The 108,697-nt window shown below is 64.6% G+C and carries 109 protein-coding genes, 1 pseudogene and 1 riboswitch (2 of these 111 cut by a window edge); of the genes and pseudogenes, 43 read left to right on the top strand and 67 right to left on the bottom strand.

What is annotated here, in order from left to right:
* The 3 genes from ACF8NF_RS24770 to ACF8NF_RS24760 form a co-directional block, all read left to right on the top strand.
* A protein-coding gene (locus ACF8NF_RS24770) for an undecaprenyl-diphosphate phosphatase (protein WP_016449688.1) crosses the window boundary here: on the top strand, positions 1-646 show its 3' portion. 182 nt of this gene lie to the left of the window's left edge; only the last 646 of its 828 coding nucleotides appear in the window; the start codon falls outside the window, past its left edge; it ends in the stop codon at positions 644-646.
* A 184-nt stretch (positions 647-830) separates the two neighbouring features.
* Complete coding sequence (locus ACF8NF_RS24765) at positions 831-2,819, top strand: acetoacetate--CoA ligase (protein ID WP_392451474.1); 1,989 nt, start codon at positions 831-833, stop codon at positions 2,817-2,819.
* A 128-nt stretch (positions 2,820-2,947) separates the two neighbouring features.
* Complete coding sequence (locus tag ACF8NF_RS24760) at positions 2,948-3,388, top strand: MarR family winged helix-turn-helix transcriptional regulator (RefSeq protein WP_016449686.1); 441 nt, start codon at positions 2,948-2,950, stop codon at positions 3,386-3,388.
* Between the two features lie 140 nt (positions 3,389-3,528).
* Here ACF8NF_RS24760 and ACF8NF_RS24755 read toward each other — a convergent pair whose 3' ends face one another.
* From ACF8NF_RS24755 to mutS, 3 genes are read right to left on the bottom strand one after another with little or no spacing between them, the layout of a single operon-like run.
* On the bottom strand, positions 3,529-4,416 hold the full coding sequence (locus tag ACF8NF_RS24755) for an alpha/beta fold hydrolase (RefSeq protein ID WP_016454697.1): 888 nt from the start codon (positions 4,414-4,416) through the stop codon (positions 3,529-3,531).
* Positions 4,413-5,489, bottom strand: coding sequence for a proteasome-type protease (locus ACF8NF_RS24750; RefSeq protein WP_016449684.1), 1,077 nt, complete (start codon positions 5,487-5,489; stop codon positions 4,413-4,415). Before ACF8NF_RS24750 ends, ACF8NF_RS24755 begins: the two co-directional genes overlap by 4 nt.
* Before the next feature lie 55 nt (positions 5,490-5,544).
* Complete coding sequence (mutS, locus tag ACF8NF_RS24745) at positions 5,545-8,133, bottom strand: DNA mismatch repair protein MutS (protein ID WP_046239765.1); 2,589 nt, start codon at positions 8,131-8,133, stop codon at positions 5,545-5,547.
* Positions 8,134-8,373: 240 nt separating this feature from the next.
* On the opposite strand from mutS, the gene ACF8NF_RS24740 reads away from it, so the two are divergent.
* Complete coding sequence (locus tag ACF8NF_RS24740; RefSeq protein WP_392451473.1) at positions 8,374-9,663, top strand: tyrosine-type recombinase/integrase; 1,290 nt, start codon at positions 8,374-8,376, stop codon at positions 9,661-9,663.
* Here the strand turns inward: ACF8NF_RS24740 and ACF8NF_RS24735 are convergent.
* From ACF8NF_RS24735 to ACF8NF_RS24690, 10 genes are all read right to left on the bottom strand, one after another.
* Complete coding sequence (locus tag ACF8NF_RS24735; RefSeq protein WP_013803587.1) at positions 9,620-9,937, bottom strand: AlpA family transcriptional regulator; 318 nt, start codon at positions 9,935-9,937, stop codon at positions 9,620-9,622. The genes ACF8NF_RS24740 and ACF8NF_RS24735 overlap by 44 nt on opposite strands.
* On the bottom strand, positions 9,934-10,170 hold the full coding sequence (locus ACF8NF_RS24730) for a hypothetical protein (protein WP_392451472.1): 237 nt from the start codon (positions 10,168-10,170) through the stop codon (positions 9,934-9,936). Before ACF8NF_RS24730 ends, ACF8NF_RS24735 begins: the two co-directional genes overlap by 4 nt.
* Positions 10,171-10,173: 3 nt before the next feature.
* Positions 10,174-10,380 (bottom strand): hypothetical protein, encoded by a 207-nt coding sequence (locus ACF8NF_RS24725; protein ID WP_013803585.1) that lies wholly within the window; start codon positions 10,378-10,380, stop codon positions 10,174-10,176.
* Positions 10,381-10,410: 30 nt separating this feature from the next.
* On the bottom strand, positions 10,411-10,641 hold the full coding sequence (locus ACF8NF_RS24720) for a hypothetical protein (protein ID WP_013803584.1): 231 nt from the start codon (positions 10,639-10,641) through the stop codon (positions 10,411-10,413).
* Positions 10,642-10,656: 15 nt separating this feature from the next.
* Complete coding sequence (locus tag ACF8NF_RS24715; RefSeq protein ID WP_392451471.1) at positions 10,657-12,699, bottom strand: replication endonuclease; 2,043 nt, start codon at positions 12,697-12,699, stop codon at positions 10,657-10,659.
* Between the two features lie 6 nt (positions 12,700-12,705).
* Positions 12,706-13,215 (bottom strand): hypothetical protein, encoded by a 510-nt coding sequence (locus tag ACF8NF_RS24710; RefSeq protein ID WP_392451470.1) that lies wholly within the window; start codon positions 13,213-13,215, stop codon positions 12,706-12,708.
* Between the two features lie 7 nt (positions 13,216-13,222).
* Entirely contained in the window at positions 13,223-13,366 is a 144-nt protein-coding gene (locus tag ACF8NF_RS24705) for a hypothetical protein (RefSeq protein WP_392451469.1), read from the bottom strand.
* Positions 13,367-13,468: 102 nt separating this feature from the next.
* A complete protein-coding gene (locus ACF8NF_RS24700) occupies positions 13,469-13,879 on the bottom strand; it encodes an ogr/Delta-like zinc finger family protein (protein WP_013803580.1) in 411 nt (136 codons plus the stop codon).
* A 14-nt stretch (positions 13,880-13,893) separates the two neighbouring features.
* Complete coding sequence (locus tag ACF8NF_RS24695; RefSeq protein ID WP_013803579.1) at positions 13,894-14,196, bottom strand: hypothetical protein; 303 nt, start codon at positions 14,194-14,196, stop codon at positions 13,894-13,896.
* 110 nt (positions 14,197-14,306) lie between these two features.
* Positions 14,307-14,513: a hypothetical protein gene (locus tag ACF8NF_RS24690; protein WP_013803578.1), complete on the bottom strand. Its 207-nt coding sequence runs from the start codon at positions 14,511-14,513 to the stop codon at positions 14,307-14,309.
* A 36-nt stretch (positions 14,514-14,549) separates the two neighbouring features.
* On the opposite strand from ACF8NF_RS24690, the gene ACF8NF_RS24685 reads away from it, so the two are divergent.
* The 5 genes from ACF8NF_RS24685 (at position 14,550) to ACF8NF_RS24665 (ending at position 18,436) form a co-directional block, all read left to right on the top strand.
* Entirely contained in the window at positions 14,550-14,762 is a 213-nt protein-coding gene (locus ACF8NF_RS24685; protein WP_392419115.1) for a hypothetical protein, read from the top strand.
* Positions 14,763-14,835: 73 nt separating this feature from the next.
* Positions 14,836-15,042 carry a hypothetical protein gene (locus tag ACF8NF_RS24680; RefSeq protein ID WP_392451468.1) on the top strand — a complete coding sequence of 69 codons (207 nt, stop codon included), beginning with the start codon at positions 14,836-14,838 and terminating at the stop codon, positions 15,040-15,042.
* An 84-nt stretch (positions 15,043-15,126) separates the two neighbouring features.
* A complete protein-coding gene (locus ACF8NF_RS24675) occupies positions 15,127-15,852 on the top strand; it encodes an XRE family transcriptional regulator (protein ID WP_392451465.1) in 726 nt (241 codons plus the stop codon).
* Positions 15,853-15,930: 78 nt separating this feature from the next.
* The gene (locus ACF8NF_RS24670) at positions 15,931-16,410 is read left to right on the top strand and encodes a hypothetical protein (RefSeq protein WP_392451464.1); all 480 of its coding nucleotides are present in this window, start codon (positions 15,931-15,933) and stop codon (positions 16,408-16,410) included.
* 82 nt (positions 16,411-16,492) lie between these two features.
* Complete coding sequence (locus ACF8NF_RS24665; RefSeq protein ID WP_392451463.1) at positions 16,493-18,436, top strand: ATP-binding protein; 1,944 nt, start codon at positions 16,493-16,495, stop codon at positions 18,434-18,436.
* On the opposite strand, the gene ACF8NF_RS24660 is transcribed toward ACF8NF_RS24665, so the two are convergent.
* Positions 18,416-19,489 (bottom strand): DNA cytosine methyltransferase, encoded by a 1,074-nt coding sequence (locus ACF8NF_RS24660; RefSeq protein WP_392451462.1) that lies wholly within the window; start codon positions 19,487-19,489, stop codon positions 18,416-18,418. The two genes, ACF8NF_RS24665 and ACF8NF_RS24660, sit on opposite strands and share 21 nt — an antisense overlap.
* Positions 19,490-19,826: 337 nt before the next feature.
* Here ACF8NF_RS24660 and ACF8NF_RS24655 point away from each other — a divergent pair, with 337 nt between their 5' ends.
* Complete coding sequence (locus tag ACF8NF_RS24655; RefSeq protein ID WP_392451461.1) at positions 19,827-20,042, top strand: hypothetical protein; 216 nt, start codon at positions 19,827-19,829, stop codon at positions 20,040-20,042.
* Here the strand turns inward: ACF8NF_RS24655 and ACF8NF_RS24650 are convergent.
* From ACF8NF_RS24650 to ACF8NF_RS24520, 27 genes are all read right to left on the bottom strand, one after another.
* Complete coding sequence (locus ACF8NF_RS24650; RefSeq protein WP_392451460.1) at positions 20,015-21,067, bottom strand: contractile injection system protein, VgrG/Pvc8 family; 1,053 nt, start codon at positions 21,065-21,067, stop codon at positions 20,015-20,017. The two genes, ACF8NF_RS24655 and ACF8NF_RS24650, sit on opposite strands and share 28 nt — an antisense overlap.
* A gap of 9 nt (positions 21,068-21,076) precedes the next feature.
* Positions 21,077-21,535, bottom strand: a complete 459-nt coding sequence (locus tag ACF8NF_RS24645) for a phage tail protein (protein ID WP_392451459.1) — start codon at positions 21,533-21,535, stop codon at positions 21,077-21,079.
* An 11-nt stretch (positions 21,536-21,546) separates the two neighbouring features.
* Positions 21,547-24,195 carry a hypothetical protein gene (locus ACF8NF_RS24640; RefSeq protein WP_392451458.1) on the bottom strand — a complete coding sequence of 883 codons (2,649 nt, stop codon included), beginning with the start codon at positions 24,193-24,195 and terminating at the stop codon, positions 21,547-21,549.
* A gap of 15 nt (positions 24,196-24,210) precedes the next feature.
* The gene (locus tag ACF8NF_RS24635) at positions 24,211-24,342 is read right to left on the bottom strand and encodes a GpE family phage tail protein (protein WP_392451457.1); all 132 of its coding nucleotides are present in this window, start codon (positions 24,340-24,342) and stop codon (positions 24,211-24,213) included.
* Between the two features lie 8 nt (positions 24,343-24,350).
* Positions 24,351-24,701 carry a phage tail assembly protein gene (locus ACF8NF_RS24630; RefSeq protein ID WP_392451456.1) on the bottom strand — a complete coding sequence of 117 codons (351 nt, stop codon included), beginning with the start codon at positions 24,699-24,701 and terminating at the stop codon, positions 24,351-24,353.
* Between the two features lie 85 nt (positions 24,702-24,786).
* Positions 24,787-25,296, bottom strand: coding sequence for a phage major tail tube protein (locus tag ACF8NF_RS24625; protein ID WP_392451455.1), 510 nt, complete (start codon positions 25,294-25,296; stop codon positions 24,787-24,789).
* 15 nt (positions 25,297-25,311) lie between these two features.
* Positions 25,312-26,508 carry a phage tail sheath protein gene (locus tag ACF8NF_RS24620; protein ID WP_392451454.1) on the bottom strand — a complete coding sequence of 399 codons (1,197 nt, stop codon included), beginning with the start codon at positions 26,506-26,508 and terminating at the stop codon, positions 25,312-25,314.
* Positions 26,509-26,677: 169 nt separating this feature from the next.
* Positions 26,678-27,106 (bottom strand): hypothetical protein, encoded by a 429-nt coding sequence (locus tag ACF8NF_RS24615; RefSeq protein WP_392451453.1) that lies wholly within the window; start codon positions 27,104-27,106, stop codon positions 26,678-26,680.
* 9 nt (positions 27,107-27,115) lie between these two features.
* Positions 27,116-27,886, bottom strand: a complete 771-nt coding sequence (locus ACF8NF_RS24610) for a hypothetical protein (RefSeq protein ID WP_392451452.1) — start codon at positions 27,884-27,886, stop codon at positions 27,116-27,118.
* Between the two features lie 4 nt (positions 27,887-27,890).
* Positions 27,891-28,607, bottom strand: a complete 717-nt coding sequence (locus ACF8NF_RS24605) for a hypothetical protein (RefSeq protein WP_392451451.1) — start codon at positions 28,605-28,607, stop codon at positions 27,891-27,893.
* Positions 28,608-28,618: 11 nt separating this feature from the next.
* On the bottom strand, positions 28,619-29,653 hold the full coding sequence (locus ACF8NF_RS24600) for a virulence-associated protein (RefSeq protein WP_392451450.1): 1,035 nt from the start codon (positions 29,651-29,653) through the stop codon (positions 28,619-28,621).
* Complete coding sequence (locus tag ACF8NF_RS24595) at positions 29,643-31,796, bottom strand: DUF4815 domain-containing protein (RefSeq protein ID WP_392451449.1); 2,154 nt, start codon at positions 31,794-31,796, stop codon at positions 29,643-29,645. The genes ACF8NF_RS24600 and ACF8NF_RS24595 overlap by 11 nt, the downstream gene beginning before the upstream one ends.
* A gap of 7 nt (positions 31,797-31,803) precedes the next feature.
* Positions 31,804-32,292 (bottom strand): hypothetical protein, encoded by a 489-nt coding sequence (locus tag ACF8NF_RS24590; protein ID WP_392451448.1) that lies wholly within the window; start codon positions 32,290-32,292, stop codon positions 31,804-31,806.
* A gap of 3 nt (positions 32,293-32,295) precedes the next feature.
* Complete coding sequence (locus tag ACF8NF_RS24585; protein ID WP_392451447.1) at positions 32,296-33,243, bottom strand: phage tail protein; 948 nt, start codon at positions 33,241-33,243, stop codon at positions 32,296-32,298.
* A complete protein-coding gene (locus ACF8NF_RS24580; protein ID WP_392451446.1) occupies positions 33,243-34,082 on the bottom strand; it encodes a baseplate J/gp47 family protein in 840 nt (279 codons plus the stop codon). Before ACF8NF_RS24580 ends, ACF8NF_RS24585 begins: the two co-directional genes overlap by 1 nt.
* Entirely contained in the window at positions 34,079-34,438 is a 360-nt protein-coding gene (locus ACF8NF_RS24575; RefSeq protein WP_392451445.1) for a GPW/gp25 family protein, read from the bottom strand. Before ACF8NF_RS24575 ends, ACF8NF_RS24580 begins: the two co-directional genes overlap by 4 nt.
* Complete coding sequence (locus ACF8NF_RS24570) at positions 34,438-34,992, bottom strand: phage baseplate assembly protein V (protein ID WP_392451444.1); 555 nt, start codon at positions 34,990-34,992, stop codon at positions 34,438-34,440. The genes ACF8NF_RS24575 and ACF8NF_RS24570 overlap by 1 nt, the downstream gene beginning before the upstream one ends.
* 69 nt (positions 34,993-35,061) lie before the next feature.
* Positions 35,062-35,535, bottom strand: a complete 474-nt coding sequence (locus ACF8NF_RS24565; protein WP_392451443.1) for a phage virion morphogenesis protein — start codon at positions 35,533-35,535, stop codon at positions 35,062-35,064.
* 2 nt (positions 35,536-35,537) lie between these two features.
* Positions 35,538-36,053, bottom strand: coding sequence for a phage tail protein (locus ACF8NF_RS24560; RefSeq protein ID WP_392451442.1), 516 nt, complete (start codon positions 36,051-36,053; stop codon positions 35,538-35,540).
* A complete protein-coding gene (locus ACF8NF_RS24555) occupies positions 36,037-36,618 on the bottom strand; it encodes a DUF2514 family protein (protein ID WP_392451441.1) in 582 nt (193 codons plus the stop codon). The genes ACF8NF_RS24560 and ACF8NF_RS24555 overlap by 17 nt, the downstream gene beginning before the upstream one ends.
* Complete coding sequence (locus ACF8NF_RS24550) at positions 36,615-37,145, bottom strand: lysozyme (RefSeq protein ID WP_392451439.1); 531 nt, start codon at positions 37,143-37,145, stop codon at positions 36,615-36,617. Before ACF8NF_RS24550 ends, ACF8NF_RS24555 begins: the two co-directional genes overlap by 4 nt.
* Positions 37,142-37,381 (bottom strand): holin, encoded by a 240-nt coding sequence (locus ACF8NF_RS24545; RefSeq protein ID WP_043792502.1) that lies wholly within the window; start codon positions 37,379-37,381, stop codon positions 37,142-37,144. Before ACF8NF_RS24545 ends, ACF8NF_RS24550 begins: the two co-directional genes overlap by 4 nt.
* 15 nt (positions 37,382-37,396) lie before the next feature.
* On the bottom strand, positions 37,397-37,627 hold the full coding sequence (locus tag ACF8NF_RS24540) for a tail protein X (protein ID WP_392451438.1): 231 nt from the start codon (positions 37,625-37,627) through the stop codon (positions 37,397-37,399).
* Between the two features lies 1 nt (position 37,628).
* The gene (locus tag ACF8NF_RS24535) at positions 37,629-38,108 is read right to left on the bottom strand and encodes a head completion/stabilization protein (RefSeq protein WP_392451437.1); all 480 of its coding nucleotides are present in this window, start codon (positions 38,106-38,108) and stop codon (positions 37,629-37,631) included.
* 116 nt (positions 38,109-38,224) lie between these two features.
* Positions 38,225-38,929, bottom strand: a complete 705-nt coding sequence (gene gpM / locus ACF8NF_RS24530) for a phage terminase small subunit (protein WP_013803547.1) — start codon at positions 38,927-38,929, stop codon at positions 38,225-38,227.
* Positions 38,930-38,983: 54 nt separating this feature from the next.
* On the bottom strand, positions 38,984-40,006 hold the full coding sequence (locus tag ACF8NF_RS24525) for a phage major capsid protein, P2 family (RefSeq protein WP_047473307.1): 1,023 nt from the start codon (positions 40,004-40,006) through the stop codon (positions 38,984-38,986).
* A gap of 39 nt (positions 40,007-40,045) precedes the next feature.
* Entirely contained in the window at positions 40,046-40,831 is a 786-nt protein-coding gene (locus ACF8NF_RS24520; protein WP_392451436.1) for a GPO family capsid scaffolding protein, read from the bottom strand.
* Between the two features lie 142 nt (positions 40,832-40,973).
* Between ACF8NF_RS24520 and ACF8NF_RS24515 the strand changes: the two genes are divergently transcribed.
* A complete protein-coding gene (locus ACF8NF_RS24515) occupies positions 40,974-42,902 on the top strand; it encodes a terminase large subunit domain-containing protein (protein ID WP_392451435.1) in 1,929 nt (642 codons plus the stop codon).
* Entirely contained in the window at positions 42,899-43,963 is a 1,065-nt protein-coding gene (locus tag ACF8NF_RS24510; RefSeq protein WP_392451434.1) for a phage portal protein, read from the top strand. Before ACF8NF_RS24515 ends, ACF8NF_RS24510 begins: the two co-directional genes overlap by 4 nt.
* 152 nt (positions 43,964-44,115) lie before the next feature.
* Here the strand turns inward: ACF8NF_RS24510 and ACF8NF_RS24505 are convergent, their stop codons facing one another.
* Together ACF8NF_RS24505 and ACF8NF_RS24500 are read right to left on the bottom strand one after the other, a co-directional pair.
* Positions 44,116-44,469 carry a type II toxin-antitoxin system YafQ family toxin gene (locus ACF8NF_RS24505; protein WP_392451433.1) on the bottom strand — a complete coding sequence of 118 codons (354 nt, stop codon included), beginning with the start codon at positions 44,467-44,469 and terminating at the stop codon, positions 44,116-44,118.
* Positions 44,438-44,779 (bottom strand): type II toxin-antitoxin system RelB/DinJ family antitoxin, encoded by a 342-nt coding sequence (locus tag ACF8NF_RS24500; RefSeq protein WP_392451432.1) that lies wholly within the window; start codon positions 44,777-44,779, stop codon positions 44,438-44,440. Before ACF8NF_RS24500 ends, ACF8NF_RS24505 begins: the two co-directional genes overlap by 32 nt.
* An 842-nt stretch (positions 44,780-45,621) precedes the next feature.
* On the opposite strand from ACF8NF_RS24500, the gene ACF8NF_RS24495 reads away from it, so the two are divergent.
* Positions 45,622-46,248: a hypothetical protein gene (locus ACF8NF_RS24495; protein WP_227469602.1), complete on the top strand. Its 627-nt coding sequence runs from the start codon at positions 45,622-45,624 to the stop codon at positions 46,246-46,248.
* On the top strand, positions 46,241-47,185 hold the full coding sequence (locus tag ACF8NF_RS24490) for a nucleotidyl transferase AbiEii/AbiGii toxin family protein (RefSeq protein ID WP_046239761.1): 945 nt from the start codon (positions 46,241-46,243) through the stop codon (positions 47,183-47,185). The genes ACF8NF_RS24495 and ACF8NF_RS24490 overlap by 8 nt, the downstream gene beginning before the upstream one ends.
* Positions 47,186-47,280: 95 nt before the next feature.
* Here ACF8NF_RS24490 and ACF8NF_RS24485 read toward each other — a convergent pair whose 3' ends face one another.
* Positions 47,281-47,994: a GntR family transcriptional regulator gene (locus tag ACF8NF_RS24485; RefSeq protein ID WP_392451431.1), complete on the bottom strand. Its 714-nt coding sequence runs from the start codon at positions 47,992-47,994 to the stop codon at positions 47,281-47,283.
* 147 nt (positions 47,995-48,141) lie between these two features.
* On the opposite strand from ACF8NF_RS24485, the gene ACF8NF_RS24480 reads away from it, so the two are divergent.
* The 4 genes from ACF8NF_RS24480 (at position 48,142) to ACF8NF_RS24465 (ending at position 52,875) form a co-directional block, all read left to right on the top strand.
* The gene (locus ACF8NF_RS24480) at positions 48,142-49,098 is read left to right on the top strand and encodes an SMP-30/gluconolactonase/LRE family protein (protein ID WP_392451430.1); all 957 of its coding nucleotides are present in this window, start codon (positions 48,142-48,144) and stop codon (positions 49,096-49,098) included.
* A gap of 90 nt (positions 49,099-49,188) precedes the next feature.
* Complete coding sequence (locus tag ACF8NF_RS24475) at positions 49,189-50,916, top strand: acetolactate synthase catalytic subunit (RefSeq protein ID WP_312840174.1); 1,728 nt, start codon at positions 49,189-49,191, stop codon at positions 50,914-50,916.
* Positions 50,916-51,683, top strand: coding sequence for an SDR family oxidoreductase (locus tag ACF8NF_RS24470; protein WP_312840175.1), 768 nt, complete (start codon positions 50,916-50,918; stop codon positions 51,681-51,683). The genes ACF8NF_RS24475 and ACF8NF_RS24470 overlap by 1 nt, the downstream gene beginning before the upstream one ends.
* A gap of 199 nt (positions 51,684-51,882) precedes the next feature.
* On the top strand, positions 51,883-52,875 hold the full coding sequence (locus ACF8NF_RS24465; RefSeq protein WP_046239758.1) for a tripartite tricarboxylate transporter substrate binding protein: 993 nt from the start codon (positions 51,883-51,885) through the stop codon (positions 52,873-52,875).
* A gap of 246 nt (positions 52,876-53,121) precedes the next feature.
* Here the strand turns inward: ACF8NF_RS24465 and ACF8NF_RS24460 are convergent, their stop codons facing one another.
* From ACF8NF_RS24460 to ACF8NF_RS24450, 3 genes are read right to left on the bottom strand one after another with little or no spacing between them, the layout of a single operon-like run.
* Complete coding sequence (locus ACF8NF_RS24460; RefSeq protein WP_392451429.1) at positions 53,122-54,219, bottom strand: DNA glycosylase AlkZ-like family protein; 1,098 nt, start codon at positions 54,217-54,219, stop codon at positions 53,122-53,124.
* Between the two features lie 53 nt (positions 54,220-54,272).
* The gene (locus tag ACF8NF_RS24455; protein WP_392451428.1) at positions 54,273-55,205 is read right to left on the bottom strand and encodes a DUF4349 domain-containing protein; all 933 of its coding nucleotides are present in this window, start codon (positions 55,203-55,205) and stop codon (positions 54,273-54,275) included.
* Between the two features lie 44 nt (positions 55,206-55,249).
* On the bottom strand, positions 55,250-56,077 hold the full coding sequence (locus tag ACF8NF_RS24450; RefSeq protein WP_313283608.1) for a hypothetical protein: 828 nt from the start codon (positions 56,075-56,077) through the stop codon (positions 55,250-55,252).
* A 345-nt stretch (positions 56,078-56,422) separates the two neighbouring features.
* On the opposite strand from ACF8NF_RS24450, the gene ACF8NF_RS24445 reads away from it, so the two are divergent.
* The 3 genes from ACF8NF_RS24445 to ACF8NF_RS24435 all read left to right on the top strand — a co-directional run bounded on the left by ACF8NF_RS24445 (position 56,423) and on the right by ACF8NF_RS24435 (position 59,890).
* The gene (locus ACF8NF_RS24445) at positions 56,423-57,667 is read left to right on the top strand and encodes a class I SAM-dependent methyltransferase (protein ID WP_392451427.1); all 1,245 of its coding nucleotides are present in this window, start codon (positions 56,423-56,425) and stop codon (positions 57,665-57,667) included.
* 476 nt (positions 57,668-58,143) lie between these two features.
* Positions 58,144-58,917 (top strand): SDR family oxidoreductase, encoded by a 774-nt coding sequence (locus ACF8NF_RS24440; RefSeq protein WP_016453872.1) that lies wholly within the window; start codon positions 58,144-58,146, stop codon positions 58,915-58,917.
* 40 nt (positions 58,918-58,957) lie between these two features.
* The gene (locus tag ACF8NF_RS24435; protein ID WP_392451426.1) at positions 58,958-59,890 is read left to right on the top strand and encodes a LysR substrate-binding domain-containing protein; all 933 of its coding nucleotides are present in this window, start codon (positions 58,958-58,960) and stop codon (positions 59,888-59,890) included.
* Positions 59,891-59,911: 21 nt separating this feature from the next.
* On the opposite strand, the gene ACF8NF_RS24430 is transcribed toward ACF8NF_RS24435, so the two are convergent.
* Together ACF8NF_RS24430 and ACF8NF_RS24425 are read right to left on the bottom strand one after the other, a co-directional pair.
* Complete coding sequence (locus tag ACF8NF_RS24430; RefSeq protein WP_392451425.1) at positions 59,912-60,967, bottom strand: sterol desaturase family protein; 1,056 nt, start codon at positions 60,965-60,967, stop codon at positions 59,912-59,914.
* An 832-nt stretch (positions 60,968-61,799) separates the two neighbouring features.
* Positions 61,800-62,090 (bottom strand): annotated as a pseudogene (locus ACF8NF_RS24425) (transposase); the annotation flags it as partial.
* Positions 62,091-62,377: 287 nt separating this feature from the next.
* Between ACF8NF_RS24425 and ACF8NF_RS24420 the strand changes: the two are divergent.
* The 3 genes from ACF8NF_RS24420 to ACF8NF_RS24410 are packed head-to-tail and all read left to right on the top strand — an operon-like array spanning position 62,378 to position 64,626.
* Entirely contained in the window at positions 62,378-62,671 is a 294-nt protein-coding gene (locus tag ACF8NF_RS24420; RefSeq protein WP_392451424.1) for a DUF4031 domain-containing protein, read from the top strand.
* Between the two features lie 15 nt (positions 62,672-62,686).
* On the top strand, positions 62,687-63,685 hold the full coding sequence (locus ACF8NF_RS24415; protein ID WP_392451423.1) for a thymidylate synthase: 999 nt from the start codon (positions 62,687-62,689) through the stop codon (positions 63,683-63,685).
* Between the two features lie 17 nt (positions 63,686-63,702).
* Complete coding sequence (locus ACF8NF_RS24410; RefSeq protein WP_392451422.1) at positions 63,703-64,626, top strand: hypothetical protein; 924 nt, start codon at positions 63,703-63,705, stop codon at positions 64,624-64,626.
* A 7-nt stretch (positions 64,627-64,633) separates the two neighbouring features.
* On the opposite strand, the gene ACF8NF_RS24405 is transcribed toward ACF8NF_RS24410, so the two are convergent.
* From ACF8NF_RS24405 to ACF8NF_RS24395, 3 genes are all read right to left on the bottom strand, one after another.
* Positions 64,634-65,707 (bottom strand): ImmA/IrrE family metallo-endopeptidase, encoded by a 1,074-nt coding sequence (locus ACF8NF_RS24405; RefSeq protein WP_392451421.1) that lies wholly within the window; start codon positions 65,705-65,707, stop codon positions 64,634-64,636.
* Positions 65,704-65,916: a hypothetical protein gene (locus ACF8NF_RS24400; RefSeq protein ID WP_392451419.1), complete on the bottom strand. Its 213-nt coding sequence runs from the start codon at positions 65,914-65,916 to the stop codon at positions 65,704-65,706. Before ACF8NF_RS24400 ends, ACF8NF_RS24405 begins: the two co-directional genes overlap by 4 nt.
* Positions 65,917-66,476: 560 nt before the next feature.
* On the bottom strand, positions 66,477-66,764 hold the full coding sequence (locus ACF8NF_RS24395) for a helix-turn-helix domain-containing protein (RefSeq protein WP_392451418.1): 288 nt from the start codon (positions 66,762-66,764) through the stop codon (positions 66,477-66,479).
* Positions 66,765-66,905: 141 nt separating this feature from the next.
* Here ACF8NF_RS24395 and ACF8NF_RS24390 point away from each other — a divergent pair, with 141 nt between their 5' ends.
* The gene (locus tag ACF8NF_RS24390) at positions 66,906-67,289 is read left to right on the top strand and encodes a hypothetical protein (protein ID WP_392451417.1); all 384 of its coding nucleotides are present in this window, start codon (positions 66,906-66,908) and stop codon (positions 67,287-67,289) included.
* 37 nt (positions 67,290-67,326) lie between these two features.
* On the opposite strand, the gene ACF8NF_RS24385 is transcribed toward ACF8NF_RS24390, so the two are convergent.
* Positions 67,327-67,677, bottom strand: a complete 351-nt coding sequence (locus tag ACF8NF_RS24385) for a helix-turn-helix transcriptional regulator (RefSeq protein ID WP_034369288.1) — start codon at positions 67,675-67,677, stop codon at positions 67,327-67,329.
* 258 nt (positions 67,678-67,935) lie between these two features.
* On the opposite strand from ACF8NF_RS24385, the gene fusA reads away from it, so the two are divergent.
* A complete protein-coding gene (fusA, locus tag ACF8NF_RS24380; protein ID WP_047219361.1) occupies positions 67,936-70,038 on the top strand; it encodes an elongation factor G in 2,103 nt (700 codons plus the stop codon).
* A gap of 418 nt (positions 70,039-70,456) precedes the next feature.
* Here fusA and ACF8NF_RS24375 read toward each other — a convergent pair whose 3' ends face one another.
* Positions 70,457-71,371: an inositol monophosphatase family protein gene (locus tag ACF8NF_RS24375; RefSeq protein ID WP_016449664.1), complete on the bottom strand. Its 915-nt coding sequence runs from the start codon at positions 71,369-71,371 to the stop codon at positions 70,457-70,459.
* A 216-nt stretch (positions 71,372-71,587) separates the two neighbouring features.
* Here ACF8NF_RS24375 and ACF8NF_RS24370 point away from each other — a divergent pair, with 216 nt between their 5' ends.
* The 5 genes from ACF8NF_RS24370 to ACF8NF_RS24350 all read left to right on the top strand — a co-directional run bounded on the left by ACF8NF_RS24370 (position 71,588) and on the right by ACF8NF_RS24350 (position 77,783).
* Complete coding sequence (locus tag ACF8NF_RS24370) at positions 71,588-72,415, top strand: RNA methyltransferase (protein ID WP_088166809.1); 828 nt, start codon at positions 71,588-71,590, stop codon at positions 72,413-72,415.
* A gap of 35 nt (positions 72,416-72,450) precedes the next feature.
* Positions 72,451-73,275: a serine O-acetyltransferase gene (cysE, locus tag ACF8NF_RS24365; RefSeq protein ID WP_046984061.1), complete on the top strand. Its 825-nt coding sequence runs from the start codon at positions 72,451-72,453 to the stop codon at positions 73,273-73,275.
* 62 nt (positions 73,276-73,337) lie between these two features.
* Positions 73,338-74,000 carry a nitroreductase gene (locus ACF8NF_RS24360; protein ID WP_392451416.1) on the top strand — a complete coding sequence of 221 codons (663 nt, stop codon included), beginning with the start codon at positions 73,338-73,340 and terminating at the stop codon, positions 73,998-74,000.
* A 62-nt stretch (positions 74,001-74,062) separates the two neighbouring features.
* Positions 74,063-74,188, top strand: a riboswitch (TPP riboswitch).
* Between the two features lie 265 nt (positions 74,189-74,453).
* The gene (gene thiC, locus ACF8NF_RS24355) at positions 74,454-76,397 is read left to right on the top strand and encodes a phosphomethylpyrimidine synthase ThiC (protein ID WP_392451415.1); all 1,944 of its coding nucleotides are present in this window, start codon (positions 74,454-74,456) and stop codon (positions 76,395-76,397) included.
* 333 nt (positions 76,398-76,730) lie between these two features.
* Positions 76,731-77,783: a porin gene (locus ACF8NF_RS24350; protein ID WP_392451414.1), complete on the top strand. Its 1,053-nt coding sequence runs from the start codon at positions 76,731-76,733 to the stop codon at positions 77,781-77,783.
* A 39-nt stretch (positions 77,784-77,822) separates the two neighbouring features.
* On the opposite strand, the gene ACF8NF_RS24345 is transcribed toward ACF8NF_RS24350, so the two are convergent.
* The 4 genes from ACF8NF_RS24345 to ACF8NF_RS24330 form a co-directional block, all read right to left on the bottom strand.
* Entirely contained in the window at positions 77,823-79,196 is a 1,374-nt protein-coding gene (locus ACF8NF_RS24345; RefSeq protein WP_392451413.1) for an efflux transporter outer membrane subunit, read from the bottom strand.
* Between the two features lies 1 nt (position 79,197).
* Entirely contained in the window at positions 79,198-81,144 is a 1,947-nt protein-coding gene (locus ACF8NF_RS24340; RefSeq protein WP_047469851.1) for a MacB family efflux pump subunit, read from the bottom strand.
* A 2-nt stretch (positions 81,145-81,146) separates the two neighbouring features.
* The gene (locus ACF8NF_RS24335) at positions 81,147-82,331 is read right to left on the bottom strand and encodes an efflux RND transporter periplasmic adaptor subunit (protein WP_047218729.1); all 1,185 of its coding nucleotides are present in this window, start codon (positions 82,329-82,331) and stop codon (positions 81,147-81,149) included.
* A gap of 290 nt (positions 82,332-82,621) precedes the next feature.
* The gene (locus ACF8NF_RS24330) at positions 82,622-83,833 is read right to left on the bottom strand and encodes an ABC transporter substrate-binding protein (protein WP_016449656.1); all 1,212 of its coding nucleotides are present in this window, start codon (positions 83,831-83,833) and stop codon (positions 82,622-82,624) included.
* A gap of 322 nt (positions 83,834-84,155) precedes the next feature.
* Between ACF8NF_RS24330 and ACF8NF_RS24325 the strand changes: the two genes are divergently transcribed.
* The 3 genes from ACF8NF_RS24325 to ACF8NF_RS24315 are packed head-to-tail and all read left to right on the top strand — an operon-like array spanning position 84,156 to position 85,359.
* Positions 84,156-84,842: a helix-turn-helix transcriptional regulator gene (locus ACF8NF_RS24325; protein WP_392451412.1), complete on the top strand. Its 687-nt coding sequence runs from the start codon at positions 84,156-84,158 to the stop codon at positions 84,840-84,842.
* A complete protein-coding gene (locus ACF8NF_RS24320; protein ID WP_249343581.1) occupies positions 84,823-85,023 on the top strand; it encodes a hypothetical protein in 201 nt (66 codons plus the stop codon). The genes ACF8NF_RS24325 and ACF8NF_RS24320 overlap by 20 nt, the downstream gene beginning before the upstream one ends.
* A 42-nt stretch (positions 85,024-85,065) precedes the next feature.
* Positions 85,066-85,359, top strand: a complete 294-nt coding sequence (locus ACF8NF_RS24315; RefSeq protein ID WP_310037785.1) for a hypothetical protein — start codon at positions 85,066-85,068, stop codon at positions 85,357-85,359.
* Between the two features lie 43 nt (positions 85,360-85,402).
* Here the strand turns inward: ACF8NF_RS24315 and mog are convergent, their stop codons facing one another.
* Together mog and yjgA are read right to left on the bottom strand one after the other, a co-directional pair.
* Entirely contained in the window at positions 85,403-86,008 is a 606-nt protein-coding gene (gene mog, locus ACF8NF_RS24310; RefSeq protein ID WP_016449653.1) for a molybdopterin adenylyltransferase, read from the bottom strand.
* Positions 86,001-86,678 (bottom strand): ribosome biogenesis factor YjgA, encoded by a 678-nt coding sequence (gene yjgA / locus ACF8NF_RS24305; RefSeq protein ID WP_016449652.1) that lies wholly within the window; start codon positions 86,676-86,678, stop codon positions 86,001-86,003. Before yjgA ends, mog begins: the two co-directional genes overlap by 8 nt.
* Positions 86,679-86,744: 66 nt before the next feature.
* Here yjgA and pmbA point away from each other — a divergent pair, with 66 nt between their 5' ends.
* Positions 86,745-88,154, top strand: coding sequence for a metalloprotease PmbA (gene pmbA / locus ACF8NF_RS24300; RefSeq protein WP_016453829.1), 1,410 nt, complete (start codon positions 86,745-86,747; stop codon positions 88,152-88,154).
* Positions 88,155-88,208: 54 nt separating this feature from the next.
* Here pmbA and ACF8NF_RS24295 read toward each other — a convergent pair whose 3' ends face one another.
* Positions 88,209-89,048, bottom strand: coding sequence for a fumarylacetoacetate hydrolase family protein (locus ACF8NF_RS24295; RefSeq protein ID WP_392451411.1), 840 nt, complete (start codon positions 89,046-89,048; stop codon positions 88,209-88,211).
* 358 nt (positions 89,049-89,406) lie between these two features.
* Between ACF8NF_RS24295 and ACF8NF_RS24290 the strand changes: the two genes are divergently transcribed.
* On the top strand, positions 89,407-91,134 hold the full coding sequence (locus ACF8NF_RS24290) for a methyl-accepting chemotaxis protein (protein ID WP_392451410.1): 1,728 nt from the start codon (positions 89,407-89,409) through the stop codon (positions 91,132-91,134).
* Between the two features lie 54 nt (positions 91,135-91,188).
* Here the strand turns inward: ACF8NF_RS24290 and ACF8NF_RS24285 are convergent, their stop codons facing one another.
* Positions 91,189-94,554, bottom strand: coding sequence for a mechanosensitive ion channel domain-containing protein (locus ACF8NF_RS24285; RefSeq protein WP_392451409.1), 3,366 nt, complete (start codon positions 94,552-94,554; stop codon positions 91,189-91,191).
* Positions 94,555-94,926: 372 nt separating this feature from the next.
* Between ACF8NF_RS24285 and ACF8NF_RS24280 the strand changes: the two genes are divergently transcribed.
* Genes ACF8NF_RS24280 through ACF8NF_RS24270 form a run of 3 tightly spaced genes read left to right on the top strand, consistent with a single transcriptional unit; the run spans position 94,927 to position 99,789 of the window.
* Positions 94,927-96,849, top strand: a complete 1,923-nt coding sequence (locus tag ACF8NF_RS24280; RefSeq protein WP_016449756.1) for a PrkA family serine protein kinase — start codon at positions 94,927-94,929, stop codon at positions 96,847-96,849.
* A 46-nt stretch (positions 96,850-96,895) separates the two neighbouring features.
* Complete coding sequence (locus ACF8NF_RS24275) at positions 96,896-98,164, top strand: YeaH/YhbH family protein (protein ID WP_016449755.1); 1,269 nt, start codon at positions 96,896-96,898, stop codon at positions 98,162-98,164.
* On the top strand, positions 98,161-99,789 hold the full coding sequence (locus ACF8NF_RS24270) for a SpoVR family protein (protein WP_016449754.1): 1,629 nt from the start codon (positions 98,161-98,163) through the stop codon (positions 99,787-99,789). The genes ACF8NF_RS24275 and ACF8NF_RS24270 overlap by 4 nt, the downstream gene beginning before the upstream one ends.
* Positions 99,790-99,814: 25 nt before the next feature.
* On the opposite strand, the gene ACF8NF_RS24265 is transcribed toward ACF8NF_RS24270, so the two are convergent.
* On the bottom strand, positions 99,815-100,123 hold the full coding sequence (locus ACF8NF_RS24265) for a hypothetical protein (RefSeq protein ID WP_016449753.1): 309 nt from the start codon (positions 100,121-100,123) through the stop codon (positions 99,815-99,817).
* 69 nt (positions 100,124-100,192) lie between these two features.
* On the bottom strand, positions 100,193-101,533 hold the full coding sequence (locus ACF8NF_RS24260) for an ammonium transporter (RefSeq protein WP_392451408.1): 1,341 nt from the start codon (positions 101,531-101,533) through the stop codon (positions 100,193-100,195).
* 229 nt (positions 101,534-101,762) lie between these two features.
* On the opposite strand from ACF8NF_RS24260, the gene blaOXA reads away from it, so the two are divergent.
* Complete coding sequence (gene blaOXA / locus ACF8NF_RS24255) at positions 101,763-102,563, top strand: class D beta-lactamase (protein ID WP_392451407.1); 801 nt, start codon at positions 101,763-101,765, stop codon at positions 102,561-102,563.
* A 38-nt stretch (positions 102,564-102,601) separates the two neighbouring features.
* On the opposite strand, the gene ACF8NF_RS24250 is transcribed toward blaOXA, so the two are convergent.
* The 3 genes from ACF8NF_RS24250 to ACF8NF_RS24240 all read right to left on the bottom strand — a co-directional run bounded on the left by ACF8NF_RS24250 (position 102,602) and on the right by ACF8NF_RS24240 (position 106,050).
* Complete coding sequence (locus ACF8NF_RS24250) at positions 102,602-103,342, bottom strand: SOS response-associated peptidase (RefSeq protein WP_392451406.1); 741 nt, start codon at positions 103,340-103,342, stop codon at positions 102,602-102,604.
* 38 nt (positions 103,343-103,380) lie between these two features.
* Entirely contained in the window at positions 103,381-104,184 is an 804-nt protein-coding gene (locus ACF8NF_RS24245) for a PhzF family phenazine biosynthesis protein (protein WP_126311736.1), read from the bottom strand.
* 201 nt (positions 104,185-104,385) lie between these two features.
* Positions 104,386-106,050, bottom strand: a complete 1,665-nt coding sequence (locus ACF8NF_RS24240) for a hypothetical protein (RefSeq protein WP_392451405.1) — start codon at positions 106,048-106,050, stop codon at positions 104,386-104,388.
* Positions 106,051-106,224: 174 nt separating this feature from the next.
* On the opposite strand from ACF8NF_RS24240, the gene ACF8NF_RS24235 reads away from it, so the two are divergent.
* From ACF8NF_RS24235 to ACF8NF_RS24225, 3 genes are all read left to right on the top strand, one after another.
* A complete protein-coding gene (locus ACF8NF_RS24235) occupies positions 106,225-107,193 on the top strand; it encodes a LuxR C-terminal-related transcriptional regulator (RefSeq protein ID WP_016449747.1) in 969 nt (322 codons plus the stop codon).
* 82 nt (positions 107,194-107,275) lie between these two features.
* Entirely contained in the window at positions 107,276-107,875 is a 600-nt protein-coding gene (locus ACF8NF_RS24230; protein WP_392451404.1) for a TetR/AcrR family transcriptional regulator, read from the top strand.
* Between the two features lie 78 nt (positions 107,876-107,953).
* Positions 107,954-108,697: the 5' portion of an FAD/NAD(P)-binding oxidoreductase gene (locus ACF8NF_RS24225; protein WP_392451403.1), read on the top strand. 447 nt of this gene lie beyond the right edge of the window; 744 of the gene's 1,191 nt are visible here — the first part of the coding sequence; its start codon is at positions 107,954-107,956; the stop codon falls past the right edge of the window.

The following is a 108,697-nucleotide window of genomic DNA, read 5'->3' as shown; positions in this document are numbered from 1 at the left end:
GGTGTACTGGCAGAAGATCCGCTCCACCGTGGTCGACCTGCCCACCAGCGGCCAGGCGCAGCGGCTCACGCTGAACGTCATCATCGGCTTCCTGCCGGCCGTGGTGCTGGCGCTGATCTTCGGCAAGTTCATCAAGGCGCACCTGTTCACGCCCACCGTGGTGGCCACCACCTTCATCCTGGGCGGCTTCGTCATCCTGTGGGCCGAGCGCCGGCCCGCCTCGGCCATGCGCGTGCAGACCGTGGACGAGATGACGCCGCTCGATGCCCTCAAGGTCGGCCTGGTGCAGTGCCTGGCCATGATCCCCGGCACCAGCCGCAGCGGCGCCACCATCATCGGCGGCATGCTCATGGGCCTGTCGCGCAAGGCGGCGACCGACTTTTCGTTCTTCCTGGCCATTCCCACGCTGATCGGCGCCGGCGTCTACAGCCTCTACAAGGAGCGCGCCCTGCTGTCGGTGGACGACATCCCCATGTTCGCCGTGGGCCTGGTGTTCTCCTTCATCAGCGCCTGGCTGTGCGTGCGCTGGCTGCTGCGCTACATCTCCACCAACAGCTTCGTGCCGTTTGCCTGGTACCGCATCGCCTTCGGCATCATCGTGCTGGTCACGGCCTTCACGGGCCTGGTCAACTGGAGCGGCGGCTGAACAGGGCCGGGCCATCGATGGGGACAAGTCACCTTCGGGTGGCTTTTTTTGCGTCATGTGCCCGGGGGAGCAACCGCATGAAGAGCGCGTGGTTGCCCCATGAAAACCCCTGTACTCCTGAGAATGATGATGTTCTATGGTTATAAAAAATATGTTTTTTTTATAACTTTTTCCAAGGGTTGCCATGGCCATCGAACAAGGGCAGTTGATGTGGCGTCCCAGCCCGCAGCAGGTCGCGCAAAGCGGCCTGGCGCGCTACATGGATTGGCTGGCTGCGGCAAGGGATAGGCGCTTCGATGGCTACCAGGCGCTGTGGCAGTGGTCGGTCACGGATCTCGATGGCTTCTGGCGCTCGATCTGGGACTACTTCCAGGTCATGGCCGACGGTGACCCGACGCGCGTGCTCGGTGAGCGCGGCATGCCGGGCGCGCAGTGGTTTCCCGACACGCACCTGAACTATGCCGAGCATGTGTTCCGCAGCGCCAGCGCCGATCACCCGGCCATCATCGCGCGCTGCGAAGGCGCCGAGCCGGTGGAGCTGTCATGGCGGCAGCTGGAGCGTGACGTGGCTGCGCTCGCGGCCCGGATGCGCGAGCTCGGCCTGGGCCGCGGCGATCGCGTCGTGGCCTACCTGCCCAATGTGCCCCAGGCGGTCGTGGCCTTCCTGGCCTGTGCCAGCATAGGCGCCATCTGGTCCAGCTGCGCGCCCGAGATGGGTGTTTCCGTGGTGCTGGACCGCTTCCAGCAGATCGGCCCCAAGCTGATTTTCGCCACCGATAGCTATGTCTACGGGGGACGGTGTTTCGATCGCCGCGCCGTACTCGGCGAGGTGCTGCGGGGATTGCCCGAGATAGGCCATGTGATCCACGTGCCCGGCCCCCTGTTCAGGCCCGGGGACCCCGCATGCGAGCTGCCCTGGCGCGATGTCATGGCCTGGGCCGACGCGCTGGCCAGGCCCGCAGAGCCGGTCTTCGAGCGCTTGCCGTTCTCGCACCCGCTGTGGGTGGTCTATTCCTCGGGCACCACGGGACTGCCCAAGGCCATGGTGCACAGCCATGGCGGCATCGTGCTCACCCACCTCAAGACCCATGGGCTGCAGCACGACGTGCGGCCCGGCGACCGCTTCATGTTCCTGGGCAGCACGGGCTGGATCGTCTGGAATCTCATGGTGGGCAGCCTGCTGGCTGGCGCCACCGTGGTGCTGTCCGATGGCAACCCGACCTCGCCCGACGATGGCGCATTGTGGGACTTCATCGATCGCCAGCAGGTCACGCTGTTCGGTTGCGGCGCGGCCTTTCTGGCCAAGACCATGAAGGATGGCGTGGTGCCCGCCCGGGGCCGCCGCTTCGAGAAACTGCGCGCCATCAATTCCACGGGGTCGGCGCTGCCGCTGGAGGCCTACGGCTGGGTCTACGAGAACATCAAGCGCGATCTGTGGCTGGCCTCGGTCAGCGGTGGAACGGATATCGCCTCGGGCTTCGTGGCCTGCGCGCCCCTGCTGCCCGTGCGTGCGGGCGAGATCCAGTGCCGTGAACTGGGCGTCGCCGCGCACGCCTTTGATGAGCAAGGGCGCAGCGTGACCGGCGAGGTGGGCGAACTGGTGATCACCGAACCCATGCCTTCCATGCCCTTGTATTTCTGGAACGACGCCGATGGCCTGCGCTACCGTGAAAGCTACTTCGACGTCTTTCCCGGCTACTGGCGCCATGGCGACTGGATCTCGTTCAGCGAGCATGGGTCGGCCGTGATCTACGGCCGCTCGGACACCACGATCAACCGTTTCGGCATCCGCATGGGAACGGCCGAGATCTACCGTGTCGTCGAGGAAGTTGACGAGGTCTTGGACAGCCTCGTCGTGGACCTGGAGTTCCTGGGGCGCCCCTCTTTCATGCCCTTGTTCGTGGTGCTGGCTCCGGGCCTGGTGCTGACGGATGCGCTGGTGGCCCGGATCAAGGATGCCATCAGGGCCCAGGCCTCTGCGCGCCACGTGCCCGATGCGGTCATCCAGGTCGCCGAGATTCCGCGCACCCTCACGGGCAAGAAGATGGAACTGCCCGTGCGCAAGCTGCTGCTGGGCGCCGAGGCCGCCAAGGTGGCCAGTCCCGACGCCATGGCCAATCCGCGCAGCATCGATTTCTTCGTGCAATACCGGGCACGGGTCCCGCTGGCCTGAGGTGCGGCGACCCTGGCCGATTTCATCCATGACGCAGGAGACAAACCCATGACCGTCTCTATCGAAAGGTCCGCCAGGCCCCGTTCGATGCGCCTGGCTCCACCTTGGACCGAGCCACCCCATCGCCCATGAAGTCAGCACTCCAGCAGAATTTTCTGATGCAGCAGTTGGGCCACTGCACGCGCCTGGCCCATGCCACCGTAAGGCCTCACTATGCGAAGCACATGCTGGCGCTGGATCTCAAGCCGTCGGAGTTTGCCGTGCTGTCGCTGATCTCGGCCAATCCCGGCGCATCCCAGCGCCAGATCGCCGAGACCGTGATGATTTCCCAGCCCAACATGGCGGCGCTGATGGAAAGACTGCAGGTGCGCGGCCTGCTCAGGCGCGAGGCCGATCCTGCGGACAGGCGCCTGTCGCTGCTGTATCTGACGGCCGAGGGCGAGCGCCTGCACGAAAAGGCGGCGGCGCAGGTGGAAATTCTGGAGCAAGAGGCCAGCCGCATGCTGAGCGCTGAGGACAAGCAGCAGCTGCTGCGCCTGCTTCACAAGATGATCGATTGCGCCGGGTAGCCGGCCCACCATCGCCAAGACCCTCGCCCGCTTCCGTGAACGCCGATGGGGCCCGATCCTTGAGGAAGGCGCCAAGGGGTTCAAGCTCCATCCCATGGTCCAGGGTTGCCATCCGGATCTAGGCCTGAGCCGGACGCCGCTCAGGTTTGCATGTTCAGCAGCGCGGCCTCGATGGCGGCGGCCGTGGCGTGGGGCCGCTCCATGGGGAACAGGTGGCTGCCGTCCAGCATCATCACGCGCCCGCGCGTGATGCGGCGCGTCAGGTCCATGCCCACCTGGCGCATCTCCACCGAGGCACGCCCGCCGATGAAGGCCGCCGGGCAGCGCAGCGGATGGTGGTGCAGCAGCGAGGCCAGGTTGTGCGGCAAGGTGTTGTAGATGGCGGTCTCCACCTCGCGCGTGAAGTGCAGCGTGCGCCGGCCGTCCAGGTCGGCCAGGCCGCCCTGCACATAGTCCTGGAGCACCTGCGGATGCCATTGCGCAAACACCTTCTTGGCGCGGAAATAGGCCAGCGCCTCGTCATCGCTGTCCCAGGCATTGCGGCGGCGCGCGCTGATCTTGCCTGGCGAGACCGAGCCCACCAGCTGCGTGCGCTTGGCCACCCCCACCGCATTGGCACGCCAGCCGCTGAGCAATGGCGAGTCGATCAGCAGCACGCCGCGCGCCAGCTCGGGATGGCGCGCGGCCGTCATCACGCTCAGGAAACCGCCCAGCGAATGCCCGACCAAAAAGACCGGACCGCCCACGCGCTCGACCTCTGCGCGCGTGAACTCGGCCAGTTGCTCGACCAGGTGCGGCCAGTTGTTCGTGACGGGAAAGCGCGGGTCATGGCCGAAGCGCTCCACGCCCTGCGCCGCGATGCCGCGCTCGGCCAGCAGCGAGAGCAGCAGCCGGTAGGTGGGCAGCGGAAAACTGTTGGCATGCGAGAACACCACGGGCAGCGGCGCCGATGCAGTGCCCGCGCCCGTACCCGTGCCGGCAACCGCCGCATCGCTCTCGGCCCGCTGTGCGGACCGGGCCGCGTTCACGGCCGAGGCTCCTGGCCGGCCTGTGCGGCGCCATCGGGTACGCCCTGCTGGTGGCCCGAGGGCTGGCCTGCATCGGGCCGCACGGGCGATGCCGGGCCCGGCTGCTGGGGCGTCATGGGTGTCATGGGCGTCATGGGGGAGGTCGCAAGACCGTCTGCCGTGGAGGTGCCCAGGCCCGCGCCCGTGCCGCTGTGATAGGGCTGGCGCAGCGCCGCAGGCGGCAGCCGGCCCATGCTGCGCGCCGACGAGCGCAGGGCGCCTGCCGGCGCGTTGACCTTGGTCAGCGGCTGGGCCTGGCGGCTGTGCACGCGGATGGGCACCTCGGAGGCGCCGCCATCCCAGGCCGGGTCCTCGATGCTGTCGAAGACATGGCGCAGGCGCTCGCCCCAGCTGTCGTGCAGCATGCGGAAATACGGATTGCTCTCGTCGATGCTGACGATCTTGTCGGAGGCAAAGCGGTCCTTCTCGTACACGATCAGGTCCAGCGGCAGGCCCACCGACAGGTTGGACTTGAGCGTGCTGTCCATGGACACCAGGGCGCACTTGGCGGCCTCGTCCAGCGGCGTGCGCGGCGTGATCACGCGGTCCAGCACGGGCTTGCCGTACTTGGATTCGCCGATCTGGAAGTAGGGCGTCTCGCTCGTGGCCTCGATGAAGTTGCCGGCCGAATACACCTGGAACAGCCGCATGGTCTCGCCCTGGATCTGGCCGCCCAGCACCAGCGAGATATTGAAATCCACGCCCGACCGGGATAGCGCCACGCCGTCGCGCTCGTACACATGGCGCACGGCCGCGCCCAGCACGCGGGCCGCATCGAACATGCTGCGCACGTTCCAGATGGTCAGCATGTCGCCCGTGGCCTCGTCGCGCAGCTGCTGGCTCTCCAGCAGCTCGCGAACGGACTGGGTGATGGACAGGTTGCCGGCCGACAGCAGCACCATGAAGCGGTCGCCGGGGTTCTCGTAGACCATGAGCTTGCGGAAAGAGCTGATCTGGTCCAGGCCGGCATTGGTGCGCGAGTCGGCCAGGAAAACCAGGCCGGCGTTGAGCTTGATGGCAACGCAATAAGTCATGGAAGCGTCCGAATCTGCGGAAATGGCAAGTTTAGTGCGCGGAGAGTGACCGCGTTCAGGCAGCGATCTTCTTGAGCTGGTAGAGGGCCTCCAGCGCCTCGCGCGGGCTCAGCGCGTCGGGATTGATGGCGGCCAGCGCCTGGGCCAGCGGGTCGTGGCGGCTTTCGGGCTCGGGCATGTCGGGCGCATCGAACAGGTCCACCTGCAGGCGGCCCTCGTCGGCATGGGCCTCCAGTGCCTCCAGCGCATGGCGCGCGTGGTGCAGCACGCCGGCCGGCATGCCCGCCAGCTTGGCCACCTGGATACCGTAGCTGCGGCTGGCCGGGCCGGGCTGGATCTCGTGCAGGAAGACGATGTCCTGGCCCGATTCGGCGGCGCTCACATGCATGTTCACGGCCGCGCGTGCCTTGGCCGGCAGCTCGGTCAACTCGAAGTAGTGCGTGGCAAACAGCGTGAAGGCGCGCGTCCTGTCGTGCAGCTGGGTGGCGATGCCGCTGGCCAGCGCCAGGCCGTCGAAGGTGCTGGTGCCCCGGCCGATCTCGTCCATCAGCACCAGGCTGTGCGGCGTGGCCGAGTGCAAAATCTGCGCGGCCTCGGTCATCTCCATCATGAAGGTGGACTGGGCATTGGCCAGGTCGTCGGCCGCGCCGATACGCGTGTGGATGGCGTCGATGGGCCCCAGCCGGCAGCTGGACGCCGGCACATGCGAGCCCATGCTGGCCAGCAGCACGATCAGCGCCACCTGGCGCATATAGGTCGATTTGCCGCCCATGTTGGGGCCGGTGATGATCTGCATGCGCGTGTTGGCGTTCATGCGCGTGTGGTTGGCGATGAAGCTGCCGCTGGAGGTCTCGGCCATGCGGGCCTCCACCACCGGGTGGCGGCCGGCCTCGATCTCGATGCAGGGATGGTTCACGAACTCGGGCGCGCACCAGTTCAGCGTCAGCGAGCGCTCGGCCAGCGTGCACAGCACGTCGATGGCGGCAATGGCACCGGCCACGCGCGTGAGCGCCGGCACATGGGGCTGCAGCTGGTCCAGCAACTGCTCGTAGAGGAACTTTTCGCGCTGCAGCGCGCGCTCCTGCGCGGACAGGGCCTTGTCCTCGAAGGCCTTGAGCTCGGGCGTGATGTAGCGCTCGGCGTTCTTCAGCGTCTGGCGGCGGCGGTAGCGCTCGGGCACCGCGTCCTTGTAGCTGTTGGTGATCTCTATATAGAAGCCGTGCACCTTGTTGAACTGCACGCGCAGGTTGGGAATGCCGGTCAGCAGCTTTTCCTTGGCTTCCAGCTCCAGCAGGAAGTCGTCGCAGTTGTTCTGGATGGCGCGCAGTTCGTCCAGCTCGGCGTCGTAGCCTGTGGCAAACACGCCGCCGTCGCGCACCAGGGCGGCCGGCTCTTCCATGATGGCGCGCACCAGCAGCTCGGCGCAGCCCTCGGGCGGCTGCAGGTCGGCAAACAGCTGGGTCAGGTGGGCCGAGGGCGTCTGCCCGGCCTGGGCCAGCAAGGCCGCCTTTTGCAGCGTACGGCCCAGTCCCACCAGCTCGCGCGGGCGCACCTGGCGCAGCGCGGTGCGCGCGGTGATGCGCTCCACATCGCTCACGCCCTTGAGCTGCTCGCGCAACTGCTGCCAGGGCGCGGCCATGCCGCCTGCGCTGGCGCCCTGCAGCGCCCGCGTGGCCTCCAGCCGCGCCATGGCCTGCGTGCGGTCGCGGCGCGGCTCCAGCAGCCAGGCCTTGAGCAGGCGGCTGCCCATGCCCGTCATGCAGGTGTCCAGCAGGGAGAACAATGTGGGCGAATCCTCGCCGCGCAGCGTCTTGACCAGCTCCAGGTTGCGGCGCGTGGCCAGCGGCAGCGCAATCAGCTCATCGTCGCGCTGCACCTGCAGAGCGTGGATGTGCGACAGGCTGCGGCCCTGCGTGTGCTCCGCATACGACAGCAGCGCGGCGCTGGCGCCATGGGCCAGCGGCAGGTCCTCGGCCTCCCAGGCCTTGAGGCTGGCGGCGCCCAGCAGCTCCAGCAGCTTGCGCTCGCCCAGACCGCCGTCGAACTGCCAGTCAGGGCGCGGCGACAGCGGGCAGGCGATGGAGCCGCCATGGCGCAGCGCGAACAGGCTTTGCTCAAAACGCTCGGTCACGCCCGCGCTGTAGATCAGCTCGCTGGGCGCAATGCGCGAAATCCAGGCGCCCAGCTCATCGTGGGAGCATTCGGCCAGATGGATGCGCCCCTGCGTCACCGCCATCCAGGCCAGGCCGCAGCGCTGGCGCCCGGCCGTGTGCAGGGACAGCAAGATCGCTTCGCTCTTGTCCGACAGCAGCTCACTGTCGGTCAGCGTGCCCGGCGTCACCACGCGCACCACCTTGCGCTCCACCGGGCCCTTGGCGGCGCCCACCTCGCCCACCTGCTCGCAGATCGCCACCGACTCGCCCAGCTTGATCAGCCGGCCCAGGTAGTTCTCCAGCGCATGGAAGGGCACGCCCGCCATCGGAATCGGCTGCCCCGCCGTCTGCCCGCGCGTGGTCAGCGTGATATCCAGCAGCCGCGCCACCTTCTCCGCATCCCCGAAGAACAGCTCGTAGAAATCCCCCATGCGGTAGAAAACCAGCGTGTCGGGGTAGTTGATCTTGATGCCCAGGTACTGCTGCATCATGGGCGTATGTTGCGCCAAAGGTATTTCGCTAAGTGCCTGATTCACTTCAATATCTTCGCTCATTACTTTTGAAATCAATCACTTAGGTTTGTTGACTGTTTTTATATACAGTCCAACTATGTCCCGCTCAAACCCATCTACACTGCGCACCTTGGCGTAGGTTTTTCGGTGTCCTTTTGAAGAAGTTACGCCGAACAGGTTGGGGCCGATTTGGAAACCTGCGCCGCATACGGAGGCGCCATGAGTTTCAACGCACGCCGGGCCAAGTCGCTGGAGCCGGGGGAGCACATTATTGTCGATCACGCCCCGGGCCTTCGCCTGGTGGCCACTGCCACGCGGCGCACATGGACATATCGGTACAAGAGCCCCGTGGACGGCGCCATGCGCCAGATTGCCATGGGCCAATGGCCCGAGATGAGCTACCCCAGCGCGCTTGCTGTGTGGGAGCAGCTCAAGCGAAGGCGCGATGCGGGTGAGGACCTGGCCAGGGAAAAGCGGCGTGCAGCCGCTGTCGCCCAAGCCCGGTCCGACGTGCGGGGCCGCGACGGCATCTATACCGTGCGGCAGCTGATTGAGGACTACCTGCAGGGGCATGTTGAGCGGCACCGAAAGCCCAAGGGCAGCGCCGAAGCGCGGCGCCTGTTGGTCAACTACACCACCAAGATTCACGCTCTGGAGCCGGCAGACGTTGGGCGCAGCATGGCGTTCTCGCTGCTGGAAGGCGTGGCCGTCAAGACGCCCGTGCTGGCCAACAGCCTGCGCTCAGAGCTTGGGGCGGCCTGGGACTATGCGCTTGACGCGGGCAGGGTGCCCGAAGAGACACCGAACTGGTGGCGCCAGGTGCTGCGCGGCAAACTGCGCAGCCGGGGGAAGATCGTGGACGGCAAGCACCAGGGCGTGAAGCTCAGAACGCTGCAGGGCCGTGAGGTCGCGCAGCTGATCGCCCATCTGCCCAGGTTCTCGGCCATGGTGGCGGACCTGCTGACGCTGTATCTGTGGACGGGCGCCCGTGGTGCCGAAATCATCGCCATGACCGGCGATGAGGTGGGGCAGGAGGCCGATGGGTGGTGGTGGACCGTGCCGCGCGAAAAGCAAAAGATGGCGCGCAATGAGAATTTGACCGACCTGCGCGTGCCGCTGGTGGGCCGAGCTCTGGACGTTGTCAGGCGTCGGCGCAGTGCCTATGGGGCCGGGTATCTATTTCCGTCCCGGCCTGGCTCCAAGTTGATGCATGTGGAGCAGAAGCTGATCGGCGTGGCGGTCTGGACCAGCCGGCCCGATGTGGTCAAGCGCTACAACTACGCGCCCGAGCGGGTTCTGGATATGGACCCCTGGGCGCCCCACGATTTGCGGCGCACGGTACGCACGCAACTGGCGGCTCTGGGCTGCCAGGATGGCGTGGCCGAGGCAGTGCTCGGCCACTTGCCCGCCGGCATCGTGGGCACCTACAACCGGCACTCCTACGATGCGGAGCGGCGCACATGGCTCACAAAGCTTTCGGAACACTGGGAGCAACTTGCTGCGCGATGACCTGGGCCTTGGTCAGGCGGCTGCGCTTGATTCCGCAGTTCTCTGGCGGCAGCTGCGTGGAGATGGGCAGCCCCTGCAGCCAGGCGTCCAGATCTGAGCGCAGCCAAACGACTCGGCGCCGGCCTGGGATCTGGCGTGGCTTCGGCGCGATGCCTTTTTGCACGCAGTCTTCAAAGGTGGTGAGGCCAAGCGACACGTACTCGGCGGCCAGTTCGCGGCTCAGGCCCGCGGGTGGGTAGTTGAGGATCATCTGGTTGGATTCGTTTCGGGTCACTTCGGGTCTCCTGTCTCTGGCATGGCTGTAAATGCGCCTTGGTCGCTGGCCAGGTCTCGCAGCACCATGAGCGCAGTGAGCAATTCCTGTTCGTGGTTGCGCAGTTCGCGGACGGGTTGCGCTCCCCACTCGCGCACTGGCGTGTTCTCCAGTTCGCGGGTCAGGCGCTGGCGCACGGCCTTGATGCGCTCCATCACCTGGCTCAGAGTCAGTTCGGGCATTGGCTGGGCCATGGCTCAGGTCTCCACGCGCTCGACGCGCAGCACGGGGCGGCCGCTGGCGGCGCAGGCGCTGGTGGTGGCGTGGGATGCGCTGGCAGCTTTCAGCTGCAGCACCGGCAGCAGCTTGGCGTCGGCCAGCTGCTCCAGTTCTTCGGGGCAGGCGTCCTCGGGGATCAGGATTGCGCGGTAGCTGTGCGCGGTTGTGATGTTGTGCAAATGCATGGCGGTCCTCGGTAGTGGTGGCGGTGGTGATCAGGCGACCAGCGACAGCTGGGCGGGGTGGGGGATTGGTGGTGCTGGGCGCGCAGCGCGCCGGCGGCGCGGTTTGGCCAGGGCGGCAATGCGCTCGCGCTCGGCGGCGAACACGCGTGCCAGGTGCTCGGGCGTCGTGCCTACGGCGTTGACGTAGCCGCCGTGCAGCGGCCGGGCCCAGCAATGCACGGTGGGGTCCGTTCGGCGGGCGTGGGGGATGGATGCGGACACGGGTAGACCTCCTTTTCAGGAACAACGAGAAGAAGCGGGGGATGCGGTGGCGGTAGCTGGCCTGTAGAGCACTGAATCGGGGCTCGAAGGGCTGTTCCAGTCCTCGGCCTCATGGCGTCCACGGCCAAAAAGGTCACGGACGCTCTGGCTTTGAAGCCGGGCCGTGAAGTTATTGAAACCAGTCCAAGCGGCGCCCAAAGGGCGCCGTGTCTGCGCCTCTTGGCCCACGCTGTGGATGACTCCATCAGCGTCAGCAGCCCCGCCTGCGGCGTGGACTGCCGGCGTTGCGTCGGTGCAGTGCGCCCAGGCAATGCGGCGGCTTACGAGCCAGTGGCCGCGCGCGCGTCCGCGCTGCACTTGCACGCCGCGCACGGGGCCTGCCGTGATGGGGTCGCCATACATGTTGGTGGCGCCATCCTTGGGCGCACGTCGGGCGGGGCACAGCAGCCAGTCCTGGCGCTTGCAGCCGTGGCCGCCCATGGATTCCATGAAGGTGCGCCAGTCCGCGCGGAGGTCGCCGTGGCGATGGCAGGCCTGATAGGCGCGCTGGATGTTGCGCTTGGCCTCACGGTCGAACAGTTCGATCTGCTCGGGCTGGTCTTTGCTGACGCGGCGCAGCTCGCGCCAGACCGTCACGCTGGGCATGCCGAAGGCCTGGAACTGGCGGATGCTCCACGTCGCGGCCCAGGCGTCCACGCGGCGCTGGGCGGCCAGGCCATTGGACTCCAGGGCTTCGGGGCTGGCAGGCTGGTTGGGACTGTCCAGCCCCAGAGCCATCTGGATTTCCTGGCCCTGCACCACATCCAGGTGCTCGGCCAGTGCGTGGTGGCCCACGTTCTTGGCGATGTACTTCGCCACGTAGCCGGCGGCGCCACTGGCGTTCATGCGCTTGACATCTACGCGGTTTTCCTTCGCACCGCGTTCGTTGCCGTCTTCGCTGAGCCAGTATTTGCGGATGGTGTCCACCAGGGTGCGCGCCTGGGCTTCGCCTTCGACCCAGACCAGCATGTGCCAGTGCGGTGTGCCGTCATGGTGCGGCTCAACCACGCGCAGGCCATAGCGTTTGACTTGCTGGCGGTCCAGCTTGGCCAGCACGCGCTTCCACTGCGCGAGCATCCATTGCTGGCCTTCGCGCGGTGTCGCGCCGTTGTGCTTGGGGTTGCGCGCGGCCCAGCGGTTTGCGCCGCTGCCCATCAGGCGCATGGCGTGGTATTTGCTGGGCAATGTCAGCGTGAGGAACAGGCCCAGATGCCCGTGCGCATCGGCATATTCCTCCGCGCCGCGAATGCGTGTCATCAGCTCGCCGCCGCGCACGCTGGGGTTGGAGGTGCTCAGCGCGGCCAGCTCGGCCAGGCTGTAGACCTGCCCGGCCTCGTTCTTGTAGAGCGTGCGGCCCAGGGCCTCTGCATTGCGCGCCAGCTGGCCCTTGCGGCGCTTGAGGCCGCTGTGGCTGACGTAGCCGCCGCTGTTCAGGTGGACCAGGCCCATGCTGATGGCCCCGGCTTCGACCACGCGGGCGATATGGCGGCGCAGGCGGCGGCGCCACCAGCGCGCGCACTTGGCGCGGGCGATGGCCGGTTCGCCATCCAGCGGCTTGCCTTCATCCACGCCAATCAGGTGGACGATGCCGCGCACCAGCGCCAGGCGCTCGGGCAGGCCACCGCCCAGGGCAATGCAGCGGTTCTCCAACTCTTCCACATCGTCGGCCAGCTTGGCCGCCCAGGTGCAGATTTCGCCGTCGCCCATGTTCAGGCGTAGAGCGTCGCCGTAGCGGTCCTCATAGTCGGCCAGCTCCTGCAGATCCATCCATGCCTGTTCGCTTTCGCTGGGCAGGCCCAGATACCAGCGTGCATAGGCGTCAGAGTCCAAGGCTACGCCGGCCGGCGGCAGGGGGGCTGATTTCAGGAAGCGGGAGCGGATGGCTCCCTGCCACTCGCGCGGCGCGGATTCGACGATGCGCTGCAGGTGGTACTGCACATGCCCCGGCTTCGGGCGGCTGTTGAGCCACGCCGAAAAGCTGGACGTGACACGCTTGCGGGGGATGGGAGAGACAGCCACGGCGAATCACCACAGGCTGGCGAGCGCCACCAGGCGCCCGGCGTGCCGCTTCACAGAGCGGGCTACGGCCTTGATGGCCGCGCGTTCAGGCGGCGGTGTCTCGCGCCAATCCCGGTCGGCCAGCGCTCGCAGGTCGCCGCCCACGTTGGCCAGCAGCAGGATGGCCATGCGCAGGTCTTGCGGCATGCCGAACCATTCCTGGTTTTCGGCGTTGATGTAGCCCGCGCCCGATTGCCTGCGGTACTGCTCGCGCAACGCGGCCAGCTGCTTGCGCACGTCTGCCGGCATGGGCACGGCGTCGTGCTGGTGCAGCGGCGTCCAGGCGTCCGTGGTGATGCGCAGCAGCTGCAGCGCTGCGCCGGGCAGCACATCGGCTTGCACGGGCGCCAGCTTTGCAGCCTGCTCGGGCATGTGCACCAGGCCACACAGCGGGCACAGGTCCGGCTCATCGGCAGGGGGCATGGGCGTGCGGTGCTGGGGCAGCATCACCAGGCCATTGCGCAAAGGGGCGTTCATCGGGGGATCAGGCCTTCTTGCAGGACATGAACCAGGCCGAGCCATACAGGCGTTCGGCGCACTCCCAGGCCATGGCGCGAGTGGCGGCCCCGATCACCAGGTGGCGGCGCACGCGCTGGGAGTCAACATGGGTGATTGCGTAGCTGCTCATGAGGTCCTTGGGTTTTTCAGGCGTGAGAAGGGCCGCAGCGCCCGGAAATCGGGCTCTGTCAGCAGGTGGAGGAAGAGGGGGCGGCGCTATGCGCCTATGGCGTCAATCGGGCTCTGGCGGCGGCCCGGCGAACAGATCGCCCGTGGTGGGCAGGGTGTAGCGCGGCTGGTGCTCGGACTCTGCGGCGTTGTCCAGCACCACGCGCATGCCGTCTCGGCGCACATGGCTGGACAGGGGCAGTTGCACGCTGGGGTCCGGCGTGGCGCTGGGGCTGAGCGTGCGCACTATCTCGGTCATGGCCACAAAGGTGTGACCACATTCCGGGTTGGTGCATGCGTAGGTGAGCTCGCGCATCAGGCGGGACATGAGCCAACTGGTTCGGATCGTGCACTGGGCGCTGCAGTGGGGGCAGGCCATGCGCGTGCCCTCGCTGCGCACCTTGCGCCCGCTCTTTCGGCCCTCTTGGGCCTGCGCCGCGAGCATGGCGCCCTGGTTGATCGCTGCCGCTTGCATGCTGGGCTCCCTGTTCATTCGCCGCGGATGCGCCCGCATTCACCGCCGCCGGCCCTGGCGCAGTGGCAGTACATGCCGACCTCGCCCAGCGTGCCGATGGCGTCCAGGTACTTGCGGCTGACCAGCACATAGCCGGCTGCGCTGACCACGGCGTCGATCTTGCCGATGGGCACACCTTGCTGCCCCGACAGGAAGCGGCTGACGGCCGGGCTGTCCCAGCCTGCGGCCTCCTGCACTTCGCCGCCGGGCTGGCTCAGGCTGTGGCGCAGCACGCGCTCGATGGTGCCGGTGCCGTGCGATATGCGAGTGGTGTTCATTTTTTTGTGCTTCTGGTCAGGGGTGGAGGGCTGTACCGAACCGCGCAGCGCCGCACAACATGAATTGCGTGTGCTTGTGCGGCGGCGTGGGCAACATGCAAGGCATGGACTCAAGAACTCGCAGCAACCCGCGCCAGGTCGGCCTTGTAGGCCTCCAGCCCGCGCAGGTACATCAGGCGCTGGAAGCTGGCGAAGGAGCGGCATTCCCTCTCAGCGAACCTCTTGCCCTCTTCAACGGATGCCTTGGGCATGCGCGTGTAGCAGATGACATCAGCCTTGTCGGCTTTGGCGGGGGTGGGTTGCGTTGCGGTGTTCATGTACGATCCATAACGTTTGTTAACGAGGGAGGTGATATGGAAATCAATTGGCAGGTTTTTCAGGCAGCTGCTGCTTTGGTGGGATCCAAAACGCGCGCCGAAGGCATCGCAATGGATCAAGTCATCAACTCTGATTTCCTTGATACCTACCTGGCACTTCTTCGGGTTGCTAAACAGATTGAGAAGACGCCGCCGTTTGGCTTTGAGCCGGGTGATCCCCGGTTGAAAAGCCGCATTGAGATGGGCTGACCGCTGCGCCAAGCTTGTCCATCTCGCTGCTCAGTGCGCTCATGAATAAGGCAGCTGTCCAGGTATTTGAGCCGTGACGCTGGTCAAGGTCGTCCCTGGTTTCAATGCGCAGAGTGGCTCCCGGGAATTGCTCTCTCATGGCGCATTGCAGTGCGATGGCGACAAGGGCAGCGCGGTGAGCCAGTTCGTCGTGGCCGAGATCGGCGACATGTGCGGCTGTCAGGCCGATGCCGAAGTCGAGGACGGCGCTGATAGTGCACGACGGAGGCTGGGCCGCTGAGTGAAGTTGGTTGTCCATTTGTCGTCTTTTGTTAAGCGATGTTCGTAGTTTGTTATTCATTTGTTCTCCTGTCAACGGTTTGTTATGCAAGATTCGACTTTTTTTGCTCGCCTACGTGATGAGCGCCGACGCCTGGAGCTCAACCAGTCGGAGTTCGGTTCCATCGGAGGTGTGACGAAGGAAACGCAGAGCAACTACGAGACGGGAGCTCGTAAGCCCAACTCGGACTACCTTGAGGCGTTATCGACTCATGGAGTGGATGTCGGCTTCCTGTTCACGGGCGTTCGCTCTGGCGACGGTTCAGCGGTCTCTCTGGATGCTGTCCAGTCAAGAGCCGTGAAACGCCAGCTCTCTGGCCCTGCACCTGCGCCTGCCGATGAAGCGGACGTGGTGCTGGTGCCGCTGATTGCCGCTGCCGGCAGCATGGGGCCGGGCAATGATCTGCAGACCGGGGATGTGATCCTGGGCAATGTGCCTGTGTCGCGGAACTGGGTAGCTCTCAACCTGCCGCGTTCACGGCCAGAGGCGCTGCGCCTGGTGCATGCCTACGGCGATTCGATGGGCGAAACGCTGCATTCCGGCGACTTTGCGCTGGTCGATACAGATTGCACGGCGGCGGATGTGGATGGCGTCTATGTGCTGGTTGCCAATGAGCAGCTTTTCATCAAGCGCGTGACGCGGCGCATTGATGGGCAGTTGGAGGTGACGAGCGACAACCCGAATGTGCGCACTGTGGAGGTGCTCAATGGGTCGCATCAGGTGCGGATCTGTGGGCGGGTTGTTTATGGGTGGAATGGGAAACGACTTTGATCCAGGGATAGATTATTTGATCTGATGGAAGTTTGGTGGTTTTTAAATAGAGCTTTTAAATAAAATATAGAAATAACTATGGTTCGAAGAAAAAAAAGAACAGATTATGAGTTTAGAACTGATATACAGAAAATTGAGTCGCAGTGGATTAAATTGAGTGGCCTTCACGGGCAAGATGAATGGTCCGCCGTTGTTCTTAGGGCAGCTACCGCTGCAGAAATTGCGGCTAATTTTGTGATTAGGCAAGAGTTTAGAAAACTCAGTAAATTCAGTCCTGAGTTTGTTGATAAATTGCTTGTTTGGGCGAATGGACTCGACGGGAAGATGAATAAGTTGATTTTGCCAATGATGGCGGAAGATGAGCGATTGGGAAAATTCAAAGAGCTGAGCAAGATTGGTGCTAGCATCTTCGCTAAAAGAAATAAAATAGCTCATCAGGGTGTGTTTACGAAAAAAAAAGAGTCTGAAATAATAATCGCAGATTGCAAGAAATTTGTTGAAGAGATGGTTGGGTTTTATGAGGAAGATTTTATGTTGAGCGATAAGTCGGCTGAATAAAGTATTGGGCTGCCTTGGTTAAAAAGCTGGCTGTTGCTTTTTGGGTTGGATAATTTATATTTAAGGGGGTGCTATGTACGAAATGAAGATTGATCTGCGTGTATTGGATCACCTTGGGATAAAACTCTATAGCAATGTTGCCGCAGTAATATCAGAGGCAGTTGCGAATGCATGGGATGCTGATGCACAAAATGTAAGAATATTGATATCTCCAAATCAAATTGTTATCGAAGATGATGGTTGTGGCATGGATTTGACCTCTGTTAATAAGAGGTTTCTGGCGGTTGGATATGACAAGAGAACTAGCGAGGGGTCAGCTTCCCAAAAGGGGCGCCGCTTTATGGGGAGAAAAGGTATTGGTAAATTATCGCTTTTTTCTATTGCTGATTCAATTGATATTCATACGCAGAAGAATGGTGAAAAGCACGCATTTACTATGTCAGTCGCTGGAATTCAGTCGGCGATAGCGGAGAATATAACTTACAAACCTGAGCCAATTGAGTTTGATGGACCCGCTAAGGGCACCAAGATAATAATGACTTCCTTGAAAAAGCGGGGAACTAGTCAAACGATTGGAGCGCTTAGGAAGCGTGTTGCTCGCAGATTTTCTATCATTGGCTTCAAAGATGTTGGCGGTGATTCTTTTGATGTTGAGATTAACGGGTCTCCCATCACCCATGCTGATCGAGAAGATCTTCAAAACATTGAATTTCTTTGGCAACTTCAAGTTGATGAGTTGAAAACGGCGGCATTAACCAAAATAAAGCATAAAGAAATAATACCGGGGGTAATCAGTGTCGAGCATCCCGATTGGATTGTTAAGGGGTGGCTCGGCGCTGCGGCAAAGCCAAATGATCTAAAGAGTGAAGATTCTGGATCAATGAATGGGATAGTGGTTGTTGCTCATGGCCGGCTTATACAGGAAAATATTCTTGATAAGCTTGGTTTCCATAAAATAATGGGAAGCTACATTACCGGTCAAGTTGAGGCTGATTTTCTCGACTTGGATGATTTTCCAGATATCGCAACTAGTGATCGTCAGCGACTTATAGAGGATGATCCTCGATATATCGCCTTGGTTGCGTTTCTTCGTCGTACGCTACTGAGTATTTCAGAAGATTGGACGATTTTGAGAAACGAAGCTAGAGGGAAGGAGGTGCAAGAGGAGATACCTGCCTTGAAGGGCTGGGTCAACCGTCTTCCTTCTGGACAACGGCAGGCTGCAAGGTCTATGCTCGGCGTTATTCAAGGTGCTGAACTTGAAGCAGAGGATGATCGTAAGAGTCTCTATAAAGCAGGGGTTTTGGCTTTTGAAAGATTGAGACTGCAAGAAGCTAGTCATCAGCTCGGAAATCTTCACGAGCTAACCGCAGCAAAGCTTATGCCTCTTTTGATAGATATGGAAAGTCTCGAGGGCTCTCTTTATAGAGATATCGTGGCTAGTCGATTGGAAATAATTAAAAATTTCACCAAATTAGTTGATGACAATGAAAAAGAGAATCTACTACGAGATTATCTTTTTGAGAATATGTGGTTGCTTGATCCAGGTTGGGAGCGCGCCGCTGGTAGCGAGAGAATGGAGCAGGCTCTTCGGAAGGAGTTTGGTGAGGCGACAAAATCTCTAACCGAAGAGCAAAGTAAAGGTCGTGTTGATATTAGATATCGTACGAACGCCGAGCAGCATATTTTAGTAGAGCTGAAGAGGGCGGGGCGAGTGCTAACTCTCGGCGAACTGATAGATCAAGGTAGTAAGTACAAGCAAGCGCTGGATAAATGTGTAAGAGAGGTCAAGGGAATTAGCTACACGCCAAATATTGCTGTCGTCTTCGTTTTGGGTAAGCCCGTGGCAGGAAACGATGCTCAATCTGTCAATCAGACATTGCAAGCAATTAACGGACGTGTTGTCTACTACGAGCAATTGATTGATTCTGCGAAAAATGCTTACGCTCGATTTCTCGCAGAGTCAGAAAAGGCTGGTGCCATAGAAGAGCTGATTGCCGAAATATCAGCGCCCTTGTCGAAATAATCTGTTGGATTGACTTTGTACATGGTTGTGCAAAGTTAATCCAATTGCTTCGCCTAGTTTGGGTGGTACGGCATTACCAATCATCTTTCCAAGCTTGGTCATATGAACTGGGTCCGCTGAGCCCACGAAATCATAACTTTTTGGAAAAGATTGAATGATTGCTGCTTCGCGCGGCGTTAGCGCTCTATCTTGGGTCGGGTGACCAAATCTACCTGCTCCAAAATTATAAAACTGTGTGGTCATGGTCGGAGATGCCTGGTCGGCACGCATCCGAGCATAAACAGCAGAGAATGTTGCTCCAGTTTCTTTAATATGACATGGAGCCCTCAAGTTTTCGGGCCAGTCTCTCCAAGTTCCACCCGGTTTTGATGCTTGAATGCGCTGAATATTAAGGGGCGAAAGTGATCTGGCGAAGTGAATTCTGTCTTTCGGATCGGCTTCGCCGGCCTTGAGTGGGGTTAGATCCTTTAACGCCTCTCCCACTGTATTTGATGCAGTGGTTGGTGTTGGTCTTTTTAACTGCCGCGGAACATCACCGATTCGCGATGCAAGCAAAACGAGTCTCCTTCTCGTTTGCGGTATTCCTAAATTCTCGCATGAAATACTTTTAAACCAAACGTCATAGCCAAGTTCGGTTAATGTTTTTACGAATTTATGGAATGGCGCATGTGACTGAACTTTTGGCACATTCTCCATTGTGACTAAATGAGGGTTGCACTCTTTGATAAGACGAGTGAATTCATCCAGCAAGTAATAACGTGGATCAGGTGCGTCTTTGTCACGCACGGAGTTCGCCGCAGGAGAAAAAGGTTGGCACGGAGCACAACCGGCGAGCAGTCGGATGGCGTTGCGCGACCACAGCCTGTTCAAGTCCTTGCTCGTGAGGGTTCCAACGTCCTTGTTGAAAAATTTGGCGCCGCCGTTGTTCGCTTCGTAGGCGTGGCGGCATGACTCTTCAACATCGAACCCAGCCTTCACTTGGATGCCTGCATCCAGCAGGCCTCGGGTGAGGCCCCCGGCTCCACAAAAAAGGTCAATCGCTTCAATCTTCATGGCGTGAAGTGTAAAGACTTCGGGGTACCGATGTGCCCCAACGCACATTGTGCCGGGGCCCTGCACAGGCCGCTGGGCAGCGCTTGTGGCGCCGACCCAAGGACTTTGCTCCCCTACCCAAAAAGTGTATGCCACAAGCACGCAGATTCGAGTGCTGTGGCTCGCACGTCCCGATCCTTTGTGCGAGGCCAAGCGCTCTCGACGTGCCTTCTTGTGGCCTCTCATCGTGGCAGAGCGGCACTCCAGCCATGCCCGGTCGGAGCCTGTTCAAGCCATGGTTTAGCATGCGCCCCCTTGGCGCGCGGTTGAGTCCCCGCCGCACCTGCGCGCTAAACATGTGGCTTTCGTCGAGGGTGTCGGTACGCTGGCGCGCAAGGCGTGGTGGCGCTTTGCGGCCGATTCGCTGGACCGTTTCGGTGTCGGGAATCGTCGGGAAAAGCGCGGTTTTGTCACATGGCGAAATGTGGGCGCGGCAAACAAGAAAAATCCCGCGCTCGGCGGGATCTTTGGCTGGGCTGCTGGCGGTCATCGGCTCCAGCGTTTGCCGGGTTGACGCGTCTTTTCGCCGCCTGCCCGCTCCATCTCCAGGCGTGTGGTCAGGCCGTTGTCATCCAGGGTGTGTTCCACGGTTTTGCACAGCCACTGCTCGCCGTCGATGTCTTCCTTGAAGCCGCTGACGGTGACGGGCGATTGCACCATGATTGATGGATCGCCGATGGCCAGGGTGATCTCCAGCGTAGCGGCACCACGCTGCAGGCGCCCGCGCTCGGCCCGCGCCGCAGCCATGGCGTCATCTTCGGTGGCATAGCTGTCCTTGAGGGTCTTGAGGTTTTCTTCCTCGCCGTCGATGGCGGCCTGGCGAGATGCGCGGCCGTTGTCGTGCCAGTAGGCCCGCACGCCCGTGTATGCATCACGCGCGGCGGTGTGATAGCGGTGGCGGTCCCCGTCCTGGCGGCGGATCTGCACAGCGGCCAGCTGCTTGCCGCCGGCATTGCGCGTGCTGCCGATGGGCAAGAACACCAGGCGCCCCTTCTTGACCGTGGCCACGGCGTCGTGCTGTCGCCCCAGGCGCGTGAGGAAGTGCATATCGCTTTCGTTGGTCTGGTCGATGTGCTGCACGGGCAGGCCGGCCAGGGCGTCGTCCACATTGGCCTGCATGCCGTTGCGCTTGGCGATGTCCCGCACCACGTTGCCCAACGTGGCGCCGTGCCAGCTGTTGCTGGCCCGCTGCCGCAAGGTCTGGCGCATTTCTGCACTGCGGGCGCGCAGCATGATGGTGTCGGGGGCGCCGCTGTGCTCGATCTCATCAATGATGAATTCGCCTTTGTCCCACCAGCCGCCGCCGCGCGTATAGCCGAGCTGCAGCGCCAGACGGGCGCCCACGGGTGGGAGCGCCAGGCTGTCGCGGGAATCGTCCAGCTCGATGTCCAGCTGGTCGGCCTTTTCGCCGCGGCTTTCGCGCAATGACAGGCGGATGAGCCGGCCGCGCAGGTTCTGGGTGATGTTGCGGCCGTCCAGCAGCAGCTGGTAGTCGGGCTTTTGGTAGACGCCCTCGGGGTCTTGCAGATCAATTTCCATGGCCCTGCCTCATTCCATCCACCAATCCCAATCGTCCCAGTCCTCGTCTGGCACCCCGTCGCCGCCCGTGCCCCCTGATGGATCTGCCTGGCGGTCATCGACGCGCGCCAACTGCAGCGTGAATTCGATGCGTCGCGGCAGGCCCTCGCGGATGAACAGGGTGCCGGTCTCTTCCACAGATTCAATGACCCATGCGCCGAATACTTCGCCAGCACCGTTCACCAGCGCATAGGCGGCGCCGGTGTCTCCCATCTGCCGCAGCTTGTCGATGGTGCGGCGGTTGCCGAAGTGCTCGGGCGCCTGCAGGCCTGAGAGGGTGATGGTTTCGTCACCGGGGCCGAGGAATTGCCGCGCTGGCCTGGCGCCCACACGGCTATTGCTGGGGTGGCGCCAGGCCATGCTGCGGCGCAGTTCCTGATAAGCGAGGGTGTCGAGGGCAAAAACGAATTGCCCCAGGGCGGCCATCATGGGCGTTGCTCCTAGTCGATGTCGGCCAGCTGGCTGTAGCGGCGCGATTCGCGGTCCCGCTCGCGCCGGTCCAGTTCTGCGGACACTGCGCGGGCGATAGCCTGTGCGTCCTGGCCCGGGGCAGCGTTGATGGTGATGTTGATGGGGCCGCCGGCCGCAGCCGGCGCGGCACCGCTGGCCATGGCCATGGGGGTGGATGCCGCAGCGCCCATGGGCGCCATGGTGATGCCGGCCAGGCCCACGGCCGCCACGCGCGCCAGCGCCTGGCCACGCTCGATGCCCAGGGCCGCGCCTTCGCTGATGTGCTCGCCGTAGCGCATGAACACGCGCGACGGGGATTGGATTTGCATGGGCTCGGTGAACCAGAGCTTGATGCTCTCGGCCATTCCCCCCATCACTTCCCTGGCTGCATCCCACTTGGCGCGGATGCCCGCAATCAGCCCATCCACCAGGTCACCGCCGGCGGTGAAAAACTTGTCCTTCCATCCCACGATGTCCTGCCACAGTGCATCGGCCCCTCCGGCCACGCTGGCCCACCACTGCGAAACCGCAGTGCTCAGCTGGTCGCAGATGGTCAGGAAGCCGGCCTTCATCTGGTCCCAATTGCGCCAGATGAGATAGGCGGCGCCTGCTATCAGGGAAATGGCGATCCCCAGCGGCGAGCCCAGTAGAAACCGCCCCACGAACAGCACCACACGGGCGATTGCCATGATGGCCTTGCCCGCGAAACCTGCTGCCCAGGCCAGTCCGGTGCGGAGAATGCCGGCAACCCAGGCGATAGCCTGTCCGGCCCTGGCCATGGCTCCACTGAGACCTGCCCAGATCCTGGTCAGCAGGCTCCCGCCCGCAGCGGCTGCAGAGGCGCCGCCGAAGATCCTTGCGAACAGGAATCGCACCAGGGCGCCTTTGGCCAGCAGCAGGCCCAGAGGGATGAGCAGCGCGGTCATTACAGCGCCAAGGCCCAGAAATGCGGCGCCCGTGTACATCACTGCCTTAGTCAGGCCGGGGTGCGCCTGGGCGAAGTTGGATACCGCCTCGGTCACCGCCGTGACCTTTTCCAGCAGCTGCACGTACAAGGGCAGGGCGGCCTCTCCCATGCGCAGATAGAGGTCGTCGCGGCGCTTTTCGAGGTCGATTTCCTTGCCGCGCGGTCCTTCCTTGACCATGCCGTGCAGCGTGTCCACGTTGGCCGCGCGCTCGTTCAGCGCATAGCTCTTGTTGATCATGGACCGCTGCTGGAACATCGTGGCGAACAGGCCGGCCGCGTTGCGGTTGGAAAAGATGCCGCCGATGGCGTCCAGCACTTCCTTCTCGCTCCTGATGCCCTTGGCATTGAGCGCCGGCACCAGCACGGTTTCCAGCCACTCGAATTGACTGCGCTGGAACACATCGGAGCCCTTGAGCGCCCCAACGCCGAGCTGGGCAATCTGGCCCACCTTGTCGTGCTTGACCTTGGACGGGTCGGCGATCAGGCCCAGCGTATCCAGCATGTTGGCCGCTCGCTTGGTGGTACGGCCCTGGTACAGATTCTGATAAGCGGACATCATGCCCGTGCCCACGCGGTCGCCCCCCATTTCCTGCACCAGCGGCTCCAGGCGGTAGAAGAATTCCTTCTCGCTGATGCCCTTGGCGGCCACGCCGCCGGTCTTGATGAGGTTGAGCCAGTCTTCGGCGCCGACCCGGCCGCCTGTGGCCGTCAGCACCTGCTGCACCAGGTTGCCGTTGCGCTCGAAGTCCTCGCGGTTGTTGGCGCCGTTGCGCATTTCGATGACCTTGAGCATGTCCATGAACTTGCGCTCGTTGTCAGCGGCATGCTCGCCCCCGAAGGCGGCCTCGTTCGCAAACTTCATCTTTGCCAGGAAGGGGAGCGCATCCTTGGCGTGGTCGAAGTCATTGAAGACGGTCACGGCATCGCGCATCAGCGCCATATTGTCCGTGGTGCTGGTGCCGTAACTCTTGAAGTTGCGCGCGTAGTCGATGGCCTTGCCGGCGTCTTCGCCTTCCAGGCCCAGGGCGCGGATGCGGATGGCTTCGCCGGCTGCTGTGCGGCTTTGCCCCATTAGGCCGGTGGCCGCATGGGCTGCGCGGCTGGTGGCGTAGTAGCTGCCCATTCCGGCCGCCGCCATGCCGGCGCCCCGAGCGGCCATGCGGCCGGCGCGTTGCCGGGCATCGGTCAGCGCCTGCAGGCGCGTCTTCTGTGCAGCCATGGCGGCGGTGGTGCGCTCCATGTCGGCGCGCAGGCTGCGTTCCTTGGCGGCCAGGCCCGTGGTGGACATTCCTGCCTGGCCCATGCGGTCGCGCAGCCCCTGCAATGCGGCCTGCTGCTGGGCGAATCGGTCCTTCAGTTCGCGCGCCCTGGCCTGGGCCTGGGCCATCTGGCGCGACATCGCTGCCGTCACGTTGCCGGCCGCTGCATGCTCTGCCGCGAGTGCCCGCACCTTGGCGCGCTGCGCGGCCAGTTCGCCGGTGAGGGTGGCGGATGCCTTGTGCGCGTTGCGGAAATTCTTGATAAGGCCCTGCTGGGCCTCCAGCTGCTTGTAGTTGTCGCGCAGGGTCTTGAGCGCGCGCGACGTGGCCGAGCTGCCAGAAACCACGCGCCGTAGCGGCCCGGTCACGCGGTCCACCGCGCTCATGATGACTTCGAGGCGGAGCCTGTCCACGGCATTCTCCTGCTGCTATTTCTTTGGGGTCGCGTGCACTTCGTTCCAACGCTTGACGGCGCGCTCTCGCCAGTCGATCAGTTCATCCATCTCCATGGCATACATGGCAGAGGGCGGCCAGTGGAACACCATGGCCAGGTCGGTCATGTAGTCCTCTACACGCTCGCTTGATCCCTGGCCGATGCAGGCAGCAAAAAATTCACCAGCTCCGTTCCGGCCTGCAGGACATCGGAAATGTCCATGTCCTTGACTTCATGGGGAACGATGCTGGGATGCGTCACACGGGGCAGCACCTTGACGATGGCATCGGTGTTCATCTGCATGAGATCCACCAGAGAGACGCCGCGCAGGTCACCGGTCTGCGGCTTGATGATCTGGATTTTTGCCAGGTCGCCACCCTCGCGCTTGATGGGGGCTTCCAGCGTCACGGTGACGCAAGGGCGTCCGCCCACGGTGTTTTGTGCCGCAGCTTGCGGCTTGTCGGTAGCTTCGGTCTTGCCTGTCATGTTGTGTTCCCCGCGTGAATGTCAAAAAGGAGCGGGCGGGCCGGGTTGGGCGGCGCCGCCCGCAGGTGGTTGCCTGGTTGTGGGATCAGATGCCCAGGTCGGCGCGCACGTTGGCCAGGATGTCCTCGCCGTCCACGATGCAGATCATGTTCACAAGGTCAATCTCGAAGTGCACGCGGCCGCCCACGGTCAGCTTGTAGTAGCTGAGTGCATAGGTGTAGTTCTGCTCGGTCATGTCGCCGGCCTTCTGGCTGCCGGTGTCCAGCTTGGCCAGTCGGCCGCGCATGAGGGCCTCGCAGGCCTGCGAGCCCCCTTCGTCGTCACGCGCCAGCGAGCCGCCAAAGCGCAGCATCACGGCATCGTGGCGGCGAGAACCCCATTTCGCGGTCAGGCCATCGAGGAAGCCGGCGCCCTTGATCTCGGCCTCCATCTTTTCCTGGCCCATGTCCAGGGCGATCTCGCCATCCATGCCGCCGGCGCGGTAGTCCTCCAGCTTGCGGGACAGCTCGGGCAGCTTCACCTCGGGAACTTCGCCGCGATAGCTCACGCCGTCCACGAACAGCGCGAAGTTGATCAGTTTGCGTGGCAGTGCCATGTGTTGCTCCTGTGCTTACAAGCCGCTGGAAACGCGGTTGGCGAAGTCGAGATAGAAACGGTCGGTGATGCGCTGGCGGAAACCCAGGTCTTCCAGCGGCGGCACGGGCGTGTAGTCGTAGTCGATGAGCAGCTTGCCGGTCTTCAGCGTTTCCGTGCTGTTGACGGTTTCGTCGTACCAGCATTCGCCGCCCAGGATGTAGCCCTGGGAGCGCAGCGTGCGAAAACGCGAATTGATGCCCTCGATGATGTCCTTCACGATGGACGTATGCAGGGGCTTGTCCACGAACTCGAAGTGCCCCTCCACCATGGTGTCGGCCAGGATGTGGGCCGTGCGCGTGGCGGTTTCAAAGGCGAAGTTCTGCTCGGTGCTGCAGGTACGGTTGCCCCAGAAGCGGAACCCCTGGTGATTGATGAGCGTCGTGACTTTGCCCTCATTGAGCAGGTCGGCGTCTGAGTCCGTGCCCTGCAGATCCCAGTACACGCTGCGGCTGATGCCGGTGGGGCCGTTCAGGGGCACATTGGACAGGCTCTTGTGCCATCCCTGCTCCGCGTCAATGCGAGCGCGCAGGCCCAGGGCATATGCGGTAGCCGGTGCGACGATGCTCTTGTTCTGCACCGTGCTCCAGCGGGTGAATTCCGGCCAGATGAGCATGGTTTCGCGCTTGCCGAAATCGTTCTGGTACAGCAGGGCCGCGCTCACGTCCTCACACTCCCAGGCCGAGGCATAGACCATTCCGCGCAGCTTTTCGCCGATGGCTGTAAGCGCATCGGTGACGGGCTTGGCGTCCAGGCCCGGCGCGCCCAGGATTCGCGGCTTCACGCCCAGGGTGGCCTGTGCATCCAGTAGAGCCTGCGCGCCAGTCCGCTTGCCGTTGCGGTAGTCGCCCACGGCCTTGCTGATCTGGTCGGCTTGGCGCTCCTCTTCGGTGGCGCCAACCCCGTCAGCAACCCGCACGATGACCATGGCGGGGCGGCATTGCTGCTCGATGGCTTCCAGCGATGGCGCCAGCGTGCCCAAGGTTCCGGCCTTCTCCAACGCACGGCGAATGTCTGTGACGAGCACGGGCGTGTCCACTGGAAAGAACTCTGCGTCTGCATCGCTGGCCGTGGCCACCATGCCGATTACCGCCGTGGAGACGATGCGCAGGGCCGTGGTGCCGGCGTTCAGTTCGGTGACGCGCACGCCGTGGTGAAAACTTGCTGTGGCCATTGTTGAGCCCCTGAATGTGTTGCTGGTGCGCGGCTCGCGCGAGATGAGCCTATGGTGCTCGGCACCAGCCGCAATAGCCAGAAATGGCCGCTGTCGCTGGGCGTACGACACAAAGACAAAGCCCGCCGAGTGGCGGGCTTGCGGTGTTGGTGCGGGTGGCGCGGCCAGGTCAGGCCGGCAGCTCGTCGGGGCGCGGCGGCGTGTCCGTGATCTGCAGCGCGCGGCCGTCTGCGATCAGGCCCACGGTTTCCAGCAGCTGCACGCCGGCCGCCACGTCCGGGTCGTCAAGGTCGATGAAGCTGGCCAGCTCCTGGTCCTTGAGGTTGCTGCGCAGCTGCGCCGCCTGCATGCGCTCTTGCTGGCCCGCATCGGCCCGGTCCACGGCGGCCCATTCGATGGCGGCGCGCTCGGCGCCCGTGAAGCGGCGGCGGAAGGCCAGCGGGGTGATGCGGCGGCGGATCTGCGGCGCGGGCGCTGGCTGCTCCTGCTGCTCGGCCAGGCGCCAGCGGCCGGGGTACAGGGCCTGGGCGGTGGATTCGTCGGCCAGGATGGTGTTTTCTGTTTTCCCCTGTGCGTTCAGGATTTCAATGATCTGCATTGTTGCTCCTCAATTGGCGCGCTTGAAAAGTCGCACATGAGCCAATCCCGCCCCGCCGTAACGCGGCGTGTTGCCCCCCGAGACGCCTGCAGAGGCACCACGGCCCGGCAGCGACTGCAGCCCAGAGTCGGACCAGCCACTGCCGCCCGCGAAAAAGCCCGAAGGCTTACCCGATCCGGCTGCAGCCCCCACGCCGGGCATGCCGGGAGAAATGCCCGAAAACGTAATGTCGAATGGCCAGAAGTAGTAGCCCACCGGAACACCCGATCCGCCTCCGATTACGTCTACTGCATGGTCACCAGCGGATAGGGCCTCGCTGAATGTGAAATTTCCCACATCGACGGCAGCACCCCCTGCCGGTTGGCTACTCATTGGCTGCCGGCCCGCCCGCCACAGGTCCGCGCCCGTGACCGTTGCCACCACGGGCGCCTTTGCGGTAGTGCTGGCAGGCCCGGCATCACCGCCCCTGCAGGTCATGATCGTGGCCCCTGCGTAGCTGATGAAGGTATCGCCGCCCGCGTTGGCCCGTGTGTCGTAGCCTACCGGGGCGCCCCCGGCGCCGATGGTGAAGCCAATGGCCTGGCCAGCGGCTACCGCAAAGATTTTGACGCCCCATGGCGCGGAGTTGCCCGCTATCAGGTTCTTTCCGCCCCCCGCGCCGCCGCCCATGCCTGCAACCACGGCCCAGCCGTCATCTGGCACGGCGATGGTCTGGGTGGTGAAGATCATTTCCGAGCGGACCAAAAGCAGGTTGCCGCCCATCATTTTGCTGAGATCCATGCTGTTATCCGATGGACAGGGTCCAGTAGTTGGCCCACGAGTAGTGCAGCGTCACACGCCGGGCGTTGGCGTTGAATAGCACGTCCTCATAGACGCCGTTGATGACATGCGCGGGGTTGCCGCGCCGCAGTGTGAATCGCCCCAGGCTCCACAGGCTCCACGGGTCCAGCAGCACGATGGTGTCGCCGAGGGTGGGATTGGCAGGCAGGGGTCGGCTGTAGACCTCGGCCGCATACAGCGAATACTCCACGGCGGCGTCGAACGGCACGCCGTTGGACGCTGAATTCGAGTGAGCCTGCAGCAGCTGTGCCGTCCTGCGCACCCCCCATAAGAATTCGGCCATCGTGCTGGAGTTGAGGACCGTCTGCAGGTCGATTTTCTTGTTGTCAATCTTGCTGTTCAGCGTATTGGCCTGCTGCTGCATTTGCTGCTGTAGCTGCTGCTGGAGTTGCTGCAGCAGCAGCTGCTGCTGTTGCGCGGCCGCAGCCATTTCCTGAGTCATGGCCAGGTCCAGCGCCTGCAAATCGTCCTGGTTGGCCTTGGTGCCCATGAGCTGGTCCACGGATCGGCTGGCGGCGTCAATAAGGCGCAGCGACTCGCGCAGGCGGTCCACGTCCAGCTCCAGCCTGTTGTTGGAGTGGGGCAGGGGCAGCTGCAGGTACTCGGTGCGCTCCAGCACGGGCGGCAGTTCGGTGCCGGTGTCGTCGTTGATATCGCTCATGAGCCCCCCCGTTACAGCACCACGGCGCGCAGGTTGTCCACCAGAGGGCGGGCGGTGGTGGTGCCCGTCAGCGTCAGGCGCAGGCGCAGGCTTGGCGCGCTCAGGCCCTGCAGCCGGTGCGTCAATTCGATGGTGCCGGCCGTCTGCGGGCTGCTGGACAGGTAGGGCACCAAGGTCCAGGCCTCGCTGCCGGCCAGCTGCGCATGCACGGCCACGGCGGCGCCGGCCGGGATGGTGCCCTCGAAGATCACGCGCAGCTCGGTGCCTCCTGCCGTGGCAATGACGGGAGAGATGTAGGTGCCCGACTGCAGCAGGCTGCCCACGGCCAGGATGGTGGCGGGGGCCAGCACGGCGCCCATGCCGCTGTCGCCCACGCGCATGGTGGCCTTCACGCGCACGGTGCCGGTGTAGGGCTCATCCAGGCGCACGGGCTGGCCGGCGTCGGCCTCGATGACGCGCTGCACGGCGCCGCCTGCGCCCAGCAGTTCAATGGCGTAGGTGATGCGCGCGGTGGGGTCGGGCTGCTCGGCGCCGGCATTGATCAGCAGCAGGGTGGCGTTCGCCACCTCCTGCGTGCCGACTTCCACGGTCTTGACCTTGAGCGGGTATTGCGCCTCATGCAGATCAAAGCGCAGCACGCGGTTGGCGTGGCGCGTGACGATGCCGGAGGCATTGATTTCCAGCAGCTGGCCCACCTCGGCCGGCGCGGCCGTGACCCAGCCCGTGCCGTCCTGGCGGGCATCGCCCACCTGGGCCACAGCCAGGGCGGTGTCGGTGTCTGCAGCGGACACGCACAGCGCGTAGCTGGTGCCCGCCTGCAGCTGGACCAGGGCCGGCCAGGTCACGCGCGTGGCCGTGCCATCGGTCTTTGTCTGCGCGCTCTCCACGCGCTGCTCGCGCAGGGCCAGGCCCGGCAGGCCGGCATCGTCCAGGGCCGCCAGCACCACGATGGCCGGGCCGCCGCTGGCCAGGAAGTACAGATCCAGCGCGGCGCACTGCTGGGCGCGCGCCGGGGTGATGATTTGGGTGATGGTGCTATATGACATAGGTAACAGTTCTAGAGCCAGCCATGCGCGCGCCGTACCAGGAGGTGCCGTAGTGCTGAAATTTGATGGTGAGGACTGCACTGCCCACGAACTGCGCCTGCCCGACGCTGCCGTGCTCGCCCTTGATCTCCACGGTTTTGGCGCCTACGGGCACGCCCTCGGGAATCGTGAATTGGCCTTCCAGCACGCCGGCCGCCGAGGCCACCAGGGTGCCGCCCGCCAGCGCCTGGGCCGTCACAGGCTGGCCATCGAAATGCAGGCTTTGCAGCGCCTCCAGCGGCCGGAATCCCGCCAGCGAGAACTTGACTTCCAGCGGGCGCAGGGTGATGCCGCTGGTATCGAGCAGGCTTTCGTCGATCTGGTCCCTGTAACGGGCCTCCATCGTTTCGATGGTGTCGTAGTACCAGTAGCTCGAATTGACGGTGCGCGGGTAAGCCAATTCCTCGGGCTGCTCCCAGCGGTCCACGCTGGGGACCAGGGCGACGGTGGCGGGCAGCACGCCGGGGGTGGGCAGGCCGTTGACCTTCATCGACCGGCTGGTGGCGCCCTGGCCCAGGGCCTTGGCCAGCGTGTACTCCAGGCTGTGGGAGGTCTTGCCGTCGCCGAGCATGTAGGCGTGTTCGGCCTCGTACAGCTGCAGCGCGCCGCCCGCCACCATGGCCGTCTGCTGCAGGCCCTGGTCGCGCATGCTGTCATCAATCATGGGATCGGCGAAGTAGCCTTTTTTCAGGCCGCTGTAACGGCCTGCGGTGTCGGTGGCCAGCCGCAACTCGGCCAGATCCATCTCGATGCGGTCCATGCGCTCGCGGTAGGCCACCAGGGTCTGCATGGGCACCACGCGCACGCTGTCCGACTCGGTGCGGCGCGTGTCGCTCTCCCAGGTCTGGTAGATGCTGCCCAGGGCCAGCACGTTGGCCGGCACATCGGGCGCCACGGGCTGCCAGGTGGCGGGAATGCCCTTGACCACGTTGAGCAGGCCATCGCCACCCATCACGATGCGGTCAATGCGGCGCAGCGCATAGCGATAGTCCACCAGGATCAGGGTGGCCGGCAGCGCGCCCTGCACGTCAAAGCCGCGCGTGGTCTGGTTCTGCGGGGGCTCGGTGCTGATGTAGTCATAGCCCACGCTGTAGGTGCTGCCCGGGGTGGGCTCGGCGCCGGCCGGGCTCCAGTCGATTTGCCCGGCCGTCAACTTGTAATCGATGTCTTTTTTGTAGGTGGTCCCGCCCTGGGTGACGCTGTTGATTTGCACAACGCTGGCGTCTGGCAGCGGGTCGGCCGCGCCGACGAAACTGCCGTGCACCACCTGGGCCGACTTGCGGCGCGTGATGCGCAGGGTGGCAGGCTCCAGCACGGGCCAGCGGTCGAATGCCACATGCTGCAGCGCATCCGTGCTGCTGCTGTGGGGCTCGCTGTTGACCTGGGCCATGTTGGCCTCGGCCGCATAGACCAGGCGCCGGTCGGCGGGCACTTCAATGGATACGCCGCCCACACGCGCGGCGCCGGCCGTGATGGCGTAGACCTGGCGGCCCTGGTCATCGTCGGGCAGCTGCAGCGTGAGCAGGCCGCGCACGGCATAGGTGCCGCCTGAGCTGTCGCGGTCATAGCGTTCTATGGCTTTGGTGACGGCGTTGAGCTGGGGCGCGGGCTCGCGCGGCTTGACGATGCCATCTTCAACGGTCCACACGGGGTAGAAATCCCCTTCGCCCTGGCCCTGCAGGCCCCAGGCGACGGACACCTGCAGGCGGTCGGCGCCGGGCTCGCCGTAGCCGCTGGTCCCCACCGCCGGGTTGTACAGGGTCGGGTCTTGCTCGGCCGTGACGATGCGCGTGGCGTAGTGCACGCCGATGTAGACGGTGCCCTGCACGGCGATCTGCAGCGCGGCGGCGGCCACGTCATGGACGGCGCCGTTCAGGTAGATGCTGCCGGCTTCCAGCTGGCAGGCGCCGGTTTCGGCGTTGACACTGCAGCGCGCGCCGGCCGTGATGTCGCCATCGGCAAACAGCACATCGGCCACGCGGCGCAGGGCATAGCGGGCCTGGGCCTGTGTCTCGTTTTGCTCGGCCGACTGCGCCACGCGGTCGGCGTGGAAGATGTGTTCGGTGTAGCCCTTGGCGGGGTCGTGTCGGTTGTATGCAGTCATGCGCGGCTCACAGTGGGATCACGATTTCTTCGGTGGCCTTGGTGGTGCCGCTGCGCAGGACCGGCCAGCGGTATTCCAGGCAGTACACGGTGCCCGGGTTCTCGATCTCGGCGGGCGTCAGGTAGCGCTGGCCAGGTGGCACGCTTGCCTTTGCCACGGTGCCAAAGAACACGCCGCATTCGCGCACGGTTTCACCCTGCGCATCGGCAAAGGCGAACGTGGTGCGCAGCAGCAGGAAGGGCGTGGGCACCGGGCTGGTCTTGTAGTAGACCTGGCCGGGCATCTCGATATCGTGGTCCTGGGCGGTGCCGGGCACGGCATAGCCCACGTCCACCACGGTGCGGCGGCCGATTTCGTCCAGCAGCGTGGTGCGGTCGGCAGGGGTGGCCGGGGGAGCGGGCCACGCGCCATCGCCACGGCCCCATGCGATGTGCACGGGCATGGCCGCCAGGGATTTGGCCAGCGCGATACGGCCGGCGTCTTGCAGTGTCTGCATGGGCTATTCCTCGGATTCGGTGGTTTTGCTGTGGATGTTGGATTGCTGCCAGTGGTCGCTGTCCCAGCGCCCGGTCCAGCCGCGTGCGGGGGCCATGCGGGGCTCTGCGGCTCCCGTGGCAAGGGTGTTGGCGGCGCCAGGCCACTGGCCGGGCCGCGTGCCTGCACTGGCGGCCCAGGCCTCGCCGCTGTTGGTCCATGGCTGATGCCGGGCGCGCTGCGGCGCCAGGCCGGGCGTGGTCTGCAGCTGGTAGCCCGTGGCCATGCGCTGCATGCGGCCGTCCCAGCGCCACACGTCCAGGCGCAACTGGTCGGCCCGGCGCATGCGGCCACTGGTGTGCTGGTGGTCGGCGCTGCGCAGCGGCGTGAGCTGGGGCGCCTGGGCCTGGGACTGGTTGATGCGGCCTTGGCTGCCGATGACGGGCGGCTCACCCTCGCCCACGTCCACGGGCGTGCCGCTGTCGTTGTCCCACAGGGCGCCGTCCAGCTTGGGCGCGCGGTCCCAGCGCAAGGCGCGCAGATCGAAGCGGTAGAACACCCGATAGAAATGGACGTGCAACGGGATGCTGGCCCGCACGACATGGGCCATGCGCGCGATATCGCTGTTGCTGACTTCGCGGCCCGGGTTGATGTGAAGGCGGGCGCCGTCCTCTTCCAGGGTCACGCTCAGGTAGCCCTGCCAGGCCAGCGCGCGGCGCACGGCGGCGGCGCTGCCACGCTCGCGCAGCCAGGGCAGGCCCTTGGCCAGCAGCTCGCGCGGATCGGAAAAATAGCGCTCGAATTGCCCCAGCTGCCACTGCTGGGCCAGCCAGGGCAGCAGGGCCGGGTGCTGGGCGGTGCTGGCCGGCTCGGCCGCGTCGGCCATGGCGCCCCAGTCGCGCGGCAGCGTGGTGTCTATCACGCGCTCCAGGCGGGTGGATGCGGGCGGCAGGATGCTGCGGCGGGCGTCCATCAGGCCACCCCCGCGTCGATCAGGTCCACGGCGCCCAGGGCCGGGAATTCGCCGGCCGCAATCGGCGTGATGGGCGCGGGCCGCGTGTTGTCCGGGTAGTCCACGGCGTGCACGCCATCGACGTGCAGCAGCGTGGTGATGTAGCTGCGCGCCACGCTGCCGTCCAGGCTGGCCATGCCGGCAAAGGCCGCCTGCAGGCGCGCCTGCAGCTGCTGCAGCAGGCCGGCCGGCGCGGTGCGCGTGCGGGTGATGCGCGCAGTGATGTCGATGGTGCGTGGCACGGCCACGGCCACATTGACGGGCACGCCCAGCATGCGGGCGTTGTCGGCATTCAGGGCCTCGGACACCAGCTGCCGCACGGCCTGGGCCTGCGCCTGGTCGGTGACCCACAGCATGACGAGCACGCTGCCCGGCGCCGCCTGGCTGGCCCGCACGGCGCGCACCAGGGGCGAGGTGGTCAGGGCGTGGAATTCGTAGTGCTCGCGCGTGCCCTGGCCGGCCAGCGCGGCGATGCGCAGCTGCAGCCGCGTGCGCAGGCGGTCGTCGGTTTCGCCGGCCTGGCGGTCCACGCCGTACTGCGCGGCCAGGTGGTCGAGGTCGCCGCCCGTGGCAAAGGCCAGCAGGTGGGCGCGGGCGGCATCGTTGACGCGGGCACGGTACAGCAGTTCCCGGTAGGCGCATGCCTCCAGCAGCTTGAGGATGGGATCAGATTCGAGCGCCAGGACTTCGGCAAGCTCGGGAGCGCGGGCCAGTATGTCGGCCTTGAGGTCGGCCAGGATCTGCTCGAAGTCCAGCGGCTCGATGATCTGCGGGGCGGGGAGGGTGGCCAGGTCGGTCATGCACCCCCCGTATTTCCGATATCCACGGTCAGGCTCAGCGGCTTGGCGCGGGGTGCATAGGCCGATAGCAGGGCTCCGTCGATCACCAGCTGTGCACGTCCTGGCCGCTGTGCATCGCGCACGATGCGCAGGCGGTCAATGGACAAGCGCGGCTCCCAACGCATGAGCGCAGACGCAATGGCGGAATACAGGCGCGCCTCGGTCTGCGTGTTGTCGGGCTGGTCTATCAGTAGAGGGACCAGCGAACCGTAGGTGCGCCGAGCCACCCGGCTCCCCATGGGCGTGCTCAGAATGTCGCCGATGGATTGCACCAGGTGCTCGACAAGCCCGATGCGCCGGCCGGTGGTGCGGCTCATCATCGCGGTTCCCCCGTGTTGCTGTCGCCGCTGCGCACGCCGCCGTGGACGTGGTGCACCAGGCTGATGGCTTGGGCCACCACATCGGGTGCAGCCCGCACCAGATCCCTGACGCTCAACGATGCTTTCGCGGTGCTCAGGGTGATGTCGTCGCGCGAGATGGTGATGGACGCATCCTCAATGCGCAGGGTGAGCACGCCGCCTTCGTATCGGATGAAATGGGTGTTGTCTTTGTTCAGCTTGATGTGCGGCGGGCCATCGCTGGGCTGGTCCATCTGCTCGCTGTACAGACCCAGCAGGGCGACGCCCTGGCGCATGTCGCCGCCTACGCTCAGCACCAGGCCCTGCTCGCCCACCTCCGGCGCCCAGAAGGTGGAGCCTTGCGTGCCGGCCCGCAGGCACTGCACCTGCAGCCAGTCGGTGATGTTGTCTCCGCAGCGCATGCGCACGGCCAGCGGCTTCGCGCGGACCTCGGCCACGGTGCCACGGCGTGCCAGGTTCTCCAGGCGCCGGGTCAGCTCGTAGGGGCTTTCTTGCTGCGGTGTTTCGGTCATGCGGTCATCGTGCCGCCGCGCACGCGCGAAGCCCAGCAGCGCGTGCTGTGGCTGCCGACATGACAGAAATCAGGGGTGCAGGTGTCGCAGGATGAGGTCGCGTAGCAGGTCGGCGTCTTCGGCGGGGATGCCCAGCAGCTGCCGTTCTGGGTAGTCGTACATGGGGCCGTTCTTGGCCACGCGGTCCTGCTCGCCGTAATGATGCACGCGGGCGATGCGATCTGCACGGCCTGCGAATTGCACAACGGCCGCATCGCCCTGGGCCTTGGCCTTGAGCCAACGCTGCATGCGCAGCTTGGCGAACAAGGGGCGGCGGGCTTTGGCGCGGGCGCGGATCTGGGCGCGCTTGTTTCGCAGGCCGTCGCCCTGGGTCTTGCGGGGTTCCCATTTCTCGCCGTCCGGCGTCTGCTGGCCGGCCATGCGCTGGCTGTTGCGGGCGCGCAGCTGCCGTGCCAGGTCCAGCAGTAGGCGGCGGCGCGCTGCCGGCGCAAGCTTGGCCAGCAGCGACTCGGCCCACAGTTCAAGCGCGCGCATATCTGCCATGGCTACATCTCAAACCGCGTGCGTTCCGGCGGGGCTTCAATGTCCCACTCGCACAGCTTCTGATCCTTGAGGTACAGCTCCCAATGCTCGGCCACGCAGTTGCCGCCCGGGTGGCACGGTTCCTTCGGGTGCATCGCGCTGTAGCGCGTGGGGTGGTCTGGGTCCGGTTTGACTATGACGGCTTCGCGCAGCGGCACGCGGATGCCGACATCTGCGGCGGTGTCGTTGAGCTGCTCGACATCGAAGAGCAGCGCCTTCTGGCGCTTCTCCGCGTTGTCCAGGGCGTCGGACTGGTTGACGCGCAGCCAGGCCACCAGGGGCACGAACAGGGCATCGGCGTGCCCGGCATAGTCCAGCACGGTGATTTCTGCCGTGTACAGGTATTCATAGGACAGGCTATCTGCCCCGGTGGCCAGCACCTGGCCGCCGGCCGCACGCACGATCAGGTTCTCAGGGTTCTCTGCCAGCTTCGGCACGGCCTGCAGGATGAGGCGGCGCAGGCTATCGAGTTTCCACATGCTGGTGCTCCTGCGCCACGGCCTGTGGGCCTGCGTTGATACGCTGCGCTACCGCGCCGAATGCGCGCTCGCAGGCGGCGCCTCTGGCCCGGGCCTGGTCAGCTGTTGACGCCAGGACTCCCGCTCGCTCATCAGCGCGGCCGAGCACGTCGGCAAGCACTCCGATGGCGTCGGCAGTTGCCTCGCGCTCTGCGGCAGTGGCGGCACTTCGGGCCATGTTTTGGAAATCTCGGGTGCGCTGTTCAAGGAGCCTGTCGCTGCGCAGCCGGCCAGCGCGTTCAGCATCAGCAACGCGGCCCAGGGCCTCATTTTCCTCACGGGCTTTCCTTTCCTGTTCTTCCATCGCCTGCCGGGTCTGCCTGTCATAGCGGCCCACGGCCTCGATGTAGCGGGTGATTTCGGTCTGGGCCTTTGCTGTCTTCTCTGCCAGGCCCTGCAAGGTTTGCGCGTGCTGGGCCTTGAGGTGGCTGATGCGCAGCTGCTGCACGCTCAGGGCAGCCGCCACAGCAACCAGTACCCCAGCCCACAGCACAGCGGATTGCATCACTCCGCGTTGACGGTTCATAGGGACTCCAGGCACATCGCCATTTCGCGCCCTCTGCGCAGCTCCAGGCCGCGCAGGCGAATGCCTGCGGCAGTGACCCACGCCGGCAGTTGCTCGCACGCGGCGCGCACATCGCCGGCCTGCAGGCGCAGCAGCATGGTGGAATGCCGGCCGCTCTTGAGCCACACAAAGCCGTCTTTGCTGCCGGCCTGCCCTGGCCCCACGTTGTAGATGAAGCTCAGGAAGGCGGCCAGGGTCTGGTCAGGCATGCCATTGCGCACATGGGCAGGCACCCAGCGCTCGAAGACTTCCCAGGCCTCCTGTATGCCCTGGCGGGTCAGCATGTCGCATTCAGCCTGCGTGGCGCGGTCGCCCATCTGCACGCCACGGGTCCAGCCTTCGCAGATTGTGGGAATGCCGATGGGGTCGCGGTATGCGCCCAGCCTGCGGCCTTCCTCCACGGGCAGGAACTGAACCAGCAGACCAGCCACCCCCACGGCCACCGCCGAGGCTCCTGCAGCAATCTTGATGTTGCTGGGCCACTTCATAGGACGGTCTCCCCACCGGCCTCGTTTTCCAGCCAGGCGGTGAGCGCGCGTTCTTCGCGCCGGTCCTTGCGCCATTGCCAATACTGGCCCAGCAGCAGACCCACCACGCCGACGATGATGCCCACGATGACGCCGATTTCGGAAATCGTCAGCCCGCTGACCACGGCGCTGATGGCGCCACCGTAGGTTGCCGTCTTGCCGCCGATGATGGCGACTTTCTCGATGCTGTCTGCCACTGCTTTCTCCCTCTCTCAGTCCCACAGGTAAACGCGCTGGCGGGTCGGTGCCGGCGCGGTGACGAGGCGCACCAGGTGCCCCTCTGGCAAGTCGTCTGCAAACCGGCCCAGGCCCGGATTGGCGGCCAGAGTGGCCTCCACGTTTCCGCCTGTGGCGCCCAGATGGCGCCATACGAGTCCGTCCAGCGTGTCATGCGCGTGCGCGCGCACAGCGAGCCCCGGCTGCATGTTTGCGGGTGCGGCCATCTCAGATCAGCTCCACGATGGTTCGCCGCCGGCCGCGCAGATCCGCGATGGCGTTGCGCAGGTTCCGCTGGAACGTGTCCACGCGGATCTCCAGACGGGACAGCACGCGCCCTTCCTTTCCCTCGCCGTTCGGCAAGGTGTCCAGATCGCGGTAGGCCTCGGCCAGCTCGGCCTGCACATGGCTTTGCACGGCCCGCAGGAACTGCACAGGCTTGACGCTCTTGCCGTCCACCTGGCGCGCTGGCACCTTGTCCAGGGCGTCATGGCCGGCGGCCGCCTGCTCGGCCCGCCAGGCTTCCAGCTGCCCCGTGATGTCGGCCACGGCCAGCACCACGGCCTGGCGCAATCGATCGGGGGTCACGGTCGCGTCAAAGCGGCATTCCTTGAGCATGCGGTCTGCGTCCACATCGGGCCACCAGCCATCGCCAGCAACAGTGCCCGTTGGCCTCTGGTTCGGTGGGTTGACGTTGGATACAAACATGCAGGCTCCGGTGTTGAGGTGTGGCGGTGGCCCAGGGCGTTGGACGGTGCTGTGTCAGCTGTCCTTGCCCTGGGGCCGCCACGGGCGCGGGGTACGCTCGGTTTCGGCGGTTGGAGCTATGCCTCTTTCTTGAGGCGGCGCTCCAGCCGCTCGATGTCTTTTTTCACGCCGGTACGGGTGTCCAGCTCGAAGGCGCGCTTGAGCAGCGGCATGGCCTTGCGGCATGCGGTGATGGGACGGGACTCCATGTCCACATCGCTGCTCGATGTCTTGCCCAGCAGCGCCCAGCCGGCGGCCTTGTAGAGCTTGGCGCGGGCCTGGTCGTGTGCATCCAGGCCATCGGTCATGGCGATGACCTCGGCCGTGATGCGCACGGCGTCCTTGCCTGCCAGCCGGCCCGCCATCACGGCCTCGCCTACCTCATCGATCACGATGGTTTGCACGGGCCGCTCGAATCTGTCGGGCATCTTGAGCCCGTGCTCTAGCGCGTATTTGGCGAGCGCCAGGCCTCGGTCATACATCCCTGCATCCAGGCTCCACAGCAGGACCGTGGCCAGCACGTCGTCCTGCACGCCCGGCGCGGCCTGCAGTACCGCGTCGATGTAGTCGTCAAACTCGGGCAGCATCGTTCGCTTCATCTCGGCGCGCCGCTCCAGGCTCTGCACGTCCTTCAGGCGCAGGCGGAACTGGTGCAGCTGCGTCAGCTGCATTTCATAGGCCGAGCCTGTGGCCTCGCCGTGCGCGCCGGCATCGGCCGCCTGCTGGGCTTGCTTGGCCGCCAGCACGCGCAAGCGGTGCCGCTGGGCTGGTGATTGGTTCATGGGTTCCCCGCTGGTGTGGCGCCGGCCCGATCAGAGCCGGCGCGCTGGCTGCTATCAGGCTTCGGGCTCGATCTCGATGTTTTCGATCAGCACGGCCTTGCCCAGGTCTTCGATGACGAAAGCATCGTTGGAGCTTTCGTAGGTCTCCACGCGGTCGCGCTTCGGGTTGTCCAGAATCGACCGGCGGCGTCCGCCTTCCTGGTAGTAGATGGACAGGTTCGACCAGCTGGTGATCAGGATGGCATTGGGGCGGAAGAACGGCACGGCGTTGGCCGCCAGGCGCCCCAGCCGGGCCTGGCTCGCAACGATGCTGGCCGCCAGGATCTCGGTGGGCGCCTTCTGGCCATCGACCAGCGGGAACAGCTTGTCGTGCATCAGGTCGCGGCCTGTGATCGCCACCAGATCCGCGGCTTCGGCATGCCAGGGGTCCAGCAGCGTTTTGTAGGCGTCGTAGACCAGACCATCGAGGGTCTTGAAGTCATTGCCAGCGCTGTGGCCGACCTTGACCTTTCCGCTGCCTTGAACGACTTCATGCAGCACACGCTCCGGCGCTGTATTGCGCAGCTGCTGCAGCCAGCCGATGTTCACATCCTGCAGCAGCGGGTTGGCTACCAGGTCGGTGTCTGCGGCCACGCTGGTGCCGTTCCAGCCCACCATGATGCGATCCAGGGCGCAGCGTTCGTAGATGCTGCGGGACAGGCGCGGCTGGAAGTCCTTGAACTTCGCCCACATGTCCAGGGTCTGGTAGCGGGTGTGGGTGTCGTAGTTGGTCTTTTCGCAGCGGTATTTCGTGCCGTCGATGGCCTTCACATCGCGGGTCTGGCGGTCCTTGGTTTGGGTGTTGGTGCGGCTGGCAATCGGCCCGGTCACGCCCAGGTAGAGCTTTTCACCTTCCATTTCCGTGACAGGCACGATGTTGATGCGCTTGAGCAGCTCGCTGGATTCTTGGATCTTGGTTTCCAGGCGCTGCTGCACGCTGGGCTCAATGGCGAATTTCTCGGCGGCGCTTTCAACGCCATTGAGCTGGGCCTGGTCCTTCAAGAACTGGTTGTATTGCTGGCGGGTGAGCTTTTGCATGTCGGTTTCCTCGGTCTGGTGTAGTGGGCTGGCCAGGGGTCAGCAGTCGGCCTTCTCGTAGCCGGCGCCACCGGTGTTCAGCGGTCGCTTGTTGGGGTTGCTGTCGGTTTTCTCGACCTTCTCGCGGAACTCGGCGAAGGCCTCCAGGTGTTCCTCCAGCTTCTTGCGCAGGTCTTGCTGCTCGGTGCCGAACTTGGACACCTTGCCGTCCAGCGCTTCCATGGCGTTGCCGGCCTCCTGCATGGCCTCGGTCATTTCCGCCGCGAATTTCTCGCCGGTTTCCTGGCGGCCGGACAGGCGCTTGAACTTGGACAGCAGCTTGGAAACCACTCCATCGCGGGCCGGGCCTGCCTCGGGCTCGTCATCGCCGTAGTCCAGCTCGGTCTCGATGAATTCCGTAAAGAGCTTCTTGCCGTCCTTGGCCGAGAACGAAAGTGCTTCACAGCCGGTACTGGCCGGGCTGTCGGTCACGGCCAGGCCCATCAGATAGGCCTCGCCCTTGCCTTGGAAGTTGGGCTCCACCTCAATGGAGCTGTAAATCTTCTTGCCCTGGCGGTTCATGGCCACCAGCGATTCCAGCGGCTTGATGCTTGCGAACAGGGCCAGCAGGCCGTCCTCGACCTCGCGGGCCTCGACTTCCAGCACGTCGCCCTGGGCGCTGAATGGGCTGTCATGCCACATGCTGCGCTGGTGCTCCACCCAGACCCGCGCGCCGTACTTGGCGCGGCTGTAGGTGTTGGCAATCTGTTCGATCCATTCGCGTTTGATTTCGCGCCCATCCACCGTCTTGCCTTCGGTGGCGACCCGGAAAAATTTCTTGCTCATAGCGTGCAGCCAGTGGTGAGAGTTGATCTGGTGCCTATGTTCTTTCGGTGCAAGTTTTGTAGCAATCAGCGCGCTCTGTGGCTAGACGAGTGACAGTTTTTGCATGCTGCTTTTCGCGCGCGCGCGGGACAAACTCCCAGTCATGCCCAGCACTGCAAAACGCGCCAGGCCGGCGCCGCATCGCGCAGCGGCATCGGCCAAGAAGGCGCCCGCCAAGACCGCCGCGAAGAAGCCCACCAAGCAGGCCGACAACCCTCTGCCCTTTGGCCTCGATGGCTTGCCCACAGCGGCGGGCTCGGGTTTGCCGGCTGGCCCGTCAAGTCCCGTGGACGGCGGCGCCGGGGTGCGCCGCGAAGCGAGGGCGCTGTTCTGGATGGGCTGGAAGTTCACGCATATCGCCGAACGGCTGGGCGTGCCGCGCACCACGCTGATCGGCTGGTCGCGCGCTGATGGCTGGGAAGAGGCCAAGCCCGTTGACCGTGTGGCTGGCACGCTGGAGTCGCGTCTGGTCTCGCTCATCGCCAAGGACCAGAAGACCGGCGGCGACTTCAAGGAAATCGACCTGCTCACGCGGCAGATGGAGCGCCTGGCGCGTATCGACAAGTACGGGGAGACAGGCCGCGAACGGGATCTGAATCCCAACATCGAGCTGCGCAATGCCGGGCCGAAGAGGAAGCCGGAAAAGAACGCCATCACGCCCGAGCAGGTGGACGTGCTTTGCAAAGCCTTCCTCGATTCGCTGTTCGACTACCAGCGCACCTGGTGGGGCGCAGCCATGGAGCGCACCCGGCAGATCCTCAAGAGCCGGCAGATCGGCGCCACTTGGTACTTTGCGCGCGAGGCGCTGATTGATGCGCTCCAGACGGGGCGCAATCAGATTTTCCTGTCGGCCAGTAAGAACCAGGCCCATGTGTTCCGCAACTACATCATCGCTTTCGTCAAGAAAGAGATTGGTGTCACGCTCACAGGCGATCCCATCATCTTGCCCAATGGGGCCGAGCTGATTTTCCTGGGCACCAACTCGCGCACGGCCCAGAGCTACCACGGCAATCTGTACTTCGATGAATATTTCTGGACCACGAATTTCACCGAGCTGAACAACGTGGCCAGCGGCATGTCGTCGCACAAGCAATGGCGCCTGACGTATTTCAGCACGCCCTCCAGCCTGCAGCATGAGGCCTATGCGCTGTGGAACGGCTCGCACATCACCGACCGCAAGCTGGACATCGACCTGCGCCATGAGCACCTGGCCAATGGCTTTCGAGGCGCGGACGGCATCTGGCGCCACATCGTCACGGTCGAGGATGCCGAGCGCGGCGGCTGCACCTTGTTCGACATCGAGAACCTGCGCTCCACCAAGGCCGCCACTGTCTTCGCCAATCTGTACCTGTGCCAGTTCATGGATGACGCGCTGGCCGTGTTTCCGCTGTCGCTGCTCCAGCGCGGCATGGTGGACCCCTGGGAGGCATGGAAGGACTTCAAGGCCTTCACGCAGCGGCCCTTTGGGCACAAAGGCGTCTGGGTTGGATATGACCCCAGCCATACCGGCGACAAGGCCGCGCTGGTGGTCCTGGCGCCGCCTGAAAAGCCCGGCGGCAAGTTCCGCGTCCTGTACCGCAAGCAGATGCACAAGATGGAGTACGAGGACCAGGCGGCGGAAATCCAGCGCATCTGCCAGCAGTTCAACGTCGAGAAGATGACCATCGACACAACCGGCATGGGGCAGGGCGTCTACCAGCTTGTGCGTAAGTTCTTTCCCGCCGTGCGCGGCCTGCGCTACAGCCTCGAAGCCAAGATCCTGCTGGTGCTCAAGGCCCAGACCGTGCTGCGCGCCGGCCGTCTGGAGTTCGACCAGGACGACAAGGAAATGGCCGCCAGCTTCATGTCGGTCAAGCAGGAGATGACGCCCACGGGCCGCTCCATCACCTACAGCAGCGGCCGTTCGGAGCAGACCGGCCACGGCGACCTGGCGTGGGCAACCATGAATGCCCTTTCCAATGAACCACTGGAGCAGGGGACGGAGTTCGCCGGCTCCACGCTCTCGCAATCTTTTGTGGAGATATCCGAATGACAGAAGCCCCCCAGGCCAGCGCAGCGCCCGGCAGCACTGCAGCCGGCGAGTCCGCGCCCCCAGGCGCCGCGCGCTCTGTGATGTTCACCTTTGGCGATCCTGAGCCAGTGGTGGGCGGGCGCGCCTCCATCCTCGAATACATCGAGTGCATGGATAACGGCCGCTGGTACGAGCCGCCTGTCAGCTTTGCTGATCTGGCGCGCATGCTTCGCGTCGGTGCCCATCATGAGTCCGCCATCCGCTTCAAGGTCAACGTGTTGACCAGCACGCTGGTGCCGTCGCCGTATCTATCGCCCGGCGCCTTCCAGGCCTTCGCCTTGGACTACCTCACGCTGGGCAATGGCTATCTCGAAAGCCGGCGCAATCTGGTGGGGAGCCTGCTCCGGCTGGAGCACACACTTGGCAAGTACATGCGGCGCGGCAAAGAGGCCGGGCAATATTTCCAGATCAGCGATTTTCAGAACGAGCACGAATTCCCGGCTGGCCAGGTCTTCCACCTGCGGGAGCCCGACATTCATCAGGAGGTATACGGCCTGCCGCAGTACCTGGGCGCCGTGCAGTCGGCCCTGCTCAACGAGGCCGCCACGCTGTTCCGCCGTCGCTACTACGCCAACGGCTCGCACGCTGGCTTCATCCTCTATGTGACGGACCCCGCCCAGCATGAGGAAGACATCGAGGCAATGCGCGATCAGCTCATCAAGTCCAAGGGCGTGGGCAATTTCAAGAATCTCTTCTACTACGCGCCCAACGGCAAGGCCGATGGCATCAAGCTGATTCCCATCAGCGAGGTGGCCGCCAAAGATGAGTTCGTCAACATAAAGGCCAGCAGCAGGGATGACGTGCTGGCCGCGCACCGAGTGCCGCCCCAGCTGATGGGGATGGCACCGAACAACGTGGGCGGCTTCGGGGATGTGGAGAAAGCCGCAAAGGTGTTCGCTCGCAACGAAATCCGGCCGCTGCAGTCGCGCATTAAGGATGAACTCAACGCATGGGCGGGGAAGGCTGTATGCAGCTTTCTGCCGTATTCGCTCGAGGAAGACGAAACGAGTTCTTCACGGTGAGCTGCTTGGTGGCGATGACAGCAATCTTTAAGGTGTCCACCAGAAAAACAGCTTCCAAGTATCGAGAATAATGTGAAAAAAGGCGCTTTGAAGCGCCTTTTTTTTCATCCCACCAGGATGTTCATGGAGTTTTCTGTTTTTCGGTGAACAGCCTAGAACAATTCAGAATGCGTACCGAGTCGGACAAAGACCACAGTCTCTGTATTTTTCTTGGGTCCTTCGCCTACCTCGTAGATGAGCAATAAGTCTCCCTTAACATGTAGTTCTCGATATCCATCCATGCTTCCCTTCAATGCATGGTCGTTCCACTCGGGGTTGATGGGGCCATCATTGGCGATCACTACTGTTATCGCCTCATTTACCCGAGACATATCTACCATTCCCGAATGGACTGCCTTGCGATAGTCCTTCAGGAAATCCTGACTGTAGTCAGCAATTCGGGGCAAATTTAATCCCCTTTTTGTTTCAGCGCTCTTATTGGAAGGCGCTCCTTTTTTCGAGGTCATCGATAAACTCCTGTGCACCGCCGAATCGTGCACTCTTACTATGGATGATGGCACGGCTTTCCATCATTGCTCGCCTCGTCTTCTCCATCGGAGTGACAACGGCGTAAATATCAAAAGGCATCTTTCGTTCGGCTACAACTCGACGCAAAAAAACCTTAACAGCGTCAGCTACATCCAAACCCATATCACGCAATGCGATCTCGGCCTGTTCCTTTAAATCTTCATCAATCCGCATTCTTAAAAAACTAGTACTAGATTCGCTTCTAATGTTGGTTGCCTTGACTATTACCTTTTTAATATCGGTAGTCATTTTTCGCTCCTTTATGAACACCCCGTTGCAAAATTACTAGGGGCTCTGTGCGAACTCTAAAACCGGGATCCCGACGTGCTTGGGTCACGCCGCAGTTTTTGAGCTCTTCACTATCTGACAATTTTGGTTTCCATTAAATTTTCTCTTGCCCGTGGACACACGCCATCGCAACGCACGGGAGAGGTAACACTAGCCACAACATGTCGCGATGATTGGATTATAGCACGTCTTTTGTGGAATGTGCCACGTTTGTGTCACTTTTGAGCACTTTTGTGCGAGGTGCGTGTCGTGGAGGGCTGAGGACGTTTGTAGCTTGTTGTTCTGAGAGGGGGCGCTGAGCGTCGTCTTGCTTTCGTTGCAAGGAGATGGCCGCCCGTTGTTCAAACAACTATGAAAAAAGCCCGCTGACGCGGGCATGGTTTTCGTAGGCGGCGTAGTTTTTAGCGTAACTTTTGCCAGCAGCGGGGAGCTTGCTTAATGGCATTGCTCCCTTGCATCATGGGCGTGTGCGCCGACAGATCAGGGGCCGGAGAGGGCTGTGTGCTTTGCGAGAGGTCGCTCATTGGCTTGGGAATCAACAGGTTGCAGCGGCGCGAAGGTGCCGGGCAAGGCCTGCCTGGATGGCGCGGGGCCGCAGGAAGGCGCGAATGTTCTTGTAGGGTACTTGCCGCCTTCGGCCACCTCAGTCAGAGGTGGGCGCGATGCCGGTGAAGGGGGACATTATTCCACGGGGTGTTGAGCGGGGCTTGGGGATGGTGTTCGTGGCCGTGCCACTGCAGAGCAACGGGTGGAATTGCGAATGCTTTCAATCGCCTGCCGGTGATAGGATGCATGAAACTTCAATGAAAAATCCAGCCATCATGCGTGTCGGCCGTTCTTCTGCTGAACCCTTGCGGGGAGGTGCTGCACTCCTGGCGGAAGAGCTGCGCCCTGGTGGCGTGTACCGACGCGAAGACCTGGCACCGCTTTCCACGGCGGTAGACCGGCATCTGAGTGAGCTGGTGGCTGGCGGAAGATTGAAGAAGTTGGCGCAAGGGCTGTATCACGCACCCAAGCAGTCCGATTTCGGGCCGCTGCCACCTGCTGACGATCAAGTGGTCCAGAGCTTTCTGCGGGACAGCGATTTCCTGTTGTTTTCGCCTTCCGCCTTCAATGCGGTGGGTGTCGGTACCACGCAGCTGTACAACAGCACCTGGGTCTACAACCGCAAGCGGCACGGCATCTTTCGGTTAGGCAATCGTGATTTCGACTTTCGGGTAAAGCCCCGTTTTCCAAAGAAACTCAGCCCCGAGTTCCTGTTCGTGGACTTGCTCAACAACCTGGATGAGCTGGCTGAAGATGGGGAACTGGTTCTTGGGCAGGCGCGCAAAAAGATGCCGTCCTTTGATGCCGAGCGCCTGCGCCGGGCGATTGAGCGCTATGCCAACGCGGCTACCCGAAAAATCTTGAGGGAGTGGAGCGGTGGCTGATTTTCTTCACGAGCGCAGGGATTTCGACCAACTCCTCGCGTTGGTGGCCGACGAGCGTGGTTTGGCTCCTGTGCTGGTGGAAAAAGACTACTGGATCATGCATTGCCTCTGGGGTCTTCAGGCCCAGGGGCTGCGGTTCGAGCTGAAGGGCGGCACATCGCTGTCCAAGGGCTTCGGTGTCATCCATCGTTTTTCCGAAGACATCGATATCCGCATCGACCCGCCGCAAGGAATGGACGTCAAGACAGGCCGCAATCACGACAAGCCCGCTCACGTCGAATCACGGCGAGCCTATTACGACGCGCTCGCGCAAACCATCTGCATTCCCGGTGTGGTCGAAGTTCAGCGGGATCGCCTGTTTGACGATGACAAGATGCGCAGCGCCGGGATCCGGTTGATCTACACGCCAAGAACGGCGGCGCTTGCGGGGATCAAGGACGGCATCCTGTTGGAATTGGGATTCGATGACACGGCACCCAATCGCGCAGTGACCATCTCTTCGTGGGCCTTGGAGGCTGCCATGGGGCGCGATATCCCGCTGCGGGACAACCGTGCGGTGAATGTGCCTTGCTATGCACCGACGCACACTTTCGTCGAAAAATTGCAGACCATCTCCACCAAGTACCGCAGGCTGGATGCAAGCCGGGCATTTCCTGCCAACTTCCTGCGGCATTACTACGATGTGTATTGCCTCCTGGGCATGGAGGAAGTGCAGGGCTTCATCGGAACACCGGCCTATCAGCAACGCAAGATCGAGCGGTTCCGTTCCGGAGATGAGCTGGCCATCTCCCTCAACCCGGCATTTGTGCTGGCCGATGCTGCTCAATGCGACCGTTTTGCGCAGGAGTACCGCAAGACACGGGCCTTGTACTACCAAGGACAGCCGGATTTCGACCTTCTTCTGGCCCGCATCCGCGAGCACATCCATGTGCTGTGATGGGCACAGGAAACCTTGATGAAAAAGGACTCAATAGTCCTCATGGGCTTGCATAGGGATGGCCCGCCTGCCTGACTGGCAAGCCTCTGTGTTCTCTAACCCCGCACCCCCGCCACCACCCACTCCTGCGGAAACTCCATCCCATCATCCTTCGCAATCTTCCTGAGGATATGCAGGCAGGCGCTTTGCAGGTCCTGCACCACGGCCTGCCGGGCGGTGGGGCCGTCCCTTTGCTCCAGCGCATGGATCAGCCGGATGTGCGGATGTTCGGCCGCGCGGGCGTAGGTGCCCCGGTACAGGTAGCGCACGGACGGGCCGCACTTGAGCCATAGCAGGCCGATGAGGCTGGCCAGCACGGGCTGCTGCGCGGCTTCGATGATGGAGAAGTGGAAGCGCTCGTTGGCGATCAGCGTGGCGTCGTCATCCACGGCGATGGATTTTTCCAGGTCCTGGTGCAGCCGGGTGAGGGTGTCGATGAAGTCCTTGCCCGGATGGCGGCTGGCGGCGGCTGCGGCGGCGCGGCCTTCCAGTTCGATGCGCAGGGCGATGATTTCCACGTACTGCTCCACGCTGAGCACGGGCACGGTGGCCACGCCGCGGTCGTCCAGGTCCAGGGCGCCTTCGGAGGCCAGGCGCTGTATGGCATCGCGCACGGGCGTGGGGCTGATGCCGAACTCTTCGGCCAGGCTGCGATAGACGAGGCGCTGCGCGGGTTGCAGCTGGCCTCTCACGATGGCGTCACGGATCTGCAGGTAGGTTTTTTCGGCAAGGGTCTGATTGGTTCGGATCTGTGAAAAAACGCTGGACATCGGGCCTCCGCAACTGCTTGGGCGCAATGGTACCTCCCGGGGAAGGACGGTTTGTTCATGGCCACGGTGTGTGGCTGTGCCAAGGGCTAACCCTGTAATTGGTGTTTGATGCATCAAGTATCATGCATCATATCTAAGGGAGGGTGCATGCGGACATACACGTTGGAAAAAGCAGAACCAAGGATTCGTGAGCTGGCCGACGGCCTGGAGTTTCCCGAAGGCCCGGTGGCCATGCGCGATGGATCGGTCGTGCTGGTGGAGATCGCCAACGGCTGGCTGACCCGGGTGACGGCCGATGGCACAAGGCGGCAGCTCGTCCACCTGGGCGCAGGCCCGAACGGCGCCGCCATAGGCCCCGGCGGCAAGCTGTTCATCTGCAACAACGGTGGCTTCCAGTGGCACCGCAGTGCGGAGCATGGACTGCGGCCCATAGGCCAGGCCAACGACTATTCAGGCGGGCGCATAGAGGCCGTGGATCTGGCCTCGGGCCAGGTCGAATGCCTGTACACGCAAAGCGGCAGCGGACCCTTGAAGGGCCCCAACGACCTGGTCTTCGACCGGCATGGCGGGTTCTGGTTCACCGACCACGGCAAGGTGCGCCCGCGCGAGGTGGACCGGGGCGGCGTCTGCTACGCGCTGGCCGATGGCAGCGCCATCCGCGAGGCCGTCTTCCCGCTGTGGTCGCCCAACGGAATCGGTCTTTCTCCCGATGAGAAGACGCTCTATGTGGCGGAGACCTTCACGGGGCGGCTGTGGGCCTTCGACATCGGCGAGCCCGGGCACATCCTGGCCCGGCCCTGGCCCGATTCGCCCAATGGCGGACGGCTGGTCTGCCGCCTGCCGGGCATGCAGAACATCGACTCCCTGGCCGTGGATGCCGAAGGGAACATCTGCCTTGCCACGCTGGGCGAGGGCGGCATCACCGTGGTCTCGCCAGCCGGGCAGGTGCTGCACCGGGTCGAGCTGCCCGACCCCATGACGACCAACATCTGCTTTGGCGGCCCAGACCTGAAGACCGCCTTCGTCACCCTGTCTTCATCGGGGCGGCTGGTGGCGTTGGACTGGCCGTGTCCTGGATTGCCTTTGAATTTCCTGAATAGATAAGTTCCCCCTGGCTTCCCTTTCCATATCGCTGGCGATTGCCATGGCGAGGGAGCCGCTACGCCTTTTTTTGTTGAACGGAAACCGCAACCCATGTCGAAACCCCTGAGCAACCCTGGATTGAACAAGCAGGACACCGTAGGCCACCTGGTGGCCCGGGTCCTGAAGCGGCACGGCATCACGCAGTTCTTCGGGCAGAGCCTGCCCAGCATGTTCGTGCTGGCTGCCGAGGAACTGGGCCTGCGCCAGATCGCCTACCGCACCGAGAACGCGGGCGGCTACATGGCCGATGCCCATGCCCGCATGAGCGGCAGGCCGGCCGTGATCACCGCGCAGAACGGGCCGGCCGCAGCGTTGCTGGTGGCGCCGCTGGCCGAGGCGCTGAAGGTCTCCATCCCCATCATCGCGCTGGTGCAGGACGTGGCGCGCGACCAGACCGACAGGAACGCCTTCCAGGACCTGGACCACATGGGCCTGTTCAAGCCCGTGACCAAGTGGGTGCGGCGCGTGGACCAGGCATCGCGCGTGGAGGACTATGTGGAGCAGGCCATCATCGCCGCCTGCAGCGGCCGGCCTGGCCCCGTGGCGCTGATGCTGCCGGCCGACCTGCTCACCGAGCCTGCCCAGCCCTCCAGCGTGCCCCGGCCCGCTGCACTGGCCCGCTTTCCGCTGGACCGCGCCGTGCCCGAGCGGCAATTGCTGGAACAGGCAGTAGGCGCGCTGCTCCAGGCCCGTGCGCCGGTCATCGTTGCCGGTGGCGGCGTGCACATCTCGGGTGCCAGCGAGGCACTGAGCGCCTTTGCCGATGCGCTGAGCCTGCCCGTGGCCACCACCAACATGGGCAAGGGTGCCGTGGCCGAGACGCATGAGCTGTCGCTGGGCGTGGTCGCCAACTGCCTGGGGCCCAATGGCTCGGGCCGCTACCTGAAGGATTTCGTGTCCGGGGCCGACGTGGTGTTCCTGATCGGCAACCGCACCAACCAGAACGGCACGGACAGCTGGACGCTGTACCCGCGCGATGCGCAATTCATCCACCTCGATATCGACGGCCAGGAGATAGGGCGCAACTACGACGCCATGCGCCTGGTGGGCGATGCGCGGCTGGCGCTGCAGGCCATGCTGGACATCGCCGGGCCGCTGGATCTTTCGGCCCGTACCGGCCAGCGCGCTGCACTGGCCGCACGCATTGCCAAGGGCAGGGAAAGGCACCGACAGGAATCAGCCGAAGTGCGCCTGTCCAGCGCCGCACCCATCCGGCCCGAACGCATCATGCATGAGCTCGACGCCCTGCTGACCGCCGAGGACACCGTGGTGGCCGATGCCAGCTACTCCACGCTGTGGGTCACCAACTACCTGACCGCGCGCCGGGCCGGCCAGCGCTTCATCACGCCGCGCGGCCTTGCGGGCCTGGGCTGGGGCATGCCCATGGCCATGGGTGCGCGCCTGGCGCAGGACGGCGGCCAGGTGTTCTGCCTGGTGGGCGACGGCGGCTTCGGCCATGTGTGGTCGGAGATGGAGACCTGCAGGCGCATGGGCATCAAGGTCATCACCGTCCTCATCAACAACGGCATCCTGGGCTACCAGAAGCATGCCGAGCACGTGAAGTTCGGCGAGCACACCTCGGCCGTGAACTTCAGCGGCGTGGACCACGCGGCCATCGCACGGGCCTGCGGCATCCACGGCGTGCGCGTGGAATCGGCCGATGCCATCGCCCCCGCGCTGCGCGCCGCCATGGCCGCCGAAGAGGCCACGCTGATCGAGGTCATGTGCACCGAAGACGCCTTTCCCCCCATCACCTTCTACACGCCGGAGAGCCACTGATGAGCGCGCCTGAGAACTTCCCCATCCGCACGGCCCTGGTGACCGGCGCCGCACGCGGCATCGGCCTGGCCACCGCCATCGAATTGCTGCGCGACGGCCGCCAGGTGGTGCTGGCCGACCTGGCCGCGCCCGACCTGGAACTGGTGCCGCAGGAGCTGCGTGCCAGGGCCAGCGCCGTGGTGCTCGATGTCTGCGACGAGGCAGCCCGCCAGCGCGTGGTCGCGGACATGGTGCAGCGCCACGGCGGCGTGGACATCCTGGTCAACAACGCCGGCATCAGCCTCAAGAACGCCAGCGGACAGTCCAACGGCATCCTCGAAGTGGGGCTGGGCGAGGTGCAGCAGATCCTGGACGTCAACCTGCTGTCCATGCTGCGCCTGTGCCAGCTGGCGCTGCCGGGCATGAAGCAGCGGGGCTGGGGGCGCATCGTCAACGTGTCCTCGCTGGCCGGGCGCGGCAAGTCCATCGTGGCCGGCCCTGCCTACATGCTGAGCAAGTCCGCCGTGCTGGGCCTGAGCCGCTCCATCGCCTCGGAGATGGGCCAGTACGGCATCACCACCAACTGCGTGGCGCCGGGCCGCATTCTGACGCCGATGGCGCAGCAGGCCGGCGACGAGGTCAACCGCCGCTATGCGGAGCAGATCCCGGTGCGGCGCCTGGGCGAGGCGGCCGAGGTCGGTGCTGCCATCCGCTACCTGTGCAGCGAGTCCGCAGGCTTCACCAATGGCGCCGTGATCGACGTCAACGGCGGCTTCTTCATGAATTGAGGAAGGACGACCCCCTGAGCGGCTGCGCCGCTCCCCCTCTCGCTTCGCGGGGGGGACGGCATCCTCGGTGCGGGGCTGCCCTTCCTCGGTGCCCCCACTTCCAGGGCGTGCCTGTTTCCCGGTCAGTGGGTAGTGCGCTGCACCGTGAAAGCACGACTTCCAAAGACGACAGAACCCAAGATCGCAACGAGAGACAACCATGCATGCATATCCATCCCCCGCATCTCGCAGATGCCTGCTTTCGGCCTTCTGCGCGGCAGCGCTGGCGGCCGCAGCCGGCGCCCCGGCGCTGGCCCAGGGCACGGACGCGTTTCCCGAGCGGGAACTGACCCTGATCATCAACTACGGCGCAGGCGGCAATACCGACGTGGCCTCGCGCGCCATCGGCAATGCCATGGAGGGCCTGCTCAAGAAGCCCGTGGTGCCCAACAACCGCGCCGGGGCGCAGGGCACGCTGGGCGTCTCTTCGCTGGCCCGGCAAAAGCCCGACGGCTATACGCTGGGCGTGGTGACGTTTTCGACCATCGCCATCACGCCCCACCTCATGAAGGTGGACTACAAGGTCGATGACTTCGACTTCATCGCAGGCGTGGCCCGCTACCGCTATGGCGTGGCCGTGCGCGCGGACTCTCCCTACAAGACCATGGCCGACCTGGTGGCCGCGTCCCGCCAGGGCAAGGGCATCTTCTTCGGCGCGCCGTCCGCGCCCAACAACCTGGCCATGTACGAGCTGGGGCGCAAGACGGGCGGCAGGTTCGAGGAGATCAACTACAAGTCCGGCGCGGAGACCGTGGCCGGCCTGATCGGCGGGCAGGTCGATGTCATCGTGCAGAACCCTTCGGACATCGTCCAGCACGTCAAGGCCGGAAAAATGCGTCTGCTGGCCAGCGCCAGCCCCATGCGCTGGAAGGAGTTGCCCGAGGTGCCCACGCTCAGGGAGCAGGGCTACGACGTGGAGATCGACTCCTGGATCGGCCTGGCCTACCCCAAGGGCGTGCCCCCGGCCCTGCGCGACAGGCTGGAGCGCGTCGCCATGGCCGCAGCCGAAGGTCCCCAGGTCGCGCGTGTCTTCGAGTCGGCGGGCGTGGACCCGGCAGCTCTCACCGGCGCCGAATACCGCAGGAAGCTGGTCCAGGGCCATGAGTCCATGGGCGCGGCCATCAAGGCAGCGAATCTGCCGCGCATGAACTGAGGGCGGTCCGGCGGCCTGCCGGTCTTGATGCACGGGTACTGCTGCAGCATGTGCCGAAAGATCATGAAAGGCCGCTCGTCGGCGAGGGAGCGCTCGCGCCCGATCCCTGCGTTCGCTGTATCGGTCCACCAGGTAGCCTGAGCAGTCAAGCCGGTGCAGTCCGGTGCAGTCTCGCGCGTCAGCTGGGTGAACTTGACCAGTTCCCCCAATCACGTCCACCGCGCGCAGGGGGCGAGTGCCTGCATCTCAGCGCGGCGCCAGGAACAGCTCCATGCGCTGCAGCTCCTCATCCAGCGCGCTGCGAAAGGCGGCATCGCCGGGCGCCGCGCCGGCCACATAGCCGAATGACGGCTCCAGCCGGCCGTCGCGCGCCTGTAGGTTGGCCCAGCCGATCACATGGCCGCGCCAGAGCATGGGCAGGGCGTAGTAGCCCAGCTGACGCTGAGCTGGTGGCGTATAGGCCTCGAACTTGTAGGTCCAGCCCCAGAGCAGCGTGAAGCGGCGCCGGTCCCAGACCACGGGATCGAAGGGCGCGAGCAGGCGCAGCCGCTCGTCGAAGGCATGGCGGCGCGAGCGTGGGTTCTCGTCGGCGGGCCAGTACCAGGTGGTTCCGTCGATGCGGCAGCTTGCCAGCTGCTCGCGCGCCAGCCGCAGCGCCACCTGGGTCTGTTGCGCCAGATGGGGGGCGCCGTAGCCCAGCAGGCGCACCAGGTAGGTCAGGCTGGGGGCTGGCAGCGGTGCGTATTTGCGCACCACCAGGTCGATCAGCGCGGCGGCGCGCCGGGCGCTGGCGGCGGGGCTGTCGTCGGCCGGCGGATGGGCGATGGCCTCGTAGACGCGCGTGCCGCTGTCGCGGCGCTTGACCCGCAGCAGGCCGCGATAGTGCATGCCGTCGAGCAACTGCGTGCTGGCGCTGCCCGAGCCGCCCCAGTAGTTCTTCACGCTTCCGTGCGAGAAATGCTGCTCCACCTCGCGCGGATGCGCGGCGCCGCGCTCGCGCACGAAGGCCAGCACCTCGGCGGCCTTGCGCTGCGTCTCGGCATCCCAGGCCTTGCGGGCCTGGCGCGGGTGCATCAGCGCCAGGTGCTCGCTGGGCAGAAAGCCGTAGTTGACCAGGCAGTCCTCGTCGATCGGCAGGCGCGCGTAGCGGCGTTCCAGGTCGCCGGCGCGGTAGTCCTTGACGCGGTGGCGCAGCGTCAGGTCCTGCGCCCGGGCCGGCGCGCGGATCGGGTCTGCCTGCACAAAGCCCAGGCGCTGTATGGCAGCAGGCAGGGTGGTCGGCGTGAACAGGGTGCGCGCCACGGCATGGCGGCGCAGGTCGTCAAGGCTCGGTTCGGTGGGCATGGCTTGATTGGAGCACGGCAGGGCCGCCGTACTTCCTGATCCTGCCGTGCCGCTCAGGCCTTCCTGGCACGCCTGCGCCGCCACAGCGCGCGCAGCACCCAGCCCAGCGGCAGCACCACCAGCACCAGCCAGGGCAGCACGGCCGCCACGAAGGTGATCAGCGCGGCCATGCTCTCGCCCAGCACATGGCCGGCATCACGCAGCGCGCGGCCTATGGGGCTGTAGCTGGTGCCGCCCTGCACCAGGGCGCGGGTGGGCGTGAACTGGATCTGTATGTGCTGCTTGCTGGTCTGCTGCTCCAGCACCTTGCGCTGGGCGGCCATGGCGTCCAGCTCGGCCTGCGTGTCCGACAGCGTGCGCTGTATCTCCAGCAGGTCGGACATGGTGCGCTTGGTCGTGGTGTCGCGCAGCATCAGGCGCAGGCTGTCGCGGAATTCGGTACGGTTCCTGATGCGCGCCTCCACGTCGATCACCTCGGCCGTCTTGTCCTCGCTGATGGTGTTCTGCGACACGATGGTGGCCACGCCGGCCAGCGTGCCCAGCAGCCGCTGCACATCGGCCGGCGCCACGCGCATCTCCAGCATGGCGTTGCCGGGCTGCTGGGGCGTCTCGCGCAGAAGGGATGCCGACAGCAGCTCGCAGCGCAGCGTGGCACACAGGTCGCGCACCTGGCCCCAGGCATCGGCCAGCTGCGCCTGCGGCACTTCCACGTTCAGCTCCTGGCGCACGGCCAGGAAGCGCTGTGCCATCTCGTCCTGCGCCGATGTCTCTGGTGCGGCTGATGCCGCATCCTCGGCCTGCACGGTGGCGGCGCGGCCTTGCTTCATGCCGGCGCCGCCTGCCATGGGCGCGGGGGCGGGCGCAGATTCCATGGCTGCTGTGTCATGCCGCTGGTTGCAGCCCGCAAGGGCCAGTGTGGCAGCCAGTGCCAGCGCGGCCGGCAAGGCCATGCGGGAAGACAGGGTGGAAGGCCGGGGATGCGTCATGAATTTCCTCTTGAAAACAGGCAAGAACAGGCCGCTGCCAGGGCTCAAGGCTTGCCGCCGGGGCCGAACATGGAGTCCACCTCGGACTGCAGCTCGAAGATGTCGGACACCGTGTAGAGCCAGTCGCCCTTTTGCAGATGGCCGGGGTCCGGTGGCGTCTCCACGCAGGCCTTGACCAGGGTGAACTGCCCGGCCGGGTCGGGCAGGAACTTCAGGCCCGATATGGAAAACCGCGCCATCCGCCCCACGCCATCGTTGTATCGCCGGCCCCGGGCGCGCACGTCGGCCAGCTCCGCCATCTGCGGCAGGTGGTCGAACACCACGTCGTAGAACTCGACGATGGGGCTCTGGTTCGTCCTGGCGCAGCCGTGCACGTACAGCGCGTAGAAGCGCCCGTCCAGCTCCATGGCCACCACGTCGGCCGCGCGGTAGAAGGTCAGGCTGTCGGGCAGGCCCGGCGAGCGTTTGGGCGGCGCGGGCGGCGTGTCCAGGAAGTCCTGGCGGATCTGCGCCGACTTGCGAAAGAAGTCATCGCTGAGCGCCACCTCGGCATTGAGCACATCGATGGCCGTGCGCGCGGCCGCGTTCAGGCCCGCGTCGGCCAGGCCGTTCCTGTGCAGCACGATGGCCAGGGCCAGCGCCGTCTTGTGCCGGTACAGGGCGGTTGCCTTGGCATCACCGGCCTGCAGCACGCAGCTCCAGCGCCGCAGCAGGGGCGGCAGGGCATGGCCGCCGTAGTTGGCCGCGATAGCGGCATCGTGCCGGCCCAGCGCAAACGTGCGCGCCATCACGCGCGCCACGTCTTCCTCCAGGGTCTGCACAAGGGTATCGGCGGCCAGCTTGGACAGCGCCTGGGTATGGGTCATGGCCATGGCGTCACTGGCTCCAGTTCGATGGCAGGTTCCTGAAATCCGGCAGGCCATAGCCGCCGGTGCTGCGTTGTTCGTTGCAGTGTTCGATGCTCAGGTCATGGGCTTGCATGGGTCTGTCGCAGGCGCCGTCGCGCCGGGGCAATTGGAACGCCGGCCAGTGTGCCCCAAGCCGGGCCGCTGGCGGGGTGTGGGCGCCATCGGGTCTGTATCGATCCGCTACCGGCGCGGGCTGCCGTGCTGACGTCTTGCCGTCACATGAACCGGCAAGACTCGTCATTTGCTTTGCATGCGGTTCATGCGGGTCATGTCAAAAGGGGGGCGCCGCTAGCCCCGGGGAGATGCACGATGTTCTGGGACAAAAAGCTCAGGCGCTGGGCCGAGGCCGTGCGTGCGCGGGCCGATCTGCCGGCGCGGCTGGTGCTGTGGAATGGCGAGCAGTTCGACTTCGGCCGCTTCGAGCAGCCGCGCGTCACGCTCACCGTGCGCAGCGCCTCGGCCCTGCCGCTGCTGCTGGACCCCAGCCTGGACCACCTGGGCCAGGCCTATGTGAAGGGCCAGATCGACATCGACGGCCGCCTGCCCGACATCATCGACTTCGGCTATGCGCTGGCTCGCCGCATGTCCAAGACCCAGGGCACGGGCAAGGGGCCGGGGCGGCTGGCGCTTGCGGCGCGCGCGGCAAGGCGCTTCAGGCACAGCCGCAGCACGGACCGCGAATCCATCCAGTACCACTACGACGTGTCCGATGACTTCTACCGCCTCTGGCTGGACGAGGGCATGGTCTATTCCTGCGCCTACTTCGAGAACGGCGACGAGGATCTGGCCACCGCCCAGCGCAAGAAGCTGGACCACATCCTCACCAAGATCCGCCTGCAGCCGGGCCAGCGCCTGCTGGACATCGGCTGCGGCTGGGGCGCCCTGGTGCTGCGCGCGGCCCAGCACTTTGGCGCGCACTGCGTGGGCGTGACCCTGTCGCGCAACCAGTTTGAAGCGGCCACCGAGCGCGTGCGCGCCGCAGGCCTGGCCGACCGCATCGAGATCCGCCTGCAGGACTACCGCGACGTGCAGGGGCGCTTTGACCGCATCACCAGCGTCGGCATGTTCGAGCATGTGGGCCGCCGCAACCTGCCCATGTACTTTGCGCACATGCGCGAGTTGCTGGCCGATGACGGCCTGGCGCTGAACCACGGCATCACCTCCACCGATGCGGACGTGGGCGCCACGGCGTTGGGCGGCGGTGCGTTCATTGACCGCTATGTGTTTCCTGATGGCGAGCTGCCCCACCTGAGCCTGGCGCTGGAGGCCATGCAGCGTGGGGGGCTGGAGGTGCTGGATGTGGAGGGGCTGCGGCGGCATTACGTGCGCACGTTGCAGTTGTGGCTGGAGCGGTTTGAGGCTTGTGTGCCGGAGATTCGGGCGTTGGTGGAGGAGGAGAGGTTTCGGATTTGGAGGGTGTATTTGGCGGGGTGTGCTTATGCGTTTGAGCACGATGACGTGTCTATCTTTCAGGTTGTTTGTCGGAGGGCGGGGCAGGGGGCTGCTTCGTTGCCTTGGTCTAGGCGGTATATGTACGAGCGCGAGCTGTCCTGATGTCTTGGGACACGGGCGGTGTGTAGCTTGTTCTTGACCCTGCCGGGGGGTGTTTTTTCGAGGCCGGGTCTCGGCCCGGCGGCCGACTGCCCTTTCTTGATTCGCCAAGAAAGGTCAGGCCAAAGAAGGCGACCCGAATGCCCGCGACCCTCCGCTGCGCTGCGGGCAACCTGCGTCGTGGCGCTTGCGGGGTTTGCCGCAGAACTCTCTGCGCGCTTCGCGCTCCGCTCAGACAACTGCGGCAAGTCAGATCACGAAGCAAGCCTGTCCTTCGGCAGGCTTGCAACCCCGCAAGCGCCACGACGCAGGCGCGGGCATACGGGAGGGGGAGCGGAGCGGACTGCCCCGGGGCAGGGGGCCGCTGAGCGCGGCTGATTGTTCTGGTTTTCTGGATGATCCATCCCGGCTGCGCGGGTTTATCGCGGGGGGCTGGCTGCCTAAGCTGGGTGCTTCATCCAAGCACAAGGAGCGTTTCCATGGCAGACCATTCCATTCGCGGCAAGGTGGCGCTGATTGCAGGCGGCGGCAAGAATCTGGGCGGGCTGATTGCCCGGGATCTGGCGGGGCACGGCGCGCGGGCCGTGGTGGTGCACTACAACAGCGAGTCTTCCCGGGCCGAGGCTGAGACCACGGTGGCCGCAGTGCGGGCGCTGGGCGCAGAAGCCGTGGCGCTGCAGGGCGACCTCACCCGTGCCGGCGCTGTGGAGCGGCTTTTTGCAGAGGCTGTGGACGCCGTGGGCCGGCCGGACATTGCCATCAACACCGTGGGCAAGGTGCTCAAGAAGCCGCTGATGGAGATCAGCGAGGCGGAGTACGACGAGATGGCTGCCGTCAACGGCAAGTCGGCGTTTTTCTTCCTCAAGGAGGCGGGGCGCCACGTCAACGACCACGGCAAGATCGTGACCCTGGTGACTTCGCTGCTGGGCGCGTTCACGCCGTTCTATTCCTCCTACGCGGGCACCAAGGCGCCGGTGGAGCATTTCACGCGGGCGGCGGCCAAGGAGTTCGGGGCGCGGGGCATCTCGGTCACGGCCGTGGGGCCGGGGCCCATGGACACGCCGTTCTTCTACGGCCAGGAAGGCGCGGACGCCGTGGCGTATCACAAGAGCGCGGCGGCGCTGTCGCCGTTCTCGCCTTCGGGGCTGACGCATATCGAGGACGTGGTGCCCTTTATCCGCCACCTGGTCAGCGACGGCTGGTGGATCACCGGGCAGACCATCCTGATCAACGGCGGCTACACCACCAAGTAGGCCAAGTAGAAGGACCGCTGCACGGACTATGCTGCGTCCCATGGACCGACTCGACCGATACCGGATCTTCATGCAGGTGGCCGAGATGGGCAGCTTCATCAAGGCCGCCCATGCCCTGGACCTGCCGCGCGCCACGGTCTCCGCCGCCGTGCAGCAACTGGAGGAGCAGGTGGGCGCCAGACTCCTGCACCGCACCACGCGCCAGGTGAGCCTGACGGCCGATGGCGCCCAGTTGCTGGAGCGTGTGCGCCCGCTGCTGTCAGAGGCCGAGGACGTGGAGCAGATGTTCCAGGCCCGCACGCGCCAGGCCACGGGCCGGCTGCATGTGGACGTGCCCAGCCGCATCGCGCGCCGCCTGCTGGCGCCCGCGCTGCCGGGGCTCATGCGCCGGCACCCGGGGCTGCAACTAGTGCTGGGTTCGTCAGACCGCGCCATTGACCTGGTGCAGGAAGGCGTGGACTGCGCCGTGCGCGTGGGCACGCTGCATGACAGCAGCCTGGTCGTGCGCCCGCAGGGCTGCATTGCCCTCATCAACTGCGCCAGCCCCGCCTACCTGCGCGAGCACGGCCTGCCCGAGCAACCGCAGGACCTGCTGCACGGCCACTGGAGCGTGGGCTATGCCTCGCCGCGCACGGGGCGGGAACTGCCGTGGGAATGGAGTGGGGCGAGCGATGTGGATGGGGTAGATGGGGAGGACGGGCCGCAGACCCTGGCCGTGCCCAGCCGCGTGGTCACCAACAATGCAGAAAGCTATATCGCCTGCTGCCGCGCCGGCCTGGGGCTGATCCAGATCCCGCGCTATGACGTGCAGCACCTGCTGGACACGGGCGAGCTTGTGGAAGTGCTGCCCGCCCACCGCGCAGCGCCCATGCCCGTGGCGCTGCTGTATCCGCACCGCCGCCAGCGCTCTCGCCGGCTGGCGGTTTTCATCGACTGGTTCGAGGCGCTGATGCGGCCGAACCTGGAGCCGTAGGCGCAGCCCCGGCCGCCCCAGTCACCGCAGCCGCTCCGGCCGCAGATGGGGCTGGGCCCCATCGTCGTCATGAATGGGCCGGTAGCCGGGCCCGAAGGACACATCGCCCAGCCGCCAGCCCTCGCGCCGGCGAAACGCTCCCCAGAACCGCTTGAGCGTATGCCACTGCATGGCCACCAGGCCGCGCTCGTTGTCGGCATCCACCTCGGGGTCGCTCACGCCCGTGGGGCGCACGGGCTCGTCGGTGTACAGCGCCGTGCCAAACAGCATGTCCCACCAGGGCAGCACCTGCCCAAAATTGCAGTTGTGGCGCGTGGGCCGCTCGGGGTCGCGCAGCATGTGGTGGTGGCGGTGGAACAGCGGGCCCACCAGCACGCGCTCTCCCACCCGGCCCAGCCAGCCCAGGCGCAGCCGCACATTGGCGTGCGAGAAGTTCTGCACCAGTTCGCTGAGCAACCCCAGCAGCGCAAATTCGGAAGGCTCCACCCCCATCGCCAGCCCCACCGTGGCCAGGATGAAGGACTGCAGCATGCCGTCCAGGTAATGGCTGCGGTCATTGCTCCAGCAGCTCATCTGCCGCTGGCTGTGGTGCATGCTGTGCATGGCCCACCACCAGGGAATCACGTGCTGGGCGCGGTGCATCCAGTAATACACCAGGTCGTAGACCACGTAGTACACCAGGAACAGCGCCACCGGATGGTCCGCAAACCACGGCACCCAGTGCTTGAGCCCCGTGGCCTCCTCGGCCGCCGGCCCGCCGCCCAGCATGTTGGCAAACGGCATCAGCACCAGAAAGCTGAACAGCGGAAACAGCCCCAGCAGCATCAGCAGCGTGTAGTTGCGGTCCACCGTGGTCAGGCGCCGGTCACTCCAGCGCTCGGCCGGAAACAGGCTCTCCAGCGGCCGCATCACCCCCGCGATCAGGAACAACTGCAGCGCCGCAATCAGCACCGCTTCGGCAATCTCACGCGGATCACCGGCCGCCTGGGCGATGTCCAGCCAGTGGACGGTGGGGGTTACGGCGTGGGTAGCGAGCCAGGTGATGGCTGCCTGCCACAGCTCGGTCAGTGAAGTCATGTCTTGTGCCTGCAAGAAGGGCCGGGGGAGGGCTGGGGGTTGCGGGCGGGATTATGGGGTGGGGGTGTGGAGGGAGTGTGTGGGGCAGAGGGCCACCGTCCAACACGTGCGCGCACCAATAGAACGAATCTTTGTAAAACAGCTAAGTTATTGCTTTTACAGACATTTGCTGTACAGCAACTGTCTGGAAAAAGCAAACATGCTGCCAGTTGGTGGCACGCGGGAGCACTGTGGCGAATGAGTCCGTCCAGCCTGACGTGGTCTTGCTTGCTAGCGAAAGCAGCCATCAGGTCACGCTCGTTGTGAGCATTCAACTGCAGTCGCTCACGCCCGTCGGTGCACGGGTTCTTCGGTTAACAGGGGGCGAGCAGCATGCTCCAAAGTCCGCAGCGTGTAGTTGTCGTCCACTGTGATCAGGCACCGGTCGCTCTAGTACTCGGCCGGAATCAGTCTCTCTAGTGGCCGCATCTCACCCGCGATCAGCATGGCCTCTGTAATCTCGCACGGGTTGCCTGCTGCCTGGGCGATGCTTGGCCCAGGCGCGGTGGGGTCACGGCGTGGAGAGCGTGTTGGGGGTAAGTGTTGATGCAGAGGGATTTGCAATCGACCGTTGTAGCCGCGAGCAAGGTCACCAGCTCGGCAGCGGAAGCGGTCCATTTTGTAATCGGCTGTGGTCATCACTATATGGGGCTGCCCTGGGGTGGGTTGGACTATTGGCGAGTGCATGACAGCCGATCTGGTGCTCTCGGCGCTCGAAATGGCGCTGACCTAGCGCAAGCCTAAGACGTCATCCAACATACATTACATAGTGACCAGTACAGCCAAGGTGGGTTCAACCGGTCGTCGCAACACCGGGTTGTGTTGCATCCTGTCGGTAGACGTTCAGTGCCTCGGCTGACGCTTTCCAGCCCAGCGTTTTGCGGGGCCTCCTGTTCAATGTGTCGGCCACCGCTTGGAGCTCTTGATCTTCCTACCGAGATAGATCAGTGCCTTTGGGGACGTACTGGCGTGGCAGGCCACTTCTGTTCTCATTGGAGTCGCTCCGCGATGGACTGTGCGGATCGGCAGAGAAGACTTGCACGCTAGATCCAGCGGTGAAGCGCACATGGTCTGACGATTCCTGGATCACTTCAACTCCGCTGGCCAGAACAAGACCATCTGGCCCTCGTAAATATCTGGGCGTTTCTCAAAAGATAAGAGACAGGCCAAGGAATCAGGGGGAGGGAGGGGCGATCTCATCGAGGTCTGTATGGTGCCAATCTGATATCGTATTGGCTAAGCCACTTTCTTCTAGCGTTCTTCGGGAACATCGTATGCATTCCGGAAGTTTTTACTATCGTCGTTCCGAGTACAATCGACCAGATGCACGTGGTGCCGACTGTTGGAATTTCAGCAAAGGGGAAATAAGTGGTGTATGTTGACGATGCTGAGGTTCAAAAGCATGGGTATATATGGTTTCACCTAATTGCAGACAGCATTCAGGAGTTGCATGAATTTGCGGCAAAAATGGGGATTCCTGCCCATGCATTTCATCGTGGGGCTCGTCATCCTCACTACGATGTTACTGGCGCACAACGCCTACGTGCTCTGCAGTATGGGGCTGCTGCCATTTCCGCCAGAGATGCTGTGAGAATCGGTCGAAAAATTCATGTATCCTCTTTGGATATAAGTGTTGCTTCTACCCAGCTTTGCCTTTTTACCTGAAATAGTTAGGGCTTCATGTACCTCGCAGCTAATTCCCTTGATGACTTGCTGTTCAAGGTATATAAGCAAATTCTTACTCGTGGCGCTATTATAAAGCCCTCGAAGGGGTCTGCGAGAGAAATCAGAGGTGTGCTTCTGAAACTCTCGGCACCACGAGTCCGTCTTAGTAGGTCTGAATCGCGCGGGCTGCTCTTTAGTTGCTTGGGTGAGTTGCTATGGATACTTGCTGGCAGCAGTCGGCTAAATTTTATTCAGCACTATATTCCGAAATACAGTGATTTTTCTGACGACAAAGAAACTATCTATGGTGCTTATGGGCCACGTTTGTTCGGTGGCCCTCCAAACGATCAGATTTTTCGTGTAATTAAATTGCTAAAGGACAAGCGAGATTCCCGGCAAGCTGTCTTGCAGCTATTTGATCGTAATGATACTTTGGAGCCTCACCTCGATGTACCGTGTACCTGCACACTTCAGTTTCTAGTACGTGGTGGTCGGTTGCATATGTTGACGTCTATGCGCTCTAACGATGCTTGGCTAGGTCTGCCCCACGATGTATTCACTTTTACCATGCTTCAAGAAATGATCGCTCGATCATTAGATATCGAATTGGGCGAGTATAAACATGTGGTGGGTAGCCTGCATTTGTACGATGAACATCGCGACAAAGCTTTAAGGTTTTTAAATGAGGGATGGCAAGTTAATAGGCCGATGCCATCAATGCCGAAGGGTGATCCTTGGCCTGCTGTGAAAAGCCTTCTTAATTTTGAGGAAAGTGTACGTACCGGTTGTACTAGTACAAAAGATCCTCATGAAATTATGAGTCCTTACTGGGCAGACTTGGCTACGTTGCTGATGATTCACAAGGCTGGCCTTGTTCAAAATAATCAGCCGGAAATTAAACGATTGAAGCGTCGTATTCAAGATGAAGTTTACTCGACGTATATTAAAAGGCGGTTTAAGCTTGGCTCCGATAAGGAGCAGCTGTCATTCTTTGATGAGTCGCAAAGACTTTAACTAAGTGAGGAGTCAGCATGAAGGGCCCAGAGAAGCGTCAGAAAGCAAAAGATCTTGAATCGCGACTAGTCGAATTTCAAAAAGATCAGATGCCATTGCTCGGTATTACCTCTGTTGAAAATATTGTGGCATTTGTGGATCAGCTTATAGATAGTCTGCAACGTGTGGAGTATGTGTATAAGGTTCGTCAGCGGCATATAAGTCCATTGCGGGCCGATCCAAAGAGTAATTTATTTGATCCTGTCAGAGCGGCAATGCTTATGGCGTCAAATGGTAAGCAGGAAGAGGCATTTTGGCTGGTATTTTTAGCGACGCACTGCGGCCGTAACTTACGCACTGAATGGCTGCTTGCGCGTGAACTGTACGGTGCATATGAAAATATCCCTTGGAGTTGGGATAGAGTTGCTGCAAATGCTGGGGCCTACAGTGATTGGCTTGAGGATAATCGCAGTATATTTGCTGGAAAGTTTGGTAATCACCGAAAATATGAATCACTTAAGCGTGGGGCTCGTGGTACGGGTGTGGTTGTCAGAACTTATGTTGAGTGGATCAAGGCAAATGGCTCACATGTGAATATGATCGCAAAGATTCAAGCGCAGGCCCATAATAATCCACGACGAGCGTTTGCTCTGCTTTATGATTCTATGGACTCCGTCATGAGTTTTGGGCGCACTGGCCGATTTGACTATCTCACCATGCTCGCGAAGGTCGGACTTGCTGCAATTGAAGCTGACTCGACTTATATGAAAGATGCTACTGGCCCGAAGAAGGGCGCGCGTCTCTTGTTTGATGGACAGATAGACTCCAAGACAAGCCCTAGAGTTCTAGAGGCGCGTGTTGCTGTGCTGGAAAGGCACCTCGGTGTGGGCATGCAGGTCATGGAAGACGCTATGTGTAACTGGCAGAAAAGTCCTCGTAAGTATGTGCCTTTCCGTGGATAAAAATTTATCAGTCCCAGGTATATCGTTTTTTTAAGAAATTCAGTTTCTCTGAAGGTACTAGCCCTCGGTGCTGAAGTTGACCGACTACGATTCCGGGTGAAATGGATAGATTGCGCGCAAACCTCATAATGCTCTTGTACTCATGAGAAAGGGTGCGCAATGCTGCCTCTTTCTCGGCAGGGATAAGAATTTGTGCGGCGAATTCGTTGGCTTCTTGCTCTTCCTTTTCATCGAGATGTCGCTTTTCTGACCATTCAAGGAAAAGGCGATCTTCATGAAGAACTAGATGGCCAGCTTCATGAAAGAAGGTAAACCAAAAGCTGTCATCACGTAGATATCGCAAGCTGAGCTGTATTATTGCCTTGCCTTTTCTTACCCTTGTTGCTCCACTTGCTGGGCAGCCTTTGAGTCCTCGGACAATGACGACGGCCACGCCACACTCTGCACACTGCTTCTGGAGTTGAGGTATAAAATCTGAAGGTTTTTCAATTCTTGAGAGTGGTTTTAACTCGGGTAAGAGTTTGGTAAATTTTTCTGGAGACCAAGATGCTGTCGGAATACGGCTTGCCTCCAATTCCCCTTGTCTTAACCAAGCCGCAGCAACTGCAACTTGTGTATTAAAAACCGGTGATGTTCTGTATGCGGTAAGTCCGGCTTCTTCGGAAGCCCAGTCCTCTTTCCACTCGTCAACACTCGATACTCCAAAGAAATTTAAGGCATTTTGAATTTTTTCTTTGGCATTGCTGGCTGTTGGAATCCATCCGAATTTTGCCATATCGGAAAATGGAAGGCTGGAAATCCAAGTACGGTTATTCTCTTGAATTAAATGCAGTGCATTTCGATATTGAGCCTCTCGTGTAAGCCAGAATTTAGGACTTGCCCCTATTTGTTCTGAAAGCCTTTTAGCCCGAGCTTCATTAATAAAGAGGTCGCCGAGGAGCGCACGTGGAAGCTCGTGTTCTGTTATGCCAAGTGCATTTGCAATAGCTGCATGATTCAACCCCTTCCTTTGTGCCAGAGCGCAAATGGTTGCTCCCGGGGGGGATGCCCAAGTTGGGCAAAATTCAGTGAAGGTACTCACTTCCTGCTCCCAATATGAACAACTTTAAGCCTTGTCACTTGTGCCCAGTCAAGCGCTTCCCCCGGCGATGGCATACTTATTACATTTGCATCGCAATAGAGGCTGATATCTTCCTGTAACTGGAACTTTAGCATTCCTTGCTCCTGAGTGGAAATATCAATTCCAAGATCCATCTCAAGCAGTTCTGCAACTGTTTCAACTGCATTCATGTCGGCTAATACCCGTTGTAGGGCCTTACTACCAAGTTCGCCAAGCGCCCGCTTCGCCCTAGTTGAGCTTTCACATGTTGTACGCAAATCCCTTGTCTCAAAGGAAATTTCAAGCGGCATAGACTGGGCATTGTTATTAAAGAGTTACGCGATACCTCTCGATCCGTATTCGTTGGATGAGGCGCAGTTTAGGTTCCACCTTGCGGCTAGTCAAAACTCAAGAGTACAGTAATAAACATATTTAACAAATCAACAGAGTTGGCTGCGTCGGAGAGGGGTACAGTTCGATCTGTGGGAAGCGCCATCTAGACGCGTCAATTTACCTCTGAAGAGGTATCTTCAACATTGCTGACCAGCCGTTTTTTTTTCATTGTACTGACAGTTGCACATATCCACGCTTACTTGAGCGCCGAGCTGCCTTTTATCCAACCGCCGTTTCCAAACCATCTAGCTTCCGTATCTGTCCGTCGCCTTTCGAGGTGTATGGCTGAATTGATGGTGCAAATCCTTTCCGATGCAGGAGCAAGCAACCGAGGGTGCAGCGCCGCAGGCTCCATTCCCTAACCTCCATCCCCCAGCTCCTCTTCAGCCCTCCCCATCACCTCCGCCACACCACACCCCAGCCCCCGCGCAATCTTGAACACGATGACCAGCGTGGGCATGTGCTCCCCACGCTCCACCTTGCCCATGTGAGAGCGCTCGATATCGGCGAGGTTGGCCAATGACTCCTGGGAGAAGCCGCGCTCGGTGCGAAGGGCGCGCACCGCAGCGCCGAAAGCCCGGGCAATGTCTGCATCGAATGAAGTTGCGCCGACTGGACGGCCGCGTTTGACAGGACGCTTTTGCATGGGCAAGAGCGTCAGTTTTCGATGCAATTTAAACCACGTTATATTTAACTCTTTTGTTGATCTTGGACTGCTGCTGCTTTGCATCCGTCACAGCGCGAGACGGGGCTGAGAAGCAGGCTTCAATCATCAGAGGAGGCTTCGATGGATCAAGACATCTGCACCATTTCCGAACCCAAACTCGACGACCTGGCCATCGACGCCGTACTGCACCTGGGCGCTGCCCTCGAAGTGCTGGAGCTGCACGCCAGCCACAAGGTCACAGCCATCAACTGCGTCTGCCGCGACCTGCTGCGCATCTATTACGCCAAGGCCGATCAGGCGCAGTCGCTGGAGCCGCAGGACAAGGAACTGCTGGGCCTGCTGCACGACACGGCGGTGGACCTGGGCTATGCCATCGAGGTGGTGGACCATCTGAATGGCGACGAGGCCGACGACCCCATCCTCTATGCCGTGAGCTATCTGCTCAAGGCGGCCAAGCGGTTTGCGGACGAGGGCGTTGCTGCGGGGCTTGCCGTGAAGGGGTAGGGCGCAGGGCTGCCGCCTGCGTTGCAGGGGCGGGGCTTCAAGGGCAGGGTTTGAGGTGCGGGGCCGTGGCCTGTTCGGTGAGCGGGTCTTCGGCCAGGGCCTGCAGCAGCGCGTCCAGCAGGCCGGGAAAGCGCGCATCCAGGTCTTCGCGGCGCAGGGAGAGCAGGTTTTCGCGGCCGTCGGGGCGCTGCCAGATCACGCCGCTGTCGCGCAGCACGCGCCAGTGGTGGGTCATGGTGGATTTGGACTGGCCCTGCAAGAGCGAGCCGCAGGCGCGCTCATGGCCTGCGGCCAGCGCGCGCACCACGGCCAGGCGCAGGGGGTTGCCCAAGGCGTTGAGCAGGTTTTCCAGGCGTATCTGTTCGCGGTCGGGGTGGTTGGCAAGCATGAATCGTCCAGTCGATGGGGCGCCACTGTGCCATGGAAGCAATGCCGCACGTCGCTGATGCGGCGTGGCGCGGGCAGTTATCTGGCAGACAGGGGCATGGCGCGGTGAAAACATGGATCGTTCTGCAAGAAGTTGCGGAAGATAGTACGATTGTCTTCGTACATTCCAATTGTCATCAACCCTCATTCAACCCCCGCGAGAATCCCAGCCCACGGCAGATCCACGCATCAACGCTTATCAGCACCCAGGAGTCCTTTCATGGCCCGCCATACCCCCATAGAACGCTATCGCAACATTGGTATCTCCGCGCACATCGATGCCGGCAAGACGACCACGACCGAGCGCATCCTGTTCTACACCGGGGTGAGCCACAAGCTGGGCGAGGTGCACGAAGGCGCCGCCATCATGGACTGGATGGAGCAGGAGCAGGAGCGCGGCATCACCATCACCTCGGCGGCCACCACCTGCTTCTGGAAGGGCATGGACGGCCGCTTTGACCAGCACCGCATCAACATCATCGACACCCCGGGCCACGTGGACTTCACCATCGAGGTGGAGCGCTCCATGCGCGTGCTCGACGGCGCCGTCATGGTCTATGACGCCGTGGGCGGCGTGCAGCCGCAGTCAGAGACGGTCTGGCGCCAGGCCAACAAGTACAAGGTGCCGCGCCTGGCCTTCGTCAACAAGATGGACCGCACGGGCGCGGATTTTCTGCGCGTGCGGCAGATGATGATCGACCGCCTCAAGGCCAACCCCGTGCCCATCGTGCTGCCCATTGGCGCAGAGCAGCAGTTCACCGGCGTGGTGGACCTGCTCAAGATGAAGGCCATCATCTGGGACGAGGCCACGCAGGGCATGAAATTCGAGTACCAGGACATTCCCGCAGCCATGGTGGCCGACGCCAGGAAGTGGCGCGAGTCCATGGTGGAGGCGGCTGCCGAGGCCAGCGAAGACCTGATGAACCGCTACCTGGAAGAGGGCGACCTGCCCGAGGCCGACATCCTGCGCGGCCTGCGCCTGCGCACCATTGCGGGCGAGATCCAGCCCATGCTGTGCGGCTCGGCCTTCAAGAACAAGGGTGTGCAGCGCCTGCTGGACGCCGTGGTCGAGCTCATGCCTTCCCCGCTGGAAGTGCCGCCCGTGGAGGGCCACGCCGAAGACGGCTCCATCATCGTGCGCCACGCCGATGACAGCGAGAAGTTCTCTGCCCTGGCCTTCAAGCTGATGACCGACCCCTTCGTGGGCCAGCTCACCTTTGTGCGCGTCTACTCGGGCGTGCTCAACAAGGGTGACAGCGTGCTCAACTCCGTCAAGGACAAGAAGGAGCGCATCGGCCGCATCGTGCAGATGCATGCCAATGAACGCCTGGAGGTCGATGAAATCCACGCCGGCGACATTGCCGCCTGCGTGGGCCTGAAGGACGTGACCACGGGCGAGACCCTGTGCGACCCGTCCGCGCCCATCGTGCTGGAGAAGATGGTCTTCCCCGAGCCCGTCATCGCCCAGGCCGTGGAGCCCAAGTCCAAGGCCGACCAGGAAAAGATGGGCATTGCCCTGTCGCGCCTGGCGGCCGAAGACCCGTCGTTCCGCGTGCGCACCGATGAGGAATCGGGCCAGACCATCATTGCCGGCATGGGCGAGCTGCACCTGGAAATCATCGTGGACCGCATGAAGCGCGAGTTCAACGTGGAAGCCAACGTGGGCAAGCCCCAAGTGGCCTACCGCGAGACCATCCGCAAGAAAGTCACTGATGTGGACGGCAAGTTCGTGCGCCAGTCCGGCGGCAAGGGCCAGTACGGCCACGTGGTCTTCACGGTGGAGCCTCAGGAGCCCGGCAAGGGCTTCGAGTTCGTAGACGCCATCAAGGGCGGCGTGGTGCCGCGCGAGTACATCCCTGCGGTGGAAAAGGGCGTGGTCGAGGCCCTGACTTCCGGTGTGCTGGCCGGCTACCCCGTGGTGGACGTCAAGGTCACGTTGACCTTCGGCTCGTACCACGACGTGGACTCCAACGAAATGGCCTTCAAGATGGCGGCCATCTTCGGGTTCAAGGAAGCGGCGAGAAAGGCCAGCCCCGTCATCCTGGAACCCATGATGGCCGTGGAAGTCGAGACGCCTGAGGACTACGCCGGCACCGTCATGGGCGACCTGTCCTCGCGGCGCGGCATGGTGCAGGGCATGGACGACATGGCCGGCGGCGGCAAGTCCATCAAGGCCGAAGTGCCCCTGTCCGAAATGTTCGGCTACGCCACCTCCCTGCGCTCGCAAACGCAAGGCCGTGCCACCTACTCCATGGAGTTCAAGCACTACGCCGAAGCACCGCGCAACGTGGCCGAGGCGGTGATCAACGCACGGGTCAAGTAAGAGGTGGGAGGGTTGCGGGCAGCTTGCTGCCCCTGACCCCCTCTCACCCCTCCCGTATGCCCACGCCTGCGCCGGGCCGCCTGCGGGGTTGCAGTCCTGCCGAAGGACAGGACTGCTTCGTCAACTGAATCGCCGTGATTGTCTGAACGTAGCGCGCAGCGCGAAGTGAGTTTCACGGCGAACCCCGCAGGCGGCCCGGCGCAGGTTGCCCGCAGCGAAGCGAAGGGACGTGGACATTCGGGTCGCCTTCTTTGATCTGACCTTTCTTGGCGAATCAAGAAAGGGCAGTCGGCCGCCGGGCCGAGACCCGGCCCCGAAAAGCCACCCCCCGGCAGGGGCAAAAAGCGCACCGAACCCACGCCCAACGAAAAACAGCTCCTTGAAGGAGCTGTTTTTCATAAGAGAGGAGAAGCCGAAATCAAGCCTCAGGCTGCTGCTCAGACTCAGCAGTTTCAGCATCAGCGACGGGAGCCGCCTCTCCAGAATCAGACAGCGCCTGCCGCACACCAGCCTTCTCACCAGCCGAAGCAAACTTGCTGTACTTGCCAACGATGCCGACCAGCGCACCATAGATGCGCGGATTGCCCGCCAGGCATTCCTTCTGCTCCAGGAAATCCGCCTCACCCGTGAAGTTGCCGACCAGGCCACCAGCCTCGGTCACCAGCAGGCTGCCGGCGGCCACGTCCCAGATCTGCAGGCCGCTTTCGAAGAAACCGTCGGCAAAGCCGGCTGCCACGTAGGCCAGGTCCAGCGCGGCGGCGCCGGGGCGGCGCACGCCTGCGGTTTCCTGCATCACGTCGCCCAGCATGTTCATGTACTGCTTGAAGTTGTCGCCACGGCGGAAGGGGAAGCCGGTGGAGATCAGGCTGTCCTTGAGCTGGATGCGCTTGGACACGCGGATGCGGCGGTCATTCAGGTAGGCACCGCGGCCGCGCGTGGCCGTGAACAGGTCGTTGCGCGAGGGGTCGTACACCACGGCGTGCTCCACCTTGCCCTTGAAGGACAGGGCAATGCTCACGCAGTACACGGGGAAGCCGTGGATGAAGTTGGTGGTGCCGTCCAGCGGATCGATGATCCAGACGTAGTCGGAGTTCTTGGCGCCGAACTCGTTGCCCGATTCCTCGGCCAGGATGCCGTGGCCCGGGTAGGCGCCCAGCAAGGTTTCGATGATGGCCTGCTCGGCCGCCTTGTCCACCTCGGTCACAAAGTCGTTGACCTGCTTTTGTGCGACACGCACGGATTCCACGTCAAGAGCCGCGCGGTTGATGATGGCGCCGGCGGCGCGTGCGGCCTTGATGGCCACGTTGAGCATGGGATGCAGGTTGGTCGACATAGATTGTGAGGCGTTGGCGGAGCAGCGGCTGTGCAAGGAGAGGACGGTCCTCTCTGGCAAAAGCAGGCTGTTTGACGCGGGTAAGAACGGAAAAAGCCGCGTCCGGCGATGCGGGGCGGCGACAATAGCGCGCAATTTTACCCGCCTTGTCCGTTTTGTGCTGCGCAACCTGTCCCGTCTTGGGGGCTCTGCCGGCGCCGGCAGGCCAGCGACGCCATGAAAACCCGATTCGTACTGATAGAAACCAGCCACGCCGGCAATGTGGGCGCCGCCGCCCGCGCCCTGAAGACCATGGGCTTTGACGACCTGGTGCTGGTGCGCCCGCGCTGGCCCAACGTGCTGCGCAAGGAAGAGACCATCCAGCGGGCCAGCGGCGCGCTGGACGTGCTGGGCAATGCGCGCGTGGTCGAGACGCTGGAGGAGGCGCTGGACGGCATCAGCCACCTGTGCGCCACGGCCATGACGCCGCGCGACTTCGGCCCGCCCACGCGCACGCCGCGCCAGCATTTCGAGCTGCTGCTCAGCGGGGCGCTGGATGTGCTGGCTGCACCCGATGAGGCCGATGCGCCCGATGAAGCGGCGCCGCCCACCGATGCATCCGTGTCCGCACCGGCTCCCGCGCCGCGCTGCAACCAGTCCGGCGTGGCCTTCCTGTTCGGCTGCGAGCGCTTCGGCATGAGCAACGACGATGTCTACCGCAGCGATGTGGCGCTGTCGATTCCGTCCAATCCGCAGTTCGGCTCGCTGAACCTGGGGGCGGCCATCCAGGTGGTGGCCTACGAGTGGCGCCAGGCGCTGGGCGGCTTTCCCGTGGTGGAGCACACGCCCGCGCCGCAGCGCGCCGACGCGGCCCAGGTGGCCGGCATGCTGGGCCATTGGGAGCAGGCGCTGGCGCATATCGGCTTTCTCGATCCGGCTGCGCCCAAGAAGCTCATGCCGCGCCTCAACCAGCTTTTCAACCGCTCGCAACTGACCGCCGAGGAAATCCACATCCTGCGCGGTGTTGCGAAGGCCATGCTGCAGAGCACCCCACCGAAACGCTAGACTGAGCGGCCTTGTCAACAATAACCAGCCCCTAGATGCTTGACCGCCTGCGCTCCGATATCCAGTGCATCCTCGACCGCGACCCTGCGGCACGCAGCACCTGGGAGGTCATCACCTGTTATCCGGGTCTGCATGCGATCTGGCTGCAGCGCCCGGCGCACTGGTGCTGGAACCATGGCCTCAAGTGGCTGGGGCGCTTCATCTCGCACATCGGCCGCTGGTTGACGGGCATCGAGATCCACCCGGGCGCCGTCATCGGCGAGCGCGTGTTCATAGACCACGGCATGGGCGTCGTCATCGGCGAGACGGCCGTGGTCGGCGACGGCTGCACCATCTACCACGGCGTGACCCTTGGCGGCACCTCGCTGTACAAGGGCGCCAAGCGCCATCCCACGCTGGGCCGCGATGTGGTGGTCAGCGCGGGCGCCAAGGTGCTGGGCGGCTTCGAGGTGGGCGACGGTGCCAAGATCGGCAGCAATGCCGTGGTCATCAAGCCCGTGCCCGCAGGCGCCACGGCCGTGGGCATTCCGGCGCGCATCATCGCCAGCAAGAACGGCCACAGCGCCGATGTGACCGAGCACGACCCGGCATCTGCCAAGGCCGAGTCCATCAAGGTCCCGTCGGCCGCCGCGCCCCAGCCTTTCACGGCCTACGGCATCACCCAGGAAATGGACCCCGTGGCCCAGGCCATGCGCGGCCTGAGCGATGGCGCGGCCGCGCACGAGCAGCAGATCGCGCTGCTGTGGGAGGCCATTGCCAAGCTCTCGGCCGGCAGCAAGGTGGGCGACTGCGTGCCCTGCGAGTCCGAGCGCCCGCAGGCCTTCCAGAAGGACAAGATCGACCAGATCATGGGCAAGTAGGCCTGCACAAGATCCCCAAGATCCCCCAAGATCCCCCAAGAAGACCGGAGACTCCGACCAGCATGAACGTTGAACAGGCCTTGCATGCGCGCCGCTCCGTGCGCGCCTTCCTGCCCCAGTCGCCCGATGCGGCGCTGGTGCGCACCCTGATGGAACAGTCGGCCAATGCGGCCTCGGGCGGCAACCTGCAGCCCTGGCGCGTGCTGGCGCTGACGGGCGATCCGCTGCAGCAGCTGCTCACCGCCGTTGCCGAAGCCGAGCCCCAGGACGCCCAGCCCGGCCTGTCCTACCCGCCCAATCTCTGGGAGCCCTACCGCAGCCGGCGCTTTGCCAATGGCGAAGAGCTGTACCAGTCGCTGGGCATTCCGCGCGACGACAAGCCCGCGCGGCTGGAGCAGCTGGCGCGCAACGGCCAGTTCTTCGGCGCGCCCGTGGGCCTGATCGTGGCGGTGGACGAGCGCATGGGCCTGCCGCAATGGGTGGACCTGGGCATCTACCTGCAGTCCTTCATGCTGCTGGCCTGCGCCAATGGCCTGGCGACCTGCGCCCAGGGCTTCTGGCGCCGCTACAACGACGCCGTGACCCAGGCGCTGGCGCTGCCCGAGGGCTACCACGTGGCCTTCGGCATTGCGCTGGGCTACGAGGACAAGAGCGCCCCCATCAACGGCTGGCGCGCCACGCGCGCTCCGCTGGCCGAATGGGGTGCGCTGCGCGGCTTTGACTGACGGCGGCGCATGGCCCCTGGGCAAACCCGCAGGCGATGGGCCGCCAACCATCCTCTATACTTGCCGCTGCTCCGGGGTGTGCTGATGCACTGAGATGCCAACCGGTCCATGCGCTGCATGGGCCAGGCGGCGAACCCGACGAACTTGATCCGGTTGATACCGGCGGAAGAAGAGCGGGACCCTGAAGCGGGGCCGAAGTCAGAGGATGGAAATCCGCCACGGCGGATACACGCAGGGCCGCAACGGCCAGGCAGGCCACCATCCAACGCACATCGGCCCTTGCCAACCAAGGCTGCTCGTGCGCCTTGGCGTGCGTGGCAACCAGGGGCCAAGGCCATACGGCCCTGGCAGGCCCACACTGGCATAGCCCGGTGCGCGGCCTTTGGCACAGCCCAAGGAGTGTCCGGTTCCCGGAGCGTTGTTGATCGACGCTTTGAACGCAAGGAACCCGACATGAACGCTCCCGATTCCATCTTCACCCCCGCAGCCGGCGAAGCTCCAGACGCACAGCGTTTTTCCGACCTGCTGGCGCAGTCGCGCAAGCCGTTCCCGGCCTCCACCAAGAGCTATCTGCAAGGCAGCCTGCACAGCGGCCTCAACGTGCCCGTGCGCGATATCCAGCTGACCAATGGCGAGCAGGTCAGCGTCTATGACACCTCGGGCCCCTACACCGACCCTGCCGTGGCCATCGACGTCCGCAGCGGCCTGCCCGGCGTGCGCAATGCCTGGATCGAGTCGCGCGGCGACAGCGAGTACTACGCCGGCCGCCTGCGGCAGGCCCTGGACGACGGCGGCAAGCGCGGCGAGGAAGACGAGCGCGTGGCCCGCCTGCGGGCCGAGGCCGCATCGCTGCAGCGCCAGCCGCGCCGCGCCAAGAGCGGTGGCAACGTCACCCAGATGCACTACGCGCGCAAGGGCATCATCACGCCCGAGATGGAGTACGTGGCCCTGCGCGAGAACGGCCGCCGCGAATGGATGGCCGAGTACCAGCAGGACGCCGCGCGCGAGGCGCGCCTGGCCGGCAACGGTCTGGGCGCCGCCATCCCCAAGATCATCACGCCCGAATTCGTGCGCGACGAAGTGGCGCGCGGCCGCGCCATCATCCCGGCCAACATCAACCACCCCGAGATCGAGCCCATGGCCATCGGGCGCAACTTCAAGGTCAAGATCAACGCCAACATCGGCAACTCGGCCGTCACCTCCAGCATCGAGGAAGAGGTCGAGAAGCTGGTCTGGGCCATCCGCTGGGGCGCGGACAACGTGATGGACCTGTCCACGGGCAAGAACATCCACACCACGCGCGACTGGATCATCCGCAACTCGCCCGTGCCCATCGGCACCGTGCCCATCTACCAGGCGCTGGAGAAAGTGGGCGGCATCGCCGAGGACCTGACCTGGCCCATCTTCCGCGACACCCTGATCGAGCAGGCCGAGCAGGGCGTGGACTACTTCACCATCCACGCCGGCGTGCGACTGGCCTACATCCACCTCACGGCCCAGCGCCGCACGGGCATCGTCTCGCGCGGCGGCTCCATCATGGCCAAGTGGTGCATGGCCCACCACCGCGAGAGCTTCCTGTACGAGCACTTCGAGGACATCTGCGACATCATGAAGCAGTACGACGTCAGCTTCTCGCTGGGCGACGGCCTGCGCCCCGGCAGCGCCTCGGACGCCAATGACGAAGCCCAGTTCGCCGAACTCAAGACCCTGGGCGAGCTGACCCAACTGGCCTGGAAGCACGACGTGCAGACCATGATCGAAGGCCCCGGCCACGTGCCCATGCACATGATCCAGGCCAACATGACCGAGCAGCTCAAGCACTGCCACGAGGCGCCGTTCTACACCCTGGGCCCGCTGACCATCGACATCGCCCCCGGCTACGACCACATCGCCAGCGCCATCGGCGCGGCCATGATCGGCTGGTTCGGCACCGCCATGCTGTGCTACGTCACGCCCAAGGAACACCTGGGCCTGCCCGACCGCGACGACGTCAAGCAGGGCATCATCGCGTACAAGATCGCCGCCCACGCCGCTGACGTCGCCAAGGGCCACCCCGGCGCCCGCGCCCGCGACGACGCGCTGAGCCAGGCCCGCTTCGACTTCCGCTGGCAGGACCAGTTCAACCTGGGCCTGGACCCCGACACCGCCCAGGCCTACCACGACGAAACCCTGCCCAAGGACAGCGCCAAGGTGGCGCACTTCTGCTCCATGTGCGGCCCCAAGTTCTGCTCCATGAAGATCACCCAGGAAGTGCGCGAATTCGCCGCTGCCAAGGGCGTGGCCGAGCAGGAAGGCATTGCCGCCGGAATGCAGGCCAAGGCCGAGGAATTCAACCGCGCGGGCGGAGAGTTCTATATCCCCATCGTGGAGGCCAGCAGCGATACGACGGCGCGTTGATCGCGCGGCATTGAGCCGATCCGGGCTGCGTGCAATGCGCGGCCCGGTGGCCGCCGTGGATGGCGCGGCGGCCTTTCCTTGGGAAAACACCTAGCGGTCCGTGATGGCTGAGGATCAGTCCGTTGCCGAATCGTTTATCTCCAGTCCCCTTCTCCCGCCGAGAATTCCATGGCCAGCCGTTGCCGGCGTTGCCCCGCAGGCTTCGCAGGCACAAGAACAAGAACGCGCTGACTGTACGGCCGCAGTTTTTACGCGTGGCGGCAAGGATTTCAGTACGCCCTGGCCTTAGTGGCGAGGGCTTTCGCCAACTGGCAATCGGGAGGAGGAGACGACATGGCTAGAAGAACCATTCAATGGCTGGGCACGGCGCTTGCATTGGGCACGGCCCTGGCGGCCCAGGCCCAGAGTTCTGTCACGCTCTACGGGCGTGTGGTCGCGGGGGTGGACTACCAGAACAATGTGTACGACCCGGCCACGGGCGGCTCTGGCAATCTGTGGCGGGCCGTGGGCAACCAGTGGGGCACGAGCATGCTGGGTTTCAAGGGGGAGGAGGACCTGGGCGGCGGGCTGCACGCGCTGTTCACGCTGGAGTCGGGCTTCAGCATCGACGATGCCAGGTTCAACGGCGCAGGTTTCTTCAACCGCCGCACCTTCGTGGGCCTGCGCAGCGGCTGGGGCACGCTGAAGCTGGGCAAGGACCTGTCGATCTCGGATGCGCACTGGGCGCTGGACCCCACGGGCCAGCAGTTCATCGGCTCGGCCACGCTGGTTCGGGGGCGCAACTGGGGCGGGCATGACAACATGATCTCGTACGAAACGCCCAGCTGGGGCGGCCTGCGCGTGCTGGCGCTGACCGGCCTGGGCGAGCAGCCGCAGGGCGCATCGCGGCTGCGCAAGGATGCGCTGTCGGTGTCCTATACCGCGCCCACGTTCGAGTTGCGCGCCATCTACGATGTGGCCCGCGATGCCAATGGCCGCTTCAGCGATCTGTACACCACATCCCGCAACCTGACGCTGGGCGGCACGGTGACGCTGTCCGCGCTCAAGCTGTTCGCGGGCTATGAGCAGCTGTCCGCGCCCGACAGCGCGGCTGGCGTGCCCAACAAGGCGCGGCAGTACTGGATGGGCGCGCGCTACAAGGTGTCAGGCCCGCTGACGCTGATCGGGGCGGGCTACCGCACCACGGTCAACAACGGCGGCGGCAGCGCCAACCTGTTCATGGCGGGCGCCGACTACGCGCTGTCCAGGCGCACGCTGCTGTACGCCAGCGTGGGCAATGTGCGCAATGGCGGCAATGCGAACTTTTCGGTGGAGACCACCAACAACAACCCGGCGCCGGGCGGCAGCCAGACCGGCCTGTACCTGGGCATGGCGCATTCGTTCTGATCGGGGCGGGGCACTTTGGCGGAGGTTGCCGGCCCTTGCTCAAGGGGCTTGCCATCCGCCGCCCAGCACCTTGTTGATCGTCACCTGGTTTTGCAGTTGCGCCAGGTGCAGGGCCGACAGGGCCAGCTGTGCGTTGCGGCTGCGCTCCTGCGCATCCAGCCAGGTGCGCAGGGGTACCTGGCCTGCGCGGTAGCGTGCCTCGTACAGGCGGGTGATTTCTGCCGATTCCTGCATGACGCGCTGCTGTGCCTGTTCCTGGCTGGCCAGCTCGGTGCGGGCGGACAGGGCTTTTTCCGTTTCCGCCAGCGCGGCGTACAGCGACTTGCGGAAGTTGACCACGGCCTCTTCATGCTGGTTGCGCGCAATGGCGGTGTTCAGCCGCATCTCGCCCACGTTCAGAAAAGGCAGGGTCATGCTGGCGCCCAGGGCCGCCACGGGGTTGGCCAGCAGGTCGAGCAGCGAGTTGCTGGAGCCCCCCAGGCTGCCGGTCAGCGACAGCGTGGGGTAGTAGCGCGCGGTGGCCGCATCGCTGCTGGCCAGGGAGGCGCGCAGCCGCAGTTCGGCGGCGCGCAGGTCGGGGCGGCGGCCCAGCAGTTCGGCGGGCAGTCCTGCGGCAATGGCAGGCAGCGCGCCCGTGGGCAGGGCCTGCGGCTCGCCACCGGGTGCCTCGGCGCCCAGGAGCAGCTCGTTGAGCGCCTGCCGCAGTTCGGCGCGGGCTTGCGTGTACTGGCTGAGCAGCGCCTGCTGCTCGGCCAGCGCCTGCCGGGCCTCGCGCCGTTCCAGGCTGGATACGGCGCCGCTGCGGTACTGCGCCTCCACCAGCTCGCCGGTGCGGCGTGTGTACTCCAGGCTTTGCCGCGCAAATTCCAGGCGCTCGTTGGCCAGGGCCAGTTGCCAGTACAGGCTGGCGGTGGTGGCCGCCAGGGACAGGGCCACGGCCTGCCTGTCCTGCTCGCTGGCCTGGGCCTCGAAGACGGCCGCATCGCGCAGGGCACCCAGGCGGTCGAACAGGTCCAGCTCCCAGCCCACGCTCAGCGTGGCGCTGGACGTCTCCAGCGTGCTGCGCGGGCTGCCGGACAGCGGCCGGCTGGCCCCGGTGCTGAGCGTGCCGCCGGGTTGCGGCAGCAGGGCGCGGCCCGCCAGCTGCGCCTGCAGCGCGGCGCGGCGCACGCGGATGCCTGCCGTTGCCAGGTCGGGGTTGCGCGCAAGGGCCATGTCGATCCATGCATCCAGGCGCGGATCGCCGAAGGCGCGCCACCATGCCTCGGGCGCAGGCGCGGCCGCCGATGGCTGCGCATGCTCGAACTGTGCGGGCAGCGCCACCTGCGGCGCCTCGTAGGTTGTGCGCGTGATGGCGCCGCAGCCGGCCAGGGCCACTGCGCATGCCAGCACGCCGGTCTTCAGCATATGCATGTCAATCTCTCGATAGAGCCTGTACGGGGTCGAGGCGCGCAGCACTGCGCGCCGGCAGGAAGCCGAAGCCGATCCCGATGAGGGAGGAGCAGGCCACGGCCAGCACGATGGAGGCGGCCGAGAACGACAGCTGGAAGCTGCTGCCGGACAGGCTGACGGCCAGCCCCAGGCCCAGCGCCAGCGACACGCCCAGGATGCCGCCCACGATGCAGACCAGCACGGCTTCGATCAGGAACTGCTGCAGGATGTCCGACTGGCGCGCGCCGATGGCCATGCGCACGCCGATCTCGCGCGTGCGCTCGGTCACCGACACCAGCATGATGTTCATCACGCCGATGCCGCCCACCAGCAGCGCGATCATGGCGATGGCCGAGACCAGCAGCGTCAGCGTGGTGCTGGTGCGCGTGATGGCCTGGCGGATCTGGTCGGAGTTCCAGATGAAGAAGTCCTTGGTGCCATGGCGCTCGGTCAGCAGGCTGGTGGCGGCCTTTTGCGCGATCTCGGCCGGCACCGCGTCCTTGATGCGCAGCGTGATGCTGTCCAGGTGGTACTTGCCGACCAGGCGCGTGGCGGCTGCGGTGTAGGGCACGAAGAAGGTGGGCGTGGAGCCGCCGAAGCTGTTTTGCGCAGGCCGGAGCACGCCGACGATTTCCACGGGCATCTGGCCCAGGAGCACGACCTCGCCCAGCGGACTGGGATTGGTGGGGAACAGGGCGGTGGCGGTCTTCTGGTCGATCACCGCCACCTGGGCGTGCAGGTCCACGTCGCGCTGGTCGAAGAAGCGGCCCGATGCCAGGCGCAGGCCGCGCACGCGAAAGTGCTCGAAGCCCACGCCCGTCACCTGGGCCGTGGCCGCGTTCTCGCGGTACAGCGCCGTGACGCCGACCGACACATTGGGCGTGGCGCTGTCCACGTAGGGCTGCTCGGCCAGGGCCTGGGCGTCGGCGGCGACCAGGGTCTCGATGGCGGCCGCGCGCGTGTCGCCGAAGTCCTTGCCGGGGAAGATGTCCAGCGTGTTCGTGCCCAGCTCGCTGATCTGGTTCATCACCTGCTGCTGCGCACCGCGCCCCAGCGCCACCACCGAGACCACGGCCGAGATGCCGATGATGATGCCCAGCATGGTCAGGAAGGTGCGCAGGCGGTGGGCGTTCATGGCGCGCAGGGCCATGCGCAGGGCCTCGCCAAAGCGGTCCGACAGTCCGCGCCAGGAGGCCCGGCGCGCGCCGGATGCCGGCTCCACGGGCGGCCTGGCTTCGTGCGGGGTGCTGCGCCGGTCGGCAATGATGGCGCCGTCGCTGATCTCGATCACGCGCGTGGCGTGGGCGGCGACGGCCATGTCGTGCGTGACCAGGATGATGGTGTGGCCGTCGGCATGCAGCTCCTGCAGGATGCGCATGACCTGCTCGCCGCTGGCCTTGTCCAGCGCGCCCGTTGGCTCGTCGGCCAGGATGACGGCGCCGCCGTTCATCAGCGCACGCGCAATGGACACGCGCTGCTGCTGCCCGCCCGACAGCTGGCCCGGCCGGTGCTGCATGCGGTCGGCCAGGCCCAGGCGTTCGAGCAGGGCGGCCGAGCGCGCATGCCGCTCGCCGGCCGGTGTGGCCGCGTAGACGGCGGGCAGCTCCACATTGCCCTGGGCCGTGAGGTCGGGCAGCAGGTGGTAGCGCTGGAAGATGAAGCCGAAGTGCTCGCGCCGCAGCGCGGCCAGCGCGTCGGGCCCCAGCTCGCTGGTCTCGCGGCCCGCGATGCGGTAGCTGCCCGAGGTCGGATGGTCCAGGCAGCCGAGGATGTTCATCAGCGTGGACTTGCCCGAGCCCGAGGCGCCGACGATGGCCACCATCTCGCCGGCCTCGATGGTCAGGTCTATGTCCTTGAGTACCGCCACCGTGGTGTCGCCCGCAGGAAACTCCCGGCGCAGGCCCTGCATCTGCAGCAATGCATGGTCCATGCTTACATTCCCATCGGGTCGCTGCCGGCCGGCTTGCCGCCGGGGCTGGCCTCGCCGATCACCACCTGCTCGCCGGGCTCCAGCCCCGACAGCACCTGGGCCTGGGCGTTGGTGCGCAGGCCCACGCGCACCTTGCGCTCGGTGACCTGGCCCTGGGCATCGCGCACGCGCACGCTGTAGTTGTCGTCGGCATCGCGGCTGCCCAGCGCGGCGGCCGGCATGAGCACGGCCTTGTCGGCCTGGGCCACGCGCACGGTGACCTGGGCGGTCATGGAGGGGCGCAGCTTGCCTTCCGGGTTGGGCACGTCGAACTGGGCGTTGTAGTAGATGGCCTTGGCGGCCTGGGCGCCGGTGGCGGTCGCTGCGCCAGCGGTGGCGTCCGTGGCGATGGAGGCGGGCGCAGGCTCTATGCGCTCGATCGTGGCGGTGTGGCGCTGGCGGCCGCTGCCCAGCGTGGTGAACCAGGCCGTCTGGCCCAGCTGGATCTTGTCCACGTCGGCCTCGGCAATCTCGGCGCGCACAGTCATCACGTCGAGCTTGGCCAGCATGACGATGGTGGGCGTGGTCTGGAAGGAGTTCAGGGTCTGGCCCTGCTTGGTGACCACCGCCACGATCACGCCGTCCATGGGCGCGACGATGCGGGTGTAGCCCAGGTTGATGCGCTCGGTCTCCACCTGGGTGCGTGCCTGCTCGATCTGTGCCTGAAGGGCGCCGACATCGGCCAGCGCGGTGTCCAGCGCAGCCTTGGCGGCTTCATGGTCGGCGCGCGAGGTGGCGTCGGCCTGCAGCAGTTCCTGCTGGCGCTGGAAGGTGAGCCGGGCCTGGACGAGGGCCGCGCGCCGCGCGGCCAGCTGGGCCTGCAAGGCGGTGACGGATGCCTCGGCATTGCGCAGCTTGATGCGCTGCGGCTGGGCATCGACTTCGGCGATCAGTTCGCCGGCCTTGACCTTCTGGCCCAGCTCCACGTGCAGGCGCCGGACCTGGCCCGAGACCTGGGCGCCCACGGCCACCAGTTCCTTGGGGTGCAGCCGGCCCACGGCCAGCACGGTCTGCTCCAGGTCGCCGACGGTGACGGGTGCGGTTGCGAATTGGGTGGAGGGCTTGGCACTGGCCTTCCACCACACCAGGCCTGCGACCATGCATGCGCCTGCGACGGCGACCATGGCCCATTTGCGATTGAACTTCATTCTTCCCCTGCCGCGCGGTCGGCCGCAGGGGAGACAGTCCCTGCCCGGCGCCGCGCCAGATGCTCGAACTTACCAGTCTGGCGCGGTTCGATGTCCCGGCATTGACCAAGGCATGGAGATTCAGTGGAGAGCAGGCCTGGGATACGCCTGAAACCTCGCAACTCTGTCTTATGGCGGGGACATGTTGACCCCCCAGCCGCAAATCAGGGACACCGAGGAAGGGCCGCCCCGCCCCGAGGGTGTCGTCCCCCTCTGGGGGAAGCGGCGAAGCCGCTCAGGGGGAGCGATGTTTACCGCCAATATTGGCACTTGCTCTCGGCCTTGGTGGTCCAGACCTGCTCGGCCGGCAGCTTCTTGACCAGCTTGTAGTAGTCCCAGGTGCCCTTGGATTCGGCCGGGGATTTCACTTCCATCAGGTACATGTCGTGCACGTAGCGGCCGTCCTCGCGCAGGTAGCCGCTGCCGAAGAAGTCGTCCATCTTCATGCCGCGCCAGGTGGCCATGACCTTGTCGGCATCCAGCGTGCCGGCCTTTTCCACGGCCTTGAGCCAGTTCATGGTGGCCGAGTAGTCGGCCGCATGGATTTCGCTGGGGCGGCGCTGGGTCTTGGCCATGAAGGCGTCGGCGAACTTGCGCGAGGCATCGTTCATGTCCCAGTACCAGCTGGTGGTGAACTGCATGCCCTGCGTGTTCTTCAGGCCCAGGCTGTGCACGTCGGTGAAGAACACCAGCAGGCCGGCCAGCTTCATGTCCTTGGTCACGCCGAATTCGCGCGCTGCCTTGATGGAGTTGATGGTGTCGCCACCCGCGTTGGCCAGGCCCAGGATCTGGGCCTTGGAGTTCTGCGCCTGCAGCATGAAGCTGGAGAAATCGCTGGCGTTCAGCGGCGTCTTGACCGAGCCCAGCACCTTGCCGCCGCGCGCCTCGATGATCTTGGTGGTATCGGCCTCCAGCGCATGGCCGAAGGCATAGTCGGCGGTCACGAAGTACCAGCTCTTGCCGCCGGCCTCCACCACGGCCGCGCCCGTGCCCTTGGCCAGGGCCACGGTGTCGAAGGCGTAGTGCACGGTGTAGGGGCTGCACTGCTCGTTGGTCAGCGCCGAGCTGCCCGCGCCGTTGTCGATGAAGACCCGCTTTTTCTCCTGCGCCACCTTGGCCATGGACAGGGCCGTGGCCGAGTTCGTGCCGCCAAACACCAGGCTGATGCCCTGCGTGTCGATCCACTCGCGCGCCTTGCTGGCGGCAATGTCGGCCTTGTTCTGGTGGTCGGCCGTCAGCAGCTCGATGGGCTTGCCCAGCAGCTTGCCGCCGTAGTCGTCGATGGCCATCTGTATCGCCACGGCGCCGTTCTTGCCCTCGACATCGGCATAGAGACTGGACATGTCGGTGATGAAGCCGATCCGAACCTTGTCCTGCTGCGCCAGGGCCGGCGTTGCCAGTGCGGCGGCGCACAGTGCCAGGGCCAGCGGTGTCATCAGCGATGTCTTGGGGCGTTGCTGCATGAAGTCTCCTTGCTTTGGATGGAAAAAGCCCGCTGCTGTTGCGCAGGGGCCGGGGTGATTCCATGCTGGCAGGGACAGGGGCCTGCCGCATTGGGGCAAGCACGGGCTTGGTGGCCCCGGTGCGACAGTACAGCCGCTCATCCTTGCAACGTGGCCGGCCCGTTGATTGATCGCCGTGCGCTGCGCATCCCGGCCGTGGCTTGTGCGCGCGTCAGGACCTGCTTTTCCGTTCCGTGACCTGGGAATGCGAAAGCACTGGACTTGATTTAATTTGTCTGGAAAAACAATCAAAAATTCAGGTTTTGCTTAGAATAATGGACAAATGAAATCGCCAGAAAAGTCCACCCTTCTTCAGCGCCAACTGCTTTTGCAGTTCGGTGACCGGCTCAAGCGTCTGCGCAAGGAGCAGGGGCTGGGCACGGTCGAGATGGCCTCGCGCGTAGGCATATCCCGCAGCACGCTCGCTGCAGTCGAGTCCGGCGATCCCGGGCCATCCATGGGCACGTACCTGCGAGTCATGTCGGAACTGGGCATAGGGGGAGAATTGGCATTGCTGGCGGGCGACGCCCTGCAGCCCGCGCCCGCAGGAACTGCCGCAGCCCGTTCGCGCCATGCCAGGCCCGTCGTAGAGGTTCTGGTGCGTGCGCAGGATGCGCGCCATGAAGTGCAGGATCTGCAAAGCCTCGCATTGCATGAAGAAGCCGTGCGCCTTGTGCGATCTGACCCGGCATTGCTGCAGCAGGCACAGGACACGTTGGAGAGGTGGTTGAGCCAGGGGGATTCGCATTCCGCCAGCCTGTGGAGGCAGTGGCAGGATGTCTTGCAAAATGGCCGCTGGCGCACCATCCTGGCCCGCACGCGAAGGGCCCAGGAACTGCGCCAGGCCTCGCCCCTGACATCGGTGCTGCCCGAACAGGTGCGCCAGCAGATACTGGCGCAGGTGGGGGATCTCAAGCGGGGCGTTGCATTGGGAGATACAGGGCGGGCCTATGAACCGAGAGGATCTTGAGCACATCATTCGTGCGAGCGGGGATGTGACGAATGAGTATGAATTCGTCATCGTGGGAAGTCAGGCAATCCTGGGCTCCATCCCGTATCCCGAGCCGGTTTTCAAGATGTCCGCAGAGGCGGACATCTATCCGCTCAACGCTCCGGATCTGGCGGACCGGATCGACGGATCCATTGGCTAAGGCTCTCGCTTCCACGAGTCCAATGGCTACTACGCGCAGGGCGTGGGCCCGGACACGGCAGTGCTTGCCTCAGGCTGGCAAAACCGGCTGCACCGTATCCAGAACGGCAATACCAACGATCGCGTCGGCTATTGCCTTGATGTGCTGGATCTCTTTCTCTCCAAGGCCCAGGCGGGGCGCGACAAGGACCGGGTGTTTTGCATGGCACTGATGGAGCATGGCCATGTACAGGTCGATGCGGCACTGAAACTGGCAAGCAGCATGCCGTTGGGTGATGACGGCAAACGGCAATTGCGGACCCGGATTCAGCGCTGGTTCAAGGGGCTGAAAAAATAAAAAGCAGCCCGCAGGCTGCTTGTCGATTGCCGTGTCCGCGCGATCAGGCCGCAGGTCGCGCGGTGCGCACTGCGCTCTTGGGGCGGAACGCCTTGCAGACGCTGTCGTCCGTTTCCAGATAGGGCCCGCCGATCAGGTCAACGCAATAGGGCACGGCCGCAAAGATGCCGTTGACCTTTTGCGTGCCATCGGGGTTTTTCAGGCCTTCCAGGGTTTCGGCAATGGCCTTGGGCTGGCCCGGCAGGTTGATGATCAGGCTCTTGCCACGGATCACCGCCACCTGGCGCGACAGGATCGCCGTGGGCACAAAGGCCAGGCTGATCTGGCGCATCTGCTCGCCAAAGCCCGGCATTTCCTTGTCGGCCACGGCCAGCGTGGCTTCGGGCGTGACATCGCGCGGGGCGGGGCCGGTGCCGCCCGTGGTCAGCACCAGGCAGCAGCCTGCATCGACCAGCTCGATCAGCGTGGCGCTGATGCCTGCCTGCTCGTCGGGGATCAGGCGCGGCTCGAACGTGATGGGGTTCCTGAGCGCGCGGGTGAGCCAGTCCTGCAGGGCCGGCAGGCCCTTGTCCTCATAGACGCCGCTGCTGGCACGGTCGCTGATCGAGACGATGCCGATGCGCACGGCGTCATGGACGGGCTCACTCATCGTCAGCTTCCTCGCCAGCGCCGTCACCGTCCTCGGCTGTCTCGCGGCCCGTGCCGCCCAACTGCTGGCGCACCAACTGGAACAGATCGCGGTAGGCGCGGCCCTTGCGCTGGGCCAGGCCGGTGGATTCCTGCACATTGGCCTCATGGGCGCCCGGCATGTCCTTGCGGGCCTGGCGGATCAGGGCGCGCAGCTGCTGGGTGTCTGTGTCGGGGAAATGGTCCAGCCAGATGGACAGGGCCGATTCCTCGGCAATCAGGCGGTCGCGCCATTGCTCGGCCGCATGCAGGGCCATCTTCTCGGCGGCCGATCCGTTGTGCTGCTCGTCCAGTGCGGCGCGCACGGCGGCGATCTCGGTCTCGTCCAGCTTGCGCATGAGCTTGCCGACGTACTGCATCTGGCGGCGCTTGCCTTCGAAATTGGTGATGCGCTTGGCCTCGGCCAGGGCATCGGCCAGCTGGTCGGGCAATTGCAGGCGCTTGAACAGGTCGGAGCGCAGCGTCAGCAAATCCTTGCCGAGGTCCTGCAAGGCGTCGGACTCGCGCTTGAGATCCGTCTTGCTGGAGTCGGGGGTGCCTTTGAGTTCGGCCTTGAGCTGCAGGTCGAGTTCGCTGCCTTCGGCAACGAAGTGACCTTTGACGTAGTAGCCTTTTTTGGGTTTGCGTGACATGGGGTAGGGGACAAATACAGTGGCGGCGCGGAGGGCGCTGCAGTGGCGGCTATCATAGCCGCCGCTATGAAAAAACCCCGTCCCCGCGCGGCAAGCACCGCCAAACCGCAGGCTGATTCCGGCTTCAGCTACAGCCAACCGTTTTTTGAAGACCTGGTGGACCGTGCCCTGGTCCATGCCAAGAAGCTCGGCGCCACCGACGCCGGAGCCGAGGCTTCCGAGGGCTGCGGCCTGAGCGTGAGTGTGCGCAAGGGGGCGCTGGAGACCGTGGAGCGCAACCGCGACAAGTCGCTGGGCGTGACCGTCTACCTGGGCAACCGCCGTGGCAACGCCAGCACCTCCGACTTCTCGGATGCCGCCATCCAGCAGACCGTGCAGGCCGCCTACGACATCGCGCGCTTCACCGCCGAGGACCCCATGGCCGGCCTGCCCGATGCGGCCGACATCGCCCCGCCCGGCACCCACCGCGACCTGCAGCTGTTCCACCCCTGGGAGCTGACCAGCGAGGCTGCGGCGCAGCTGGCGCTGCAGTGCGAAGAAGCTGCCCTTGGCACGCACAAGCGCATCACCAACAGCGAAGGCGCTGGCGTCTCGGCGCAGCAAAGCCATTTCTTCAGCGCCCATACCAATGGTTTCCGTGGCGGCTACGCCAGCTCGCGCCACAGCCTGTCGGTGGCGCCCATCGCATCGCTGCCCGGCCGCAATGGCGAGATGCAGCGCGATGCCTGGTACAGCTCCATGCGCAACGCGGCCGACCTGGCCTCGCCCGAAGCCGTGGGCCGCTACGCCGCCCAGCGCGCCCTGAGCCGCCTGGGCAGCCGCAAGATCCCGACCACCGAATGCCCGGTGCTGTTCGAGTCCACGCTGGCCGCCGGCCTGCTGGGCAGCTTCGTGCAGGCCGTCAGTGGCGGCGCGCTGTACCGCCGCAGCACCTTCCTGCTCGACTCGCTGGGCAAGCCCGTCTTCCCCAAGCACATCGACATCACGGAAGACCCCTTCATCCTCGGCGGCAAGGGCAGCTCGCCCTTCGACGAGGAAGGCGTGCGCGTGCAGGCCCGCAAGGTGGTGGATGCCGGCCGCGTCGAGGGCTACTTCCTGTCCAGCTACTCGGCACGCAAGCTGGGCATGAAGACCACCGGCAATGCCGGCGGATCGCACAACCTGGTCATGACCTCGCGCCGCACCAAGGCCGGCGACGACCTGCCCGCCATGCTCAAGAAGCTGGGCACGGGCCTGTTCGTGATCGAACTCATGGGCCAGGGTGTGAACTACGTGACCGGCGACTACTCGCGCGGCGTCAGCGGCTTCTGGGTGGAAAACGGCGAAATCGCCTTCCCCGTGCATGAGATCACCATCGCCGGCAACCTCAAGGACATGCTCAAGGGCATCGAGGCCGTGGGCGCAGATGCCTACAACTACGGCGCCAAGACCGTGGGCTCTATCCTGATCAACCGCATGAAGGTGGCGGGCAGCTGAGCGCTGGTTCATCTCAAAAATAAAGCGGCTTTTTGAAGCCGCTTTTTTGTGGATCTACACCACTCGCTGCCTCTGCACGCCCAGCCCCTCGATCCCCAGCTCCATCACATCGCCAGCCTTCAGATAGCGCGGCGGCTTCATGCCCATCCCGACTCCCGGGGGCGTGCCGGTGATGATGAGGTCGCCGGGCTCCAGCGTCATCACGCGGCTGCAGTGGCTGATGAGTTCGGCGCAGCCAAAGATCATGGTGCGCGTGCTGCCGCTCTGGCGGCGCTCCCCGTTCACATCCAGCCATAGCTGCAGGGCCTGCGGATCGGGCACTTCGTCGCGCGTGACCAGCCAGGGGCCGATGGGGCCGAAGCGGTCGAAACCCTTGCCCTTGCTCCACTGGCCACCGCTGCGGTCAATCTGGTATTCGCGCTCGGACACATCGTTGGCAAGGCAGTAGCCGGCCACATGCTCCAGCGCATCGGCCACGGACACATTGCGCGCGCGCTCGCCGATGACGATGCCCAGTTCCACCTCCCAGTCCATGCGCGTGCTGCCCTCGGGCAGGGGGATGTCGTCGTCGGGGCCGCAGGCGCAGCTGGGCCATTTGGCGAAGAGGATGGGCTCCTTGGGGATGGGCATGCCGGCTTCCTCGGCATGGTCGCGGTAGTTCAGGCCGATGGCGACGAACTTGGACATGCCGCTCCACGGCATGCCGATGCGTACCGGTCCTTGCTCCAGGGGCAGCCTGGCGGGGTCGATGGCGGCCAGGGCCCGCAGCGCCTCGCGGCCGAGCAGGCGGGGCGTGTAGTCGTCCAACAGGGCGGACAGGTCGCGGATCTGGCCTTCGGCATCCAGCAGGCCGGGCTTTTCCTGGCCCTCGGGGCCGAATCTCAGCAGTTTCATGATGTTTCCTCTGGAGTTCCTGGAGTGGGTCGCTCTGCCGGCTGCAGGTGCTGTTGAGCAGCTGCAGGTGCGCAGATGCCGGCACCCATTGTGAGGAATGTCTCGTGAAGTCTGGGAATGACGGGGCCTTGTCGGTGCACGGGATATCCATGCGCCCACTGCCTCCGATCACGACGGCTGGCAGCCCGATGCCTGCATGCCGGCAAGGCGCTGTCCTACTGGATGTGCAGGGTTTGGGAAGGCGACACGACTGATTCAAATTGTCAAATTTGTTCCTGAATGTGTTTCCTCCGTGCCAGCAGTCTGGCCGGTTTGCGTAGGTGGTTCGAGGGAGAGCGACGTGGGTTTTCTGAGGCGTATGAAGTTGGGAACCATGCTGGGCATGGGTTTCCTTGCGGTGATCGTGGTCTGCGTGTGCGTGGCCGGCTTCGGCTGGATGAAGCTGCACGATCAGGGGGAGCAGTTGCGTGTTTTGGCCGAGGACCGCATGGGCAATCTGGCCCGGCTGCAATCGCTCAAGGACAACGCCAATGTGTCGGCGCGGGTGGTGCGCAATCTGGCGCTGATCACCGATCCGGCGCAGATGGCCGAGGAGAGCCGCCGGCTGGATGAGGTGGTTGCCAGGAACGGCCTGGTCATGAAGGAGTTGGACCAGCGCCTGCAGACCGAGCAGGCGCGCCGGCTCTTTGCCGACATACGGCAGGCGCGCCAGCCTTTCGTGGAGACCATGCGCCAGGCCGGTGACCTGGGCCTGGCCAACCAGGGCGATGCCGCCAGGGATCTGATCATGGGGCGCCTGCGCTCCTTGCAGACGACCTATTTCGATGCGGTCGAGGCACTGGTCGATTACCAGAAGGCACAGACGCAGGCCACGGTGGACGGCTCCCTGCGCAGCGTGGCCGAAGACGGCGTGGCCATGCTGGTGCTGACGCTGCTGGCCGCCGCGCTGGGCTCTCTGGTGGCCTGGATGATCACCAGGACGGTCAAGCAGCAGCTGGGCGGAGAGCCCTCCTATGCCGCCGGGGTGGCGCGCCAGATCGCGCAGGGCGATTTGTCCGTGCGGGTGCAACTGGCGCCCGGAGACACCTCCAGCCTGCTGCACGCCATGGAGGACATGCGTGCCGGTCTGGCGCGTGTGGTCGCCGATGTGCGGCAAAGCAGCGAATCCATTGCGACCGGCGCCAGCCAGATTGCCTCGGGCAATGCGGACCTGAGCCAGCGCACGGAAGAGCAGGCCAGCAATCTGGAGCAGACCGCCGCCTCCATGGAGGAGATGAACGCCACCGTCAAGCTCAATGCCGATACGGTGCGTACCGCCACCCAGCTGGCCGCTTCGTCGAGCCAGGCCGCCACTGGCGGCGGCAAGATCGTGGACCGCGTGGTGGCCACCATGGAGCAGATCACCGCGAGTTCCCGGAAGATCGAGGACATCATCGGCGTGATCGACTCCATTGCCTTCCAGACCAACATCCTGGCGCTCAATGCCGCCGTGGAGGCAGCACGGGCGGGCGAGCAGGGGCGAGGCTTTGCCGTGGTGGCTTCCGAAGTGCGCAGTCTGGCCCAGCGCAGTGCAGGGGCGGCCAAGGAGATCAAGGCTTTGATTGGCGAGAGCGTGTCCAAGGTGGATGAAGGCTCCGGTCTGGTGGGCGAGGCAGGTTCCGCGATGCAGGACATCGTCCGCCAGGCGCAGCAGGTGGCCGACCTGATCGGCGAGATAGGCGCAGCCACGGCCGAGCAGGCCGATGGTGTGGCGCAGGTGGGCGACGCCGTCGTACAGCTGGACCAGGTCACGCAGCAGAACGCCGCCCTGGTCGAAGAGTCGGCGGCGGCTGCTGCCAGCCTGAACGCGCAGGCTGCCAGGTTGGTCGATCTGGTCAGTCTGTTCAAGCTGGATGGGCTGTCCTCGTCCGTGTCCCTGCCCGCGTCCTCACCGGCCCAGGCGCCAGCGCCAGCCGCAGCAGGCAGCAAGGGCGGCCAGCGGACGAAGGCGTCCCCAGCGGCACCCAGGGTTGCTGCAGCGCCTGCCAAGGTCACCCCGCTGCGCAATGCGGGCGAGCGTGTGGACGAGAACTGGGAAGTGTTCTGAACGCGAGCGCGGCAATGCCGCGCTGTGCGCGTGGAACCGGGGGGCTTGCCGGCCTCATGCCGTCGGATGGGGTGGGGTCTGCCCAGATGCATGCCCCGGTGCATGGGCCGGGGCATGGGCCGGCATGTTGCGCACATGCAGGTCCAGCTGCGGGAAGGCCACGGCAATGCCAGCGTCCTTGAGCCGGTCGTTGACGCGGCGGTTGAGGTCGTGGCGCACGGGCAGGCGGTCTTCGACCTTGCCCACGTAGGCGCGCAGCTCGAAGCGCTGGCCGTTGCCTTCCAGCGCCATGAACCAGCAGTTGGGCTCGGGCTCGCGCAGCACCTGGGGGTGCTCCCTGGCAATGTCCAGCAGCATGTTGCGCACCTGCTCGGGGTCGTTGCCGTGGGCCACGGGCACGTCGATCACCAGGCGGGTCACGTCGTCGCTCAAGGTCCAGTTCGTCACCTGGCCGGTGATGAAGGTCTTGTTGGGGATGACGATTTCCTTGTTGTCGAAGTCCAGCACCGTGGTGGCCCGCGTGCGGATGCGCGTGACGGTGCCGGTGAGGGTGTCGATGGTGATGACATCGCCCACGCGGAAGGGCCGCTCCACCAGCAGGATCAGGCCCGAGACGAAGTTGGCGAAGATCTCCTGCAGGCCGAAGCCCAGGCCCACGGTGAGCGCCGCCACCATCCACTGCAGCTGGCCCCAGCGCAGGCCCAGCAGCGTGAAGGCGCTGACCGTGCCCGCGATGGTGATGGCGTAGCGCGCCAGCGTGGCCAGGGTGTAGCGCGCGGAGCTGCTGATGCGGTTGGAGGCCGACAGCGTCACTTCCAGCAGGCCCGGCAGGTTGCGTGCAAAGCTGAAGGTCAGCAGCAGGATCATCACGCCCAGCAGCGCGTCCATCAGGCTCACGGGGGCGGCATGCGCGATGCCGTCGGCGCCGGTGTTGGTGGTGTACCAGAGCACCACGCCTTCCGAGCGCAGCAGCGCAGGCAGCACGGGCAGCCAGGCGTAGACCAGGGTCAGCACGACCAGCACCTGCTGCAGCAGGCCCAGCAGCCGGTGCGCCTGGGCGCCCACGGTGACCAGGGCCATCTGGGTGGCTTCGTCGGTGGGGGCCTTGCCGGTGTCCACTCCCGAGCCGCTCTGGGCCAGCCTGGCGGCTTCGCGCAGCCGGTTCAGCGCCAGGCGCCGCTCGCCCAGCAGCAGCCAGCGCCGCAGCAGGTTGACCACGACCTCGACCGCACCCAGGAACACGAAGCTGGCCATCAGGGCCTGGATGACTTCGGTGGCCGTGTAGACATAGCCGAGCACGATGCCCACGGCCAGCGCGCTGAGCATGAGCATCAGCACCACGCTGACGATCTGGCCCCAGTGGATGCCGGGCCGCTTTTGCTGCATGACACGGCGAAAGTACAGCCAGGCCATCCAGGCCAGGCCCAGCGACAGCATGAGGATGGAGATGCGCCCCCAGGTGCTGATGGCGTGGTTGTCATGGCTGTAGAAGGCCAGGCCGCCCAGCAGTTCGGCAGGCACGATCAGCCAGGCGGCGCGGCGCACCATCTGGCGCAGCATCTGCACGCGAGCAGCCGGCCAGCCGAAGTGGGCCAGTGCCAGCCCGCCCGGGCAGAACAGGGCGTTGAGCAAGGTGGCCACGAAGATGAAATCGCTGAGCTGGACCAGGGTGGCGCCCAGCGGCTCCAACGCCGTGCCCACGGTTTCGGGGCCTTGCAGCAGGCTGCCCAGCGCCGCGGCCGCAAAGCTCCAGGGCAGGGTGTAGAGCAGGCTCCAGCCCAGCGCCAGCAGGCTCAGCCCGAAGTGGTCGCGCATGAAGTCGCCCACGCGCACGGCGATGGACTGCAGCTGGCGCAGCGCGTAGCGGCGCAGGCCCAGCAGCAGGGCCACGATCAGGCCGACGGCGCCAAAGGCCCAGGGATCGTTCCAGATGCTGGCGGCCAGGGCGCGCGCGGTTTTCCAGGGCGAGCTGCTGCCTTCGATGTCCTGCTCCAGCGCCTGCCACTCGCTGAGCCAGGTACGGTCCATGGGGCGGTGGCTGGGGAACCACAGCAGCTCCTTGTCCAGCACCTGGCGCAACTCATTGCCGCTGCGCAGGGCCGCGCGCAGTGCGTCGTCGGTCTGCTCCAGCACGGCGATGCGGCGCAGCAACACCGGCTGCAGTTGGTCGGTGAGGGCCACCTGCCGGGCCAGCAAAGCGGTCTGCTGGGCCGATACCGTGGCGTTGGCGGCCGGCTCCGGTGCCGCCACGCCGCCTGCATCCGCAGCGTCGGCCGGGGCTTGCGCCGCCGTGTCCGCGCCGGGGTTCTGGCGCCATTTGCTGGAGTTGAACAGTGTCAGGCGCAGCTCGGCCAGCTGGCGCTGCACGGCCCGGTGCCTGGCCTGCAGGGTGCTGCCGGAGGACAGCTCCACGCGCTGCTGCCACAGCCACTGGCCCACGGCCGCGCTGCCACCGCCCAGCCGCAGGCGTGCCTGGGTGTCGCGCAGCGTGGCGCTCAACTGGTCACGCACATATTCGTCATTGGCCAGGGTCTTGCGCTCCTGCGCCAGTTCATTGGAGTTCTTGAGGATCTGCGCGGCCAGCGCCGCATTGCGCTGGGCCAGGTCGCGTATGGCGGGATCGGCGGCGGAAGCGTGCTGGGCGGCCAGCTCCATCTCCTGCACCTGTTGCTCCAGCTGCTGGCGGCTGCGCTCGGCAATGCGCTGGGTCAGCCAGGCGGCGCGCGGCATGCGCTCCAGCAGCTCGCGGCGCTGGGCCTGCAGCTGGGCGGCCAGCAGGCGCTGGCGGGCTTCGATGGTGGACTGCTCTTCCTGGCGCAGCGCCAGCTCCAGCAGGGCGCGGCGGTGCTCTGCGCTGCGCCTTGCCTGGCGGGCCTGGGTGAGGTCGGGGGCTTCGCCGGGCTCGGCCGTCACGGGCTCGGCGTTTTCCTGGGCGCGCTGCTGCAGTATGGACAGGTCGATCCGTCCCGGGCCGGGCTGCGAGACCAGGTTGGCCTGGTCGGCCGCGGATTTCTCGATGCCGGCCTTGAGGGCGGCAATGGCATCGCGCTCATCGGCCAGCAGGCGTTCCAGCACTTCCTGGCTGGCGTTGGCGGGAACGCGTTCCTTCCAGCGGTCGAACAGGCTGCCCAGCTGCTCGTCGCTCAGCGGCGCGGGCAGGGCCGGCACGGGCGTGCGTGCCCTGGCGCGCATGCGGTCCAGTTCCTGGGCCAGCGCATCGGCTTCCTTTGTGGCCGAGGCGGCGGCATCGAGCTGGGTCTGAATGGCGTTGCTTCGTTCCTTGTCGGACGCGGAGCTGCCGCCCAGGGTGCCCTGCAAGGCACCCAAAGGGCCTGCTGCCGGTGCGGCCTTGGCCAGGCCCGGTGCCAGCAGGGCGAGCAGCAGGCCGAGCACCAGGCACATGGCCCACAGCAGGTGCATCGGCGTGACGGCAGCCAGTTTGCGCGATGGGCGACCGGCGGCAAGTAGGGGGTTGTCGGCAGGAGACATCGGTTCTGAATTCGGGCCTGTGCCGCTGTGTGAGTGCGGACTATCATTTGTCAAAAGTGGGAGCGTGAGGCGCTGTATTCACGGGCCTTGCTGCAGGCCCGGCTGGCTCAAGCCCCTGTCCCGGCACCGCAAAAAGCGGGGTAGTCCAGGAACCTGACATTGTGACCTCGCGCGCAATGCAGACATGTGGGACGTATGAGCTATTCAAAGCGGATGCAAGGTGCTACAACAGTTCCACACGGTAGCGAATGCCTTGCAACTTCGCGGCACTGTTCGCCCTCGGGTGCCGCCGGGAGAGGTCGTATGGATGTCATCAGCAACTCGGCTGCACGTTACGTTCGCCTTCGCGAAGAAGAGATGTCGCTGGACGAATTTCTCGCCCTGTGCCAGCGCGATCCCATGGCCTACGAGGGCGCCGCCCAGCGCATGCTGGCGGCCATAGGCGAACCCGAAATGGTGGACACGCGCAATGATCCGCGCCTGTCGCGGCTGTTTGCCAACAAGGTCATCCGGCGCTATCCGGCCTTCGCCGAGTTCTACGGCATGGAAGACTCCATCGAGCAGGTGGTGAGCTTCTTCCGCCATGCGGCCCAGGGCCTGGAAGAGCGCAAGCAGATCCTCTATCTGCTGGGCCCCGTGGGCGGCGGCAAGAGCTCCATCGCCGAGCGCCTCAAATACCTGATGCAGAAGGTGCCGTTCTACGCGCTCAAGGGCTCGCCCGTGAACGAGTCGCCGCTGGGCCTGTTCGACCCCGTGGAGGACGGGCCGCTGCTGGAGGAGCAGTTCGGCATTCCCCGGCGCTGCCTCAACCATGTGCTGTCGCCCTGGGCCGTCAAGCGCCTGGAGGAGTTGGGCGGCGACATCCGCCAGTTCCGCGTGGTCAAGCGCTATCCCAGCATCTCCAGGCAGGTGGGCATTGCCAAGACCGAGCCGGGCGACGAGAACAACCAGGACATCTCCAGCCTGGTGGGCAAGGTGGACATCCGCAAGCTGGAAAACTTTGCCCAGGACGACACCGACGCCTACAGCTACTCGGGCGGCCTGTGCCTGGCCAACCAGGGCCTGCTGGAGTTCGTGGAAATGTTCAAGGCGCCCATCAAGGTGCTGCACCCGCTGCTGACGGCCACGCAGGAGAGCAACTACAAGGGAACGGAGGGCTTTGGCGCCATTCCCTTCGACGGCATGGTGCTGGCCCACAGCAACGAGAGCGAGTGGAAGGCCTTCCGCAACAACCGCAACAACGAGGCCTTCCTGGACCGCGTCTACATCGTCAAGGTGCCGTACTGCCTGCGCGTGTCGGAGGAGGTGCGCATCTACGAGAAGCTGATCCGCGAGTCGTCCCTGGCCAGCGCCGTGTGCGCGCCCGGCACGCTCAAGATGATGGCCCAGTTCGCCGTGCTCACGCGGCTGAAGGAGCCCGAGAACTCCAGCATCTTCAGCAAGATGCAGGTCTATGACGGCGAGAGCCTCAAGGACACGGACCCGCGCGCCAAGAGCTTCCAGGAGTACCGCGACTATGCGGGCGTGGACGAGGGCATGTCGGGCATCTCAACGCGCTTCGCGTTCAAGATCCTGTCCAAGGTCTTCAACTACGACAGCACCGAGGTGGCGGCCAACCCGGTGCACCTGATGTATGTGCTGGAGCAGCAGATCGAGCGCGAGCAGTTCCCTGCCGAGCTGGAGACCAAGTACACCAGCTACATCAAGGAATACCTGTCGCCGCACTATGCCGAGTTCATCGGCAAGGAAATCCAGACGGCCTATCTGGAGAGCTACAGCGAGTACGGCCAGAACATCTTCGACCGCTACGTCACCTACGCCGACTACTGGATACAGGACAGCGAGTACCGCGACAACGATACCGGCGAGGCCTTCGACCGCAACGCGCTCAACGCCGAGATGGAGAAGGTCGAGAAGCCCGCGGGCATCGCCAATGCCAAGGACTTCCGCAACGAGATCGTCAACTTCGTACTGCGCGCGCGGGCCAACAACCAGGGCAAGAACCCCAGCTGGACCAGCTACGAGAAGCTGCGCGTGGTGATCGAGAAGAAGATGTTCTCCAATACCGAGGAGCTGCTGCCCGTGATCAGCTTCAACGCCAAGGCCAGTGCCGAGGATGCCCGCAAGCACGAGGACTTTGTCACCCGCATGGAGGCCAAGGGCTATACGTCCAAGCAGGTGCGCCTGCTGTGCGAGTGGTATCTGCGCGTTCGCAAGAGCAACTGACGGGTGGGTGCGCCGCCCTTCGGCGCGCCCGGGCTGGGGGGAACAGATGGCATTGCAAATCATCGATCGCAGGCTGGCCGGCAAGAACAAGTCGGTGGGCAACCGCGAGCGCTTCGTGCGCCGCTACAAGGCGCAGATCGCCGAGGCGGTGCGCCGCGCGGTGGACAAGCGCGGCATCCGCCACATGGAGGAGTCCGAGAGCGTCTCCATCCCGCGCAAGGACATCCGCGAGCCCGTGTTCCACCATGGGCAGGGCGGCGTCCATGACACGGTGCACCCGGGCAACACCGAGCATGTGCGCGGCGACCGCATTGCCCGGCCGCAGGGCGGCGCAGGCGGCGGCGGCTCCCAGGCCAGCGACAGCGGCGAGGGCGAGGACGACTTCACCTTCACCCTGACCAAGGAAGAGTTCATGGAACTGTTCTTTGAAGACCTGGCCCTGCCGCGCCTGCTGCGCACCCACATCGGCAACACCATGCAGTACAAGACGCGCCGCGCCGGATACAGCCACGACGGCACGCCGCACAACCTGGCCCTGCTGCGCACCATGCGCGGCGCCCTGGGCCGGCGCATTGCGCTGACCAAGGCGCCGCACCGCGAACTCAAGGCACTGGAGGAGCAGCTGCAAGCGCTGCTGGCGCAGGACGATGGCACCAGCGAGGCGGCGGCCGAGCTGCAGCAGCGCATCGATGCGCTGAAGCTGCGCATGGGCACGGTGGCCTTTCTCGACCCCATCGACCTGCGGTTTCGCAACCGCACGCGCGTGCCTGCGCCCATCAGCCAGGCCGTGATGTTCTGCGTGATGGATGTGTCCGGCTCCATGGACCAGGACCGCAAGGACCTGGCCAAGCGCTTCTTCATCCTGCTGTACCTGTTCCTGACGCGGCACTACGAGAAGATCGACATCGTCTTCATCCGCCACCACACGCAGGCGGCCGAGGTCAGCGAGGACGAGTTCTTCCACTCCCAGGAAAGCGGCGGCACCGTGGTCAGCAGTGCGCTGGTGCTGCTGGACCAGATCATCCGCGCGCGCTACCCGTCCGGGGACTGGAACATCTACGTGGCCCAGGCCAGCGATGGCGACAACTTCGGCGACGACGGCTCCAACTGCCGCAACCTGCTGGTCGACAAGATCCTGCCGCTGGTGCGCTACTTCGCCTATGTGCAGGTGGTGCAGGAAGAGCAGAGCCTGTGGCAGGAGTACAGCCAGGTGCTGCCGCTGTTCTCGCATTTCGCCATGCGCAAGGTGTCGGACGCCAGCGAGATCTACCCCGTGTTCCGCGACCTGTTCAAGAAAGAGGGGGTGTCGGTATGAACCTCTCTCACTATCCCGTGCTGGCGCCCCGCCATGCCACGCCGCAGTGGAAATCCCATCTGGCCAGCGAACGGGCCCAGCGCATCGTGCCCTCCGCGCCGCTGCCGGCGGGGGAGCGGCCGGCCGAGCCTCTGCCCGATCCCAGCGACTGGACCTTCGAGCTCATCGAACGCTATCACGCAGCGATTGCGGCCGCCGCCGAACGCTACGGCCTGGACACCTATCCCAACCAGCTGGAAGTGATCTCGGCCGAGCAGATGATGGACGCCTACGCCAGCGTGGGCATGCCCGTGGGCTACCGCCACTGGAGCTACGGCAAGGAATACATGGCGACCGAGCGGCGCTACCGGCGCGGCCACATGGGCCTGGCCTACGAGATCGTCATCAACTCCAATCCCTGCATCAGCTATCTGATGGAGGAGAACACCACGGCCATGCAGGCCCTGGTGATCGCCCATGCGGCGTACGGCCACAACAGCTTCTTCAAGAACAACTACCTGTTCGGCATGTGGACGGATGCCGGCAGCATCATCGACTACCTGGTCTATGCGCGCGACTTCATCACCCAGTGCGAGGAGCGCCACGGCCTGACGACGGTGGAGCAATGGCTGGACTCCTGCCATGCCCTGTCCAACCTGGGCGTGGACCGCTACCGCCGCCCCTCCAAGAAAAGCCTGGCGCGCGAGCGGGCCGAGCGCGAGCAGCGCGAGGCCTATGCCCAGCAGCAGGTCAACGAGCTGTGGCGCACCCTGCCGGCCCGCCCGGGCAAGGACAGCGCGGCGCAGCACAGCGAGCGCTTTCCCAAGGAGCCCGAGGAAAACCTGCTGTACTTCATCGAGAAGAACGCCCCGCTGCTGGAGCCCTGGCAGCGCGAGATCGTGCGCATCGTGCGCAAGATCGCCCAGTACTTCTACCCGCAGCGCCAGACCCAGGTGATGAACGAGGGCTGGGCCACGTTCTGGCACTACACCCTGCTCAACACCCTGTACGACGAAGGCTGGCTGACCGACGGCGTGATGATCGAATGGCTGTCCTCCCACACCAACGTGATCTACCAGCCCCCGGCCGGACACCGCGCCTACAGCGGCATCAACCCCTATGCGCTGGGCTTTGCCATGTACCGCGACATCCGCCGCATCTGCCAGGACCCCACCGAGGAAGACCGCCGCTGGTTCCCCGACCTGGCCGGCACGCCCTGGCTGCCGGCGCTGCACCATGCCATGCAGAACTTCAAGGACGAGAGCTTTGTCGGCCAGTACCTGAGCCCACAGCTGATGCGCGACATGCGCCTGTTCGCCATCCATGACGACGCCAGCGAACGCGAGCTGCTGGTCAGCGCCATCCATGACGACGACGGCTACCGCACCCTGCGCCAGACGCTGTCGCAGCAATACGACCTGGGCGCGCGCGAGCCCAATATCCAGGTCTGGAACGTCAATCTGCGCGGCGACCGCTGCCTCACCCTGCGCCACACCCGCTACCAGGGCCGGCCGCTGTCCGACGATGCGCTGGAAGTGCTCAAGCACGCAGCGCGCCTGTGGGGTTTTGGCGTGCAGCTGGAAAGCGTCAACGGCGATGGCGACGCGCCCGTGCTGCTGCACTCGGTGCCCGCTCCACCGGCCTGATCCTCCTGCCTGAGCCAGCCAGGCCCTAGCGCAGCGTGCCCACGTACTTGCGGTTTTCCGCACGCTGGCGCATCAGCTCGCCTGCGCGCTGCATGAGCGGCGAGCGCTCGGCGGGGCCGGCCAGCGCGGCATTCCAGGCCGCTTCGAAGCGATGGGTCCATTCCACCAGCTCGGGCGTGCTGCGCGCCCCTTCCTGCTCCCGGGCGAAGCGGATGATTTCGGCGGCGTACTCGGCATTGGCCGCCAGCCATTCGGTATCGGTCACGCGGCCGCAGCTTCTGCGCAGCAGCACATGCAGGTGCGCGGCGATGGCCAGGAGTTCGCTTTCGGGCATGTAGTGGCACTCCTTCGGTTTGACGATCATCGGGCGATCGGGTGCCGGGCCGCTTCGCGGCCCGGCCGTTCATCCACTCAGGCGTTCGCGGTGCAGCGCCAGGTCCAGGCCCTGCAGTTCGCTTTCCTCATCCACGCGCAGGCCGATCAGCATGTCCAGCAGCCACAGCAGCACCGCCGTGGCCACCAGCGTGAACAAGGCCACGGCCAGCACGCTCACCGCCTGGGTGAGCACGCTGGCCTGCACGCCGCCGATCTGCGGGCTGGCAAACACGCCGGTCAGCAGCGAGCCCACGATGCCGCCCACGCCATGCACGCCAAACACATCCAGCGAATCGTCCGCGCCCAGCAGCCGCTTGAGCCCCGTTGCGCCCCAATAGCAGGCGACACCGGCCATCGAGCCGATGCACAGCGCCGACAGCGGCGTCACGAAACCGGCTGCCGGCGTGATCGCCACCAGGCCGCCGACCAGCCCCGAGCACAGGCCCAGCAGCGTGGCCTTGCCGCGCACCACGTACTCGGCCAGCGACCAGGCCAGGGCGCCCGCGCTGGCGGCAATGTGGGTGACGGCCAGCGCCAGCGCCGCCCGGCTGTCCCCGGCCAGCGATGAGCCGGCGTTGAAGCCGAACCAGCCCATCCACAGCAGCGCCGCGCCCATCATGGTCAGGGCCAGGTTGTAGGGCTCGAAGGGCTCGTGCCCGTAGCCGCGGCGCGGCCGCAGGAACCAGGCGCAGACCAGCCCGGCCACGCCCGCGTTCACATGCACCACGGTGCCCCCGGCAAAGTCCAGCGCGCCCATGCGCGCCAGCCAGCCGCCCGGCTCCCACACCCAGTGCGCCACCGGTGCATAGACCAGCAGGCTCCACAAGCCCACGAAGATCAGCATGGCACCGAAGCGCATGCGCTCCACCCAGGCGCCCACCAGCAAGGCGGCGGTGATCACGGCAAAGGCCAGCTGGAACATCGCATAGGCTGCTTCGGGCACATGCGGCGCCAGGTGGCTCACGGCCACCAGGCCCTTGGCGGCGTTGAAATCCAGCCCCGCGAACCAGGCGCGCGAATCACCGCCTATCCACGCATTGCCGGGCGTGAAGGCCAGCGAATAGCCCAGTGCAAACCACAGAATGCTGACCAGGCAGGTAATCGCCACCACGCTGGCCATGGTGTTGAGCACGTTCTTGCGGCGCACCATGCCCGCATAGAACAGCGCAATGCCGGGCAGCGTCATCAGCAGCACCAGCACCGTGGCCGTCATCAGCCAGACCGTGTCCACGGCGCTGATGGAGTCCGCCGCCACCAGCGACGGCCGCGTGATCGCCTGCTCGGCCGCCTGCGCCGCCTGCGCCGCACCCAGGACCGCAACCCATCCTCCCGCCACCAATGTTCTCAATGCCCGTGCGCACCTGTGCATGCAATGACTCCCTTGTTTGTTGTGGTCATGGGGCCGTCTGCCCTTGCCGCCATGGCTGCATTGGCCGGCCTGCAGCGGCCTTGCACAAGTCGTGCCAGCGCAGACGGGGCCCTTGGGGGCCGTGCGATGCAGCCGGAACACCAAAACGGGAAAACCGCGAGTCAAAACAGGGCAGCCGGGCGGGCGGTGCACCATCGGCGTGCGGTGGTGCAGCTCTTAAACTGCCGGCATGAATCGAGGAAATCTGATGTGCGCCGCGCTGCTCGCCTGTCTGTCACAGGCGGCGCTGGCGGCTGCCGAACTGCAGGACAGGCCCGAGTGGGCCCGCTTTTTTGCCGATGCCAAGGTCGATGGCAGCATCGTCGTGGTCGATGCCAGAGGCCCGGCCGAAGCCGTCTACGTCCACAACCGTGAACGCGCGGCGCGGCGCTACTCGCCCGCTTCCACCTTCAAGATCCCGCACAGCCTGTTCGCGCTGGACGCCGGGCTGGTGCGGGATGAATTCCAGCGCATTGCCTGGGATGGCGTGAAGCGCCAGTTGCCGGCCTGGAATGCCGATCAGGACCTGCGCTCGGCCATGCGCAACTCCACCGTCTGGGTGTACGAACGCTTTGCCGGGGAACTGGGCAGCGCGCGCGAGGCTGCCTACATGCGCAAGATCGACTACGGCAATGCGCTGGCCACGGGCGAGGCGCCTTTCTGGGTGGAGGGCGACCTGGCCATCTCGGCGCTGGAGCAGGTCGCCTTCCTGCAGCAGCTGTACCGCAATCGGCTGCCATTGCCGGTGGAACACCAGCGGCTGGTGAAGGACGTGATGATCAACGAGGCCGGCACCGACTGGATACTGCGCGCCAAAACCGGCTGGACGGGCCGTATCGGCTGGTGGGTGGGCTGGGTGGAATGGCCGGCCGGCCCCGTGTTCTTCGCCATGAACATGGACACGCCCCACCGGCTGGCCGACCTGCCCAAGCGCCAGGGCATCACGCGCGACATCCTGCGCTCCATCAACGCGTTGCCCAAGGCGCCGTAGCGCGCGGGACAAGGCCCATGCGTCAGCCCATCAGCCCATCAGCCCATCAGGCCTGGAGGCCGCTTGTCGGCCTTGCGCTCCACGGGGTTGGCGGTGAGCCAGTTGGAGGGGTACTGGCGCATGAACTCGCGCGCCTTTTCCACGCGCGCGTTGAGCCAGGCGTCGTAGGCGCCTTCGTTGAGAATCGCCGGCATGCGCTTTTCCGCGCCGGGCTGCTGGTAGCGGTGCAGCAGCGCATGGCTGTTGGCGTTGACCGTGAGCAGGGCGTAGCTCAGCAGCACCTCGCCATCCGGGCCCGTCCACTGCGCCCACACGCCGGCCACGCCCATGGGCTTGCCGTCGATGCGCGAGATGCGCGTGGGCAGGGCCTTGCCGTTGCGGTAGTCATCCTCGAAAAAGGCGGCCATGGGCACGATGCAGCGCTGGCCATTGAGCCAGGCATCGCGGAAGGCCTGGGCCGTGGAGACGGTCTCCGAACGCGCATTCACCAGCTTGAGCGCGCGCAGCCGTCCATCGGAGGCCGACTTCACCCAGTGCGGCACCAGGCCCCATTGGGCGGCAACCAGCTCGCGTGCGGGCGGTGCCGCAGGCGCGGGCGGTGTGTCGGAAGCGGAGGGTTCTTGCTGTTCGGTGGCGGCATCCGCGGCCACGGCGACGCTGCGGATGAAAAAGCCGGACTTGCGCGGTGTCATGTTGCGCTCGCTGGCGGCAGGCGCCTCCACGCCGAAGGCTTCGCGGTAGGCGTCGGCTTGCGACAGTGATTCGTAGTGGGTACTCATGCGCGGATGGTACCTGCGTGCCAGCGCAAAGTCGGGCGTCAGACGGTAATGGTCCCGGTCAGATAACGCGCGCAATGGCCGGCCACCTCGACGCTGGCATCGGTCACCTCGCAAAACAGCGTGCCCGTGCGGCGCGAGGCCTGGTGGCCGACCAGGCGGCTCTTGCCCAGCCTGCCCGCCCAGTAGGGCGCAAGCGCCGCATGGATGGAGCCCGTGACCGGGTCTTCCTCGCCGCCATTGGCGGGCCAGAAATAGCGGCTGACGAAGTCATGGGAGGCGCCCGCATCCGCAGGCGCCGTCACCACCACGTCCAGCGGGCCCAGCGATTTGAGGCGCTCCAGGTCCGGCTTGACGGCTCGCACCTGGTCTTCGGTTGCGTAGACGGCCACGTAGGCCTGCTGGTTCACGAGATAGGCCGTGGGTGCGGGCGTCAGGCCTTCGCGCAGTGCGGCGGGCACCTCATCCAGCGGCTTGGCATCGCGGCGCGGGAAGGTCATGACGATGCGTCCGCCATCCTCCTGCGTGGCCGTGACCTTGCCCACGGCGGCGGCCCAGAACGTGATGCTGCGCAGCGCCGGGTCGGCCTCGAACAGCACGAAGGCGCTTGCCAGCGTGGCATGGCCGCAGAACGCGATCTCCGTGAGCGGGGAGAACCAGCGGATCTCGAAGGCAGCGCGCTCGGCACTCCAGACCAGGAACGAGGTCTCCGAAAGATTGTTCTCGGCGGCAATGGCCTGCAGCGTGGAATCGGCAAGCCATGCATCCAGGGGAATGACGGCGGCCTGATTGCCCTTGAATCGTTCCGATGTGAATGCGTCTATGACGTGGATGGGGAGTTGCATTTGCAAAAGGCCTTTGGGTCGGATTCGTGTGCAGCCCGTCATTGTTGTCTCTGTCTCCAATGGCTGCGCGCGGATTCTACGGTCCGGCAGGATGGAGTTGAGGCATGCATGCCCGGCATGCCGTCCCACGCGGCTGCGGGGCGCCGCGTGGGATGCCTCGCCCCATCCCTTGCTTGAAATGCCCGCTCCCGGCTGCAAGGCTCACTCAATGCCCAGAACCGTTTTCATGGCAGCCCAGGCCACGCCGTTCAGCCGGGTGGAATAGCTGAGCGCCTGGTCTTCGCTGGCAATGGCGGCAGGCAGGCGATAGCCGAATACGCTGCCGTCGAATTCCGTATAGCCCCGCGTCACGCCTTGCATGAAGGTCTTGCCAGGGAAGTCGGCAAAGCTCAGCAGGCGCACGCCCTGGGAGGTGGAGAGGGTGTAGGCGCTTTGCGAATGCACGGTGCAGGCGCCCAGATCGCTGTAGGCCGGATGGGTGGACTCACAGCTGTAGAACTGGGCGTTGGCCGCATCGATGAAGGCCACGCGCAACACATGGTTGGCATCGACCGGCCCCGCCGCCCCGACTGTCGAGGCGCGCACGGTGGCTGGAGTCGACAGGTTCACCGCGCTGGCCGGGCGGCCGGCAATCATGGCTTCCAGCGTGGCGAAGCCGAAGCGGTCCGTGGCCGTGTTGTTGATGAAGGCCGGCGACCGGTTCAACTGCACCGACAGTGCAGTGCGCATCTGTGCGCCCTGCGGGAAGACGGCCGAGCCCAGCGTGGCAGGGTCCATTTCGATGGAGCGGTCATGGCGGATGCCCTCGGCCTGCAGCGTTGTGTCTCCGGCACGCAATTGCGTGATGACTTCGGCCATGGGCTTGCCGCTGACGTCCTGCGAAGCGGTGGTAAAGCCCAGGTAGGCGGTGGACTGGTTGCACAGCAGTGTGCGCGAAGGAACCCCCTGTGTCGTCAGGCGCGCAACGGAACTGTCGCAGCGCGTCCATCCGGTGCTGGTGAGCGTGACGGACGGGAACAGCGCTTCCTGCGTACTGGGTGCACCGTTGGTTTTTCCGCTGCGTGTCTCGAACTGGTGGGCAAAGCCGTCTGCCTGGACGACGCCGTCGGACCTGCGTTCACGCACGGAGTAGTTCTGCGCGTTGCCATAGTTCAGGAACGCCAGTTGGTTCGATGCCACGGCCGCTGCGCCAGGTGCCGTCACCTGGATAGGCACGCCCAACTCAAGCGCGTAGGCGGTGACCTTGGCGGCTGTGCGCGCGGTATCCGCAAGCACGGCGGCACTGGAGGCCGCGTCGCTCTGGTAGTCGTAGATCCTGGCGGCGTCGATGCCGAGCTGGCGGGCCACTGCAGCCTCGGCCACTTCCCTGGCCGTGCCGGCCGCGATGGCCTTTTGCACCAGGCTGGTCAGTGGATTGATCTGCGCGGATTTGCCAGCCGGTGCAGACAGCACGAACGCCTTGGCTGTGGCGGTGCTGGTGGGGTCCGCAGCGTCCACGGATTCGGGTGTGATGCGAGCCAGCACGGGAGCCTGGTTGAAGGCAGCGGTGGCTGCCGCATCGCCGGGTTGATAGGTCAGGCTGAACGTGCCGTCGCTGCCGGTGGCCGCTGCGCTGGGCTCGCCCGTGTCGCAGGCTGCATTGGCGTTCAGATCCACGCAGACTGCAGCGTTGCGCACGGCCTGGTCGATGGCGACGGTGCCTGACAGCGTGATGGCCGGCTGTGTCACGGTGCCGCCGCCGGTGCCCCCGCCGCTGTCGGTGCCGCCGCTGCCTCCTCCACAGGCATAGAGGCTTGCAACAAGGCCGCACAGCAGCAAAGGGCGCACGGCGGGAAAGGAAGTGGATGCACTGGGGTGGATTTGCATGGTGTCGGTACAGGATGTGGGTGGCAAGCCAACTCTATGTGTGACACGCAACAAACAAAATGATGCAATTGCACTATCCTGAAGCGCTGCCGGGGTGGGGCAAGAGGGCACGCTCGCGCAACACCCGCCCGTGCAGTCGATCTCAACGTATCGAAGAGAGGCAGGCAAGCCGCCATGGACGCTGCATACAACCACCTGCTGCTGAACCTCTACCGGCTATCGCACGAGCAGCCTGTCGAACATTTCCAGGACCAGGCGCTGGACCTGCTCAAACCCGTGCTGCCCTTCGACTCGGCCATGTGGGGCTCGGCCACCATGACGGCGGCCGGCATCGATATCCACACCATCCACCTTCATCGGCAGCCACCCGAAATGCTGCAGGCCTATGAAGAGGTCAAGCACCTGGACACGGCGGCGCAGGCCGTCACCATGCATCCCAGCGAGACGCTGGCCTTCGAAGCGAGGACCTGGTTCAGTGGCCGGCATCAGGGGGCGCTGCGCGACTACGGCAGGCGCTTCGAGCAGTCGCACTTCTTCATCGGCGGGATGCTGAACCCGAGCACTCTTTACACGCGCTGGCTCACGCTGTTTCGCGCCCGCACGGATGCGCATTGCACCGAGGGCGAGCGCCAACTGCTGGCCGCGCTGCTGCCCCATGTGCAGCAGGCGCTGGAACTCAACCGCCTCACGCATCTGGGGCAGCTTCGGCAGGGCCTGGCCCGTGATCGGTTGGGCTCGGCACTGGCAGACCCGCGCGGCATCATCCACCACATGGACGTCGTCTTCGAGCACGCCTTGCGCGCCGAATGGCCGGGCTGGCAAGGTCCTCGCCTGCCTGCGGCCGTGCAGACTGCGGCACAGGGCGGCGCCCATCGTCTGGTGGCCCACACCCTGGTCATCACGCTGTTCACGCAGCACGGTCTGCTGTGGTTGCGAGCGCGCCCCCGGTGCGCAGCCGACGGGCTGTCCCCCCGCGAAGCCACGGTTGCCCGGCTTGTGGTCCGGGGCCTGACCCACAAGCAGATTGCAGTCCAACTCCAGCGTGCTCCTGCCACGGTGCGCAATCAGATCCGCTCCATCTACGAAAAGCTGGGCATTGCCAACGTGGCATCGCTTGCCGAGGCACTCCGGCTGATGGATTGAGGCCAAGGTCCAGGAAAACCCTGGTGTAGTTTGCACGTGCTTGTGAAAAATAGAATGAAGATTCGTTCTACGATCATTTCCCATGCAAGACGAGGCCTGGACCTTCTTTCCGCATGCGGGTTCGCGCCATGTACAGACGCTGCGCGTGGCGCTCAGGCTGTTCGTGGAGCGGGGCTTCTTCAATACCTCGATACAGGACCTGTGCGCCGAGGCCGGCGTGTCCATCGGTTTCTTCTACAACCACTTTGCCGACAAGGAAGGCATTGCGCGCGAGCTGTACCGGCATTTGCTGGCGCGCATGAATGTGCTGCTCGACGATATCGAGGAGCGGCACGCGGGCAGCGCCCAGCGCTGCAGCGAGGTGCTGCGCATGCTGTTCGGGCTGGCCGAGGCCGAGCCCGAGGCCATGGGCTTCGTGGTCAATGCGCGCCACCGTGAGTTTCTGCCCGACGAGCAGGCCATCTGCTCGGCCTCGGCCTTCGTGCGCATGCGCGGCTTCGTGTTCGCCGGCATGACCGATGGCGAGATCCGCCAGATGGAGCCCATGGTGGCGGCCAGCCTGATGTACGGCAGCGCGATCCGCATGATCTGCCTGCGGCTGGACGGCATCATCGACACGCCCATAGAGCCCCTGTTCGACGCGCTCTGGGACGGGGTGTGGCGATCGCTCAAGCCTGACTGAGCGGCGCATTTTCCGGCGCGGGCGCCGTGCGGCGCCAGCGGTTGTTCCACTGAGGCGAAAGCACAAGGAGTAGCAGGGATGGCGCATCACATCTTGATCATCGGAGGGGGCATTGGCGGCACCATGACCGCCAACCACCTGGTCAGCAAGCTGTATCCGGAGGTGGTCACGGGCAAGGTGCGCATCACCATGCTGTCGAACTCGCCCTGGCACTACTACAAGCCGGCCTTCATGTACGTGGCCTTCAATGCCTTCTTCCGCGACGAGCTGCGGCGCAGGCAGCGCGGCCTGCTGCGGCCCGAGATCGACTTCCAGGTGGAAGAAGTGGAACGCTTCGACTTCGCGCTGCAGGCCGTGCACTGCAAGAGCGGCAAGCGCTTCGGCTACGACCACCTGGTGATCTCCACGGGCTGCGTGCCTTCGCCCGAGCGCATCGAAGGCCTGGCCGAGGCCGGCGACCACTTCTACCAGCACGCGCCCGCGCGGCAACTGGCCGACAAGCTGGCGCGCATAGAAAAGGGCCGCATCTTCGTCACCGTCACCTTTCCCAAGACGCCCAATGTGCCGCACCAGTGCGGCATCGCGCCCATAGAGACCACGCTGATGCTGGACGACCTGCTGCGCCGGCGCGGCGTGCGCGACAAGGTGGAGATCGTCTACACCTATCCCACGGTCTCGCAGCTGCTGCGCAACTGCCTGTTCCTGCAGAAGGACACCTGCGAGATCCTGCCCACGGTGTTCGAGCAGCGCGGCATTCGCCACCAGCGCGGATTCACGCTGGCGCGCGTGGACCCCGAGGCCAAGGTGGCCCACTCGGAGGAG

Origin of the sequence: Delftia sp. WSY_22, assembly GCF_043104185.1 — a bacterium.
Taxonomy (GTDB): domain Bacteria; phylum Pseudomonadota; class Gammaproteobacteria; order Burkholderiales; family Burkholderiaceae_C; genus Comamonas; species Comamonas tsuruhatensis.
This window is presented reverse-complemented; position numbering and strand designations above follow the sequence as displayed.

What these genes read in the sequence shown, in the direction of transcription:
- ACF8NF_RS24765 (WP_392451474.1), top strand. Translation starts at nt 831, where the DNA reads ATGGCCATCGAACAAGGGCAGTTGATGTGGCGTCCCAGCCCGCAGCAG.
- ACF8NF_RS24760 (WP_016449686.1), top strand. Translation starts at nt 2,948, where the DNA reads ATGAAGTCAGCACTCCAGCAGAATTTTCTGATGCAGCAGTTGGGCCAC.
- ACF8NF_RS24750 (WP_016449684.1), bottom strand. Translation starts at nt 5,489, where the DNA reads ATGACTTATTGCGTTGCCATCAAGCTCAACGCCGGCCTGGTTTTCCTG.
- mutS (WP_046239765.1), bottom strand. Translation starts at nt 8,133, where the DNA reads ATGATGCAGCAGTACCTGGGCATCAAGATCAACTACCCCGACACGCTG.
- ACF8NF_RS24740 (WP_392451473.1), top strand. Translation starts at nt 8,374, where the DNA reads ATGAGTTTCAACGCACGCCGGGCCAAGTCGCTGGAGCCGGGGGAGCAC.
- ACF8NF_RS24730 (WP_392451472.1), bottom strand. Translation starts at nt 10,170, where the DNA reads ATGGCCCAGCCAATGCCCGAACTGACTCTGAGCCAGGTGATGGAGCGC.
- ACF8NF_RS24725 (WP_013803585.1), bottom strand. Translation starts at nt 10,380, where the DNA reads ATGCATTTGCACAACATCACAACCGCGCACAGCTACCGCGCAATCCTG.
- ACF8NF_RS24710 (WP_392451470.1), bottom strand. Translation starts at nt 13,215, where the DNA reads ATGAACGCCCCTTTGCGCAATGGCCTGGTGATGCTGCCCCAGCACCGC.
- ACF8NF_RS24705 (WP_392451469.1), bottom strand. Translation starts at nt 13,366, where the DNA reads ATGAGCAGCTACGCAATCACCCATGTTGACTCCCAGCGCGTGCGCCGC.
- ACF8NF_RS24700 (WP_013803580.1), bottom strand. Translation starts at nt 13,879, where the DNA reads ATGCAAGCGGCAGCGATCAACCAGGGCGCCATGCTCGCGGCGCAGGCC.
- ACF8NF_RS24695 (WP_013803579.1), bottom strand. Translation starts at nt 14,196, where the DNA reads ATGAACACCACTCGCATATCGCACGGCACCGGCACCATCGAGCGCGTG.
- ACF8NF_RS24690 (WP_013803578.1), bottom strand. Translation starts at nt 14,513, where the DNA reads ATGAACACCGCAACGCAACCCACCCCCGCCAAAGCCGACAAGGCTGAT.
- ACF8NF_RS24685 (WP_392419115.1), top strand. Translation starts at nt 14,550, where the DNA reads ATGGAAATCAATTGGCAGGTTTTTCAGGCAGCTGCTGCTTTGGTGGGA.
- ACF8NF_RS24675 (WP_392451465.1), top strand. Translation starts at nt 15,127, where the DNA reads ATGCAAGATTCGACTTTTTTTGCTCGCCTACGTGATGAGCGCCGACGC.
- ACF8NF_RS24670 (WP_392451464.1), top strand. Translation starts at nt 15,931, where the DNA reads ATGGTTCGAAGAAAAAAAAGAACAGATTATGAGTTTAGAACTGATATA.
- ACF8NF_RS24665 (WP_392451463.1), top strand. Translation starts at nt 16,493, where the DNA reads ATGAAGATTGATCTGCGTGTATTGGATCACCTTGGGATAAAACTCTAT.
- ACF8NF_RS24660 (WP_392451462.1), bottom strand. Translation starts at nt 19,489, where the DNA reads ATGAAGATTGAAGCGATTGACCTTTTTTGTGGAGCCGGGGGCCTCACC.
- ACF8NF_RS24650 (WP_392451460.1), bottom strand. Translation starts at nt 21,067, where the DNA reads ATGGAAATTGATCTGCAAGACCCCGAGGGCGTCTACCAAAAGCCCGAC.
- ACF8NF_RS24645 (WP_392451459.1), bottom strand. Translation starts at nt 21,535, where the DNA reads ATGATGGCCGCCCTGGGGCAATTCGTTTTTGCCCTCGACACCCTCGCT.
- ACF8NF_RS24635 (WP_392451457.1), bottom strand. Translation starts at nt 24,342, where the DNA reads ATGACCGACCTGGCCATGGTGTTCCACTGGCCGCCCTCTGCCATGTAT.
- ACF8NF_RS24630 (WP_392451456.1), bottom strand. Translation starts at nt 24,701, where the DNA reads ATGACAGGCAAGACCGAAGCTACCGACAAGCCGCAAGCTGCGGCACAA.
- ACF8NF_RS24625 (WP_392451455.1), bottom strand. Translation starts at nt 25,296, where the DNA reads ATGGCACTGCCACGCAAACTGATCAACTTCGCGCTGTTCGTGGACGGC.
- ACF8NF_RS24620 (WP_392451454.1), bottom strand. Translation starts at nt 26,508, where the DNA reads ATGGCCACAGCAAGTTTTCACCACGGCGTGCGCGTCACCGAACTGAAC.
- ACF8NF_RS24615 (WP_392451453.1), bottom strand. Translation starts at nt 27,106, where the DNA reads ATGCAGATCATTGAAATCCTGAACGCACAGGGGAAAACAGAAAACACC.
- ACF8NF_RS24610 (WP_392451452.1), bottom strand. Translation starts at nt 27,886, where the DNA reads ATGGATCTCAGCAAAATGATGGGCGGCAACCTGCTTTTGGTCCGCTCG.
- ACF8NF_RS24605 (WP_392451451.1), bottom strand. Translation starts at nt 28,607, where the DNA reads ATGAGCGATATCAACGACGACACCGGCACCGAACTGCCGCCCGTGCTG.
- ACF8NF_RS24600 (WP_392451450.1), bottom strand. Translation starts at nt 29,653, where the DNA reads ATGTCATATAGCACCATCACCCAAATCATCACCCCGGCGCGCGCCCAG.
- ACF8NF_RS24595 (WP_392451449.1), bottom strand. Translation starts at nt 31,796, where the DNA reads ATGACTGCATACAACCGACACGACCCCGCCAAGGGCTACACCGAACAC.
- ACF8NF_RS24590 (WP_392451448.1), bottom strand. Translation starts at nt 32,292, where the DNA reads ATGCAGACACTGCAAGACGCCGGCCGTATCGCGCTGGCCAAATCCCTG.
- ACF8NF_RS24585 (WP_392451447.1), bottom strand. Translation starts at nt 33,243, where the DNA reads ATGGACGCCCGCCGCAGCATCCTGCCGCCCGCATCCACCCGCCTGGAG.
- ACF8NF_RS24580 (WP_392451446.1), bottom strand. Translation starts at nt 34,082, where the DNA reads ATGACCGACCTGGCCACCCTCCCCGCCCCGCAGATCATCGAGCCGCTG.
- ACF8NF_RS24575 (WP_392451445.1), bottom strand. Translation starts at nt 34,438, where the DNA reads ATGAGCCGCACCACCGGCCGGCGCATCGGGCTTGTCGAGCACCTGGTG.
- ACF8NF_RS24570 (WP_392451444.1), bottom strand. Translation starts at nt 34,992, where the DNA reads ATGACCGAAACACCGCAGCAAGAAAGCCCCTACGAGCTGACCCGGCGC.
- ACF8NF_RS24565 (WP_392451443.1), bottom strand. Translation starts at nt 35,535, where the DNA reads ATGGCAGATATGCGCGCGCTTGAACTGTGGGCCGAGTCGCTGCTGGCC.
- ACF8NF_RS24560 (WP_392451442.1), bottom strand. Translation starts at nt 36,053, where the DNA reads ATGTGGAAACTCGATAGCCTGCGCCGCCTCATCCTGCAGGCCGTGCCG.
- ACF8NF_RS24555 (WP_392451441.1), bottom strand. Translation starts at nt 36,618, where the DNA reads ATGAACCGTCAACGCGGAGTGATGCAATCCGCTGTGCTGTGGGCTGGG.
- ACF8NF_RS24550 (WP_392451439.1), bottom strand. Translation starts at nt 37,145, where the DNA reads ATGAAGTGGCCCAGCAACATCAAGATTGCTGCAGGAGCCTCGGCGGTG.
- ACF8NF_RS24540 (WP_392451438.1), bottom strand. Translation starts at nt 37,627, where the DNA reads ATGGCCGCACCCGCAAACATGCAGCCGGGGCTCGCTGTGCGCGCGCAC.
- ACF8NF_RS24535 (WP_392451437.1), bottom strand. Translation starts at nt 38,108, where the DNA reads ATGTTTGTATCCAACGTCAACCCACCGAACCAGAGGCCAACGGGCACT.
- gpM (WP_013803547.1), bottom strand. Translation starts at nt 38,929, where the DNA reads ATGAACCAATCACCAGCCCAGCGGCACCGCTTGCGCGTGCTGGCGGCC.
- ACF8NF_RS24525 (WP_047473307.1), bottom strand. Translation starts at nt 40,006, where the DNA reads ATGCAAAAGCTCACCCGCCAGCAATACAACCAGTTCTTGAAGGACCAG.
- ACF8NF_RS24520 (WP_392451436.1), bottom strand. Translation starts at nt 40,831, where the DNA reads ATGAGCAAGAAATTTTTCCGGGTCGCCACCGAAGGCAAGACGGTGGAT.
- ACF8NF_RS24515 (WP_392451435.1), top strand. Translation starts at nt 40,974, where the DNA reads ATGCCCAGCACTGCAAAACGCGCCAGGCCGGCGCCGCATCGCGCAGCG.
- ACF8NF_RS24510 (WP_392451434.1), top strand. Translation starts at nt 42,899, where the DNA reads ATGACAGAAGCCCCCCAGGCCAGCGCAGCGCCCGGCAGCACTGCAGCC.
- ACF8NF_RS24505 (WP_392451433.1), bottom strand. Translation starts at nt 44,469, where the DNA reads ATGACCTCGAAAAAAGGAGCGCCTTCCAATAAGAGCGCTGAAACAAAA.
- ACF8NF_RS24500 (WP_392451432.1), bottom strand. Translation starts at nt 44,779, where the DNA reads ATGACTACCGATATTAAAAAGGTAATAGTCAAGGCAACCAACATTAGA.
- ACF8NF_RS24495 (WP_227469602.1), top strand. Translation starts at nt 45,622, where the DNA reads ATGAAAAATCCAGCCATCATGCGTGTCGGCCGTTCTTCTGCTGAACCC.
- ACF8NF_RS24485 (WP_392451431.1), bottom strand. Translation starts at nt 47,994, where the DNA reads ATGTCCAGCGTTTTTTCACAGATCCGAACCAATCAGACCCTTGCCGAA.
- ACF8NF_RS24480 (WP_392451430.1), top strand. Translation starts at nt 48,142, where the DNA reads ATGCGGACATACACGTTGGAAAAAGCAGAACCAAGGATTCGTGAGCTG.
- ACF8NF_RS24475 (WP_312840174.1), top strand. Translation starts at nt 49,189, where the DNA reads ATGTCGAAACCCCTGAGCAACCCTGGATTGAACAAGCAGGACACCGTA.
- ACF8NF_RS24470 (WP_312840175.1), top strand. Translation starts at nt 50,916, where the DNA reads ATGAGCGCGCCTGAGAACTTCCCCATCCGCACGGCCCTGGTGACCGGC.
- ACF8NF_RS24465 (WP_046239758.1), top strand. Translation starts at nt 51,883, where the DNA reads ATGCATGCATATCCATCCCCCGCATCTCGCAGATGCCTGCTTTCGGCC.
- ACF8NF_RS24460 (WP_392451429.1), bottom strand. Translation starts at nt 54,219, where the DNA reads ATGCCCACCGAACCGAGCCTTGACGACCTGCGCCGCCATGCCGTGGCG.
- ACF8NF_RS24455 (WP_392451428.1), bottom strand. Translation starts at nt 55,205, where the DNA reads ATGACGCATCCCCGGCCTTCCACCCTGTCTTCCCGCATGGCCTTGCCG.
- ACF8NF_RS24450 (WP_313283608.1), bottom strand. Translation starts at nt 56,077, where the DNA reads ATGGCCATGACCCATACCCAGGCGCTGTCCAAGCTGGCCGCCGATACC.
- ACF8NF_RS24445 (WP_392451427.1), top strand. Translation starts at nt 56,423, where the DNA reads ATGTTCTGGGACAAAAAGCTCAGGCGCTGGGCCGAGGCCGTGCGTGCG.
- ACF8NF_RS24440 (WP_016453872.1), top strand. Translation starts at nt 58,144, where the DNA reads ATGGCAGACCATTCCATTCGCGGCAAGGTGGCGCTGATTGCAGGCGGC.
- ACF8NF_RS24435 (WP_392451426.1), top strand. Translation starts at nt 58,958, where the DNA reads ATGGACCGACTCGACCGATACCGGATCTTCATGCAGGTGGCCGAGATG.
- ACF8NF_RS24430 (WP_392451425.1), bottom strand. Translation starts at nt 60,967, where the DNA reads ATGACTTCACTGACCGAGCTGTGGCAGGCAGCCATCACCTGGCTCGCT.
- ACF8NF_RS24415 (WP_392451423.1), top strand. Translation starts at nt 62,687, where the DNA reads ATGTACCTCGCAGCTAATTCCCTTGATGACTTGCTGTTCAAGGTATAT.
- ACF8NF_RS24410 (WP_392451422.1), top strand. Translation starts at nt 63,703, where the DNA reads ATGAAGGGCCCAGAGAAGCGTCAGAAAGCAAAAGATCTTGAATCGCGA.
- ACF8NF_RS24400 (WP_392451419.1), bottom strand. Translation starts at nt 65,916, where the DNA reads ATGAATGCAGTTGAAACAGTTGCAGAACTGCTTGAGATGGATCTTGGA.
- ACF8NF_RS24395 (WP_392451418.1), bottom strand. Translation starts at nt 66,764, where the DNA reads ATGCAAAAGCGTCCTGTCAAACGCGGCCGTCCAGTCGGCGCAACTTCA.
- ACF8NF_RS24390 (WP_392451417.1), top strand. Translation starts at nt 66,906, where the DNA reads ATGGATCAAGACATCTGCACCATTTCCGAACCCAAACTCGACGACCTG.
- ACF8NF_RS24385 (WP_034369288.1), bottom strand. Translation starts at nt 67,677, where the DNA reads ATGCTTGCCAACCACCCCGACCGCGAACAGATACGCCTGGAAAACCTG.
- fusA (WP_047219361.1), top strand. Translation starts at nt 67,936, where the DNA reads ATGGCCCGCCATACCCCCATAGAACGCTATCGCAACATTGGTATCTCC.
- ACF8NF_RS24375 (WP_016449664.1), bottom strand. Translation starts at nt 71,371, where the DNA reads ATGTCGACCAACCTGCATCCCATGCTCAACGTGGCCATCAAGGCCGCA.
- ACF8NF_RS24370 (WP_088166809.1), top strand. Translation starts at nt 71,588, where the DNA reads ATGAAAACCCGATTCGTACTGATAGAAACCAGCCACGCCGGCAATGTG.
- cysE (WP_046984061.1), top strand. Translation starts at nt 72,451, where the DNA reads ATGCTTGACCGCCTGCGCTCCGATATCCAGTGCATCCTCGACCGCGAC.
- ACF8NF_RS24360 (WP_392451416.1), top strand. Translation starts at nt 73,338, where the DNA reads ATGAACGTTGAACAGGCCTTGCATGCGCGCCGCTCCGTGCGCGCCTTC.
- thiC (WP_392451415.1), top strand. Translation starts at nt 74,454, where the DNA reads ATGAACGCTCCCGATTCCATCTTCACCCCCGCAGCCGGCGAAGCTCCA.
- ACF8NF_RS24350 (WP_392451414.1), top strand. Translation starts at nt 76,731, where the DNA reads ATGGCTAGAAGAACCATTCAATGGCTGGGCACGGCGCTTGCATTGGGC.
- ACF8NF_RS24345 (WP_392451413.1), bottom strand. Translation starts at nt 79,196, where the DNA reads ATGCATATGCTGAAGACCGGCGTGCTGGCATGCGCAGTGGCCCTGGCC.
- ACF8NF_RS24340 (WP_047469851.1), bottom strand. Translation starts at nt 81,144, where the DNA reads ATGGACCATGCATTGCTGCAGATGCAGGGCCTGCGCCGGGAGTTTCCT.
- ACF8NF_RS24335 (WP_047218729.1), bottom strand. Translation starts at nt 82,331, where the DNA reads ATGAAGTTCAATCGCAAATGGGCCATGGTCGCCGTCGCAGGCGCATGC.
- ACF8NF_RS24330 (WP_016449656.1), bottom strand. Translation starts at nt 83,833, where the DNA reads ATGCAGCAACGCCCCAAGACATCGCTGATGACACCGCTGGCCCTGGCA.
- ACF8NF_RS24325 (WP_392451412.1), top strand. Translation starts at nt 84,156, where the DNA reads ATGAAATCGCCAGAAAAGTCCACCCTTCTTCAGCGCCAACTGCTTTTG.
- ACF8NF_RS24320 (WP_249343581.1), top strand. Translation starts at nt 84,823, where the DNA reads ATGAACCGAGAGGATCTTGAGCACATCATTCGTGCGAGCGGGGATGTG.
- mog (WP_016449653.1), bottom strand. Translation starts at nt 86,008, where the DNA reads ATGAGTGAGCCCGTCCATGACGCCGTGCGCATCGGCATCGTCTCGATC.
- yjgA (WP_016449652.1), bottom strand. Translation starts at nt 86,678, where the DNA reads ATGTCACGCAAACCCAAAAAAGGCTACTACGTCAAAGGTCACTTCGTT.
- pmbA (WP_016453829.1), top strand. Translation starts at nt 86,745, where the DNA reads ATGAAAAAACCCCGTCCCCGCGCGGCAAGCACCGCCAAACCGCAGGCT.
- ACF8NF_RS24295 (WP_392451411.1), bottom strand. Translation starts at nt 89,048, where the DNA reads ATGAAACTGCTGAGATTCGGCCCCGAGGGCCAGGAAAAGCCCGGCCTG.
- ACF8NF_RS24290 (WP_392451410.1), top strand. Translation starts at nt 89,407, where the DNA reads ATGAAGTTGGGAACCATGCTGGGCATGGGTTTCCTTGCGGTGATCGTG.
- ACF8NF_RS24285 (WP_392451409.1), bottom strand. Translation starts at nt 94,554, where the DNA reads ATGCACCTGCTGTGGGCCATGTGCCTGGTGCTCGGCCTGCTGCTCGCC.
- ACF8NF_RS24280 (WP_016449756.1), top strand. Translation starts at nt 94,927, where the DNA reads ATGGATGTCATCAGCAACTCGGCTGCACGTTACGTTCGCCTTCGCGAA.
- ACF8NF_RS24275 (WP_016449755.1), top strand. Translation starts at nt 96,896, where the DNA reads ATGGCATTGCAAATCATCGATCGCAGGCTGGCCGGCAAGAACAAGTCG.
- ACF8NF_RS24270 (WP_016449754.1), top strand. Translation starts at nt 98,161, where the DNA reads ATGAACCTCTCTCACTATCCCGTGCTGGCGCCCCGCCATGCCACGCCG.
- ACF8NF_RS24265 (WP_016449753.1), bottom strand. Translation starts at nt 100,123, where the DNA reads ATGCCCGAAAGCGAACTCCTGGCCATCGCCGCGCACCTGCATGTGCTG.
- ACF8NF_RS24260 (WP_392451408.1), bottom strand. Translation starts at nt 101,533, where the DNA reads ATGCACAGGTGCGCACGGGCATTGAGAACATTGGTGGCGGGAGGATGG.
- blaOXA (WP_392451407.1), top strand. Translation starts at nt 101,763, where the DNA reads ATGAATCGAGGAAATCTGATGTGCGCCGCGCTGCTCGCCTGTCTGTCA.
- ACF8NF_RS24250 (WP_392451406.1), bottom strand. Translation starts at nt 103,342, where the DNA reads ATGAGTACCCACTACGAATCACTGTCGCAAGCCGACGCCTACCGCGAA.
- ACF8NF_RS24245 (WP_126311736.1), bottom strand. Translation starts at nt 104,184, where the DNA reads ATGCAACTCCCCATCCACGTCATAGACGCATTCACATCGGAACGATTC.
- ACF8NF_RS24240 (WP_392451405.1), bottom strand. Translation starts at nt 106,050, where the DNA reads ATGCAAATCCACCCCAGTGCATCCACTTCCTTTCCCGCCGTGCGCCCT.
- ACF8NF_RS24235 (WP_016449747.1), top strand. Translation starts at nt 106,225, where the DNA reads ATGGACGCTGCATACAACCACCTGCTGCTGAACCTCTACCGGCTATCG.
- ACF8NF_RS24230 (WP_392451404.1), top strand. Translation starts at nt 107,276, where the DNA reads ATGCAAGACGAGGCCTGGACCTTCTTTCCGCATGCGGGTTCGCGCCAT.